The 115343-nt window shown below is 68.7% G+C and carries 90 protein-coding genes and 9 tRNA genes (2 of these 99 running past the window's edge); 35 read left to right on the forward strand and 64 right to left on the reverse strand.

Features of this window, described 5'->3' with window-relative positions; genetic code table 11:
• The 9 genes from AC3IR9_RS11715 to AC3IR9_RS11755 all read left to right on the forward strand — a co-directional run.
• A protein-coding gene (locus tag AC3IR9_RS11715) for a heavy metal translocating P-type ATPase (RefSeq protein ID WP_489290932.1) crosses the window boundary here: on the forward strand, positions 1 to 1119 show its 3' end. Its footprint begins 1248 nt before the window's first position; only the last 1119 of its 2367 coding nucleotides appear in the window; its start codon lies off the left edge, out of view; it ends in the stop codon at positions 1117 to 1119.
• Between the two features lie 103 nt (positions 1120 to 1222).
• A tRNA-Ala gene (locus AC3IR9_RS11720) sits at positions 1223 to 1298 on the forward strand.
• Between the two features lie 51 nt (positions 1299 to 1349).
• A tRNA-Glu gene (locus AC3IR9_RS11725) sits at positions 1350 to 1425 on the forward strand.
• Positions 1426 to 1572: 147 nt separating this feature from the next.
• Positions 1573 to 1648, forward strand: a tRNA-Ala gene (locus AC3IR9_RS11730).
• Between the two features lie 52 nt (positions 1649 to 1700).
• Positions 1701 to 1776 (forward strand) — tRNA-Glu (locus AC3IR9_RS11735).
• Between the two features lie 123 nt (positions 1777 to 1899).
• Positions 1900 to 1975, forward strand: a tRNA-Ala gene (locus tag AC3IR9_RS11740).
• A gap of 51 nt (positions 1976 to 2026) precedes the next feature.
• A tRNA-Glu gene (locus AC3IR9_RS11745) sits at positions 2027 to 2102 on the forward strand.
• 98 nt (positions 2103 to 2200) lie between these two features.
• Positions 2201 to 2276, forward strand: a tRNA-Ala gene (locus AC3IR9_RS11750).
• 50 nt (positions 2277 to 2326) lie between these two features.
• Positions 2327 to 2402: transfer RNA gene (locus tag AC3IR9_RS11755), tRNA-Glu, on the forward strand.
• Between the two features lie 540 nt (positions 2403 to 2942).
• Here the strand turns inward: AC3IR9_RS11755 and AC3IR9_RS11760 are convergent.
• Both AC3IR9_RS11760 and AC3IR9_RS11765 read right to left on the reverse strand, forming a co-directional pair.
• Positions 2943 to 3359, reverse strand: a complete 417-nt coding sequence (locus tag AC3IR9_RS11760; RefSeq protein WP_489290933.1) for a GNAT family N-acetyltransferase — start codon at positions 3357 to 3359, stop codon at positions 2943 to 2945.
• Between the two features lie 76 nt (positions 3360 to 3435).
• A complete protein-coding gene (locus tag AC3IR9_RS11765) occupies positions 3436 to 3816 on the reverse strand; it encodes a response regulator (protein WP_489290934.1) in 381 nt (126 codons plus the stop codon).
• Between the two features lie 125 nt (positions 3817 to 3941).
• On the opposite strand from AC3IR9_RS11765, the gene AC3IR9_RS11770 reads away from it, so the two are divergent.
• Positions 3942 to 4028: transfer RNA gene (locus AC3IR9_RS11770), tRNA-Leu, on the forward strand.
• Between the two features lie 81 nt (positions 4029 to 4109).
• Here the strand turns inward: AC3IR9_RS11770 and AC3IR9_RS11775 are convergent.
• The 10 genes from AC3IR9_RS11775 to AC3IR9_RS11820 all read right to left on the reverse strand — a co-directional run bounded on the left by AC3IR9_RS11775 (position 4110) and on the right by AC3IR9_RS11820 (position 15508).
• Positions 4110 to 5951 (reverse strand): methyl-accepting chemotaxis protein, encoded by a 1842-nt coding sequence (locus tag AC3IR9_RS11775; protein ID WP_489290935.1) that lies wholly within the window; start codon positions 5949 to 5951, stop codon positions 4110 to 4112.
• 277 nt (positions 5952 to 6228) lie between these two features.
• Positions 6229 to 8400: a PAS domain S-box protein gene (locus AC3IR9_RS11780; RefSeq protein ID WP_489295805.1), complete on the reverse strand. Its 2172-nt coding sequence runs from the start codon at positions 8398 to 8400 to the stop codon at positions 6229 to 6231.
• A 358-nt stretch (positions 8401 to 8758) separates the two neighbouring features.
• On the reverse strand, positions 8759 to 11137 hold the full coding sequence (locus AC3IR9_RS11785) for a Tex family protein (protein ID WP_489290936.1): 2379 nt from the start codon (positions 11135 to 11137) through the stop codon (positions 8759 to 8761).
• Positions 11138 to 11372: 235 nt separating this feature from the next.
• Positions 11373 to 11588, reverse strand: coding sequence for a hypothetical protein (locus AC3IR9_RS11790; protein ID WP_489290937.1), 216 nt, complete (start codon positions 11586 to 11588; stop codon positions 11373 to 11375).
• Positions 11589 to 11746: 158 nt separating this feature from the next.
• A complete protein-coding gene (locus tag AC3IR9_RS11795) occupies positions 11747 to 12187 on the reverse strand; it encodes a hypothetical protein (protein ID WP_489290938.1) in 441 nt (146 codons plus the stop codon).
• The gene (locus AC3IR9_RS11800) at positions 12184 to 12387 is read right to left on the reverse strand and encodes a PspC domain-containing protein (protein WP_489290939.1); all 204 of its coding nucleotides are present in this window, start codon (positions 12385 to 12387) and stop codon (positions 12184 to 12186) included. The genes AC3IR9_RS11795 and AC3IR9_RS11800 overlap by 4 nt, the downstream gene beginning before the upstream one ends.
• 47 nt (positions 12388 to 12434) lie before the next feature.
• Entirely contained in the window at positions 12435 to 12806 is a 372-nt protein-coding gene (locus tag AC3IR9_RS11805; RefSeq protein WP_489290940.1) for a YfeK family protein, read from the reverse strand.
• Positions 12803 to 13870 carry a class III poly(R)-hydroxyalkanoic acid synthase subunit PhaC gene (locus AC3IR9_RS11810; protein WP_489290941.1) on the reverse strand — a complete coding sequence of 356 codons (1068 nt, stop codon included), beginning with the start codon at positions 13868 to 13870 and terminating at the stop codon, positions 12803 to 12805. Before AC3IR9_RS11810 ends, AC3IR9_RS11805 begins: the two co-directional genes overlap by 4 nt.
• Complete coding sequence (phaE, locus tag AC3IR9_RS11815; RefSeq protein WP_489290942.1) at positions 13867 to 14844, reverse strand: class III poly(R)-hydroxyalkanoic acid synthase subunit PhaE; 978 nt, start codon at positions 14842 to 14844, stop codon at positions 13867 to 13869. The genes AC3IR9_RS11810 and phaE overlap by 4 nt, the downstream gene beginning before the upstream one ends.
• 49 nt (positions 14845 to 14893) lie before the next feature.
• Positions 14894 to 15508, reverse strand: coding sequence for a CDP-alcohol phosphatidyltransferase family protein (locus AC3IR9_RS11820; RefSeq protein WP_489290943.1), 615 nt, complete (start codon positions 15506 to 15508; stop codon positions 14894 to 14896).
• A gap of 362 nt (positions 15509 to 15870) precedes the next feature.
• Between AC3IR9_RS11820 and AC3IR9_RS11825 the strand changes: the two genes are divergently transcribed.
• Positions 15871 to 16515 (forward strand): class I SAM-dependent methyltransferase, encoded by a 645-nt coding sequence (locus AC3IR9_RS11825; RefSeq protein WP_489290944.1) that lies wholly within the window; start codon positions 15871 to 15873, stop codon positions 16513 to 16515.
• Positions 16516 to 16554: 39 nt separating this feature from the next.
• Here the strand turns inward: AC3IR9_RS11825 and AC3IR9_RS11830 are convergent, their stop codons facing one another.
• The 3 genes from AC3IR9_RS11830 to ppsR form a co-directional block, all read right to left on the reverse strand.
• Complete coding sequence (locus AC3IR9_RS11830; RefSeq protein WP_489290945.1) at positions 16555 to 17043, reverse strand: NUDIX hydrolase; 489 nt, start codon at positions 17041 to 17043, stop codon at positions 16555 to 16557.
• 67 nt (positions 17044 to 17110) lie between these two features.
• The gene (locus AC3IR9_RS11835) at positions 17111 to 17623 is read right to left on the reverse strand and encodes a DUF1249 domain-containing protein (RefSeq protein ID WP_489290946.1); all 513 of its coding nucleotides are present in this window, start codon (positions 17621 to 17623) and stop codon (positions 17111 to 17113) included.
• Positions 17624 to 17741: 118 nt separating this feature from the next.
• A complete protein-coding gene (gene ppsR / locus AC3IR9_RS11840; RefSeq protein WP_489290947.1) occupies positions 17742 to 18563 on the reverse strand; it encodes a posphoenolpyruvate synthetase regulatory kinase/phosphorylase PpsR in 822 nt (273 codons plus the stop codon).
• 144 nt (positions 18564 to 18707) lie between these two features.
• On the opposite strand from ppsR, the gene ppsA reads away from it, so the two are divergent.
• Complete coding sequence (ppsA, locus tag AC3IR9_RS11845) at positions 18708 to 21086, forward strand: phosphoenolpyruvate synthase (protein ID WP_489290948.1); 2379 nt, start codon at positions 18708 to 18710, stop codon at positions 21084 to 21086.
• 240 nt (positions 21087 to 21326) lie between these two features.
• Positions 21327 to 21791, forward strand: a complete 465-nt coding sequence (locus AC3IR9_RS11850; protein ID WP_489290949.1) for an REP-associated tyrosine transposase — start codon at positions 21327 to 21329, stop codon at positions 21789 to 21791.
• Between the two features lie 149 nt (positions 21792 to 21940).
• Here the strand turns inward: AC3IR9_RS11850 and AC3IR9_RS11855 are convergent, their stop codons facing one another.
• Positions 21941 to 23074 (reverse strand): alkene reductase, encoded by a 1134-nt coding sequence (locus AC3IR9_RS11855; protein WP_489290950.1) that lies wholly within the window; start codon positions 23072 to 23074, stop codon positions 21941 to 21943.
• Positions 23075 to 23077: 3 nt separating this feature from the next.
• Positions 23078 to 24394, reverse strand: coding sequence for an SGNH/GDSL hydrolase family protein (locus AC3IR9_RS11860; protein WP_489290951.1), 1317 nt, complete (start codon positions 24392 to 24394; stop codon positions 23078 to 23080).
• Positions 24395 to 24500: 106 nt separating this feature from the next.
• Between AC3IR9_RS11860 and AC3IR9_RS11865 the strand changes: the two genes are divergently transcribed.
• The gene (locus AC3IR9_RS11865; RefSeq protein WP_489290952.1) at positions 24501 to 25412 is read left to right on the forward strand and encodes a LysR family transcriptional regulator; all 912 of its coding nucleotides are present in this window, start codon (positions 24501 to 24503) and stop codon (positions 25410 to 25412) included.
• A 36-nt stretch (positions 25413 to 25448) separates the two neighbouring features.
• Here AC3IR9_RS11865 and AC3IR9_RS11870 read toward each other — a convergent pair whose 3' ends face one another.
• From AC3IR9_RS11870 to mntR, 4 genes are all read right to left on the reverse strand, one after another.
• Positions 25449 to 26297 (reverse strand): EcsC family protein, encoded by an 849-nt coding sequence (locus AC3IR9_RS11870; RefSeq protein ID WP_489295807.1) that lies wholly within the window; start codon positions 26295 to 26297, stop codon positions 25449 to 25451.
• A gap of 85 nt (positions 26298 to 26382) precedes the next feature.
• Positions 26383 to 26952, reverse strand: coding sequence for an oligoribonuclease (gene orn, locus AC3IR9_RS11875; protein ID WP_489290953.1), 570 nt, complete (start codon positions 26950 to 26952; stop codon positions 26383 to 26385).
• Between the two features lie 114 nt (positions 26953 to 27066).
• The gene (gene tadA / locus AC3IR9_RS11880; RefSeq protein WP_489290954.1) at positions 27067 to 27603 is read right to left on the reverse strand and encodes a tRNA adenosine(34) deaminase TadA; all 537 of its coding nucleotides are present in this window, start codon (positions 27601 to 27603) and stop codon (positions 27067 to 27069) included.
• Positions 27590 to 28048, reverse strand: a complete 459-nt coding sequence (gene mntR, locus AC3IR9_RS11885) for a manganese-binding transcriptional regulator MntR (protein WP_489290955.1) — start codon at positions 28046 to 28048, stop codon at positions 27590 to 27592. The genes tadA and mntR overlap by 14 nt, the downstream gene beginning before the upstream one ends.
• A 136-nt stretch (positions 28049 to 28184) precedes the next feature.
• Here mntR and AC3IR9_RS11890 point away from each other — a divergent pair, with 136 nt between their 5' ends.
• The 4 genes from AC3IR9_RS11890 (at position 28185) to AC3IR9_RS11905 (ending at position 33787) form a co-directional block, all read left to right on the forward strand.
• Complete coding sequence (locus AC3IR9_RS11890) at positions 28185 to 28421, forward strand: DUF1653 domain-containing protein (protein WP_489295809.1); 237 nt, start codon at positions 28185 to 28187, stop codon at positions 28419 to 28421.
• 164 nt (positions 28422 to 28585) lie between these two features.
• Positions 28586 to 29581 carry a hypothetical protein gene (locus AC3IR9_RS11895; protein ID WP_489290956.1) on the forward strand — a complete coding sequence of 332 codons (996 nt, stop codon included), beginning with the start codon at positions 28586 to 28588 and terminating at the stop codon, positions 29579 to 29581.
• A gap of 138 nt (positions 29582 to 29719) precedes the next feature.
• A complete protein-coding gene (locus tag AC3IR9_RS11900; RefSeq protein WP_489290957.1) occupies positions 29720 to 30940 on the forward strand; it encodes an MFS transporter in 1221 nt (406 codons plus the stop codon).
• Positions 30941 to 31048: 108 nt separating this feature from the next.
• A complete protein-coding gene (locus AC3IR9_RS11905) occupies positions 31049 to 33787 on the forward strand; it encodes a UvrD-helicase domain-containing protein (protein ID WP_489290958.1) in 2739 nt (912 codons plus the stop codon).
• A 12-nt stretch (positions 33788 to 33799) separates the two neighbouring features.
• Here AC3IR9_RS11905 and AC3IR9_RS11910 read toward each other — a convergent pair whose 3' ends face one another.
• The 8 genes from AC3IR9_RS11910 to AC3IR9_RS11945 form a co-directional block, all read right to left on the reverse strand.
• Entirely contained in the window at positions 33800 to 34600 is an 801-nt protein-coding gene (locus AC3IR9_RS11910; protein WP_489290959.1) for a CHAD domain-containing protein, read from the reverse strand.
• 69 nt (positions 34601 to 34669) lie between these two features.
• Complete coding sequence (locus AC3IR9_RS11915) at positions 34670 to 35020, reverse strand: hypothetical protein (RefSeq protein WP_489290960.1); 351 nt, start codon at positions 35018 to 35020, stop codon at positions 34670 to 34672.
• A gap of 46 nt (positions 35021 to 35066) precedes the next feature.
• On the reverse strand, positions 35067 to 36794 hold the full coding sequence (locus tag AC3IR9_RS11920; protein ID WP_489290961.1) for a putative porin: 1728 nt from the start codon (positions 36792 to 36794) through the stop codon (positions 35067 to 35069).
• Between the two features lie 42 nt (positions 36795 to 36836).
• Positions 36837 to 37535 carry a cell envelope integrity TolA family protein gene (locus AC3IR9_RS11925; RefSeq protein ID WP_489290962.1) on the reverse strand — a complete coding sequence of 233 codons (699 nt, stop codon included), beginning with the start codon at positions 37533 to 37535 and terminating at the stop codon, positions 36837 to 36839.
• A gap of 5 nt (positions 37536 to 37540) precedes the next feature.
• Entirely contained in the window at positions 37541 to 37954 is a 414-nt protein-coding gene (locus AC3IR9_RS11930) for an ExbD/TolR family protein (protein ID WP_489290963.1), read from the reverse strand.
• 9 nt (positions 37955 to 37963) lie between these two features.
• Positions 37964 to 39751: a DUF2341 domain-containing protein gene (locus AC3IR9_RS11935; protein ID WP_489290964.1), complete on the reverse strand. Its 1788-nt coding sequence runs from the start codon at positions 39749 to 39751 to the stop codon at positions 37964 to 37966.
• A gap of 31 nt (positions 39752 to 39782) precedes the next feature.
• Positions 39783 to 41417, reverse strand: a complete 1635-nt coding sequence (locus tag AC3IR9_RS11940) for a ShlB/FhaC/HecB family hemolysin secretion/activation protein (protein ID WP_489290965.1) — start codon at positions 41415 to 41417, stop codon at positions 39783 to 39785.
• Positions 41418 to 41624: 207 nt separating this feature from the next.
• Complete coding sequence (locus tag AC3IR9_RS11945; protein ID WP_489290966.1) at positions 41625 to 42086, reverse strand: hypothetical protein; 462 nt, start codon at positions 42084 to 42086, stop codon at positions 41625 to 41627.
• A 114-nt stretch (positions 42087 to 42200) separates the two neighbouring features.
• Here AC3IR9_RS11945 and gspH point away from each other — a divergent pair, with 114 nt between their 5' ends.
• Genes gspH through AC3IR9_RS11960 form a run of 3 tightly spaced genes read left to right on the forward strand, consistent with a single transcriptional unit; the run spans position 42201 to position 43623 of the window.
• Positions 42201 to 42650, forward strand: a complete 450-nt coding sequence (gene gspH / locus AC3IR9_RS11950) for a type II secretion system minor pseudopilin GspH (RefSeq protein WP_489290967.1) — start codon at positions 42201 to 42203, stop codon at positions 42648 to 42650.
• The gene (gene gspI, locus AC3IR9_RS11955; RefSeq protein WP_489290968.1) at positions 42647 to 43009 is read left to right on the forward strand and encodes a type II secretion system minor pseudopilin GspI; all 363 of its coding nucleotides are present in this window, start codon (positions 42647 to 42649) and stop codon (positions 43007 to 43009) included. The genes gspH and gspI overlap by 4 nt, the downstream gene beginning before the upstream one ends.
• Positions 43006 to 43623, forward strand: coding sequence for a PulJ/GspJ family protein (locus AC3IR9_RS11960; RefSeq protein WP_489290969.1), 618 nt, complete (start codon positions 43006 to 43008; stop codon positions 43621 to 43623). The genes gspI and AC3IR9_RS11960 overlap by 4 nt, the downstream gene beginning before the upstream one ends.
• A 42-nt stretch (positions 43624 to 43665) precedes the next feature.
• On the opposite strand, the gene AC3IR9_RS11965 is transcribed toward AC3IR9_RS11960, so the two are convergent.
• The 14 genes from AC3IR9_RS11965 to AC3IR9_RS12030 all read right to left on the reverse strand — a co-directional run bounded on the left by AC3IR9_RS11965 (position 43666) and on the right by AC3IR9_RS12030 (position 69326).
• Positions 43666 to 56085 (reverse strand): filamentous hemagglutinin family protein, encoded by a 12420-nt coding sequence (locus AC3IR9_RS11965; protein ID WP_489290970.1) that lies wholly within the window; start codon positions 56083 to 56085, stop codon positions 43666 to 43668.
• A 197-nt stretch (positions 56086 to 56282) separates the two neighbouring features.
• Positions 56283 to 57461, reverse strand: a complete 1179-nt coding sequence (locus AC3IR9_RS11970; RefSeq protein ID WP_489290971.1) for a substrate-binding domain-containing protein — start codon at positions 57459 to 57461, stop codon at positions 56283 to 56285.
• A 219-nt stretch (positions 57462 to 57680) separates the two neighbouring features.
• Positions 57681 to 58880 carry a type II secretion system inner membrane protein GspF gene (gene gspF, locus AC3IR9_RS11975; protein WP_489290972.1) on the reverse strand — a complete coding sequence of 400 codons (1200 nt, stop codon included), beginning with the start codon at positions 58878 to 58880 and terminating at the stop codon, positions 57681 to 57683.
• Between the two features lie 11 nt (positions 58881 to 58891).
• The gene (gene gspE, locus AC3IR9_RS11980; RefSeq protein ID WP_489290973.1) at positions 58892 to 60331 is read right to left on the reverse strand and encodes a type II secretion system ATPase GspE; all 1440 of its coding nucleotides are present in this window, start codon (positions 60329 to 60331) and stop codon (positions 58892 to 58894) included.
• The gene (gene gspD, locus AC3IR9_RS11985; RefSeq protein ID WP_489290974.1) at positions 60328 to 62700 is read right to left on the reverse strand and encodes a type II secretion system secretin GspD; all 2373 of its coding nucleotides are present in this window, start codon (positions 62698 to 62700) and stop codon (positions 60328 to 60330) included. The genes gspE and gspD overlap by 4 nt, the downstream gene beginning before the upstream one ends.
• The gene (locus AC3IR9_RS11990; protein ID WP_489290975.1) at positions 62697 to 63239 is read right to left on the reverse strand and encodes a type II secretion system protein M; all 543 of its coding nucleotides are present in this window, start codon (positions 63237 to 63239) and stop codon (positions 62697 to 62699) included. The genes gspD and AC3IR9_RS11990 overlap by 4 nt, the downstream gene beginning before the upstream one ends.
• Positions 63239 to 64408 carry a type II secretion system protein GspL gene (gspL, locus tag AC3IR9_RS11995; RefSeq protein ID WP_489290976.1) on the reverse strand — a complete coding sequence of 390 codons (1170 nt, stop codon included), beginning with the start codon at positions 64406 to 64408 and terminating at the stop codon, positions 63239 to 63241. Before gspL ends, AC3IR9_RS11990 begins: the two co-directional genes overlap by 1 nt.
• Positions 64405 to 65262: a type II secretion system minor pseudopilin GspK gene (gene gspK / locus AC3IR9_RS12000; protein ID WP_489290977.1), complete on the reverse strand. Its 858-nt coding sequence runs from the start codon at positions 65260 to 65262 to the stop codon at positions 64405 to 64407. Before gspK ends, gspL begins: the two co-directional genes overlap by 4 nt.
• Before the next feature lie 60 nt (positions 65263 to 65322).
• Complete coding sequence (gene gspG, locus AC3IR9_RS12005) at positions 65323 to 65757, reverse strand: type II secretion system major pseudopilin GspG (protein ID WP_489290978.1); 435 nt, start codon at positions 65755 to 65757, stop codon at positions 65323 to 65325.
• Between the two features lie 57 nt (positions 65758 to 65814).
• Complete coding sequence (locus AC3IR9_RS12010; protein ID WP_489290979.1) at positions 65815 to 66399, reverse strand: hypothetical protein; 585 nt, start codon at positions 66397 to 66399, stop codon at positions 65815 to 65817.
• A 114-nt stretch (positions 66400 to 66513) separates the two neighbouring features.
• Positions 66514 to 67062, reverse strand: a complete 549-nt coding sequence (locus AC3IR9_RS12015; protein WP_489290980.1) for a hypothetical protein — start codon at positions 67060 to 67062, stop codon at positions 66514 to 66516.
• A 55-nt stretch (positions 67063 to 67117) separates the two neighbouring features.
• Positions 67118 to 68101 carry a FecR family protein gene (locus AC3IR9_RS12020; RefSeq protein ID WP_489290981.1) on the reverse strand — a complete coding sequence of 328 codons (984 nt, stop codon included), beginning with the start codon at positions 68099 to 68101 and terminating at the stop codon, positions 67118 to 67120.
• Between the two features lie 69 nt (positions 68102 to 68170).
• Positions 68171 to 68701, reverse strand: a complete 531-nt coding sequence (locus tag AC3IR9_RS12025) for an RNA polymerase sigma factor (protein WP_489290982.1) — start codon at positions 68699 to 68701, stop codon at positions 68171 to 68173.
• A 16-nt stretch (positions 68702 to 68717) separates the two neighbouring features.
• Entirely contained in the window at positions 68718 to 69326 is a 609-nt protein-coding gene (locus tag AC3IR9_RS12030) for a secretin and TonB N-terminal domain-containing protein (protein WP_489290983.1), read from the reverse strand.
• A gap of 248 nt (positions 69327 to 69574) precedes the next feature.
• Here AC3IR9_RS12030 and AC3IR9_RS12035 point away from each other — a divergent pair, with 248 nt between their 5' ends.
• The gene (locus AC3IR9_RS12035; RefSeq protein WP_489290984.1) at positions 69575 to 70483 is read left to right on the forward strand and encodes a hypothetical protein; all 909 of its coding nucleotides are present in this window, start codon (positions 69575 to 69577) and stop codon (positions 70481 to 70483) included.
• Here the strand turns inward: AC3IR9_RS12035 and AC3IR9_RS12040 are convergent, their stop codons facing one another.
• Complete coding sequence (locus tag AC3IR9_RS12040; protein ID WP_489290985.1) at positions 70484 to 71122, reverse strand: TetR/AcrR family transcriptional regulator; 639 nt, start codon at positions 71120 to 71122, stop codon at positions 70484 to 70486.
• 80 nt (positions 71123 to 71202) lie between these two features.
• On the opposite strand from AC3IR9_RS12040, the gene AC3IR9_RS12045 reads away from it, so the two are divergent.
• Positions 71203 to 72744 carry an FAD-dependent monooxygenase gene (locus AC3IR9_RS12045; RefSeq protein WP_489290986.1) on the forward strand — a complete coding sequence of 514 codons (1542 nt, stop codon included), beginning with the start codon at positions 71203 to 71205 and terminating at the stop codon, positions 72742 to 72744.
• An 80-nt stretch (positions 72745 to 72824) separates the two neighbouring features.
• On the forward strand, positions 72825 to 76766 hold the full coding sequence (locus tag AC3IR9_RS12050; protein ID WP_489290987.1) for a hypothetical protein: 3942 nt from the start codon (positions 72825 to 72827) through the stop codon (positions 76764 to 76766).
• A gap of 251 nt (positions 76767 to 77017) precedes the next feature.
• Here the strand turns inward: AC3IR9_RS12050 and AC3IR9_RS12055 are convergent, their stop codons facing one another.
• The 19 genes from AC3IR9_RS12055 to AC3IR9_RS12145 all read right to left on the reverse strand — a co-directional run bounded on the left by AC3IR9_RS12055 (position 77018) and on the right by AC3IR9_RS12145 (position 105004).
• Positions 77018 to 77203 (reverse strand): hypothetical protein, encoded by a 186-nt coding sequence (locus AC3IR9_RS12055; RefSeq protein WP_489290988.1) that lies wholly within the window; start codon positions 77201 to 77203, stop codon positions 77018 to 77020.
• Positions 77204 to 77289: 86 nt separating this feature from the next.
• Positions 77290 to 77433: a hypothetical protein gene (locus AC3IR9_RS12060; RefSeq protein ID WP_489290989.1), complete on the reverse strand. Its 144-nt coding sequence runs from the start codon at positions 77431 to 77433 to the stop codon at positions 77290 to 77292.
• 581 nt (positions 77434 to 78014) lie between these two features.
• Positions 78015 to 78371 (reverse strand): YkgJ family cysteine cluster protein, encoded by a 357-nt coding sequence (locus AC3IR9_RS12065; protein WP_489290990.1) that lies wholly within the window; start codon positions 78369 to 78371, stop codon positions 78015 to 78017.
• A 138-nt stretch (positions 78372 to 78509) separates the two neighbouring features.
• A complete protein-coding gene (locus tag AC3IR9_RS12070) occupies positions 78510 to 81317 on the reverse strand; it encodes a TonB-dependent receptor domain-containing protein (protein WP_489295811.1) in 2808 nt (935 codons plus the stop codon).
• Between the two features lie 381 nt (positions 81318 to 81698).
• Positions 81699 to 83264, reverse strand: a complete 1566-nt coding sequence (locus tag AC3IR9_RS12075; RefSeq protein ID WP_489290991.1) for a glycoside hydrolase family 27 protein — start codon at positions 83262 to 83264, stop codon at positions 81699 to 81701.
• A gap of 26 nt (positions 83265 to 83290) precedes the next feature.
• Positions 83291 to 85648: a beta-L-arabinofuranosidase domain-containing protein gene (locus AC3IR9_RS12080; protein ID WP_489295813.1), complete on the reverse strand. Its 2358-nt coding sequence runs from the start codon at positions 85646 to 85648 to the stop codon at positions 83291 to 83293.
• Positions 85649 to 85920: 272 nt separating this feature from the next.
• The gene (locus AC3IR9_RS12085) at positions 85921 to 88272 is read right to left on the reverse strand and encodes a glucosidase family protein (RefSeq protein ID WP_489290992.1); all 2352 of its coding nucleotides are present in this window, start codon (positions 88270 to 88272) and stop codon (positions 85921 to 85923) included.
• Between the two features lie 107 nt (positions 88273 to 88379).
• Positions 88380 to 89951 carry a DUF5597 domain-containing protein gene (locus tag AC3IR9_RS12090; protein WP_489295815.1) on the reverse strand — a complete coding sequence of 524 codons (1572 nt, stop codon included), beginning with the start codon at positions 89949 to 89951 and terminating at the stop codon, positions 88380 to 88382.
• A 50-nt stretch (positions 89952 to 90001) separates the two neighbouring features.
• Positions 90002 to 92320 (reverse strand): S9 family peptidase, encoded by a 2319-nt coding sequence (locus tag AC3IR9_RS12095; protein ID WP_489290993.1) that lies wholly within the window; start codon positions 92318 to 92320, stop codon positions 90002 to 90004.
• Positions 92310 to 93881, reverse strand: coding sequence for an APC family permease (locus AC3IR9_RS12100; RefSeq protein ID WP_489290994.1), 1572 nt, complete (start codon positions 93879 to 93881; stop codon positions 92310 to 92312). Before AC3IR9_RS12100 ends, AC3IR9_RS12095 begins: the two co-directional genes overlap by 11 nt.
• Before the next feature lie 83 nt (positions 93882 to 93964).
• A complete protein-coding gene (locus AC3IR9_RS12105; RefSeq protein WP_489290995.1) occupies positions 93965 to 95761 on the reverse strand; it encodes a DUF885 domain-containing protein in 1797 nt (598 codons plus the stop codon).
• A complete protein-coding gene (locus tag AC3IR9_RS12110; protein ID WP_489290996.1) occupies positions 95758 to 97602 on the reverse strand; it encodes a DUF885 domain-containing protein in 1845 nt (614 codons plus the stop codon). Before AC3IR9_RS12110 ends, AC3IR9_RS12105 begins: the two co-directional genes overlap by 4 nt.
• Positions 97603 to 97692: 90 nt before the next feature.
• A complete protein-coding gene (locus AC3IR9_RS12115) occupies positions 97693 to 98904 on the reverse strand; it encodes a M24 family metallopeptidase (RefSeq protein ID WP_489290997.1) in 1212 nt (403 codons plus the stop codon).
• Complete coding sequence (locus tag AC3IR9_RS12120) at positions 98901 to 100493, reverse strand: aldehyde dehydrogenase family protein (protein WP_489290998.1); 1593 nt, start codon at positions 100491 to 100493, stop codon at positions 98901 to 98903. Before AC3IR9_RS12120 ends, AC3IR9_RS12115 begins: the two co-directional genes overlap by 4 nt.
• 1 nt (position 100494) lies before the next feature.
• Complete coding sequence (locus tag AC3IR9_RS12125) at positions 100495 to 101397, reverse strand: dihydrodipicolinate synthase family protein (RefSeq protein WP_489290999.1); 903 nt, start codon at positions 101395 to 101397, stop codon at positions 100495 to 100497.
• The gene (locus AC3IR9_RS12130) at positions 101394 to 102704 is read right to left on the reverse strand and encodes an FAD-dependent oxidoreductase (protein ID WP_489291000.1); all 1311 of its coding nucleotides are present in this window, start codon (positions 102702 to 102704) and stop codon (positions 101394 to 101396) included. The genes AC3IR9_RS12125 and AC3IR9_RS12130 overlap by 4 nt, the downstream gene beginning before the upstream one ends.
• On the reverse strand, positions 102697 to 102942 hold the full coding sequence (locus tag AC3IR9_RS12135; RefSeq protein ID WP_489291001.1) for a 2Fe-2S iron-sulfur cluster-binding protein: 246 nt from the start codon (positions 102940 to 102942) through the stop codon (positions 102697 to 102699). Before AC3IR9_RS12135 ends, AC3IR9_RS12130 begins: the two co-directional genes overlap by 8 nt.
• Positions 102939 to 104051 (reverse strand): NAD(P)/FAD-dependent oxidoreductase, encoded by a 1113-nt coding sequence (locus AC3IR9_RS12140; protein WP_489291002.1) that lies wholly within the window; start codon positions 104049 to 104051, stop codon positions 102939 to 102941. Before AC3IR9_RS12140 ends, AC3IR9_RS12135 begins: the two co-directional genes overlap by 4 nt.
• Positions 104048 to 105004, reverse strand: a complete 957-nt coding sequence (locus tag AC3IR9_RS12145) for a proline racemase family protein (protein WP_489291003.1) — start codon at positions 105002 to 105004, stop codon at positions 104048 to 104050. Before AC3IR9_RS12145 ends, AC3IR9_RS12140 begins: the two co-directional genes overlap by 4 nt.
• Before the next feature lie 142 nt (positions 105005 to 105146).
• On the opposite strand from AC3IR9_RS12145, the gene AC3IR9_RS12150 reads away from it, so the two are divergent.
• On the forward strand, positions 105147 to 105863 hold the full coding sequence (locus AC3IR9_RS12150) for an AraC family transcriptional regulator (RefSeq protein ID WP_489295817.1): 717 nt from the start codon (positions 105147 to 105149) through the stop codon (positions 105861 to 105863).
• On the opposite strand, the gene AC3IR9_RS12155 is transcribed toward AC3IR9_RS12150, so the two are convergent.
• Positions 105847 to 106269: a MerC domain-containing protein gene (locus AC3IR9_RS12155; RefSeq protein ID WP_489291004.1), complete on the reverse strand. Its 423-nt coding sequence runs from the start codon at positions 106267 to 106269 to the stop codon at positions 105847 to 105849. The genes AC3IR9_RS12150 and AC3IR9_RS12155 overlap by 17 nt on opposite strands.
• 91 nt (positions 106270 to 106360) lie before the next feature.
• Between AC3IR9_RS12155 and AC3IR9_RS12160 the strand changes: the two genes are divergently transcribed.
• The 10 genes from AC3IR9_RS12160 to AC3IR9_RS12205 all read left to right on the forward strand — a co-directional run.
• Positions 106361 to 106903 carry a ZrgA family zinc uptake protein gene (locus AC3IR9_RS12160; RefSeq protein ID WP_489291005.1) on the forward strand — a complete coding sequence of 181 codons (543 nt, stop codon included), beginning with the start codon at positions 106361 to 106363 and terminating at the stop codon, positions 106901 to 106903.
• Positions 106896 to 107603, forward strand: coding sequence for an ABC transporter ATP-binding protein (locus AC3IR9_RS12165; protein WP_489291006.1), 708 nt, complete (start codon positions 106896 to 106898; stop codon positions 107601 to 107603). The genes AC3IR9_RS12160 and AC3IR9_RS12165 overlap by 8 nt, the downstream gene beginning before the upstream one ends.
• Positions 107600 to 108853: an ABC transporter permease gene (locus tag AC3IR9_RS12170; protein WP_489291007.1), complete on the forward strand. Its 1254-nt coding sequence runs from the start codon at positions 107600 to 107602 to the stop codon at positions 108851 to 108853. Before AC3IR9_RS12165 ends, AC3IR9_RS12170 begins: the two co-directional genes overlap by 4 nt.
• Entirely contained in the window at positions 108850 to 109401 is a 552-nt protein-coding gene (locus AC3IR9_RS12175; protein ID WP_489291008.1) for a DUF3299 domain-containing protein, read from the forward strand. Before AC3IR9_RS12170 ends, AC3IR9_RS12175 begins: the two co-directional genes overlap by 4 nt.
• Positions 109391 to 110053: a DUF3299 domain-containing protein gene (locus tag AC3IR9_RS12180; protein ID WP_489291009.1), complete on the forward strand. Its 663-nt coding sequence runs from the start codon at positions 109391 to 109393 to the stop codon at positions 110051 to 110053. The genes AC3IR9_RS12175 and AC3IR9_RS12180 overlap by 11 nt, the downstream gene beginning before the upstream one ends.
• 116 nt (positions 110054 to 110169) lie before the next feature.
• On the forward strand, positions 110170 to 110838 hold the full coding sequence (locus AC3IR9_RS12185; protein WP_489291010.1) for a hypothetical protein: 669 nt from the start codon (positions 110170 to 110172) through the stop codon (positions 110836 to 110838).
• 138 nt (positions 110839 to 110976) lie between these two features.
• Positions 110977 to 111651 (forward strand): response regulator transcription factor, encoded by a 675-nt coding sequence (locus tag AC3IR9_RS12190; RefSeq protein ID WP_489291011.1) that lies wholly within the window; start codon positions 110977 to 110979, stop codon positions 111649 to 111651.
• Positions 111648 to 112988 (forward strand): sensor histidine kinase, encoded by a 1341-nt coding sequence (locus AC3IR9_RS12195; protein WP_489291012.1) that lies wholly within the window; start codon positions 111648 to 111650, stop codon positions 112986 to 112988. Before AC3IR9_RS12190 ends, AC3IR9_RS12195 begins: the two co-directional genes overlap by 4 nt.
• Positions 112989 to 113108: 120 nt before the next feature.
• Positions 113109 to 114335, forward strand: a complete 1227-nt coding sequence (locus AC3IR9_RS12200) for an efflux RND transporter periplasmic adaptor subunit (protein ID WP_489291013.1) — start codon at positions 113109 to 113111, stop codon at positions 114333 to 114335.
• Positions 114332 to 115343 carry the 5' portion of a MacB family efflux pump subunit gene (locus tag AC3IR9_RS12205; RefSeq protein WP_489291014.1) on the forward strand. It continues 956 nt past the right edge of the window, so the window shows 1012 of its 1968 coding nt (coding positions 1–1012); its start codon is at positions 114332 to 114334; the stop codon falls past the right edge of the window. The genes AC3IR9_RS12200 and AC3IR9_RS12205 overlap by 4 nt, the downstream gene beginning before the upstream one ends.

Raw genomic sequence — 115343 nt, forward strand, 5'->3', positions numbered from 1 at the left:
ACCCACGGCGTGCTCAGCGCGGTAGCGGTGCTGATCATCGCCTGCCCGTGTGCGCTGGGCTTGGCCACGCCGATGTCGATCATGGTGGCGACCGGCCGCGCCGCGCAGCACGGCGTGCTCTTCCGCGATGCCGAAGCGATTGAAGCACTGCGCCAGATCGACACGCTGGTGGTGGACAAGACCGGCACGCTGACCGAAGGCCGCCCACGCTTCCGCGAGGTGCAGGCCGTGGCCCCGTTCGCCGCCGACGATGTCCTGCACTGGGCCGCCAGCCTGGACCAGGGCAGCGAACATCCGCTGGCCGAAGCGATCGTCGCCCAAGCGCGACAGCGCGGTCGTGCACTGTCGCCGGTGGAGGAGTTCGACTCGTTGACCGGCATGGGCGTGCGCGGCACGGTCCAGGGCAAGGACCTGCTGCTGGGCAATGCCGCGCTGATGCACGAACACGGCATTGATCCAGCACCGCTGGACGCCGCTGCCGACACCCTGCGCCGCGCCGCCGCCAGCGTGATGTACCTGGCCGCCGATGGACAGCTGGCCGGCCTGCTCGCGGTGGCCGACCCGATCAAGCCGTCTGCTGCCGATGCCATCGCGCAGTTGCACCGCGACGGCCTGCGCATCGTCATGGCCACTGGTGATGGCATCGCCACCGCCGAGGCCGTCGCGCGCGAACTCGGGCTGGACGAGGTGCATGGCGAAATGCGCCCTGCCGACAAAGCCGAGCTGATCGGCACGCTGCAGGCGCAGGGACGCAAGGTGGCGATGGCCGGCGACGGCATCAACGATGCACCGGCGTTGGCGACCGCCACGGTCGGCATCGCGATGGGCAACGGCACCGATGTGGCGATGTCCACCGCACAGGTGACCCTGGTCAAGGGCGATCTGCGCGGCATCCTGCGCGCCCGCCAGCTGTCCACGGCAAGCGTGCGCAACATGCGCCAGAACCTGGGCTTTGCCTTCCTTTACAACGGCCTGGGCATTCCCGTCGCAGCCGGCGTGCTGTACCCGTTGGGCATCACGCTGTCGCCGATGCTCGCCGCAGTGGCGATGAGCCTCAGTTCGGTCTCGGTGATCAGCAACGCACTGCGATTGCGCCATCAACGCCTGCCTGGCGCATGAGGCGGCGGTGGTACATCCGGCCCATGCAATGGACGACGACGGCGCAGCAGTTTTTTCTTGCCAATCCAAAACACCGTCGCTATGATTCCGCTCCTCACGACGTGGGGCCATAGCTCAGCTGGGAGAGCGCCTGCATGGCATGCAGGAGGTCGGCGGTTCGATCCCGCCTGGCTCCACCACTTCAATCATAGGCCGATTGAAGTGCAGTGAAAAAATCTGAAGTTTCGTGCGTCCCCATCGTCTAGAGGCCTAGGACATCACCCTTTCACGGTGGCGACCGGGGTTCGAATCCCCGTGGGGACGCCAATTGAAAACGCATCAAGCCCTGACTTCGGTCGGGGCTTTTTGTTTGCGCGCGCCGCGGTGCCTGCGCGAAAAAATATTCATCGCCATGTCACACAAAAGACTTGGCGAATGCGGCGCAGCCGCGTAGAATTTCGCCTCCAGCATCGTGGGGCCATAGCTCAGCTGGGAGAGCGCCTGCATGGCATGCAGGAGGTCGGCGGTTCGATCCCGCCTGGCTCCACCACTCCGCACCTTAGGCCGTGCGGGTGCGTTGGAAACATTGATGAGTTTCATGCGTCCCCATCGTCTAGAGGCCTAGGACATCACCCTTTCACGGTGGCGACCGGGGTTCGAATCCCCGTGGGGACGCCACTCATCAACACCATCAAGGCCCGGCTCGCCGGGTCTTTTTGTCACCGCCTCCTGCAGGTGCACATGTGGAGCTTCCACAAACGTGAACAGGCAGATATACTAGGCGGCTCGCGGTAACAACGTGGGGCCATAGCTCAGCTGGGAGAGCGCCTGCATGGCATGCAGGAGGTCGGCGGTTCGATCCCGCCTGGCTCCACCACTTCTCCGGACACAGGCCGTCCGATAGAAGCAAAATTCAGGTTTTACGTGCGTCCCCATCGTCTAGAGGCCTAGGACATCACCCTTTCACGGTGGCGACCGGGGTTCGAATCCCCGTGGGGACGCCAATCAAATGCAGGACACCCGGCTCCGGTCGGGGTTTGTTGCAAACAGCTTCCCATCCCGGCAAAACATCGCTATGATAGGCGGCTCGCAGCACCAACGTGGGGCCATAGCTCAGCTGGGAGAGCGCCTGCATGGCATGCAGGAGGTCGGCGGTTCGATCCCGCCTGGCTCCACCACTTCTCCGGACATAGGCCGTCCGATAGAAGCAAAATTCAAGTTTACGTGCGTCCCCATCGTCTAGAGGCCTAGGACATCACCCTTTCACGGTGGCGACCGGGGTTCGAATCCCCGTGGGGACGCCAATCAAACGCAGAAAGCCCTGACCTCGGTCGGGGCTTTTTGTTTGGGTCGCCGGCCATCTGCGGGGCAAACAGAAACGTGCCTTGACGCTTACCAGGCGCAGCCGTCGTTGGGTCGGGCGCTGGGCCCCCATGCCCTTTCCGGCGAATGTCCTCCGGCGTCGGCCTGCGGCCGCCCCCTCCCCCTTTATTTCGCCTCCAAGGGCATGAGGCCCCAACGCCCGACCCAACGACCACCGTCAAAAAAGCGTGGCGTCCACCTGCCCACCGCAAGCCGAGCCCCGTAGCAGCCGGTAGGCCCCTGGGCAAAATCAAGGAGGAGGCCGCCCGCGGCCGGGGGACATTTGCGCCAGGGGCTTACCGGCTGCTACGGGGCCCTCACGCTCGCGACCGGCCCGATCGGAGACGCCAGTCAATCCAAATGGCGCCTGCACACCTGGCCTGCGGCGTAGCGTCGTGCTCACTCTGCGACGGCCCTTGCAACAAGACGCTCCCCGCAGATGGGGAAGAACCTTTTTGTTTGGGTCGCCGGCCGCTGGCCATTCAACCCACGACCTTGGCCATGCCTACCGACCGGGGCGCGGTTTCGGTGAAACCGAACTGTGCATACAGCCGGTGCGCCTGGCCATCGGCAATCAGGCTTACATACGCGCCTGCCGCATGCGCCTGCAGCCAGGTGTCCAGCTGCTGCATTACCGCCTTGCCCAGCCCCTGGCCTTGTCGGTCGGGCACCACGGCAATGTCCACGATCTGCAGGAAGCAGCCGCCGTCGCCAATGATCCGGCCCATCGCCAGCAGGCGGCCGCCCTCGCGGATGCTCACCCCGAATACCGTATTGGGCAGTCCGCGCGTGGCGGCTTCCAACGATTTGCCGCTAAGCCCGGCGAGCACCCGCAGTTCGCGGTACTCGGCCACGCCGGGCGGATGGGGAAGGCACTGCAGGCCAGCAGGCAGGGACATGCGACGATTCCAGGAGAAAGAAGACAGAGGGTCGCGCGTTGTCATTTGCGGCCATCACCGATGCGTCACCGGCCCCTCAGCTGGCGACCGAATCGCCCTGCAGCGCGCGCGCCAGCGCGGCGTTCAATTCCGCGGTCAGGTAGGGCTTGCTGAGCAGCACCCCATTGCGGAAGGACTCGGGCAGATGGTCCGGCGCCATGCCGGTGGCCAGCACGAACGGAATGCCGCGTGCGCTCAAGGCGGCGGCAACCGCTTCACTGGTTTCATTGTTGGCCAGCCGATAATCCAGCAGTGCCACCTGCGGCTGGGTTTCATCCAGCAGGCGCAACGACTCGGCAACCGATGCGGCCAACCCGACGACCACAGCGCCGGACTGCACCAGCTGCATCTGCAGCAGGGCCGCACTCATCTCGTCGTTTTCGATCACCAGTACCCGCAGATCCTGCAATGCGCTCATCCCCGGCTCCCTGTATGGTTCAGCGCGATGATTATAGCGTTCCGGCAGGATGACGGCCGGGTCATGGTTGAAGCGTTCAGGTCTGCACAAACGTCCACATTTTGTATACACTACGCGGCCAGCCAGCCGAAGTGGCGGAATCGGTAGACGCAGCGGACTCAAAATCCGCCGCCTTTAAAAGCGTGTGGGTTCGAGTCCCACCTTCGGCACCAATGGAATTGCAAAGGCCAGATCGAGAGATCTGGCCTTTTGCGTTCATGCCGCCCCCCGGCACTCCCTCGACACCCCCACCGTCACACCACCCGCAGCACCGGCTGGCCGGCGTGGCGTGGCGCACCGGCGTCCACCCGGAACGCGGCCACGGTCTGCAGCAGCTGCGTGGCCTGCTCCTCCATGCTGCGGGCCGCCGCCGAGGCCTCTTCCACCAGCGCGGCATTCTGCTGGGTGCCTTCGTCGATGTGGTCCACCGCCTGGTTGATCTGGCCGATGCTGTCGCTCTGCTGCTGGGCCACGGCGCTGATCTCGGTGATCAACGCACTGACCCGCTTCACGTTGACCACGATGTCGTCCATCGTGCGGCCCGCACTCTCCACCTGCCCGGTGCCGGTACCGACCTTCTCCACCGAGTCGCCGATCAGCTGCTTGATCTCCTTGGCCGCACTGGCCGAGCGCTGTGACAGCGAACGGATTTCCGTGGCGACCACCGCAAAGCCGCGGCCGTGGTCGCCGGCGCGCGCCGCTTCCACGGCCGCGTTGAGTGCCAGGATGTTGGTCTGGAAGGCGATACCGTCGATGACCCCGATGATGTCCACGATGCGGCGCGACGATTCGTTGATCAGCGCCATGGTGGCGACCACCTCCTGGACCACGTGGCCGCCCTGTGCGGCAACATCCACCGCGCCGCTGGCCAGCTCGCTGGCCTGGCGGGCGTTGGCGGCGGTCTGCTGCACGGTGGCGGTCAGCCCCTTCATCGACACGGCGGTTTCTTCCAGCGAGGCGGCCTGCTGCTCGGTGCGTACCGACAGGTCGGTGTTGCCCTCGGCGATCTCGCTGGCACCCACCGCGATGGTGTCGGCGGCAAACTTGATCTGGGTGATGATCGAGGCCATCGCATCGACCAGGGCGTTGATGCCCTCGCATAGTTCGGCGATCGGCCCGCTCTTGTCGGCCGTGGCGATATGCCCGGTGAGATCGCCGCCCTTGGCCGCCGCCACCACCTCGCGGGTCTGCGCGACGGCGATCTGCATGGCCTGGCTGTCACGCACCTGCGCGGTGATGTCGGTGGCGTACTTCACCACTTTGAAGGGGCGGCCGTTCACGTCGAAGATCGGGTTGTAGGAGGCCTGGATCCACACCTCGCGCCCGCCCTTGCCGAGCCGTCGGTACTGCCCGGCGTCGTACTCGCCCCGCCCGAGCTTGTCCCAGAACTGGCGGTACTCCGGGCTCTGCCGATAGTCCGCATCCACGAACAGGGCATGATGCTGGCCACGCACCTCCTCCAGCGTGTAGCCGGTGGTGGCGAGGAAATTCTCGTTGGCCGACAGGATGCGCCCGTCCAGGCTGAACTCGATCACCGCCTGCGACTTGTTGATCGCCGCCAGCTGGCCGGCGACGTCGGCGGCCTGCTGCATCTGCGCGGTGATGTCGGTGGCGAACTTGACCACCTTGTAAGGCCGCCCGCCGGCATCCAGCACCGGGTTGTAGGAAGCCTGGATCCAGATCTCGCGCCCGCCCTTGCCGAGCCGACGGTACTGCCCGGCATCGAACTCGCCACGGCCCAGCCGTGCCCAGAAATCGCGGTATTCCTGGCCCTGCGCAAACGCGGCATCGACGAACATCGCGTGGTGCCTGCCCTGCACTTCCTCCAGGCGGTAGCCCAGCGCCTGCAGGAAATTGTCGTTGGCCTGCAGGATGGTCCCGTCCAGGTCGAACTCGATCACCGCCTGCACCCGGTGCAGGGCGGCCACCTGGGCCTCCAGCTCGGCCTGGCGGCGCCGCCCCTGCACGGCCAGGGACTGGCGCGCGTGGCGGCGTGACACGAAGGGGGCGGCCAAGGCCTGCCACAGCGATCGCCCGGAATCGGCGTCGGCGTCGGTACGTCCCTGCACATGCGCATGCATGCCTGAAGTAAGCATCATCTGATCCTCGGTGCCCGTTAGCTGTTGGGATCCGTCGAGCAGCTCGCCCGGCGGCATATCGTTTAGCTGGGGGACTTACGCGGACGTCAGTGGGGATGACGTCGCTACAGCGACTTCTACAACCAGGGTCCTGCCATGGTGAAGCCAGGCTGCTGCAAAGGCGTGCGGCCCGGACCCCGCGAGGAGGCAATCCAGGACCCGCGCGGAACCACCAGAGAGTGGGTCCAATAGGGATATCGACGCGCGGAAAGAGAACTTTAGCCAGGCGTGCCGCTCAGCCCTCGCCGCCTTCACCGCCTTCCACGGCATCCAGCGGGTCCAGGCCTTCGATGCCCGCCGTCTCCACCTGCACGTTGTTCCTGCCCAGTGCCTTGGCCCGGTAGCACTGGGCGTCGGCGGCGGCCACCGCATCGTCCACGCTCATGCCCGCGCCGATCGCGGCGATGCCGATGCTGGCACCCACGCTCAAGCGTTTGAGGTCCCAGGGAATGGACAGCCCCCGTACCGATTCAAGCAGGTCACTGACGATGCGGCGCGCACGTTTGAGCGAGCAGCCGGCCAGGATCACCGCGAACTCATCGCCCCCCAGCCGGGCCACGATGTCCGAGTCGCGCACCCCGTGGCGCAGCACGCTGGCCACCGCCCACAGCATCGCATCACCGGCCAGGTGGCCGTGGTTGTCGTTGATCGGCTTGAAATTGTCCAGGTCGATGAACATCAGCGAGGCCGACTGGCCGGTGCGTGCGACGCGGGTGATGGCCTGCTGCAGGTGCGCCTCGAAGCCTCGCCGGTTGCTCAGCTCGGTCAGCGGGTCCACTTCGGCCAGGTGGCGTGCCTCGCGCTGGCGGGCACGCTGCTGGGTGACGTCACGGATCACCCAGACCGCCCCGCTCACCTCACCGTCCTCGCCGCGCAGCCAGGCGCGGGTGACATCGACCGGCAGCAGTTGCGCGCCGACCGACAGCAGCAGGTCCGAGTGCAGGTCGACCGCATTGCTGTCCGGGTCCAGCAGCACCGCGATGTCCAGGGGCGAGCGTGGCGCGTACTCGGTGGTCAACTCCATCACGTCCTGCACCTGGCCATGGGTCAGCGGCGCGGCATCGGCACCGACCAGCGCGCGTGTCGCGGCCGCGTTGGCGTACTGGATGCGGCCCTGCAGGTCCAGGGTCAATACCATGTCGACCACCGCATCGAGGGTAATGCGGGTGCGCTGTTCGGATTCACGCAGTTGCTGGCCGCCATGGCGTTGCGCGGTGACGTCCTGGATCTGCGACACGAAGTGCAGCGGTTCGCCGTTCTCGGCGCGCACCAGCGATACCGACAGGCGGCCCCAGACCACGTTGCCGGCCTTGCCCAGGTAGCGTTTGTCCATGTGGTAGTGATCGCAACGTCCGACCAGCAGTTCATCGAGCAGGACCAGGTCGGCGTTGAGGTCGTCGGCGTGGGTGAGCGTCTGGAAGTCGGCCGCCAGCAGTTCGGCACGGGTGTACCCGAGGATCCCGCACAGCGCATCGTTGACGTCCAGCCAGCGCCCTTCCAGCGAGACCAGGGCCATGCCCAGCGCAGCCGAGGAAAATGCCCCGGCGAACTTTTCCGCCGCCAGGTAGGCCTGCTCGCGCACTTCCAGCAGGGGGGTGATATCCACCGCCATGCCGACATAGCCGATACGCGCACCGCCGGCGCCGTCCAGCGGGCTGATCGAGAGCCGCACCTGGCGGCGACCGCCATCCTTGCGCAGGAACGTCCACTGGTGCGACCAGGTACCGGTGGCCGCGTGTGCAATCAACGCCTCGAAGATGGTCGGCACGCGCCCGTCGGCATCGGCCTGCAGGCACAGGTAGGCGCGCATTTCCTCCGGGTCGTGGAACTGGCCCGGGCTGACCCGCCCGATCACCTCCTCGGCGCTGTAGCCGAGCAGCTTCTGCGCGCCGCTGTTGAACAACGTCACCACGCCAGCGACGTCGGTGGCGATCACCGCCACTTCATCGGAGGCATCGACCACTGCCTGCAGCCGCTGGCGCATGTTGGCCGCATCCTGGCGCGCGTTCTGCAGGTCGCTGACATCGGCGTGCGCACCGGCCATCCACAACGGTCGGCCGTGCGCATCCCATTCGTAGACGCGGCCGCGATCCTGCACCCAGATCCAGTGGCCGTCCTTGTGCCGCATCCGGCACAGGCTGTCGTAATGCGGCGAGCGCCCTTCCAGGTGTTCGGTGAGCAGGGCGTTGGACTGCGCCAGGTCGTCGGGATGGACCAGCCGGAAGAAGGTCTCCGGGGTGATCGGCGCCAAGCCATCGCGGGTGTAGCCGATGATCTGCGCCCAGCGCTCGTTGACCCACATCCGCCCGTCCTGGATGTTCCATTCCCAGGTGCCGGCGGCGGTGCCTTCGATGATCATTTCCAGGCGCCGACGCTGCGCGTTGGCCTCGCGCAGTGCCGCGACCATGCCCTCATCGCCCGCGTCGGGGAGTGGCCCGGTACTCATGGGCACGCCCGTGACGGGCAGGCACGCCGACGCCCGGCCAGGGCATCGCCCGGCACGCCTTCCACTGCATCGCGCTGTGTCATCTGCCCTCCCCGAGGCATCGGCCATGCGGCCGACCCGGCCATTCAACGGGGAGTGTGCTTAAACCGGCGTCAAACCAGAAGTGCCGAGGCGACACCGGCGCCTGCCGGCCCCCTCGGCGAGCGCCTTGCCAGGGCCGGCAACGGCAACCGCGGCCGGCCGTGGCGGCCGGGCTCGGGCAGACGCGCAGGCTGCCATCCGGGTGGGATGGCGGCCTGCGCTGCGGACCGCGGGCCGGTCAGCCGCCGCGTTTGGCGCGCGCGAAGGCGTCGGCCAGGGCATTGTTGGCCGGCGCGGCCGCACTGCCCGGACGCGGGCCGGACGGCCCGCCCCGGCCGGCATTGCGCTGGCCGCCACCGCCACCGCCACCATCACGCCGACCAGCCCCGGCCGGGCGCGTGTCGCGCTCGCCGGGGGCCTTGGCCGGGGCCGGGCTGTCGTCCAGCCGACGGGTCAGGGCGATGCGTTTGCGCGCCACGTCGACCTCCAGCACCTTGACCTTGACGATGTCGCCGGCCTTGACCACCTCGCGCGGGTCCTTCACGTAGGTGTCCGACAGCGCCGAGATGTGGATCAGGCCATCCTGGTGCACGCCGATGTCGACGAAGGCACCGAACGCTGCCACGTTGCTGACCACGCCTTCCAGGATCATGCCCGGCACCAGGTCCTTGATCTGCTCGACGCCGTCGGCAAAACGCGCGGCCTTGAACTCGGGGCGCGGATCGCGGCCGGGCTTTTCCAGTTCCTTGAGGATGTCGCGCACGGTCGGCACGCCGAAGGTGTCATCGGTGAACTGTTCGGCCTTGAGCCCCCGCAGGAAGCTGCCATCGCCAATCAGCGCCTTGATCGGGCGCGCGGTGGCGGCCACGATGCGCTCGACCACCGGATACGCTTCGGGATGCACCGAGGAGGCATCCAGCGGCTGGTCGCCGTCGGCGATGCGCAGGAAGCCGGCGCACTGCTCGAAGGTCTTGTCGCCCAGTCGCGGCACCTTGAGCAGGTCCTTGCGGCGCTTGAAGGGACCGTTGTCGTCGCGGTGGCGGACGATGTTCTCGGCCACGCTGGCCGACAACCCGGACACCCGCGTCAGCAGCGCGGCCGACGCGGTGTTGACGTGCACGCCGACCGCGTTGACGCAGTCTTCCACGCGGGCATCCAGCGCGCGTGCCAGGCGGTACTGGTCCACGTCGTGCTGGTATTGGCCCACGCCGATCGCCTTGGGGTCGATCTTGACCAGCTCGGCCAACGGATCCTGCAGGCGCCGTGCAATGGATACCGCGCCGCGGATCGACACGTCCAGGTTCGGGAACTCCCTGGCCGCCAACTCGGAGGCCGAGTACACCGACGCACCGGCTTCGCTGACCACGATCTTCTGCAGCGTGGTCTCGCCCAGTGCCTTGATCACCTCACCGGCCAGCTTGTCGGTTTCGCGGCTGGCGGTGCCGTTGCCGACCGCGATCAGGTCGACGTTGTGCTGCACGCACAGCTGCTTGAGGGTGTGCAGCGACTGGTCCCACTGGCGGCGGGGTTCATGCGGGTAGATGGTATCGGTGGCCACCACCTTGCCGGTGGCATCGACCACGGCGATCTTGCAGCCGGTGCGGATGCCCGGGTCCAGCCCGAGCACGGCCTTGGGGCCGGCCGGTGCGGACAGCAACAGGTCCTTGAGGTTGTCGCCGAACACCGCGATCGCCTCGGCCTCGGCCTTCTCGCGGGCCTGGTTGAACAGATCCAGCAGCAGGTGCATGTGCAGCTTGGCGCGCCAGGTCAGGCGGCAGGCATCGAGCAGCCAGCGGTCGCCCGGGCGCCCGGCATCGGCAATGCCGGCCTTGAACGCCACCCGGCCTTCGGCGTACTGGTGGCCCGCGTCGGGCTCCTTGCCCGGGTCCAGTTCCAGCAACAGGATCTCTTCACGGCGCGCACGGAACAGCGCCAGCAGCCGGTGCGAGGGAATCTTCGCCAAGGCCTCGGCATGGTCGAAATAGTCGCGGTACTTGGCGCCCTGCTCTTCCTTGCCGTCGGCCACGCGCGCGCGGATCACCCCGTGCTCGCCCAGCCAGCTGCGCAGTTCACCGACCAGGGCGGCGTCTTCGCCCCAGCGTTCCATCAGGATCGCGCGGGCACCTTCGAGCGCGGCCTTGGTGTCGGCCACGCCCTTGTCGATATCGACAAACCCGGCGGCGACTGCCTGCGGATCGCGGGTGGGATCGGCCAACAGGCCGTCGGCCAGCGGCTCCAGCCCGGCTTCGCGGGCGATCTGGGCGCGGGTGCGACGCTTGGGTTTGTAGGGCAGGTACAGATCTTCCAGCCGCGACTTGGTGTCGGCACCGAGAATGTCGTTGCGCAGTGCGTCGCTGAGCTTGCCCTGCTCGTCGATGCTGGACAGCACCGCGGCGCGGCGGTCTTCCAGTTCGCGCAGGTAGGTCAGGCGGGTTTCCAGGTTGCGCAGCTGGGTATCATCCAGACCGCCGGTGACTTCCTTGCGGTAGCGGGCGATGAACGGGACGCTGGCGCCTTCGTCGAGGAGCGCGATGGCCGCACGGGCCTGGGCAGGCTGGGCGCCGATTTCATCGGCGATGGTCTGGGCGATCTGCTGGGCGAGCTTGATGTCAGGCATTGCTTCCGGCCGGAGCCGCAGTACGGAAAGTCCCGATTGTGGCAATGCGCGGCGGCGGGGGGAAGGCGTTGACAGCGGGGGGCGAACCTGTCGCCCGCGGGTGCAGGGTGTAGAGCCGGGCTCTGCCCGGCGCCTCATGACGGTTGGATCGCCAACGGTAGTGCCGGCCGCTGGCCGGCTCCTCGGTACGGTCGGGGTATACGGACAGCCGGGCAGAGCCCGGCTCTACGCGGCTTCAACGGTAATGCTGCGCGGTGCGCTGGTGGACGATCTCGTCGCGCATCGATTCCAGCGCCATTACCCGGATCCTGCCGATGCCCGGCAGTTCCATGAACCGCTCGGTGTAGATCTCCGGCCCGGTGTCGGTATCGGCCCGGGACTTGCTGAAACCGTGGGGTACCAATCCTTTGTCGCCATCCTTGCTACCACCGACATAAAGAACGATTGCCATGTGATGTGTTCCTCCAAAAAGCATCGTGCATGCAACAGACTGCAGCTTACCGCGCCCAACCTGACTGGTGGGTCATTCAGCCTAATAACCATTGTTTGCATGCAGATGACGCCGCGTTGCGTGCGCTTTTCTTACATAAAATTAACGCGACGCCTGCCTCACGGCCACCAGCCGCGCCCGGTCATCGCGTACACATCGGCGGCGCGCTCGAACGGATTGCGCGCGCTGACCCCGCCGCACAGCAGATAGACCGGCAGGTACAACGGGCCCAGCACGAGGTATTGGTAGACATGCGCTCGCTCATGGTCGTGCAGGCCGATCACCGGCTCGGTGCAATGTCCGGCCTGGTGGGCGTAGGTGCGGCACGGCACGTCGAGCGTGGGCCCGGTATGCAGGATGACGTTGCCCAGGGTGATCGCCCCGCCCGGCCCCCAGGGCCAGTCACGGAACACGATGGCCAGGTCGCGGCGATTCCACGACGGGCGCGCACCGGCCACCATGCCGGCCAGGCCGCCGAGCAGGCCGATCAGGGTGTTGGGCACGGTCCATAGCGCGCCCAGCCCCTGCAGGACGCGCAGCGCCAGCGGCGGCAGGCTCAATCGGCCTCGTTGGGAATCAACAGCCACAGGATCAGGTAGACCAGGATGCCGGGGAACGCGGCCGACAGCAGCGAGACCACCACGAACAGCACCCGCACCAGGGTCGCGCTCCAGCCGAAGCGATGCGCGATGCCGCCCATCACGCCGGCGATCATGCGGTCGTTGAGCGAGCGCGACAGGGTCCGCGGGGTAGCGTTCATGGCGAAGGTCTCCGGCTGTGGAGCGCGCACTCTAGCGCGGGGGGTGTCTACGGCGTGCGTGGACGCAGGGTCTTGAGCGTTGCCCCGAACCAGGCCGCCGCGCTCTGTTCAGGCTGGCCCGGGCAGGCGATGCGGTAGGGCTTGCCACTGATGCTGCTCTGGCTGGCGGCACGCTCGATGAACTGCTCGGCGGTGTCCACCTTGTCCTTCTTCAGCAGGTAGTCGTACTTGCGCTGCAGGTGCGCGCGCGCTTCGGCGGCATCGTGCCAGCTGCCGTTGCGCTGGAAGCGGCAACTGGAGCCGTCCAGGGCGCCGATCAGGCCGGCGATTTCGCGGCGGGCGGTGTCGTTCGGCGCGGCGCTGGCGCCGGCGGCGGCCAACAGGCCGATAGCCAGGGCACTGACAAGACGAGGGGTCATGACGATCGTTCCTTCAACCAATCGGTAATGGTACCGGGCACCTCGCGCTGGGCACGGCCGGAAACATAAATACCGATGTGGCCGCCGCGGAAACTGCTTTCGGTGTAGTCGGTGCTGCCGATCCGGCCACGCATCGCACGTGACGCATCCGGCGGCACCAGGTGGTCCTGTTCGGCGTAGATGTTCAATACCGGCAGGGTCACCTGGTGCAGTTGCACGGTGTCCTCGCCGATCCGCACGCCGTCGTGCATCAGCCCGTTGCCCTGGTAGAACTGCTTGATGAAGTCGCGGAAGGTTTCCCCGGCCAGGTCGGGCGAATCGAAGATCCACTTTTCCATGCGCAGGAAATCTTCCAGCGCGGCCTTGTCATCGAGGATGTCGAGCAGGCCCACGTACTTCTGCACGTTGAGCCGGAACGGCTTGAGCATGAGGTAACTGGCATTCATCAGGTCGGCCGGGATGTTGCCCAGCGTGTCCACCAGCAGGTCCACATCCACCTGCCGTGCCCAGTGCGACAGCATGTTGTCCGGGGTCTGGAAATCCACCGGCGTGACCATGGTGATCAGGTTGGCCAGCTTGGGCTGGCGCAACGCGGCGTAGCACAGCGCGAACACACCGCCCTGGCAGATGCCGAGCATGTTGATCGGCGCGCCGGACTGCGCCTGCAGGTGGTCCACCGCGCCGTCGATAAAACGCAGCAGGTAGTCTTCCAGGGTCTGGTAGCGCTCGGAGCGGTCCGGATAGCCCCAGTCCAGCACGTAGACGTCATGGCCCAGCGCCAGCAACCGCTGCACCAGCGAGCGGTCGGCCTGCAGGTCGACCATGTAGGGCCGGTTGACCAGCGCGTAGACGATCAGCAGCGGGGTGGCATGCACGGGGGGCTGGGTACCGACGAAGCGATACAGCACCACCTTGCCGTCGCGCCAGACTTCCTCGCGCGCGGTGCTGCCGTAGTCGACGTCGTCCACCGTCGGCAGCAGCGCCAGCCCGTCCAGCAGCTTGCGCTGCATGGCCAGGGTTTCCTGCAGCAGGTCTTCGGCGTTGAAGCCCAGCGGCCCTTTCATGGGCTGCGCTTCGGTGCGGCAGGGGTCTTGCCAGTCTTCCTGGCCGCCTTCTTTGTCGCCGTCCCGGGCGCCTTGCCGGCGGGCGCGGTCGCCGCAGCCATGCGCCGCACCAGCCGTTCCAGCTCGGCAATGCGACGGTGCGCGGTATCCATCTCGGTGCGGGTAGGCATGCCGATCGCCTCGCAGGCGCGTTCGATCTCCTGCTGGGCCGCGCCACGCAGGCGCATCTGCGCATTGCCCAGCGACGCAAACACCTTCTGGAATGCGTCGGACAGCGCGACCTTGGCGTAGGCCTCTTCGGCCGCCTCGATCCACAGGTCGAACATCGCCCGCGCACTGGTCAGCTGGTTGCCCGGCTGCTCGTGCTCGGCCAGGCGCTGCTCGAACAGGGTGAACGCATCGTCCAGTGCCTGCTTGATCTGGTCCACGTAGTCGCGCGAATGCGACTGGTACTCCTGCTGGGCGCGCAGCAGCGCCTGCCAGCGCGCCTGGTGTTCGCGGCCGGGCCCGAACGCCGGGCTCTGCATCCACGGCCCAAGCGTGCGCTGCAGCGATTCCAGCAGCGCCATCAGGTCCGGGCCATCGGCGTGGGTATGTCCGCGCGCACCCTGCAGCATCCACTGCAGCACGCCGTCGCCCTGGCCCTCCACCGCCGTCCGCCACGCCTGGGCCACATCGGCACTGCGGGCATCCTGGCCGGCGAACTGCGCGGCGACCTGTTGCATGGTCCCGTACCAGCCACCGGCCTGCTCACGGAACCGGCGCACGGCGTCGTCGGCGGGGCTGCTGGCCGTGTTGGGGACCATCTGCGCCCACCAGTCGATCGCCTGCTGCCAGTTGCCCTGCCCGCCCTCCGCGCCGGCCTGGCCGGGCGGCACCGCGGCGTGCCGCAGGGCATCGCCCCACGCACTGAAATACTGCCGTGCCAAGGCTTCAACATCGCCGGCATTGCTGCCGCTGCCTGCGGTACTCATCGACCCTCTCCCAGCCGTATCGGGAACCCTGCCATCGGCGCACGCCCGCTCATGGCTTGGGAATGCGCAGGGTCTTGCTGATCATCAGCGAGCCGGACAGCGCGAACAACAGCACCATCGGGTGCAGCTGCCACGGGCCCAGCTGCCAGCGCCCCAGCCACAGGTCGTGGCCGATCGCGCCCATGCTGGCAGCGATGGCCAGCACCACCACCAGCGCCAGGCTGGTGGGAATCGGGGTGCCCTCGAAATACGGCACCTTGTCGCCCTCACCGGCCAGCGATTCGGCGGTGACGTTGTAGCGCGCCAGGCGGCTGACCCCGCAGCAGACGAAGTAGCTGAGCACCAGCCAATCCCAGCCGCCCTGCATGCCGCAGGCGTAGGCCAGCGCGGCGGGGGCCACGCCGAAGGAGATGATGTCCGACAGCGAATCCAGCTCGCGTCCCAGCGTCGAGCTGGATTTGCGCCAGCGCGCGATGCGCCCGTCCAGTGCATCGAAAATGAAGGCCAGCGGGATCAATGCCATGCCGAACAGCAGGTAGCTGCGCTGCCCATCCTGCAGGAAGCGCATCGCGGCGAACACCGCGCCGGTGCCGCAGAAGGCGTTGGCCAGGGTGAACCAGTCCGCCAGGTGGAACTCGCGCAGCATCGAGAAGTGACGTTTCATGGAGGATCTGTTGACGGCAATCGGAAGAGAGTACCGCGAGCGGGCCGAACCGTGACAGAGCAACCTCGGCAGGCGTTGCCATGGCCTTCACGCGGGAACGACAAGCGGTGAATTTTTGGCCACCCATCTTGACAGCAAGGGTGGGCGGGGGCTGCCGCCGCTTATCCACAAACTTGCGCACCAGTCATCCACACCCCCTGTGGACAAGTCCGTCTCAATAGACGCGACGATGGTTATTTATTCATCACCCGATGTCTGTCTGGCGGCCGGCTACCCGGCGCGGGCCCAACAGCGCGCGGTATGCTCTCGGGTGGACCCGCCGCCGCTACGTCCTGCCCGCCCCTGCGACAGGAGTTGCCTGCGTGCTTTCCCCCGAACATCTCGCCGCCCAGCTGCGGCATCCCCACGGTGAGCATGCGCTGGCCGTGGCCGAATCCATGAACCGCAGCAACGGGGCGTTGAACCAGGCCGCGATTGCGCTGCTGGCCGTTGCCGCACGCGAACAGGTGCTGGAGATCGGCCCCGGCAATGCGGCCTTCGCCGGCGACCTGCTGCGTGCGCCGGGCAGCCGCTACCTGGGCATTGAAGTGTCGGCGGACATGGTCGATGCCGCGCAGGACCGCCTGACCGTCGCCGGTCTGCATGACCGTGCCGGCGTGCGCCTGGGCGATGTGCATGCGCTGGACCTGGAAGACGCCTGCATCGATGCGGCGTTGGCAGTGAACACCCTGTACTTCTGGGAACAGCCCGCGCTGGCCCTGGCCGAACTGGCCCGGGTGCTGCGCCCCGGCGGCCGGCTGTGCCTGGCGTTTGGCGATGCGGCGTTCATGCGCACCCTGCCCTTCACCGCCCACGGGTTCCACCTGCATGAGTTGGCCGAGGTGGAGTTGGCCATGCGCAGCAGTGGGCTGCGGGTCTGCGGGTGGCGGGCGCACTGGGAAACCGGCACCAGCAATGACGGGCGCCAGGTGGAGAAGCATTTCCATCTGTTGCTGGCGCGGCGGTGATGGCGGGGGGATGCCGGGTAGCGGTCGGCTGGGCGGCGGTTACAGGCGGGTAAAGGTCCAGGACTCCATCGCGCCGTCGCGGTAGGGCATCACGCCGTGGAAGGCGCGCGGGTCGTCACCGAATACCAGCGGCAGGAAGCTGCGATCGCCCTCCCACAGCGGCAGGGTGTCGAGTTTGTCCAGGTCGACCCACTCCAGGCTGCCCTCGACATTGGCGGTCAGCGGTGTGCCGGTGAAGTCATCGATGATGAAAATGAAACCGAACCAGTCCTCGCCGTTCTTGCCGAAACCTGGCCAGCTGATCGTGCCGCGCAGGCGCATGCTGCCGCATTCGATCCCCGCTTCCTCGCGGATCTCGCGGCGCATGCAGGCGGCGGCATCTTCGTCACGCTCCATTTTGCCGCCCAGGCCGTTGTACTTGCCCAGGTGCAGGTCGCCCGGGCGGGCGTTACGGTGGATCATCAGCGCTTGCTTGCCGTCCGGCGACAGCACGTAGCCCAGGGTGGCCACGATCGGGGTATAGGGCATGACGCACAGGCTCACGGAAAACAAACCACGATTATGCGCGATCCGCGCAGCACCGTTGCTGCCGCGGTCAGCCGGTCACGCGGGTGCGGCGGGTATCGGCCGGTGCCGGCAGCGCGTCACCGTCGCGCCGCAACGTGGCCACGCCGTGGCCGCGCTCGGCCAGGTACTCCAGCCATTTGCCCAGAAAGGTGTTCATGCGCATGCGGTGGCTGATCAGCTCGGCCGGCGGCGGGTACATGCCCACCACGTCCTGCCAGCGCCGCCCCACGTAACAGTGGGTCGTCTCGGCCTGGCGCGCGTCGCGGTACAGGCGCACGTAGGCCGAGGGGTCCGGTTGGCCGGTGACCGGATCGGCGAAGTCGTAGGTCAGGCGCAGTTCCACCGTGTAGCGGTGGCACTCGATCACATCTAGGCGCACGTCCAGGCCATCCCCCACCGAGGACACGTAGCTGCCCGGCACCAGGTCGGCCGGAGCGAACAACCGCACCAGGTGCTGGTAGTTCTCGGCGTACAGCCCCATCAGCCAGCTCAGGCGACTGAGCCGGGGGATGCGTTCGATGCGGGGCGTGGCCGGGGACATGGGTCGATCCTACACGGTGGCGGTTGAACGCGGCAGCCTTGTGGGGCGCCGGATCCAGGCGGATGATCGAGGTTCCCGCCGCGGCGTATCGACCCACGGTCGATACCTGCGTGGCCGGTCAGTACATTTCCCGCTGCAGCCCCAACGTGCCCAGCACCTTGCTGGAGATTTCCTCGATGGAGGTGTGGGTGGTGCTCAGGGTCGGGATGCGCTCCATGCGGAACATGGTCTCGGCCGCAGCCACCTCGCGGCGGCAGGTGTCCAGGTTGGCGTAGCGCGAGTTCGGGCGGCGCTCCTGGCGGATCTGCTGCAGCCGGTCGGGGTCGATGGTCAGCCCGAACAGCTTCTTGCGGTAGGGACGCAGGCGCGGCGGCAGGCGGTCCTGCTCCAGGTCCTCGTCGGTGAGCGGGTAGTTGGCCGCGCGCACCCCGTAATGCAGGGCCAGGTAGATGCAGGTGGGTGTCTTGCCGGCCCGCGACACCGCCACCAGGATCACGTCGGCGTCGTCGTAGTTGATGGCGATGCCGTCATCGTGGGTCAGCGCGAAGTTCATCGCGTTGATCCGGCGGTGGTAGGTCTCGAAGTCGACCATGCCGTGGGCCTGGCCCACCCGGGAATGCCGGTCGACCGCCAGTTCGCGCTCCAGCGGCTCGATGAAGGGGGCGAACACGTCCAGCATCAGGCCACCGCTTTCGGCCAGGATGATGCTCAGCCCGCTGTCCACGCAGGAGCTCACCACGATCGGCCGGACCTGGTAGCGCTCCCCCGCCGCGCGGATCCTTTCACAGGCTTCGCGGGCCTTTTCGGGGTCATCGACGAAGGACATGCGATCGGTAATGAAGCTGAACCCGGAGAACTGGGTCAACAGGCTATGCCCAATGGTTTCAGCGGTGATACCGGTTCCATCGGACACGTAGAACACCGGACGGATCGTCGACATGTGCCATTTAACCCCTCTGAAGCCTAAAAAAGCCGTCGACACAAGCTTGTGCCGACAGCGGTCTGCCCGGCATCATATCGGCTTCTTCCTACGGACGTGGCCATCCAAGCCCGCCTCGGGCGATGGCCAAACGGAGCATCGCGCTTGAACCAGAATATCCTGTGGTTGCACGAACTGCGCTTGGCCGACCTGGCCCGCGTTGGCGGCAAGAATTCGTCGCTGGGCGAAATGATCGGCAATCTCGCCGGGCTGGGGGTGTCTGTCCCCGGCGGTTACGCAACCACCGCTGAAGCCTTCAAGGACTTCATCGCGCACAACGACCTGTCCAAGCGCATTTTCGACAAGCTGGCCACGCTGGACGTGGAAGATGTCGCCGCGCTGACCGTGGCCGGCAAGGAAATCCGCGACTGGGTGATCGATGCCCCGCTGCAGCCGCAGCTGGACCAGGACATCCGCAGCGCCTACCGGCAGCTGTGCGACGAAAACGGCGGCGGCGACGTGGCCGTGGCGGTGCGTTCGTCGGCCACTGCCGAAGACCTGCCCGATGCCTCCTTCGCCGGCCAGCAGGAAACCTTCCTCAACGTGACCGGCGCCGACGATGTCGTGCACAAGGTCAAGGAAGTGTTCGCCTCGCTGTACAACGACCGCGCCATCGCCTACCGCGTCCACCACGGCTTCAAGCACGAAGACGTGTTCCTGTCCTCGGGCGTGCAGCTGATGGTGCGCTCCGGCGTGGGTTCGTCCGGCGTGCTGTTCACCCTGGACACCGAATCGGGCTTCCGCGACGTGGTCTTCGTGACCGCCTCGGTCGGCCTGGGCGAAATGGTCGTGCAGGGCGCGGTCAACCCGGATGAGTTCTACGTCTACAAGCCCACGCTGAAGGCCGGCAAGCCGGCGATCCTGCGCCGCTCGCTGGGCAGCAAGGCAATCCGCATGGTGTATTCGGATGTCCCCGGTGAGCGCGTGCGCACCGAAGACACCCCGGCCGAACTGCGCAACACCTTCTCCATCAGCGACGAGGACGTGCAGGAACTGTCCAGGCAGGCGCTGATCATCGAAGAACACTACGGCCGCCCGATGGACATCGAGTGGGCCAAGGACGGGGTGAGCGGCAAGCTGTTCATCGTCCAGGCGCGCCCGGAGACGGTGAAGTCGCGTGGCCATGCCACCCAGATCGAACGCTTCGCGCTGAACCAGAAGGACGGCAAGGTGCTGGCCGAAGGCCGTGCGGTGGGTGCCAAGATCGGTGCCGGCACCGCCCGCGTGGTCCGCTCGCTGGAAGACATGGCCCGCGTGCAGCCCGGCGATGTGCTGATTGCCGACATGACCGACCCCGATTGGGAGCCGGTGATGAAGCGCGCCTCGGCGATCGTCACCAACCGTGGCGGCCGTACCTGCCACGCGGCGATCATCGCCCGTGAGCTGGGCGTGCCGGCGGTGGTCGGTTCGGGCAACGCGACCCACCTCATCCAGGATGGCCAGGAAGTGACGGTCAGCTGCGCCGAGGGCGATACCGGCTTCATCTACGAAGGCATCCTCGGCTTCGAGCGCACCACCACCGACCTGGGCAACATGCCGCCGGCGCCGTTGAAGATCATGATGAACGTGGCCAACCCGGAACGTGCCTTCGACTTCGGCCAGCTGCCGAACGCCGGCATCGGCCTGGCCCGCCTGGAAATGATCATCGCCAGCCACATCGGCATCCATCCCAACGCGCTGCTGGAATATGACCGCCAGGATGCGGCGACCAAGAAAAAGATCGACGAGAAGATCGCCGGTTACGCCGATCCGGTCAGCTTCTATGTCGGCCGCCTGGCCGAAGGCATCGCCACGCTGACCGCCTCGGTGGCGCCGCACCCGGTGATCGTGCGCCTGTCGGACTTCAAGTCCAACGAGTACGCCAACCTGATCGGCGGCAGCAACTACGAGCCGCACGAAGAGAACCCGATGATCGGCTTCCGCGGCGCCAGCCGTTACGTCGACCCGAGCTTCTCGGCCGCCTTCGCGCTGGAATGCCAGGCCGTGCTGCGCGTGCGCAACGAGATGGGCCTGGACAACCTGTGGGTGATGATTCCGTTCGTGCGCACGCTGGAAGAAGGCCGCAAGGTCGTCGAAGTGCTCGAACAGAATGGCCTCAAGCAGGGCGAGAACGGCCTGAAGATCATCATGATGTGCGAAGTGCCGTCCAATGCACTGCTCGCCGATGAGTTCCTGGAGATCTTCGACGGCTTCTCGATCGGTTCCAACGACCTGACCCAGCTGACCCTGGGCCTGGACCGCGATTCGTCGATCGTCGCGCACCTGTTCGACGAGCGGAACCCGGCGGTGAAGAAGCTGCTGTCGATGGCGATCAAGTCGGCACGCGCCAAGGGCAAGTACGTCGGCATCTGCGGCCAGGGCCCGTCCGATCACCCCGACCTTGCCGAATGGCTGATGCAGGAAGGCATCGAGTCGGTGTCGTTGAACCCGGACACCGTGGTCGACACCTGGTTGCGTCTGGCCAAGCTGAAGGCCAAGGGCTGATCCAGCTGCAGCAGCAACAGACAAACCCCCGCGCAAGCGGGGGTTTTGTTTTGCCCCCCCGTAGAGCCGACCGTTGGTCGGCTGCCGCGCCTTGGCGCGGCGGATGCATCCGTAGAGGGGGTGTTGGCGCGGAAAGCAGCCCACCAACGGTCAGCTCTACGGCGCACCCGCCCTCTTCCCGACACCCACGCCCGTACTCACCTGATACCCCGGCCCCCTCGCAATGCGCACCCTGATGGCATGCCCAGCCCGCGCCTCCACATCGGCCGTTGTTCCAGCATCGGCAGCGTCTATGCGCTGACCAGCGTCACCGCTGCACGCACGCCCTACTTCGGCCAACCGGCCCTCGCGGCGCAGGTCATGCAGGTATTGCACGCGTTGCAACAGGAGCAACGGGCATGCAGCCTCGCCTGGGTGGTCATGCCTGACCACGTGCACTGGCTGATGCAGCTCAAGCACGGTTCGCTCGGCGCCTGCATGCGGCGCTTCAAGTCGCGCAGCAGCCTGCTGATCAACCGCCAGCTGCAGCGCAGCGGTCGCATCTGGCAACCTGGATCCTTCGACCATGCGATGCGCAGCGACGAAGACCTTCGCCACCAGGCCACCTACCTCCTTGCCAACCCGGTCCGCGCCGGCCTGGTCGATACCATCGCGCAGTATCCATTTTCATGGTGCAGGTGGCCGCTGGAGCACACCGCCCCGTAGAGCCGACCGTTGGTCGGCTGCCGCGCCTTGGCGCGGCGGATGCATCCGTAGAGGGGGTGTTGGCGCGGAAAGCAGCTGACCAACGGTCAGCTCTACGTTCCCGCAGGAAAGCAGCCGACCAACGGTCGGCTCTACGTTCACCCGCGCGTTTACACAGTTGCGGCCGCCATGTCGTTGGCAACGTCCTCAGCCGGCGGGTAATCGGTGAAGCCCTGCTCGGCTCCCCCGAAGAACGTCGCCTTGTCCGGCGCGTTCAATGCCAGCCCCTGCTGCAGCCGCGCCGGCAGGTCCGGGTTGGCGATGAATGGCCGGCCGAAGCCAATCAGATCCGCCCAACCCCTGGCCAGTGCCTCTTCGGCGCGTTCCACGGTGTATTTGCCGGCGTAGATCAAGGTGCCGCGGTAGAGCATGCGCAACGCCTCCTTGAACGCCACCGGCATCTCCGGCGCATCGTCCCAATCGGCCTCGGCGATATGCAGGTAACCCACGCCGATGCTGTCCAGCAGGTGCGCGGCCGCCAGGTAGGTGGCCTGCGGGGTGTCATCGACCGCACCCTGCAAGGTGGTCAGGGGCGCCAGCCGCACGCCGACGCGTTCGGCACCGATCTCGGCAGCCACCGCGTCGGCCACTTCACGCAGGAAACGCAGCCGATTGTGCAGCGAACCGCCGTAGCCATCGGTGCGCGCGTTGGCCTGCGAATCGATGAACTGGTTGATCAGGTAGCCGTTGGCGCCGTGCAGTTCGATGCCGTCGAAACCGGCCTCGATGGCATTGCGTGTCGCCCGGGCGTAATCGCGCACGATGCCGGGAATTTCCTCGACCGCCAGCGCGCGCGGCATCGAGTGCTGGATCATTTCGCCGACCCCGGCCTGCGGGCCCCTGCCCTGCGGATCAACGAACACCTTGACCCCGTCGGCCTGCAGCGCCGAAGACGAGACCGGTGCGGCACCGCCGGGCTGCAAGGTGGTGTGCGACACCCGGCCCACGTGCCACAACTGGGCCACGATGCGGCCCCCGGCAGCATGAACCGCATTGGTGGTGGCGCGCCAGCCGGTTACCTGCGCCGCATCGTGGATGCCCGGCGTCCAGGCATAGCCCTGGCCCTGCGGGCTGATCTGGGTGCCTTCGCTGACAATCAGCCCGGCCGAGGCACGCTGGGCGTAGTACTCGGCCATCAGCGGCGTGGCCACGTTGCCGGCGGCGGCGCGCGAGCGAGTCATCGGCGGCATCACGATACGGTTGGGCAGCATCAGCGCGCCCATGCGATAGGGGGTGAACAACATGATTCAATCCTTGCGGGAAGAGGGGGGAACCAACACCGGTTGGAGGTCGGGCAACAGCAGGTCCAGGTCCACCGCCTCGGCCAGGGCGCGGTTGCCGGCATCGCCGGGGTGCAGCCGGTCACCGGAGTCGTAGGCGGCAAGCAGGCGTGCCGGATGCAGCGGGTCGCGCAGTACGGCATCGGCATCGATCACCGCGTCGAAGGCGCCGCCATGACGGATCCAGTCGTTGAGCTGGTGCCGCAGCGCGTCCTTGTCGGGGTGGTAGTAATTGTCCAGCGGGGTGCCCGGCAGCGCGCCTTGGAACGGCGCCACGGTCATGCCGATCACCCGCACGCCCTGTCGATGGGCCTGCGCAACCAGCTGCCGGTAGCCGGCCATGAGCGCGTCCAGCGTCGGACGCGGTGCCGTGGGCTCGAATGCGGTGCCCGGCCAGGCGATGTCGTTGATGCCGATCAACACCACCACGGCGTGCACGCCGGGCTGGCCGAGCGCATCGCGCTGCAGCCTGGCCAAGGCGCTGTCGCCCATCCCGCCGCTGAGCAGGCGGCCGCCGGAAATGCCGGCATTGATCACCGCCACCGCGTGCGGTGCCAAGCGCTCGGCCAGCAGGTCCGGCCAGCGCGTATCGCGGTCCAGGCTGGCGGTGGCGCCATCGGTGATCGAGTCGCCGATCACCGCAACCGCGTGGGCCGGGGCCGTTGCCCGCGATTCAACCTCGATGGCGGTCAACAGCGGACGCGCGGTGGTGGATACGGTGCCGGGCCGGTCCAGGTCCCAGCGCGTGGTTGCGGTCTGGTCGCCGGCCGCGATCCAGCCGGTCTGGCGGCCATCCCAGTGGAAGGTGGTGATCGGGGTGGGCTCGGGCAGGTACAGGCTGACCGTGACCCGGCCAAGCGCCTGGACCGGCAACGCCACCGGGTCGCTGAGCAGGGGCGCGCCCGCTGCGATGCTGGCACCGGCCTGGCCATCGAAGCGGACCTCGCGCAGGCTGCCGGCGACCACGGCGCCGTCCGCGCCGGTCAGCCCCACCGTCACCTTGCCGATGCGCAGCGGCTGCCTGCCATAGGCGTTGGACAGCACGATGCGCAGCCGCGGCCCGCCCAGGCTCACCCGCGCCACCTGGCGCACGCTCTGGTCCTGCAACTGCGCCGGCAGGTTGCTGGGGAACAGGAAATCGCGGCCCCACACCGGCTGCGGGCTGGCCGTCCAGCTGCTGATCCAGGCCGAGGGTACCGGCGCAGCGGCATGGACCGGGCCCAACAGCAACGCGGAGGCAACCAGGGCAGTGGCGACGGCAGGAAGTGGGGAAGGCATGGGCATGGGGGGCGCCAACAATCGGGGAGGCCATGATGAATGGGTGCCCCAACGTGTACTAGACTGCCCTGCGGAAAAACATTTGTGACTTGAAATCAACAAGGAGGCCGACATGGCCCGTCAGGACGTCAACCGATCCGGCGAACTGGAAGTGTTCGCACGGGTGATTGAACTGGGTGGCTTCTCGGCCGCCGCGCGCGCCTGCGGCATGACCCCGTCGGCGGTGAGCAAGCTGGTGGCACGGCTCGAGCAGCGCCTGGGCACGCGCCTGGTCAACCGCTCCACCCGCCAGCTGCAGCTGACCGCCGAAGGCTGCGTGTTCTACGAACGCGGGGTGCGCATTCTGGCCGACCTGGACGAAGCCGAGCGCTGCGCCAGCGTGCACGACACCCCGCGCGGGCGGGTACGGGTCAGCGCCAACGTGCCGTTCGGCCACCATTTCCTGCTGCCGCTGGCGCCGGTCTTCCTGGACCGTTTCCCGGCGGTGAGCCTGGATATCAGCCTCAGCGACGAGGTCATCGACCTGCTGGAACAGCGCACCGACGTGGCCGTGCGCGCCGGCCCGTTGAAGGACTCGCGGCTGGTCGCGCGGCGGCTTGGCCAGACCCGGCTGGTGGTGGTGGGCGCCCCGGCCTACCTGCAGCGTCATGGCCTGCCGACCCATCCCGATGACCTGGCCACGCACAACCTGCTGACCACACAACACCTGCGGGCCCGGCCGGACTGGCCACTGCGGCGTGGCGATGACGAACGCAGGATCACTCCGCACGGCAATGCCCAGGCCAGCGATGGCCAGGCGCTGCATCAGCTGGCGTTGGCCGGGCTGGGATTGACCCGGTTGGCCGCCTTCCAGGCCCGCGATGACATCGCCGCCAGACGCCTGGTGCCGGTGCTGGAAGACTGGAATCCGGGCGACGTCGAAGCGATCCACGCGGTATTCGTCGGCCAGGGCGGCCACCTGCCGCTACGGGTGCGCGCGCTCCTGGATTTCCTTGCCGAGCATGTCCACATCAGCGCCGGATGAGCGTTGCGCGATGCGGGCAAGTGCCTGCGCGCCGGGCTAGTGGTCCTTCGCCGCCAGCATCGCGTACGCGGCGCGCACGGCCTCGTAGCCGTAGGTGCGCTCCAACCGGCGCACGATGAAGTGACCCCGCGCCATGTCCTGGTAGTAATCGGTGAACATGGTGTTGAGGGTCGCCCCGGTGACCGCACCGATGATCGGCACGGCCTGCGCGGCGAACTTTTCGGTGACCACCACGCCAAAACGCGCGGCGACTTTCTCCACGATCTTGGCCAGCCATTTGCCCGCTTCTTTCGGTGTCAGGCCGATCATCACCCCGCCACCGCCTGCGGCACGCCCGGCCAGTTCGGCCGACAGGTGGCGCATCACTTCGGCGGTGAAACCGCGGGTGATGTAGTACCCGGTCTCGCTGGCGTCGTCGCTGCCCGCGTTGCCGCCCAGGGCGAACACTTCCAGGCAGGCGTGGCGGGTGCTCAGCTCGCTCAGGTCGAAGCCCTCGCTGCGGGCCACGTCGGCCACCGAGCGCATCATGATGGTGGTCGATACCGGCAGCTCGATGAACAGCGAGGCAAAACCAAACGCACCGCCGACCGCACCGCTGGTGGCAGCGGCCAGCTTGTGCCAGCGCGTGGAGGCGGCCTTGCCCGGCGTATTCTGCATGCTCCACAACGCCGCCTGGGCCGACTTGAACAGTGCGGCTTCAACCGCGCCATGGATCCGCCGGGACACCGACTGCGGCAGTTTCTTCACCGCAAACTCCAGCGGCGAACCGATCAGGTTGGCCATCTTGGCAGTCAGCGTCGGCGATTCCAGCAGCGCGACGGCGCGCTGCAGGTCGGCCCAATCCTGCGAGGTCGGCAGGATCTGCGTTTCCAACGGGGGTGGCATGCTGCGCGCGATCTCGTTCATGGCCCGGATCATAGCCCCGCCCGGTTGAACGGTTTGTGCGTGCCAGGCAGCGCCCGGCACGCGGTCAGGCAGGCAGGCCGGACAGCGCGCCCATGAACTGGCGGTAGTGGCGCAGTTCCTCGATCGAATCGTGCACGTCGCTCAGCGCCGTGTGGCTGGAGGTTTTGCCCACGCCGGCGGCCACCGCCGGTGCCCAGCGCCGGGCCAGTTCCTTGACCGTGGACACATCCAGGTTGCGGTAGTGGAAGTACTTCTCCAGGCGCGGCATGCCGCGGTGCAGGAAACGGCGGTCCTGGCAGATCGAGTTGCCGCACATCGGCGACGCGCCGGCCTTGATCCATTGCGCCAGGAAGTTCACCGTCTGCGCCTCGGCATGGCCCAGCGTCACCTGGCTGTCGACCACGCGTTGCCACAGGCCCGAGCGGCGATGCTGGGTGCGGTTCCACTCGTCCATCGCCTCCAGCCGTTCGACCGGATGGTGGATGGCAAATTCAGGACCTTCGGCCAGGACGTTCAACTGCGCATCGGTCACCACCGTGGCGATCTCGATGATCGCATCGGTGTCGGTATCCAGACCGGTCATTTCCAGGTCGATCCAGATCAGTCGTTCGCCTTCTGCGCCGTTGTCGGCCATGTCGTCGCCTTGTGCATGGGCCGTACGCCGCAGCGCCGACCCGATTGGGGAAAGGGCGCCATGATACCGCCATCGCGTCATCGTCCCGTCGCGGCATGCGCCGCGCCGCCGCGCCTATTCCGGCTGCAGCGGCGGTTTGCCGCGCTTGGCCCGGAAATAGTTGGTCAGCCGCGTGCTTGCCTCCTTGGCCAACACGCCGGCATGCACCTCCACGCGGTGGTTGTGGCGCGCATCGCCGACCAGGTCGAACACGCTGCCGCAGGCACCGGTCTTGGGGTCGCTGGCCGCGTACACCAGCCGCGCCACCCGCGCATGCACCATCGCCATTGCACACATCGCGCAGGGTTCCAGGGTGACATACAGGGTGCTGCCGAGCAGCCGATGGTTGCCCAGCGCCCTGCCCGCCCGGCGCATCGCCACGATTTCGGCGTGCGCACTGGGGTCGTGGTCGGCAATGTTGAGGTTCCAGCCTTCGCCCAGCACCTCGCCCTCGGCGCTGACCAGCAGCGCACCGACGGGAATTTCGTTGAACTCGCGTTCGGCGCGCTCGGCCAGCGCCAGCGCATGCCGCATCCAGTGTTCGTCCTGGTCATGCACCGGAATGCCCAGCGGTGGCGGTGACGGGGGCGACAGCCGCTCAACCACGGCCATCGGCCTTGCGCACGAACGCCTCGAACGCGGCCAGGGTGGCCTCGCTGACATGGTGCTCGATACCCTCGGCATCGCGCCGGGCCGAATCGGCATCCACGCCCAGTGCCAGCAGGAACCGCTCGACGGTCTGGTGGCGCGCGCGCATTTCCACGGCCAGTGCTTCGCCGGCCGGGGTCAGGAACACGCCGCGATACGGCCGCTGCACGGCCCAGCCTTCCTTGACCAGGCGCTTGAGCGCCTTGGCCACGGTCGGCTGCGCTACCCCAAGGCGGGTGGCGATATCGACCTGGCGGGCCTCGCGGCCATCGGCGATCAGATCGGCGATCAGCTCCACGTAGTCCTCGACCAGTTCCGAGCGCCGGGCCTCGCGGACCTGTACGAAACCCTCCGCGTGCGCTTCGGCGGCAAGCAGGGGCGATTTCCTGGACATAGGGGCTGGCGGCATGGGCGCGCGGGATCCGGGGCGGCCGACAACGGCAATGCGGCCATTCTACGCGCAGGGCTGACCGGGGGCAGCAGCACGGGCAGGTTGCGCGATAATGGCGCTCCCGCCACGACGGCGCCTGCAGCACACCCTCGATATGCACGACCTGCCCCCCCTTCCGGCTATCGCGTTGGGCCACTATCGCCACTTCAAGGGTGGCAACTACGAGGTAGTGGGCGTGGTCCGCCACAGCGAATCGCTGGAGCCGCTGGTGCTGTACCGCCCGCTGGATTCGGACGTGGGCCTGTGGGTGCGCCCGTATGCGATGTTCGTGGCCGAAGTCGAGGTGGATGGCCACCGCCAGCCGCGCTTTGCGGCCATCGCAGTGCGTTGACGCCGGGCGGGCAGGCCGCAAGGGCCCCTCGGCGCTGCGGTTACGCGCGCAACCGCAGGTTTCGTAGAAGTTGCATGGTCAACGGCGCCGCAGGACCGGATCCTGCGTGGTTCCCAGCACGTCAGACGGCAATCGCCGTGCGTGCATCCGCTGGAGAACCTCCCTTGTTGATCCACCTGACCCGGCTCATCCGCCTGGCCCTGGCCGGCCTGCTGACTGCGTTGACGGCGTGCGAAGCGCCCCGCGCTGCCGAGCCCGTCGCCATTCCCGGCTCGATCGTGAGCCTGCGGCCTCCGCCGGGCTTCACCGCCGCCACCACCTTCTCCGGCTTTACCGCCGACGACGGCAAGGCCAGTGTGCTGGTCGCCGAGCTGCCCCCCGAAGCGGCCACCGCCGTGGCCGGTATGTTCGCCGACCTGCCCACCGCACAGCGTGTCTTTGCCCGCCAGGGCGTGGACGTTGCGCAGTTGCAGTCGCTCAGTGCACAGGGCGCGTCCGTCCCGGTGGTGATCGGCACGCAGGCAGCGCATGGGCTGCTGTTCAACAAATGGATCGCGCTGTATCGCGGCAGCCGGACCGTGCTGGTCACCGTCCAGATACCGGTGCACTCGGTGCTGAAGCCTGACCAGATACGCGCCACGCTGGCCTCGGTGACACTGGGTACACCGGCCACGCTGGAGGACAAACGTGCCGCACTGCCCTTCATCGCGATCCCGGCGCCTCCGTTCCGGATCATCGACAGCCTGGGCGGATCCTCGATCGTGATGACGGCAGGCGATCAGGACGTGGATCCCGACCGCGTGCAACCGCTGGTGATCATCGCCTCACAACTGGCGCTGCCGGCCAGCGCAACCGATGTCGGCCGCCTTTCCAGCACATTGCTTGCCGGCACCCGCGAACTGCAGCACGGCAGCGTGCAGGCGCGCCGTACGGTGGTTTTCGCCGGCATCGACGCCGAGCAGGTCACCGGCACCCTGCCCGGCGGCGGACGCTTCACCCACTACCTCGCGCTTTGGCCCGGCCAGCGCTATGTGCGAATGGTCGCGATCGTGCCTCCGGGACAGGCCGACGACGTGCAGGCCGGCATTGACGCCATTGCCGAGTCGGTCCGGTTCCGCGAGCCCATCGGTTCGGGCCCCGGGCCTGCGGCCGCGCCCTGAGCCGCGGTTGCGGGGGTTCCCCCGCCGCTGGCGCGAGGGACCGGCGCCGAGTGTGAACACAGCTTTCCAGCCGCTACGTGGCCGCATGCTGCGGCGCAGCAGTACAATCCCTGTCCGTCCCTGCTGCACCCTGTCCGCATGAGCCCCTCCCCCGTTCCCCTTGCCGCCCGCCTGACCCCACGCCAGCGCACCTTCATCCTGCTGGCACTGTCGCTGGGTGGCTTTGCCATCGGCACCAGCGAGTTCGCCAGCATGGGCCTGATGCTGGAGATCAGCCGTGGGTTGTCGATCAGCGAAACCCAGGTGGGGCATCTGATCAGCGCCTATGCGATCGGCGTGGTGGTGGGCGCGCCGGTGCTCGCCTTCGCCGGTGCCGGCTATGCGCGCCGCACGTTGCTGCTGGCGCTGATGGGCTTCTACGCGGTGGGTAACCTGGCCAGTGCACTGGCCCCGAGCTACGGCACCATGCTGATCGCACGGTTTGTCGCCGGCCTGCCGCATGGCGCCTACTTCGGCGTGGCGATGCTGGTGGCCGCCGCGATCAGCCCGCCCGCACAACGTGGCGCGGCGGTGTCCAAGGTGTTGCTGGGGTTGTCGGTGGCGATCCTGGTCGGCAATCCGCTGACCACCTGGCTGGGCCAGCAGTTCACCTGGCGCACCGCGTTCGCCCTGGTCAGCGTGCTGGCCATCGCCACGGTGGTGATGATCGCGCGCTTCCTGCTGCCCGATCCCGATGAGGTACGCACCTCGCCGATGCGCGAGCTGCGTGCATTCAACCGCACCCAGGTGTGGCTGGCGCTGGCGATCGGCTCGATCGGTTTTGCCGGCATGTTCTGCGTGTTCACTTACCTGGCCCCGACCCTGGTGCAGGTGACCGGCCTGGCCGAATCGTGGATGCCGCTGGCGGTGGGCATCTTCGGTGTCGGCGCGATCATCGGCAACGTGGCCGGGGGCTGGCTGGTGGACCGGTTCCAGTTCCGTGCGGCCGCAGTGGTGCTGCTGTGGTCGATCGTGGTGCTGCTGGCCTACCCGCTGGCCGCGCAGTCGGTGTGGAGCATCTTCCCGATGATCATCGCGGTGGGCACGATGGGCGCGCTGGCCGCGGTGCTGCAGACCCGGTTGATGGATGTGGCCGGCGAAGCGCAGACCCTGGCGGCCGCCTCCAACCACGCCGCATTCAATACGGCCAACGCGCTGGGCCCGTGGTTTGGCGGCATGGCGATCGGCGCCGGATTCAGCCCGGCCACCACCGGTTACGTGGGTGCGGCCACCGCGCTCGGCGGCCTGCTGCTGTGGGGCGTGGCGGTGCTGGTGGACCGCCAGTCGCGCACGGCTGCGATGGCCTGCAGCGACGGTTGATGCCGCGCTGCACCCGGTGAGCGATCTGTGGGGTAGTGGTTTCAGCGTGCCGGCATTACCATCGCCGGCCGCCTGACTGGATGGCGTGTGCGCTTTCTGGAAACACCGATGACCTCTGAGTGGACCCCATCGCCGCAGGGCCTGCGCCTCACGCGTTCGCCGCCCTGGCAGTTGCGCATGACCGCAACGCAGATCGAACTGCAGACCGGGGCGCACGTGTATCGCCTGCCCTTGGCCGCCGCCGCTGCGCTGACCGTGCAGCGCGGGCTGCTCTGGTCGCGGCTGGACCTGCAGGCCGACGACGGCGTGGTGAGCGTGGACGGCCTGCCCAACGCACAGGCGCGCCTGTTGCAGGCCGCACTCGACCACGCCAGGCAGGCACGCAGGGCCGACCAGCAGCTGCACGACGCGCGCGACGCCCTGGCGCAGATTCGCGGGTGGCTGGCCGAGGCCGATGCGCACCTGCACCAGGCCGACGCGCAGCAGCGCTGGTTCACCACCGCGCAGCAGCAGGCGCTGCTGCAGCGCCGCCCTGAGCTGCCGCTGGACGAGGACGCGCTGTGGGCGGTGTTCGATGATCCGGTGCTGCGCAGCCAACTGCCCGGGGAGGCGGCGTCGATCGAAGATGACCTGGGCCGCTGGTGCGCGGATTGGGTAGCCACGTGGGAGACGCGCAACGAGGAGTACCTGCGCGCCGAACAGGTCCGTGCGCGGCCGCTGCTGGATCGTCTGGAACAGCAACCGCTGACCGACCAACAGGTCCGCGCGGTACTGTGCATGGACAGCCGCGTGCTGGTGGTGGCCGCCGCCGGTTCCGGCAAGACCTCCACGATGGTCGGCAAGGCTGCCTATGTCATCGATCGTGGCTGGGTGCCGGCCGAACGCATCGTGATGCTGGCCTTCAACAAGGATGCCGCCACCGAACTGCAGCAGCGCACCCGGCATGCCCTGCAGCGCTTGGGCATGGACGATGTGAGCGTGCCTGCGCTGACCTTCCACGCGCTGGGACGGCAGATCATCGGCCAGGCGACCGGGCGGCTGCCGGAGGTGCCGGACTGGGCGATGGATGCGACCCAGGGGTTCCACCGGCTGGCCGACCTGATCGACCAGTTGAAAGACCGCTCACACGCATTCCGCACCCAGTGGGACATGTTCCGCCTGGTGTTCGGGCGCGACCTGCCGGTGCTGGGCGTCGCTGGCGGTGCCGATGGCTGGGACCCCGACGGGCGCGGCTACGTGCTCACCCTGCAGGGCGAGCGCGTGGGCAACATCGAGGAATGCCTGGTCGCCGACTGGCTGTTCTACAACGGCGTGGGCTACCGCTACGAACGCGGCGACGGGTTTGATCCAGCCACCGATCATGTCCAGCGCGGCCACGCCCGCTTCCACTACGCCACGACGACGCTGCGCCATGTGCATCACGTTGCCGGGGGCGCGCCAGCGCAGCGCTCCAGCACGCCAGCCGGTGACACCGCCGACCGGATCCAGACCCACTCTGCCGAGCTGCGCAGCGGCGTGTTGTTCGAGCGGCTCGGCGCGGCGCTGGCCCGCCATGGCATCGGGCTGGACCCGCACCCGGACCGCGCGCTGCCCGACGGCGGTGCACGGCCGATGCCCGACACCGAACTGATCGCGCTGGTACGCACCTTCATCAGCCACGCCAAGAGCAACGGGCTGTCCGTGGCGGCCATGGCCGAGCGCCTGCGCGCGTTGCCCGATGACCAGTTCAAGCATCGCCACCGCCTGTTCCTGGCGCTGGCCGCGCCGATCCTGCAGGCCTGGGATGACGCGCTGGCCGCCGCGCATGCGATCGACTTCGAGGACATGCTCAACCAGGCCGCCGAGCACCTCGAGCAAGGCCGTTACCACGCGCCATATGCGCTGGTGATGGTTGATGAGTTCCAGGATGCGTCGCGCGCCCGGGCCCGCCTGTGCCGGGCGCTGGTGCAGGCGCCGGGCCGGCATCTGTTCGCGGTGGGCGACGACTGGCAGTCGATCAACCGCTTCGCCGGCGCCGACGTCTCGGTGATGGCCGGCTTCGTCGAGTGGTTCGGCCATGGCCAGGTCCTGAAGCTGGAGCAGACCTTCCGCTGCCCGCAGGCGTTGTGCGATGTGTCCAGCCGGTTCATCGCCAAGAACCCGGTGCAGATCGCCAAGCAGGTGCGCTCCCACACGCCCGCGCAGGGCCCTGCACTGCAGGCCTTCCAGGTGACCCACCGCGACCACTTGCAGGATGCGGTGGGCCAGTATCTGCAGCAACTGCAGCGGCAGCTGTTGCGCGGCGAGCGCGCGCCCGGCCGCAGCGGCAGGCTGTCGGTGTTGGTGCTGGGCCGCTACAACGCCGACCGTGCGTTCGTGCCGCCGGACTGGCAGGCCCGTTTCGGGCAGCAGCTGGAGGTCCAGTTCCTTACCGCGCACCGCTCCAAGGGCACCGAAGCCGATGTGGTGATCCTGCCGGCGATGCTGGAGCGCAGCTTCCCCAACACCCGCGCCGAGGACCCGGTGCTGGCGCTGGCCATGCCACACGCCGATGCCTACCCACTGGGTGAAGAGCGCCGCCTGTTCTATGTCGCGCTGACCCGCGCGCGGCGCACGGTGGCGATGTTCAGCGTACGCGGGCGACGCTCGCCGTTCCTGACCGAATTGATCGATGAGGGTGCCGTGCGGGTCACCGCGCTGACCGGCGAGGCGATCCACGAGACGCCCTGCCCGGCCTGCGATGGCGGGGTGATCGTGCAGCGCAGCGGCGCCTATGGCAGCTTCCAGTCGTGCTCGGGCTATCCGCGCTGCCAGTACAAGCCCGCGCGCGACGGCGACCGGCTACGAAGCAGCCCTGCCGACGCCTGAGCGCCGGCCGCGTCACAGCTCCGGCCGGGCGCTGCTGGCCGCGCGCTGCGCATCGATCTGCGCCAGCAGCGCCGGCTTGCCGTCGATGCCGCGCATCGCGCGCAGCCGCCGACGCAGCAGCAGCAGGTCCTGGTCGCGACCGATGCGGTCGCCCAGCCGATGCAGGGCCCGGGCCTGCCGTGCGCTGCCCTGCCCGCGATGGGTATCGGCCAGGGCGTTGTCCAGGTGCGGCAACGCATCCAGTTGCATGCGCAGGCGTCGCACCCGGCGTCGCCACCGATGCAGCAGTTCCGGGTCGGTGCTGTGCCGGGCGCGCGCGGCGGCCTTGAGCGTGCGCCGCTCGCTGCGGGCCACGCCGGCGCGCAGCTCGGCCTTGCGCAGCGCCTGCCAGGGTTGTGCCTCCAGGTCACGCGCCACGCGCTGCAGCGCCTGCCGGCGACGCTGGAAGCCGGGGTCACCCGCGCAGGCACGCTGCATCTGCAGTTCACGCCGGTCCTGCAACGCCTGCAGCACCGGTGTCCAGGGAAGGGCCGGTGCCTGGCGCGCCAACTCAGTGACCGCCTCGACCAGCACGTGGGCATCACGCAACCGCGACAGCCCATCACCGAGCCGGCGCAACCTGCGGTCGGCGTCCTCCAGGTCCAGATCACTGCGCTCGAACAGCGCCAACAGCGAGCGCAACCGGCGCACCGCCTTGCGCGCGGCATGCACCGAGGCATGCTGGCCCGACGCCGATTCCAGCGCGTGGTCGATCGCCTCGCATTCCTGGTGGGCCAACGCGCGTGCGGCGGCCCCGATCGGGTGTGGTGGCATGGCGCTGCCCCGGCCTGGGTGTGCCGCCGGAGTGTAGCCGGTCGCACCGCCCCGCCGGTTCACAGGGGCTCAGCGGCCGCTGCCACCGGCGCTGCCGCGTGGGTGGATCACCGTACGCTCGCGCATCCGGGCGTATTCGCGCTGCGAGCGGACGATGTCGTCAGGTTCGAACCCGGCTGCGGCCAGCAGTGCCTGCGTCGCCGCCGCCGCGCAGGGGTCATCGTCACGCTGGTGCCAGCAGCGCGCCGGAAGGAAATACCCCACTTCGCTGCGGCCGCGCATGATCACCACCGGACGACCGGCAAACAGCACGAACTCGGCCAGGTGCTGGCGCAGCCCCTCGACCGACACGTAAGCCGGCCCAGCGCTGACCAGCGGGCTCTCCAGGGTGGAGCTTTCGAACAGTTTGCGTCGACTCATCGTTTCCTCCGTTGATGCGATGGCGGGCAGCCCGCGGCGGACCGGCTCAGAAGCCGGTATTGAATTCCAGCTGGAACACGTCGATGGCCAGGGGCGGTCCGAACACTTCCTTGGCCGCCATCCATTTGCCGCTGATCCAGCTGCGCCGGTCCAGCGCATAAGCGCCGCCCACGTAGTAGCCGCGCGCGTTGGTACCGCCCAGATGGAAGTTGGGATCATTGAAGGCGTCCGGCAGCGCATCCGGCTCGATCCGCTTGTAGCCGAACAGCGCCTGCCATTGGCCCTTTTCCTTCAGTTCGGTGGCGCCGAAGGTGGCCTGCAGCATCCAGGCGATATCGCCACTGCGCAACGCCTCGGCACCAGTACTGCCACCGGCACCGAAGTTGTTGACGATGCCGCCGTTGGCGCGTGCATACATGGCGTTGCGGTCGTAGGCCAGGTTGCGGATGTAGTCCGCCTCCAGCCGCAGCCCGATCGCTTCGCTCAAGGCAGTGTCCCAGCGCAGATTCAGATCGGCCAGGCGGAACGCCGAGGCCAGGCCCACGTACTGCGGCATCGGCGTGCTGGCCGGATCCAGCGGATTCAACCCGATGTCACGGAGCAGCATCAGCGTGTTGCCCTTCTGCATGTATGCCGGGCGCGACCAGTCGGTATCGCAGCCGACCGCACCGGCATACAGCAGGCACGGCGAGGACACCTGGCCACTGATGTTCTTGTAGTCGTACCAGGCCACGGCTGCGCGCACCCGGTTGCGCTCGTTGAAGCGCCAGTCCAGGCCCACCTGGGCGCCGCTGAGCCACTTGTTCTCGTTGGGGGTCTTGACCTGGCTCTGGCTCGGCGAGTTGTCGCTGGTGTACTCCAGCGGCACCACCGCCAGCGTGCCGAACAACGACAGGCCGTCGGCCGGCAGGTCGTGCTGGAGGTTGGCGGCCAGCCCGTCGAGGTTCAGGTCATTGGAGAACAGCGTGTCGCTGGACCAGAACGGATTGCCGAAGCGGCCGGCCGTGAGCGTGAGCCAGTCGGCCGGCGCATAGGACAGCCAGGCCTGGTCCAGCCACAGCTCTTTCTTGCCCAGGCCGCCGCCGAGTTGTTCGGTGGTCGAGACCGGGCCATTGGTGCTGCCGCTGGCCAGGCGGATGCCCGCGCGGGTGCGTTCGCTGATGTCTGCTTCCACCGCCAGCCGGGCGCGGATCCGCCACAGGTTGCGGCGGTCCTGGCGGGTATTGCGCAGGGGTGGCAACGCCAGGTTGGTGGTGGCGTTGGTGTCGTAGCCGCTGCCGTTGTTGATCGCGGCCCAGTCGATTTCGATGTCGCTGTTGTTGTCCGAGTAGAAGCGCGATTCGTTGCGCACGCGCACGTCGCCACCGACGCGGATGCGCTGGGTCCATTCGGCCACTTCGTTCGGCGCCGCCCACCCCTCCTGGCGGGCCTGGGCCATGACGTCCTGGCGTACTTCGTCACGAATGCCGTCACGCACATGTTGCGGCACGTAGGGCACGCGCACATCGCCCGGCTCCAGTGCCACGCCCCCCGTGCTGCTGGCGGCGGGCATGCTGGCCGCTTCGGCCTGGGCCTGCAGCAGCAGTGCCTGGCCGTCTTCGGGCCGCAGCGCGCCGCTGGCGATCAGGCCCCGGATCAGCTTGACCATGGTGGATTCTTCAGCGGCCATGGCGCCGGCCGGTGCGCCCAGGGCCAGCAGGACGGCGCAGCACAGCAGCAGCCGTCGTGCCGGGCGATGGATCAGGGCGTTGGGTATGCGGTTGCGGTTGTTCATCACGGATCTCGCTGCGAAGGGGAAACGGGACATGCGGAATCATCAGGCACCGGGGCGACGCCCCTGGACCAGGACACGGGCCGGGAAGGTCAGCGACGCGGGCGGGCGTTGGTCCACCTGGCCGAGCTGGCGCAGGGCGTCCAGCACGGCCTGGTCGGCCTCGTCGTTGCCGCTGCCGCGCGTGAGTTCGACCCGGGTGATGCGCCCGTCCGCGGCCATCCAGACATCGACCTGCAACCGGAACGCCAGCCGTTTGATCCGGTCATCGCGGGCGATCGCCTGCTGCATCACATAGCCCAGGTAACGGCCATAGGTGGCGTTGCCGGCGCCGCCGGGACCGGTGCCGCGCATGCCGCCGCCAGCGCCTGAACGGATACCGAAATTGTCGGTACCGGCCTGCGCGTCGGCTTCCATGCTGACCGGGTCGGCGCTGTCGGCGACCGGCTCGGGTTGCTCGGCCGGGGTCGGCTCGATCGGGTCCGGCTCGGTCACCGTCTCCTCCGGAGGCGTCTCAGGCTCCGGCGGCGGTTCCGGCGGCGGTGGCGGCGGTGGAGGGGGCGGCGGCAGGGCCAGCATCTGCGGCGCGGTCACCGGCCGCCGGGTGCTGGCGGTGTCCTTGGTCAGCAGCCACCAGAACAGCGTGGCCAACACCAGCAGCGCCACCGCACACAGCGCCGCGGTAAGCCACCACGGTCGGCGGCGTGCTGGTGTGCCGTTGTCGGGGGAGCGGGAACCGGACACCGGCCCTACCCCTGTGCCTTGCCGGTGACCAGGCCGACCTGGCTCAGTTCGATCCGGCGCAGCAGGTCGAGCACTTCCACCACGCGCGCGTACTGCACCTGCGCATCACCGCGCACGATCACCGGGAAGTCCGGCTGGGTCGCCTTTTCGGTACGCAGGCGATCCTCCAGTTCGGCCAGGCTGACCGGGTAGGCATCCAGGAACACCTGGCCGCTGTTGTCGATCGTGATCGCCTTGGTCTTGGGCTTCTCCAGGGCCATGCTGGAGCTGGCCTTGGGCAGGTTGACCTGGATGCCGGGAATGCTGGCATTGCTGGTGAGGATGAAGATCACCAGCACCACCAGCAGCACGTCCACGAACGGGGTGACGTTGATGCCTTTCTCGCGCTTTTTGATCGCAAACCGCTTGGCCCTGGCCATGACCGCGCCTCAGGCCTGGACCGGGCGCGCGACGGCGGCCGGTGCACTGCGGTCGAACTCTTCGGCCAGGCGCGCGGTGAACTCGTCGACGAACACCGACATGTCCGCGGCGATGGCTTCAGCGCGCGAGGCCAGCCAGTTGTAGCCAAACAACGCGGGGATCGCCACGCCCAGGCCGGCGGCGGTACACAGCAGCGCGGCGGCCATGCCCGGCGCCACCGAGTTGATGTCCACCGCACCGGCCATCGCGGCCACCACGAACACCAGCATGATGCCGATCACCGTGCCGAACAGGCCGATGTACGGCGCGCCTTCGATGGTGGTGGACAGCCAGTTCATGCGCTTGGACATGCGCTCGGTTTCGCGCGTGACTTCGGCATCCATCGAGGCGCGGATCGAGGTGATCGCCGCGGCGGTGAGGCCGTGGTGGTGTGAGCCGCGCCCGTCCATTTCTTCCATGGCGATGCGGTACAGGCGCCACAACGTGGAATTGTCGCGGATCTGCGCGGTCAGCGAACCGGCCTGCTCCAGCGCCTGCAGCGAGGCCACCGGCGCGCCGGCAACCTTGCGGTAGTGCACGGTGAAGGCTTCGTTTGCGCTGGCCACGGTACCGAAGTAGCGGCTCTTGCCGATCATCAGCGCCCAGGACAGCAGCAGCATCAGGCCCAGCACGGCGACCACCACCCAGGCATCGACCGGCATCGCCTTGAGGATGAAACCGAAATGACTGACCCCGGCGGTCTGTTCGTCCGCGCCGTAGCTGGCCAGGCGTGAATCGCCCCCCTGGCTGGCCGCGTCAGCCTGCAGCAGCGCCGCCGAACGGGCCACGCGCGACAGTCGCAGCTCGTCAATGGCACCGTCGAAATTGGCCAGCGGCTCCGCGGCGCCGGCCGCATCGGCACCCAGCACCGGCGCGCTGCTGAAGGCCGGCAATGTACCGGCCAGCTGCGCCACCTCGCGCCCGTTGAGATACAGGTGCAGCTGGCCCTCCGCTGCGGTGAGCGCGACATGCGCCCATTGCCCTTCCGGAATCGGCTGGGCCAGCGTGCTGCGCTGCCCATTGAGCTGGACGAACGGGGCGCGGTCGGCGATGCCGATCAGCAGTTCGCCCTCGCCGTCCCGACGGCTGTAGAGGGCCTGCACACCGGTGGCGGTAGCCGGCTTGATCCACGCCGAAAAAGTGAACGGTGCGCCAGCCTGCTGCGCCAGCGAAGCACTGGCCGGCAGCGGCAGCGCGCTGGCGCCCAACTGCACCCCGCGACCGATCACCGCGCCTTCCGCCGCAGGCACCACGGCCCCGGCATTGTTGCCATAGGCGGTGGTATCGCGCGCCGGCGCGTTGGCATCGGCGAAGTGGTAGACCAGCGTGTAATCGGGGTCGAACACCTGCTGCCCGTTGCTGCCGGCCGGTGCATTCGGGTTGCCGTAGTACATCCAGATCGTCTGCGGGGTACCGGCGACCAACGCCGGCACATCCACCCACACCAGTGCCATGCCCAGGGTCGCATCGAACTGTTCCACCTGGTGGTTGAGCACGGTCCGGCCATCGGCGGAGAGGAAGCGCAGGTCCTTGCCGCCCCCGGCCACGCCATCGAAACCGAAGTTGCCGGTATGCAGCCGCAGCAGTACCGGCGTGCGCCCCGGATCGGCTGCCAGGCCTGCACCCTGCGGGCCGGCATCGAGGGTGATCGGCTTGCGGTAAGGCCATTCGGCCTGCCACCAGTCGGGTGCGGCCGCGGCGGCGACCGGCAATGCCGACAGCGCAGCCAGCAACAGTCGAGGAAGGATACGAGCCATGCGGAAATCTCCGGTGCGACGCGCGGGCGCGTCAGTAGCTGGTGCTGAGGTTGAAATGGAAGCGCGGGTCGTCCTTGCGGGTCGACGGGCCATCGCTGTAGGGGAAGGCGTAATCCAGGCGCAGCTGCAGGTGCTCGCCCAGTCGCACGGATGCGCCCAGGCCGACCGAGGCCAGGTTGTACTTGTCGTCCTGCTCGGGCAGCGGCTTGCGTAGGCGCAGGTAGGCGGCATCGGCGAACGCGTACAGCCGTGCATCCAGCCAGCTGCCCGCGCGCCAGGCCGGGGTGCGCCACTCCAGGTTGGCCAACGCGCCGTAATCGCCGATCGCCTCGGCCGACAGGTAGCCACGTACCGTGTACATGCCGCCGGCGGCGAACTGTTCGGCCGACACCAGCGGTGCGTCGGTCACCTGCAGCGAGCTGCGCGCGTACCACTGCCAGTCACTGCCGAAGGTATGGGTATGGGACGCATCGGCCTTCAGCGCGACGAAGCTGGGGTCGGCGCGGAAGCGTTTCTGGTCGAACGCAGCGGTGTCGCTGCCGTAACCGAACAGCCGCCGGGTACCGGCCACCAGCTGTACGCCGATGCTGGTGACATCGCGCTCGCCCTGCCGCACCCCCGTGAACCCCAGGGTGACCGGCGCGTACTTCAACGGCGTGGTCATGCTGTCCTGGCCCAGCCGGGTGTCCTCGCGGGTGTCCTTGAAGTCCACGCCCACGCTCAGCTGACGCCACCAGGCGCTGCTGCCGGGCAGCTGGTAGGTGAGCTTGAGACCGAGCGCGTGGCCATCGCCGAGCACGCTGGTGCCGCCGCCGGCGCCGCCCTGCCCGCCCACGCTGAGGACCTGGCTGTCGGAGCGGTAACCGGCAAACTCCAGGCCCCATGGGGTGCCCTGGAAAGGGGCCACGTAGCTGGCCGAGATCACCTTGGCCTGGTCGGTATCCTGCGGCGCGGTGTACACGCTCAGCGAGGCGCTGTGACCGCGCTGCCACAGGTTGTCATGGCCAATGGAGGCGCTCAGCCGCAGGTCTTCGGTATCGGCGCTGTGGTCGTTGTTGAGCGCCGCGCTGGCGCGCCACGGCGAGCGGTCCTCGACCTGCAGGTCCACATCCATGGTGCCTGGCGTGGCCCCTTCGCGGACCAGCGGCATCACCTGGCGACGACCGCCCCGATTGAGCGCGGACAACTCGGCCTGGGCCGCGTCGAAATCCGGCACCCGGCCCTCGGCCAGCGCCGGTACCTGCGCGCGGATACGCTCGGGCGACTCGTACCTGGCCCCTACCACGCGCAGCTGGCCGATCGGGGTCTGGTTGACCTTCAGCAGCACCACGCCCGCCTTGACCTGCTGCTCGGGCAGGTCGACGAACACCGACTGGTAGCCGGCCTGCTGGTACAGCTCGGTCAGCGCATCACGCGCGGCCTGCACATCGTCCATGCTCTTGTCCGGGCCCAGGAACGGCGCCACCGCCTGCTCGATCCGGCGCGTGTCCAGCACGGTGTTGCCGCGCACGATGTATTCGTTGATGGTGACCTTGGCAGGGGCCGGCGGACCGGCATCGGCCTGCTGCGCGATCGCCAGTGTCGGCAACGACAGCAGCGCCAGCGCGGCGACAAGGCGTTGCCGGGGCAGTGGGAAAACGGCGGAACGGCGCTGTTCGGGTTTCATCTCTGGGATCGCGTCGTAGCAGGAAGCGGAAGCGCGGTGTGGCGCGCTGGTACTCCTTCAGGACGTGTACGGCGCGTCAAAGCCGACAGCCGATTGCCGATCCACGGCAACCGCACCGCCGCCACGCGCCCACTGCGGCGTGTCAGTACCTCTGGAATACGCGGGGTCCTTCGACGCCGCCCTCGCAGCCGACACGATGATGGCCACTCAGGGCGACGCCGCCGATGGCAGCGGTACGATGCCGTCCTGTGGCAACGGCGGCAGCATCGGCGCGGGCAGCACGCGCAGTTGCCCGGCCTGCTCCAGCTGCACGCCGTCGGCCGACACCGCCGCCAGCCGCGTGGCGGGCCCGAGCCGCTGGCCCGGCGCGAACGCCTGTGCCGGCGCACCATCGATGGACAACAGCGCCAGCGGGGCGTGGGTCGCGGCCAACACCCCGTGCACCTGCACGTCGGTGCGTACCGAGCCCGGCGACAGCAGGCCGACCAGCGCGGCGATCGCCGCAGGGTCCAGCGCGGGACTGGCTGCATTGGCCAGGCGTGCGCGTGCCGGTGCATCGCCGCCCGGCGCTGCATTCCAGGCCCAGCCCCAGTACCCGACCACCGCCAGCAGCACCGCGGCCGCCAGCACGGTCATGACGCGATTGCGGTCCCACTGGCGCATGTCCATGGCTGCGTTCCTGCGATGCCGGTTGCCGAGGACGCTAACAGGCGCAGCTGACGCTTTTGTTTCATCAACCGGGCCTAGGCTGGTGGCGTTCGCCCATGGCAGGAGGCAGGCCCGATGCATACACGGCACACCGCCGGTTTCACCCTGATGGAACTGATGGTGGTGCTGGTGATCATCGGCATCTGCACCGCCGGGATCGGGCTGGGCATGGGCACCCTGCTCGATCCACAGCGCAGGTTGCGCCAGGACGCGCTGCAACTGGCCCAGCTGCTGCAGGTGGCGCGCGACGAGGCGCGCATCGATGGCCGCAGCATCCGCTGGCAGGCCGATGCGACGGGCTATCACTTCAGCCGTCGCGACACCGGCCGCTGGCTGCCGTTGCAACGCGATGACCTGTTGCGGGCACGCCAATGGCAGGCCAGTGACGTCCAGGTGCAGCCGGCCAACGGCGTGGAGCTGAGCCCGGAGTGGATCGGCGTGCCGTGGGAGGTCGTGCTCGCCTCGGGCACGCAGCGGCTGCGGGTACGCGATGACGGCAGCGGCCAGTTGCAGGTACAGCCATGAGCCGACGCGTCCGCGGGTTCACCTTGATCGAAGTGCTGATCGCGCTGGCCATCGTGGCGGTCGCACTGGGGGCGGTGATGCGCGCAGTGGCGGTGGCCACCGATGACCAGGCACGAATCCGCGACCGGCGGCTGGCCTTGCTGTGCGTGGAGAACCGCTGGCAGGAGCTGCGCCTGCAGGCCCAGCCATTGCGCGACGCACGCTGGCCCTGCGTGCAGGGACGCAGCGATTTTGTGGGCCTGCAACACATCGAACACGATCCGACCGGCGGTACCCTGGTGCAGTTGGCGGTGTATCCGGCGCAGGACCTGCGCCAGCGCCTGGTACTGGTGCGCAATCCCTGGACCGGCGCGCCATGAAGCCCGGGCAACGCGGTTTCACCCTGATCGAAGTGATGATCGCCCTCACCGTCATGGCCATTCTCAGCGTGATCTGCTGGCGTGCGCTGGACAGCGTGGCCAGCAGCGACCAGCGCCTGCGCGCGGCCGATGCGGAAACCACCGCGGCGTTGCGCGTGCTGCAGCAGATGCAGCGGGATATCGACATGCGCGCCGACGATGAACTGCTCAACGGCGTGTTGCGCCCGGCAGACGTACCGCAGCGGCTGTTGCCGCCGTCACTTGCCAGCACCCGCGACCCTGCCGGTGGCTTCGCGCTGGACATCACCCGCCGGGTCGGCACGGAGCAGGAACGTTGGCAACGCGTGCGCTGGTTCCAGCAGGGCGGGACCCTGCGCCGCGCCAGCGGTGCGCCCGGCACGCGTTATCCGTTGCCGGCGCCGCCAGCCACGCCCGCGCTGGAGGTGGCGCAGGACGTGCAGCGTTTCGATGTGCGTGCCTGGCAACCCGGCCGCGGCTGGCAGGCGCTGCCGGCCAGCGCCGAAGCATTGCCCGCACAGGGGCTGGAGGTCACCCTGGTGCTGCGCGACGGGCGTGGACTGCGCCACTACCGGCGCGTGCTGGCGCTGCACTGAGCACCACCCACGGCGCCACTCGCCTGGCGCGCCGGGCGGGCGCTACCGCCGCTCGGTACGCGAAGGCGCCTCGGCCTGCGGGAACCGGAACGCGCTGTCGGGGTCGTAGGCGCCCACCGGATCGCCGCTGCGCGGCGTCGGCTCGGCGCTGCCGCTGGCACCAAAGCCCAGCACCTGCACGCTGATCTGCGACGGCGTATTGCGGCGCGCATCGTCCTGGGATTTGCGCATCACATCCTGCGCCGCCTGGCTGGCACTGTTGGCTGCGGCACTGGCTGACGCCAGCGCATTGACATTGACCGTGGCCAGTACCGGCAGGCCGGTGCTTTCCCCCTGCACCTGCACGTTGGCGGCGTTGAGCACCTGCAGCGCTGCCAGGTTGACGTTGCCCGACACACGGATGCCCGCTTCGCCGGCGTCGATGGTGCCCAGCGGCGCGATCAGGTCCACATCGCCCGCCGCGACCTCCGGGATGGGCGCCAGCGTGGCGATGCCGGCACCGGTGGCCGGCGCCTGCGGCGACAGGTTGACGTTGCCCCACTGGTCGTAGACGCGCAACGCCGGGGTGTACAGCACCGAGGTCATCGCACCACGGCCGGCATTGATGTCGCCGCGTACCGACCAGGCCTGGATGCTGCCGCCGAAGGTGGTCATCACCCGCGACAGGCCCAGCAGCAGGCTGCCCTCGCTGAACAACCGGATATCGCCCTGGCCCTGCGTGACCAGGCCCGCCGACGGAGGCGGCACTTCGCCCTGCACGCCGACCACGATCTGTCCGCCCGGCGCCATCAGCTCGATGTTGCCGCCGGCCTGGGTACGAATACCGGCCCCCCCGAACATCACGATATCGCCGGGGCGATCGATGCGGGTACCGGCCGCATCCGTCTCCGGCAGCAGCGTGGCGATGGCCTGGCGACCGCGCAGGTAGGAACCGAAACGCGGCCCGCCCACGGCGTTGTATTCGCGGCCACTGTCACGCAGTTCGGCATGGTAGACCTGACGCAGGAAGATGCGCTGCTGTGCCGCCGGCAGGGCGTCGAAGGCGGCCAGTGCCTGGGTGCCATCGCCACTGAAGCCGAAGCGCTGCTGCAGCCATTTCTGCAATGCGTCGCCGTAGACCTTGGCCGCCTTGCCCGGCTGTTCGGCCAGGGTCGATGCCGGGTCGGCCAGGTTGGCCGGGTCCAGGTAGCGTGCGCGCACGGCGGCGTAGTCGATATCCTGGTTGCCGGCGGTGACCGCGATGCTGGCGCCGGGGCGGGTATCGCCCTGTGCCAGGCCACCGGTGCTGACGATGCTGGCCACATTCTCCTGGCGCACCTGCCGGCCCGCACTCACCTCGAGGTTGCCGGGCCCGGCGATGCGGATATCGGTGTGCACGATGTCGCGCCCGGCGTCGACCACGCTGATGTCGGTCGGGCTGTTGTTCAACGCGCCCAGCGTGCTCAGCAGGATGTCGCGGCCTGCGCGTACCTGGAGCGGTGCGGCCACGTCATCCAGGGTGAACACCGTGCGCTGGCGACCATTGGCCTCCGGCACGCGTCGCAGCAGCCACTGCTGGCCGCTGCGCAGGCCGATGATGTCGCCCTGCACGGCGTAGAAGCGGTTCGGTGCCCCCCCGGCAATGCGCGCATCGGCAAACTGCAGCGTGGCCGCACCAAACGCGAACAGCGGAAGATTGCCCTGTGCATTGGCCACGGCCGCCTCCACCGACACATTGTCGGCCTTCCAGACCGGGCCGGCGGCGGCGATGAAGGCCGGATCGAACGGCGTCGGCAGGCGGATATCGGCACCGCTGCTGCTGATCGCCACGCTGCGCTCTTCGGCCAGGATCGAGGTGTTGGCCAACACCTCCAGTTCCCCGTGCGCCGACGGTCGCGTCAGCAGCACGTCACTATCATTGCCGGTAGTGGCGGCCTTGCCCAGCTTGACGCTGCCGCTGGCCGCCAACAGCCGAACCCGGGAAGGCAGCATCCAGTAACGCAGCAGGCTGCTGCTGCCGGTGAAAAACTGCTCGCTGGACACGTCGCGTCCGCCGAGATGACGCGGGCCCACCAACGATGGGGTGAGATCGCCGCCGGCGGCGATCATGTCCAGTGCGGTGGCATCGGTCCACAGCGAGAACCAACTGGTACCGGCAAGCGCGGTGCCATCGGAGCCGGTCACGGCGGTGTAATTGACCGACGCCACGCGCCCGGCATCGACCACCGCGCCGAGTACCGCGTCACCGCGGGCCTGCAGCAACGCAGCGGCATCGCCCATCACCAGTACCGGCCCGCCCATCGCTTCGCCGCGCTGGGCCACGAACGGATCCGAGGCCCGCGCCGCGGTGCCCAGCCCGGCGTAGCTGAGCAGGTTGGTGGCGATGCCGCCGATCCGCGAGGCCTGCAGCACCAGTTGCCCACGCAGGTTGACCAGCGTGCCGTTGAGCTCCAGGTTCTGCTGGTTCACGTTGGGGGATTGGCTGGTGGCTGCCAGGGTCGGATTGAACGCGCCGGCGCTGCGGATCGACAGATCGCCACCGCCGGTAAGGTGCAGCTGGCCCTCGCTGACCCGGCCGGTGGAACCGACCGCCGCGACGATTGCCGTGGAATGCGCAGCCCCGTTCGCACCCGACAGCGCGCTGCCCTTGGCCTCCATCACCCCGGCATGGCCACCGGCCTCCAGGCTGAGGTTGCCGCCGCCGAGCGTACCGAAGCCGGTGAACCCGACCATCCGCGGGGTGGCGCGCGCTTCGTTGCGGATGTTGGCGTAGGTGCCGAAATTGATCCACCAGCTGGTCGCGATCGGGTCCACGCCCTGCACCGTGCCGCTGCCCTGCCGCCACAGCCAGTTGCCCACCGCGCTGCTGGCATGGCCGGCGTACTCGGACGTGCTGGCACCGCCGCCGGGCAACGCGGTTTCGCCCCATACATCGCCACTGATGTTGCCCCCGGCCACCACGCGCAGGTTGCCGCCGGCATCGGGATACCACGCCTGGTAGGTGGCCAACGCGGCGTCGTAGGCGCCGCCGGCCTGCACCGCGCCCAACAGCGCCGACTTGCCCGGCGCCGCAGCGCGGTCGAGATCGAATGCTGCGTCGCGGCCATTTCCCAGTGCGGTCGGCGTGCCGGCGGTGTACACGCCGAATGCCGAGCGCATCGCCACATCGCCGGCAGCCAGCAGCGACAGATCGCCGGTGCCGGTGCGCAGCACGCTCCAGGCCGGGCTGCCGAACTGCCTGCCGTAGGTGGTCTCCTCCACCAGCGTGCCGCCGCCGTAGCAGACGTCGGCGGCCTGTGCGCAGAACTCCTCTTCGGTCTTGGAGAACAGCGCGGCCACTTCCTTGGCCGGACGTCCGGTCAAGCTTTCATCACCGGCCCAGGTCAGTGCCCCTTCACGGGTGACCAGGCGCGGTGCATTTTCGCAGGCGCCGGCGAAGGTGTCGCAGAACGCGTCCTCGGTCATGCCAAACTGCTCGGCCAGTTCCGCCACCGGCTTGCCGGTCCATGTTTCGTCGCCCCAGGTATCCAATGATCCTTGTTGGGTGATGATCCGGTCGCCGATGAAGCGCGAGGTGGTCTCCACCGTCCCGACGCTGCCGTAATGGTTGTCGGCCAGCACCAGGTCGCCTGCGGCACCGAACCGACGCGCGCGCATGTCCGCTGCGGTCGCATCGGCACCGGCCACCGCGGTCAGGTCCCACGAGGTGGTGCCTTCGGGCAGCATCGGCGCCAACGCCCAGTTGCGGCCCTGGCTGCCGTCCGCGCCCACCGGGCGCAGGTTGACCGGCTGGTCGTCGGGCAGCTGCAACGCGGTCATCGAGGGAATCAACGACCCCGGCTTGAGGTCCAGCGCGGCATCCAGGCGCATGTCGGCCGGCAGCGGCACCCCCGCTGGCCATACCTGTCCCTGCACCGCCAGCGCGCCGTCCAGCTGGAAACCTGCCCCCAGCACCGCGCCCGGGCCCAGCGCCAGCGGTGCCGACAGCACCGTGCCGGCCGCAATCATCTGCCCGTCTGCGGTGGTCACCGCCGCGCGCAACACGCTGCCGGTGCCCAGCAGCAGGTCGCCGGCAATGCGCATCGCGGTGGGTAGCACGGTGCCCTGCGGCAGGCTCATGGCGCGGAACGGCAGCGCGTAGTTCAACGTCGAACCGGCGACGAAGCGGGTACCCGGCTGCAGCTGCACGCCTTCGTTGGGCACGATGATGTCGCCACCGAACGGCGTGTGCGGCGTGCCGTCCGGGTTCTCCACCAGCACCCAACCGGCTTCGTCGGGGTTGGCCGGGGGCGGTGCGAAACCATCGTTGATGCTGCCGCGCAGCTGGATGTCACCCTCGGCGCGCAGCACCAGCGCCGCCGATTCGCCAAAGCCACGCCGCGCCGGGTCATTGCGATCGGCCTGCGGCCCATAACGGTAGCCGGACAGGTCGATGTCACCGGTCACCACCAGGTCGCCGCGGGTGTTGTCCTCGCCCACCGTGGCCAGGATCTCGACACCCGGTCGCAGCCGATAGCTGCCCAGTGCCGCCAGGCGCTGCTGCAGGCCCGCATTGCCCGCTGCGGCGTCATGCCAGCGCCGGTTGTCCGGATCCACCACCTGGTCCAGCCAGGCCTGCGTCACCTGCTGCGGGCGATTGCCGTGCACGTCTTCGCCGGGCGCCAGCGGCGCATCGGTGTAGCGGCGGAAACCGTTGACCTGGATGTCGCCGGCACCGTCCACGCGCAGCCCGTTGGCCACCGCGATACCGGCATCATCGGCGCCCACGCGCGGCACGTTGATGCGCAGTGTGCCGCGCGCGCGGCCATCGTTCTGCCCGGCCGCATTGCCCACGCCGACGGCGGTGCCACTGCGCAGATCGATCTGCGCGGCATCCCCCAGCTCCACCCGGCCGTTGGCGCTGGTCAGTTCCACCTGCGCGCGGTTCGGGCTGTCGATGATCTTGCCGTAGCTGTCCACGCGCAGGCCGCTGCCGTGCGCATCCAGGCTGCCGTCCACGCGCAGGACATCGCGCGCAGCCAGGTGGATGCTGCCCACCTGCACGCCGCTGGCGTCGATGCGGCCGGCCACGTGCAGGCTGCCGCCATCCACGCTGATATCCACGTAGCGCGCCTTGACCTCCTCGCCCACCACCAGGTCGCCTTCGCCCAGCTGGAAGCTGCGCGCACCGGTCACCCCGCCCGCGGTGAGGCGCTGGTTCAACCCCTGGAAGTCCTGCAGCTGGCGGGCACGCAGCACCAGCTCGCCGCCGTCCCACGGCACCTGCGTACCGCCGGCATCGTGCTGGCCACTGGCGCCGGCGGCAATGCTGCCGGCCAGGTCCACGTGGCCGCCCTGCGCGCCCATCGCATCGACGGTCAGGCGCCCGCCGCGGTTGTTGATCGCCGACAGGTCGATCCGCGCGCCCGCGTCGCTGCGGACATCGCCCTGCGCCGCGCTGAGCTGCACGTCACCGCCCCAGCTGTACTTGTCCACGTCCAGCAGGCTGACTTTGCGCCCGGCCAGGTCCAACTGCGCATTGGCACCCAGGGTGACGTTGTTGCGGGCATCGGCGGTCAACCGCCCCGATGCCAGCTGTACCTTGCCATCCAGCACGATGTCGCTGCCCTGCAGCGACAACTCGGCGCCGAGCGCGGCGTTGTCGGCCGCCGCACCGCCGCCCTGCAGCGCCACCCGGCCGCCACTGCGCACCGCCAGCTGCGCGGCGGCCGCGCCGGTCAGCAATGGCGTGGTGATGTCCAGCGCGCCGCCGCTGTACTGCCAGCCCTCACCGGCCACGTACTCGCCCTGCTGCTGGAATACCGCCAGGCTGCCTTTGCCGGAGAACACCAGCCGCTCGCTGGCCTGCAGGTTCACCGCCGAGAAGCCCAGCAGCTGGCGGTTGGCGCGTGCTTCGGCATTGCGCTGGGTAAACGGCGCCGCGCCCAGTTCGACGGTCCTGGCCACGATGTCCAGCTGCCCGCCGCCCAACCGGTCCACCATCGCAGCACCGGCCGGCACCGTGGCATCGCTGCCGATCCTCTGCCCTGACGCCAGGCTGCCATCCCACACCAGCGTGTCGGCGTAGATGGTCGCGCGATCGCCCGCCGCGCCGTAGCCATGGATGGCCGGCGCGCCCAGCACCAGTTGCTGCAGACGGCTGCGCCCGGTGGCGCTGTCGCGCGCATCCAGTTCAACGTTGCCGAACACATTGATCGCCTCGCGCGCGCTCAGGCTGAGCGTTTCCAGTGCCGGTGCCTGGGTGGCGGTATTGCCGCGCAGCAGCTGCTCCAGCACCTGCTGGTTGAGGACCAGGCCGGGTGGCAAGCCACCGCCGGCGGCGAACGCCTGCAGCGCATCGGCCTGCCCCAGGTTGATCGCCGACACCGCCAGGCCCAGCCGACGCGTGCCGTAGCTGGCGTTGTCGTGCACCTGCAGCCGGCCGTCGGTGGCGGCCATGATGCTGCCTTCGGACACCACCAGCGCCTGGCCACTGCACTGGTCCAGGCACGCACCCAGCTGGATGTCCACCGCGCTGCTGCCCTGCGAGGGCAACAGGTTCACCTCGCCATTGGACACGGCCAGCAGCGCCGCATTATTGCCCTGGTAGAAGTAGCCATCGCGCGCGTCGAACGACGCCGCGCCCCGGCCCAGCGTGCTCAGCGTGGCACCTTGTTCGACCAGGATGCCCTCGCCGCCTTCCCTGGCGGTCAGCAGCAGTTCCGGTGCCAGCAGTGTTGCCCCGGCCCGCACCCGCACCGTGCTGGTGGCCGCGTTGATGACGGCAGAGGGCTGGGTGTAACTGGTCACCCTGAAGTCGCCCCCCAGCACCATGCGGGCCGGCTGCAGTGCGTTCAGGGCCTCGGCCTGGATGATCGCGCCGGTGGCATCGTGCGGAACCGCTGCGCCGCTGGCGACCACGTCCAACGCCTGCCCACCCGCGGTACTGACCAGCAGGCTGCCGCCGAAGCCCTTGCTGCCGGTGGCCGCGGCGAACCTCGCCTGGCCTGCCACCTCCAGCGCGGCATCACCGTTCTGCCCGGCACCGCGGGTCAAGGTAAGCGCCAGCAGGCCTGCATCGACGGTCTGCATGCCCCGTGGCAGGCCGCGGCGCTGCGCATCGCTGGCCACGAACGCGTTGTAGCTGGTTTCGTTGTAACCGGAGTGGCGGCGCACCCCCTCCGCAGGGGTGAGCAGCAATTGGGTCAGCAGCGGCGACAGCGTGCCGCCCAGGCTGCTGCGCTGCTGCCCGGACACACGCCAGGAGCCGGTACCGGTCGCCGTTGCGACGGTGCCGGTATTGCCGCGGGTGCCGATCTCCACCCGGAATGCACCGGGCTGCAGGGCGTACACCGCGGGCAACAGGGTATAGGTGCCGGCCGCCAAGCCTGGCACGCCGGCCGGTATCACCACCTGCTGGCCAAGCGCGGGATCCTGGCTGCCCTGGGCCATGCCGGCCGGCGCCACGGTACCGGCAAAGCCGGGGACGATGGCATACACCGGGTTGCCCGATGCACTGAACGCATACGCCGGATTGGCATCGGCCAGCGCATGCCGCAGGATGTCCACCGAGCCGCCGCGACCACTGACATGCGCCGCGCCGGTCAGTTCGCCGCCGCCGGACATGTCCAGCAGCGCGCCGGCTTCCACCGTGGTCTGCCGCGCCGTGATGGCCCCGCCGATGCTGGCGGCATCGACCAGTCCGCCGATCGGTTGCGGTTCCTGCTGGCTGCCGTTGAGGTACCACTGCAGGCCGTCCACGGTGCCGCCATACGGCACGGACAATCCGGCCGCACTGGTGGAGGTGATGCTGCCTTCGCGCAGCACCACGGTTGCCCCGTCGCCCTGCGTGCTGGTCCCGCCGATGCGCAGCACCCCCAACGGGGCACGCACCACGCCGCCCTGCTCGATCTGCGGACCGGACAGGATCAGCGAGCCGAACACCGTGTGCGGGGTTGCCGCATCGGTGCCTGCGGTCCGTGCGATGCGCAGCCGCGCCTCGGGATTGACCCAGCTGCCGAGCAGGCCCGACTGGATATCCTGCTCCTGCAGACCCACCCCGATCCGTGCGCGCGCGCCGCTGACCGGATAGATCTGCGCGGCGGTGAGGTCCATCTGCCCCGGCGCCAGCAGCTGCGCGCCGATGTTGTCGGCGCCGGCCACGCCGGCCAGCATGCGCAGATCCCCGGCGCTGCGCAGATCGACCTGGTCGAAGCCGGCGAAATACACGGTGTCGCGCACGTCGATCAGGTCTGCCACGGCATGCAGCGCATGCCCGGCGCCGGTATCCAGCGCGACCGCGTCGGTGGTGCGAAGCTGCTCGGCGGACAACTGCTGCCAACGGCCCTGCGCCAACCGCAGGTAAGGGGCCGAGAGGTCCAGCCTGCTGTGCGCCGCAGCCCCCGGGGAGAAGCCCAGCGCGGTGCGGCTGAGCCCATGCACGCGCAGGCTGCCCCCCAGTGCCAGGGCAACGTTGCCGTCGGCACGCAGGTCGCCAAATACCGCCAGGTGGTCGAAACCGCCGGCGTGGATCTGCTCGACACTCAGGTAGGCATCGCCATAGGCCGGCGTCGTTGCGCCCGACGCCGGCGCACGCTGCTGGCCCAGGGTGATCGCACGCGGCGCCAGCACCTCGCCCACGGTGTTGGGCGCATAGATGCCGCCGCCGAAGGCGATGCCGAGCGTGCCGCCCTGCGCGTTTCCACCGCCGGCCGCCGCCTCCATGCTGCCGTCCAGATACAACGCATTGGCCGACCGCAGCACGATGCTGCCGCCATCGGTATCGACCTGCTGCGGGCCACGCCCCTGCACTTCCAGCCGGGCGCTGGTGCCGCCGGCGCGCAGCTGCGCGCCCTGCTCGATCACCACGAAGGCATCGGCCGGACGGTTGGCAATCTGGTCGTTCTGTTCCCAGTCCAGCGCGCCGCCGATCTCGATGCTGCCACCGGCATGCACCACGCCCTGCAGGCGGCCACCGGCATCGACAGCGGTAAAGCTGTCCGCGCTGGCATCCAGCACTGCGGCGCTGCCCAGGCGCCAGCTGCGCGTGCCCGCGGCGCTGTCGAACAGTGCGAGCGGTCCGCGTACATCGTCGATCGAAATCCGACCACTGCGGGCGCGCAGCGTCCCGTTCACGCTGATGTCGCTGCCGGCGCGCAGGGCAATTGCCTCACCGCTGTCGACCGCCACCATCGCACCGTCGCCGATGCGCAGGCCGCCGCCCTGCAGGGCGCGCTCGGAGCGCAACGTGAGGCTGGCGCCGCCGCGCTGGCTGACCGCGCCGCTGGCCGGGTCTACCTGGTAAAGCGGGGCCAACCAGCGTTCAAATGCCGCGGTCCGCTGCGTCGCGCGGGCCGCATCCCCGGCCTGGCGCAGGCCTGGGCGGCTGACCTGCAGCACGGTGCCGTCGGCCACTTCCAACCCGGCATGGCCGTTGATGTCGTAGCCGGAGAAACCGCTGGCAAACACCGCCGTAGTCAGCTGCAGCCGCTCGTCGTCAGCCGCTGCGGTCTCACCAATGCGGATGCCGCCGCCGGTTTCCAGCGCGAAGCTGCCACTGCCTTTCATGCCCAACGCGCTGAAGGCGACGTTGTCGCCCAGCAGCACCCGGCCGCTGCCATCGGTAGCCACACGGCCATCGTTGGCCCGCAACAGTACGCTGCCGCCGGTACCGCCGCTGAGCTTGCCCTGCGCCGTCATCCGCCCACCGGCATCGAGCACGATGCGGCTGCCGTTGCCGAGCTGCACGTCGTGGCTGTTTTCCAGGCGTACGCTGCCGCCATCCATCCAGGCGCCAGCGCTGGCCACCGCCGGCGCCAGCAGCGCGTTGCTCCAGGTCCCGGACAGGTCGATGCGGGCGTTGTCGCCCAGCGCCACCAGGCCGCGTCCGTTCTGCAGCAACGGCTGGGTGCTGCCCAGTACGCTCAGCAGGTTGCCGGCCTCCAGGCGGCCGCCATGCGCGGTGATGCTGCCCTCCAGCCGCACCGTGGCCGCGTTGAAGACCAGCGCGGCGCCGTCCTGCAGGCGCAGGTCGCCATGGATCGCGATGCTGGCGGTACTGGCAAGATCCAGACTGCCCCACTGCTGCGCACTGAGCGTGTCGGCATCCATCCAGAAAGTATTGTGGCGTGCAGCATCGATCGGCGACTGCAGGCTCCCGCCGGCCGCCACCGGTGCGGTCTCGCCGATGCGCACCTCGGTGGCCCATCCGCCCTCGCGACCGCGCGCACCAAAGCTGCCCAGCAGCAGCGAGGCATTGCGCGCCACGGCCGTCTGCGCCTGCACGTAACCGTCGCGGCCCTGGTCCGGGCGGCGGTCCTGGCGGCTGCCCTGGAAGGTGCTGGTGTCGATATCGCCTTCCAGCACCACCGTCGCGGCGGACAGTTTGAGCTGGCCGGCATCGCGGCCGACGGTGTAGCCGTTCTCGATCCGGGTTTCGCTGCCGATGATCGGGCTGCGGAAGCTCTCGGTGACGCCCCAGCGCGCATGCGCGCTTTCATAGCCGCGGTACAGGCCGGCAAACACCACCTCGGCGGGCGCGTCGTCCAACCGGTACAGACGGCCATCGTTGCCGCGCAGCCAGGTCTGGAGGAGGGTGCCGCTGGCCACGTCCAGGCTGCCGCCGGCCAGGTTGATCCGCGACCCGGACTGGGTGACCACCTCGCGCCCGCCCAGCAGCACGCTGCCACCCTGCGCGGCCCACTCGCCGATCGAGTGGCCCTGGTTGCCCAGGTAGCCGGCCACTTCCAGCAGGCCGCCGGCGGCGTACCAGCGGTCGGCGTCGTAGCCCCCGGTGCCGGCGGGCACGAAGATCAACGCGCGGCGATCGATCCACGCGCTGTTGTCGTTGAGGTTGTTGAGCTTGCCGCTGTCGCGGTTGTCCGGCGAGTCGCGCAGTTCGTTGCCCTGCACGTTGATCTTGACGTTGTTGCTTTCCATCGACACCTGGACCCCGGTGGCACCGGACACATCCACCCGCGCGCCACTGGCCAGGAAACTGCGTCGCGCCGCGTCCACCACCACCTGGCCGCCGGTGGCCACGGTGAGCGAGTCGGCGGCAAAGGCCACGTCGCCACCGGAGACGATCTCGATCCGCGACTGGTCGCGCCGATCCTGCATCCGCGACAGGTTGTCGAAGGTGCCAATGTTGCTGGCGCCGCGCAGTGCATCCTGCGCGGTGGACTCGGCGATCAGCGCGTCGCGCTGGCTGTCCAGCGCGGTGGTCTTGCCGTCGTCCTCGATCAACACCGCCGTGGTGGACCCGGACGCCAGCAGCACCTCCCCCTGAGTGTCACTGAGGGCATTGAGCAGGTGCACGCTGCCACGCTGGTTGACCGTGGTGGTGGCCACCGCGACACCGGCCTGTTGCACCGTGCGCCCGGCCAGGGTGATATCGCCCTCGCGCGCCCGGATGAGGCCGCTGTTGCGCACGCTGCCGGCACTGCTGCCAGCCCCGATGCGCGGCGCGATCTCATTGCCACGCGTGGTGGAGGCGGTGTTCTGCGCGGTGCCCACGCCCCGGCGGATCACGAAACTGTCGCCCGCGGCCAGTTGCGCCTGGCCTTTGGTGGTCTCGATCTGCCCGGCGTTGTCGACCGTGTGTCCGGCCAGCAGCACGTAGCCACCGCTGCGGGTGGCACTGTCCGGTTCGTGAGTGGTGATGCGCGCGCCCTGCTCCACCCGTATCGCGCCCACGGCATCGGTCAGCGTGGCGGTGTTGGCGTCGACGCTGTACAGGCCGTGGTCGCCGAACTGGGTATCGCTGATCCGGGCGGCCGCCGCCACCAGGTTGCGTACGTTCACCTGGCTGTTGTTGCCGAACACCACGCCATTGCGATTGACCACGAACACGCTGCCGGGCGCGTTGATCTGGCCGAGGATCTGGCTGGGCCGCGCGTTGGGATCATTGACCCGGTTCAGTACCGCCCAGTCCGCATTCTGTTTGAAGGTGAGCGTGGTATTGCGGCCGACATTGAAGGTTTCCCAGTTCAGGATCGCCTTGTCGGCGGTCTGCTCGATGCCCACCTGCACGCGGCCATCGCTGCCGGTACCCTGGATCGCCTCGCGGGCGTTGAGCCACCCGCGGGTGAGCGGGTTGTCATCCACCTTCAGGCCACTCTCGCCGAGCCCGTCGGCAACGACGAAACCGGCGGCGCGCGGGGTCTGCCGCGCCTGTTCCTGCATCCGCTGCTGCAGCGCGATGGCCTGCGCGGCGCTGCCCAGGTTGTCGATGGACTGCTGCAGCTTCTGCCGCGCCGCGTCCTGCTGCTGGGTCGGCGCACCCACGTTGATCGGCGCGCCATTGGGCAGCCGCCCGGTCTGCGCTGCCGCGCCCTGTACCGCGCCCTTGTTGGCAAACCACGCCGGGCTGAAGGCCTGCTGCGCCGACACCGGCGCGGCACTGCTGCCCAGCGCCACGGCGATGGCCCAGGCCATCGGATGGTTGCCGAAGGTGCGGCGGGAAGCGGCGGCGCGGCGCGCGGCAGGCGGGAGCAGGTGCGACATCGGAACCTCGTCAACCGTAGGACCCGCCCGGAGGGGCGGTTGCTGGATGGATGCGGCCGGCGACAACGGCTGGCCACGCCTCTGTTAGACGGTGGCAGCAGCGCAAAGCCGACAGCGGAAGTGAAGACGACGTAAAACGAGAAAGGGTGCCGGCATTGCTGCCGGCACCCCTGCATCAGTCCGTTGATGCCAGACGCTTACGGGCGGCCGATACCGGCGCAGGCCGTGGTGTTGCCCAGGCCGTTGCTGGTGGTGGCCAGCACCAGGTTGTTGCGCACCGATTCGCGCCACACCTGGGTCAGCGGGATGAAGCCGTGGGCACGCACCTTGGTGTCGTTGGTGCCGGTGACGCCGGCGCTGTAATGGGTGCTCAGGAAGCCACGCAGCTGGGCGGTCACCGGGGCGCTCTTGTAGCACTGGCCGATGATCAGGTTGGTGTAGCCGGCGATCGGGTAGCCATCGCTCGGGTTGGTGAACACCGGCACCCACTTCTCCGGGTTGGCCAGGTCAGCGGCGGCGGTCGGCGGGGCGATGGTGTCCAGGGTGCGCGACACGCTCACTTCGCTCGGCGAGAAGCCGCGCAGGCGGGCCACCTTGGTGGCATCGGTCAGGCTCGGGATCACGTCCGGGCCGACGTAGCCGATACGACCGCTGGTGCCGGCCGCGTACACGGTGTTGTACAGCGAGGTGCCGCCGGTGGCCGGCGCGGCGATGAAGTTGGCCGGCGCGGTGTTGTTGACGAACAGGTTCTTGAAGGTCGACTGCACCGAGAAGGCGCCCAGCTTCAGCGTGGTGCCCGACAGGTTCTGCGAGGCGCACACGGTGGTCAGGAAGCGGGTCAGCAGTTCGCTGGTGCCGCTGCTTTCGTTGCGGTACACCACCTGGATGGCACCGGTACGGCCGCTGCCGACCACGCCGGACCAATCGGTGATCTGGCCGGCGAAGATGCCGCACAGGTTGGCATCGGAGATGTCCAGCGCGGCGCCGGCCTTGTTGAACGGCAGGGTCACCGAGGTGGCCACCGACGGCAGCTGCAGCAGCGCACCGTAACGGTTGGTATCGCCGGCAACGTTGTAGGTGCTGGCGTAGGTGGACAGCTCCGACGCGCTCAGCACCGAATCGCTACCGGCAAAATGCACGGTGCCGGTGGCGCCGAACGGGACGGCGTTGTTGGTCAGGAAGGACGACTTGCCAGTGCCCGAACCGGTCACGGCGTAGCTGAAGTTGGCCGGCAGGATGCTGTCGGCCGAGCCCTTGTAGAGGTCGGCCGGCAGCGAGGCGCCACCACCGGTGATGGCCACCTGCGCCGAAGCGGCACCGGCGACGGACAGCAGCGCGGTGGCAACCAGCGCGGCGAGGGTCTTGTACTTGTTCATGCTCTGCTCCTGAAGGGTTTTACGGCAAGGGTTAAACACCGAGGGAGGAACGATCACTACGCCTGCAGTCGCCAGGGGACCTCCCAGTCCGCACCGCGACGACGGGAGTGATGCTCGGCCCGTGCGATGACAACGCGCTTAAGAAAGGTGTGGAACACAGGGAAAAGGTGTGGAAGATGGTGTGGAGGATCGTTGCCTGCCACCCGCAGCGGCGCGCGCTCAGCCCACCAGCTGGTTCATTTCCATGATCGGCATCAGCACCGCCAGCACGATGGTCAGCACCACCCCGCCCATCACCAGGATCATGGTCGGCTCCAGCAGCGCGGTGAGCGCCATCGCGCGGCGCTCGATCTCCCCGGAGATGGTCTGCGCGGCACGGTCCAGCAGCGGTGCGAGCGCACCGGTCTTCTCGCCGCTGGTGACCAGGTGCACCAGGATCGGCGGGTAGACTTTCTGCACGTTCAGCGCCGCGCCCAGCGGCGTGCCTTCGCGCACGCGCGCGGCCACATCATCGGCGCGCTGGGCCAGGTGCGCATTGCCCAGGGTCTGCCGCGCGGCATCCAGCGCACGCAGCAGCGGCACGCCGGCATCGATCAGGATCGCCAGGGTGGAGGCGAAGCGCGCACTGTTCACCCCGATCACGAACCGCCCGAGCATCGGCACCCGCAGCATGGCCGCGTCCCAACGCAGCCGTAGCGGCGGCTTGCGCAGGGCCAGTCGCCAGCCGACCACCAGCAGCGCGATGCCCAGCCCCACCCACACGCCCCACTCGCGCACGAACGCGCTGGCCTCCAGCATCACCCGGGTCAGCAGCGGCAGCACCTGTCGCGCCTGCACGAACGCGGTGACCACCTGCGGCACCACGTAGCTCAACAGGAAAATCACGATCGCCACCGAGACCAGGCTGATCGCACCCGGGTAGATGAACGCGGTAATCACCTTGGCCTGCAGCTTGTTGCGCTCTTCGATGTAGTCGGCCAGCCGCTCCATCACCCGGGCCAGGTCGCCGGAGTCCTCCCCGGCGCCGACCAGCGCCCGGTAGATCGCCGGGAAATCGCGCGGCCGCGCCGCCAATGCCGTGGTGAGCCGTTGGCCGCTGCGCACATCACTGCGTATCGCCGACAGCGCCTGCACCACATGCGCCTGCTCGGACTGTTCGATCACCGCGCTCAGCGCCGCTTCCAGCGGCAACCGCGCGGCCAGCAGGCTGGCCAGCTGGCGCGTGGCCCAGGCCAGCTCGCTTGCCGACACCGCGCGCCGCCGCCATTGCCCGGCGCCCTCGCGCACCGGGCGGATCTGCACGGGGGTCAGCCCGCGCCCGCGCAGGGCCTGGCGCGCCGCACGCGGGGTCTCGGCCTCCAGTTGGCCTTTCTCGTTGCGGCCGGCGCGGGTGATTGCCTGGTAGTCGAACAAGGGCATCGCGGGTGCCTTCAATCGTCGCCGGTAACGCGCAGGATCTCTTCGCGCGTGGTGACCCCATCAGCCACCCAGCGCATGCCGTCCTCGCGCAGGCCGCGCATGCCGGCCGCGCGGGCAGCCGCGCGCAGGGCCGGCTCGCCCTGCCCTTCGTGGATCAGCGCGCGCACGCGGTCGTCCACCACGAACAGTTCATGGATGCCGGTGCGTCCGCGGTACCCGCTGTGGCCGCAGGCCGCGCACCCCACCGCGCGCCACACCGGCTGGCCATGCGCATCGTGGTCGGCCTGCCGGCAGTGGATGCACAAGCGGCGCACCAGGCGCTGCGCCAACACCCCGCGCAACGAGGACGCAAGCAGGAACGGTTCCACCCCCATGTCGGCCAGCCGGGTCACCGCCGAGATCGCATCGTTGGTGTGCAGCGAGGCCAGCACGCCATGCCCGGTCAGCGACGACTGCACCGCGATCTGCGCCGTCTCCAGGTCACGGATCTCGCCGATCATGATGGTGTCCGGGTCCTGCCGCAGGATCGCGCGCAGCGCAGTCGCAAAGGTCATGCCGATGCGCGCATTGACCTGTATCTGGCCGATGCCGGCGAAATCGTATTCGACCGGATCTTCCACCGTGAGGATGTTGCTGCTGCCACTGTCCAGCTGGCCCAGCGCGGCATACATCGAGGTGGTCTTGCCGCTGCCGGTCGGCCCGGTGACCAGCACGATGCCGTGCGGCTGCCGGATCAATCCGGTGAACGTGGCCAGGGTGTCGGCCGCCATCCCCAACCGTTGCAGCTGCAGGCGACCGGCATCCTTTTCCAGCAGGCGCAACACCGCGCGCTCGCCATGCCCGGTGGGTACCGTGGAAACGCGCACGTCGAGCGGGCGGCCGCCCACCCGGATCGCGATGCGCCCATCCTGCGGCAGGCGTTTCTCGGCGATGTCCAGGTGCGCCATGATCTTGATCCGCGAGACCAGCGCCGCATGCAGCGCACGTCGCGGCTGCACCATGTCGCGCAGCGTGCCGTCCACCCGGTAACGCACCACCGAATGGGTTTCAAACGGTTCGATGTGCAGGTCGCTGGCACCGTCACGCGCGGCCTGCGCCAACAAGGCGTTGATCATGCGGATCACCGGCGCATCGTCCTGCGTGTCGAGCAGGTCGGTCACCTCCGGCATGTCCTGCATCAGCCGGTCCAGGTCGACCTCGCTCTCGGCGGCACCGACCAGCGCGGCCGCATCGCCGCCGTCACGGTACTGCTCGCCAAGCTGCTGCTGCCACTGCGCGTCATCGAGCAGTTCCAGCCGCAGCGCGCCGTGGCGACGGCGCAGTTCGGCCACCGCCCAGGCGGGGGTCGCCACGGTACCCAGCAGCACCGGTCCATCCTCCCGCTGCTGCAGCAGCACCCCCTGCGCGCGCGCCCAGGCAAAGGGCAGCGTCGGTCGTGCCATCGCGCTCATGGGCCGATCACCAGTTCCGGGGTGTAGCCCAATGCGCGCAGCTGCTGCAGCGCCGGGTCCAGGCTGGCCGGGTCGCGCGGCACGCGCAGGCGCAGCCGCTGGCCGCCACCGGGGGTTGCTTCTGCGTAGGCCTGCAGGCCAAGGGCACCCACCTGCGCAACGGCCTGGGTGGCGTGCGCGGCATCCAGGTTCTGCGCGAACTGCAGCAGTTGCACGGGGCTGTCGGCCTGCGCCAGCAGGGTGGCCGCCGAAGTGGGCGCGGCGGTGTCCTGCAGCCCACGGGTAGCGGCCTGGCCCAGCATCGGCAGGTCCTGCGGCAGCAGCTGCGGCGCGGCCATGTCCGGCAGGGCCCAGCTGGATGCCGGTTGCGAGCCGGCCTGCGCATGCCGCATGAAGTCGTAGCGATCGCGGGTCAGGCGCTGGCCGGCGGCCGGGTCACGCACCACGTGCGGGCGCAGGAACACCATCAGGTTGGTCTTGGTCCGGTTGCGCGTGTCACTGCGGAACAACGCGCCCAACAACGGTATCCGTCCCAGTCCCGGAACCGCATCGCGACCATGGCTGACGCTGTCCTCAAGCAGCCCACCGAGCACCATGATCTGGCCATCATCGAGCAGCACGCTGGTATCCAGCGCCCGTTTGTTGGTGACGATGCCGGTGGTGTCGTTGGAGCGCTGCGGGTCGATGCTGCTGACTTCCTGGTAGATGTCCAGCTTGACCGTGCCGCCCTCGGAGATCTGCGGGCGTACCTGCAGCTTCAGGCCGATGTCCTCGCGTTCGATGGTCTGGAACGGATTGTTGCTGCCGCCACCGCCATCGGTGACGTAACGGCCACTGATGAACGGCACGGTCTGGCCGACCATGATGCTGGCCTTCTCGTTGTCCAGCGTCATCAGGTTGGGCGTGGACAGGATGTTGGCGCCACCGCGGCTCTGCAGGGCATTGGCCAGCGCCTTCAGGTTGAGGATCTCGCCGACCCCGGGCAGGCGCAGGGTGCCATCGATCACGCCCAGGTTCAGGCCGTCCTTGGCCAGCACGTCCAGCGTCGTCCGCGCGGTCGGGTTGATCCCGCTGCCGCCGAAGCGGGTGCCGCCGAAGGTGCGGCCGTTGCCGAGCATCCACTGCACCCCCAACTCGGCCGCGTCGGTCTCGGTCACCTCCACGATCAGGCTTTCCACCAGGACCTGCGCGCGGCGCTGGTCGAGCTGGTCGATCACCCGGCGCAGGTTGCGGTACACCGGCTCCGGCGCGGACACCAGCAGCGTGTTGGTGGTGGTGTCGGCCTGGACGGAGATGCCATTGTGGCTGAAGCCGGTGTTGTCTTCCTCCGCGTTGCTGCTTTCACCCAGCCGCGCCGACCCCGGCAGCGCCGCGCTGCCGGCCGTGCTTTTCTCGGCCGATGGCGTCCTCGCGGTACCGGCACCTGCAGGGTTGGCCGGCATCGCCGGGCTGATCCCCAGCGGGTCGCCGGCACGCGGCGCATCGCTCTGGCCGGCGATCACCCCGCGCAGCACCTTGGCCATCTGGGTGGCCTGGGCATTGCGCAGGTACACCACGTGCAGGTTGCCGGATTCGTCCTGGGCGCGGTCCAGTTTTTCCACCAGCTGGCGCGCCAGCCGGGTCCGCCCGGGGCTGCTGGAACGCAGCAGCACGCTGTTGCTGCGCGGGTCTGCCATCACCACCACCCGCTGCGAGGGCTCGTTGCCCTGCGCCTCCAGCAACGGGCCGACCATCGCCGCCACATCCACCGCGATGCCCTGCTGCAGCTTGACCACATCGGTGTCCATGCCTGCCGGCGTATCCAGGCTGGCCAGCACCCGCGCGATACGCTCCAGGTTGTCGGCGTAGTCGGTGATCACCAGCGTGTTGTTGCCCGGGGAGGCGGTGATGGGATTGTCCGCGGCCACCATCGGCCGCAGCACCGGCACCAGCGCCGCGGCATTTTCGTAGCGCAGGGTGAAGGTGCGGGTGACCATCTCGCCGCCACCGCCGGTGCCGCCCACCTGCCCGCCCATCAGCTTGGCATCGGCCTGCGGCACCACACGGCTGACGCCTGCCGAGTCGACCACGGCAAAACCACGCATGCGCAATGCGCCGAGCAGCAGTTGGTACGCCTGCGCACGGTCCACCGGGCCATCGGACACCAGCGTCATCTTGCCGGTCACGCGCGGATCGATCAGGAACTGGCGCCCGGTGAAACGGGCGGCCATGCGCAGCACGCCGCCGATATCGGTATCCACCAGGTTGAGCCGCACCTGCTCATCGGCGGCCGCCGACGCCGCTGGCGCCTGCGCAGCGGACGGCAGCGGGGCGCTGGCCCAGGCCACCGCCAGCAACACCGTCCACCCTGCCCGCCTGGCACGGCTCATCGGCGGCCACCGTTGTTGTCACCGCCCACCACGATGCTGCCCGAAACCCGTGCCGCTGCCATGTTGGCATCCCCTGTCCGTTCCAGTTGCAGTTCCCGCAGCGGCATGGCCGGGTTGGCCAGTACCGGCAGCAGCCAGTTCCAAAGTGCATCGGCGGGCACGTCGCGTGCCTGCACGACCAGGTGCCCATTGCGTTCGCTTATCCGCACCTGGCCTGCCAGCGGGCTGGCCTGCAGTTGCGCGCGCAGCGCGGCCAGCGTCGGCACGCCGGCCGGGTGCTGCAGCCGCCGCGCCTGCAGCAGGCTGTCCAGTGCCTGCGCCTGTGCCTGCAGCCGTGGCAGTTCGGTGCGCCAGTGCTGGTGCTGCCGGGCCAGCGGCTCCCACCAGCCCACCCATAGCAGCGCCGCGCCGATCGCCAACGCCATCACCGCCAGCAGCACGCGTTCGCGTGCCGCCAATCGGTGCCAACGGTCGCGCAACCCAGCCCCGCGCGCCCGCCGGGGCCCTGCCCCTGCGGGCCTGCCGGTGATGGCGGCCATCAAGGCGTACCGGCCGCACGGATAGCCAGCACGCCGTCATCCTGCACGGTCAACTGCAGCCCCTGGCCCTGCAGCGCCTGTTGCCAGTGTTCCAGCCGCGCCGGGTCATCCAGCGGCGCGGCGGCCGGGTCCAGCCACAGCTGCAACAGGCCCGGCCGGTACTCCATCCGCGTCGCGGCCCCGGCCAGCGCCGGCACCGCCTGCATCACCGATGCCGCAAGCTGCTGCACCTCCGGCGGTTGCGGCGGCGTCGCCGCTGCCGTGGCCACCGCGCGGCGCGCCTGCCGCAGCGGGTCGACCACCTCGCCAATCTCCGGGAAGGCCGCACGCAGCTTCCGCTGCATGTCCTGCTGCAACGCCTGGCCTTGCCCGGCCCAGCGCCACGCCTGCGCCTGCAGCCCCAGTGCGGCCAGCAGCACCGCGACCAGCCCCAGCGCAACAGCCAGCCGCGCGGGCCGCGAGGCGGCGCTGGGCAAGGGCAACGACCAGCCCGGCAACGGGCCGCTGCACTGCTGCTGCAACGGCAGCACGGTGGTTGTTTCGGCAGTAGCCGCCCATGCCTCCGGCACCGCGGCGATCCATTGCGTGTGCGGCACGCCCTCGCCAGCCAACCGTGCGCCCAGTTGCGCGTACGCCACGTCGTTGTCGCCTCGCACCCGCCATTGCACCCAGCCGTGGTCCACGCTGGCGCGTACCAGCAGGTGGTCGCCACATTCCTGCAACGTCGGCACGCCCTTGCGCAATGGCAGCAGCAGCGGCGTGGGATACAGCGCCTGCAGGCGCAGGCCGGTACCGGCAAAGGCGGCCACCACCTGCTGCAGGGCCTCGCGCCCCAGCCAGGCCACCGGCACGCGTCCATCGCGGCCCTGCGGACCATGGGCGAAGGCAACCTCGGACAGATCCTCCAGCAGCAGCACCTCGATCTCGCCCTGCAACGCCACCTCCAGGCGGCGCCCGGACAACGGCGGCAACAACAGATCCAGCAGGATCAGGTCCTGCACATCCACGCAGGCCACCGCAAGGGCCGCAGGAAAGCGCGCGCCCAGCACCGGCAACGTATCTTCGCCCTGCGCCAGCATCGCCTCGCGCTGCATCCACACCCACTCGAGCGGCGTGCCGGGCGACAGCGATGACACCGGCGGCAGGCGGATCCGAAGCTGGCCCTTCATGCGCCGATCCTCGTCCACATGCGCTGGATGCGCACCCCGGTGTCGCGGTGCTCGCGCCAGATCAAGGCATGGAATTCAACACGTGCGTCATCGGCCTGCACCTGGCCGGTGGCCAGGAACCACTCGCTGTGGATACCCACCTGCATCTCGTAGGTCTGGGCCTGGCTCAGTTGCAGCCGGTGCGCGATATCGCCGGCATTGAGGAACCAGCGCCCCCGGTCGCGCTCGGCCACGGCCGCCTGCAGCCTGGTCGCCGACAGCCACGGCAACGCCGCGCCCATCAGTTGCACGGTACTGGTGTTGACGTTGAGCAGCGTCGGTACCGGCAGCACCACGCTGGCCCGTTGCAGGGCCTGCACCTGCAGCGGATCACTTGCCGGCAGCGCCAGGGCCACCACGTCCTCGCGTGGCAGCGGCCCCTGGCCCCGGCCCGGCCCGGCCACGCGTGCCACGACATAGGCCCGCACCTGCTCGCATTCGGCCGCGCTCAATCCCTGCGCCGCACACACCCGCAGGAACACCGCGAGCGCCTGCGGATCCGGGCGTCCATCGCGCACCAGGTTGCGCAGGTTGAACAACGCCTGCGCATCCTGCAGCTGCAACCGCACCGGCAACGGCGACTGCAGCGCGATCGGTCGTTGCCAGCGCCCGCCGACCACGGTGTTGAGCTTCTCGCCGGCATCCTCGCGCAATTGTGCCGAGGCACGTTCGATCGCCGCATCCACCGCCATGCCTACCTGCACCCGCAGCTGTTCGCCGCGCAGGGTGCGCAGTGCGGTCGACTGGCGGGCGATCAGCCCACTGGCGATCACCGCAACAATGGCCACCACCAGCATCGCCATGATCACCGCCATGCCCCGCTGGCCTCGCTGAAACGGCCGCCCCGACCTGCGCAATGCGCTCATCGGCGTGCCTCAGAGCTGCCACGAACCGATGTCGGCGTCGCCGGCATCGCCGCCCGCCTTGCCGTCGGCGCCGAAGGAATACACGTCGATCTCGCCGTGCGCACCGGGAATCTGGTAGTTGTACGGCGCACCCCACGGGTCGTTCGGCAAACGGTCCAGGTACGGCCCGACCGGCATCGCGCCGGCCCCTGCCGGCGGCTTCATCAAGGCCTGCAGGCCCAGCTCGGCGCTGGGATAGCGGCCATTGTCCAGCCGGTACAGTTTCAGCGCCTGCATCAACGCGGCGATGTCCTGGCGTGCCGCCACCACGCGCGCCTGGTCAGGCCGGTCCATCAACCGGGGCACGATCAGCGCGGCCAGAATGCCGATGATCACCACCACCACCATGATCTCCAGCAGGCTGAAGCCCTGCTGGCCCGACTTGCCGATTCGATGCCTGCCCATCATTTCGTCCTCATCATCCTGGAAGAGACCGCGCTGCCATCCTCGGTCCTGCATGTGTCAGTACGATAAACATCGGTCTTCTGTTCGCATCGGCTGCACCGATGACGCTGTGAACGCGGATCGCGAGCCGGTCCGTACGGCCGCCACCAGCGTCGGCGGCAGGCCGGCCAGCACCGCCTCCACGCATGCCTGCAGCGCCGCTACGCGACTGGCGTCGAGCAACGCGCGGCAGTCGGCCACGGTCCAGGCTGCCCCCGTGTCGATCCCCACGAAAGCGCGATACAACACGTTGTAGCGCAGGCCATCGTGCAATCGCTGCGCACTGGCGATGCGGCGCAGGCCCAGCAGTACCAGCCCGCGCTGCAGCTGCTGCGGGCTGGCACCGCCGCACGCCGGCAGCAGTGACGACGGCCACGGCACCTGCAGCGCATCCAACGCCGCGCGCAGCTGCATGAGCGGGTGGCCATCGGTATCCAGTGCTGCCCAGCGCGCGGCCTCCAGCCAGGCATCGCAGGACAATATCCACACCCAGGTCTGGCCATAGCGCTGCACGCTGACCGGCGCATCACGGGCCTGGTCCAGTACCTGGCTCAGGTGACGGTCAAGCGCCAGCATGCTTACCTTGCGGCCGTCCGCCAACATCGCATGCTCCTGCGGCGTGCCACCACGCCGTACCTACACAGGACGGTGCTGGCCACGCATTTGCGACAACCAGAATGCCGATGCGTGATCGGCGTGGCGATCAGCGCCGAGGTGTCACGGTCCGGTCATGCTGCGGAAAGCAGCCAGGCCATTGCGTGGCAATCCGCCACACGCCAGTGCGAGCCCGTGGACATCGGCGCGGCCGAGGAAATCGAACAGCGCCGCGGTGGTCGATGCATCGTCGAGCAGCGCCAGGATCGCCTCGCGCAGCATCGCCGGCGTGCCGTCGTCGGCAGCGGCCGTGCCGGCACCGACAAACCAGTGCAGCAAGCGGTCGTAGCGCAGCTGCTCATGCAGCTCGCCGATATCGTCGAAGTGATGGATGGCCTGCAGGATCAACGCACGCACCGTGGCCGCAGGCGACAACGCGCCCGATTCGGCCAACGGCAGGTGCTGGCGCTGCAACTGCTGCAACCGCGCCAACGGATGGGTGGCCGGATCAAACTCCAGCTGCACGCGCTGTTGCCGCCATTGCACGTCAGACACCACATACGCCCACGGGGTGCCGTAGCGGTGCACCATCAAGGGCTGTTGCCGGGTGGTCTCGAGCAGTGCGGACAGGTTGCGCCGCAGATCCACCACCCCGACCGACTCGTTTCGCATCGAACACTCCATCCCTGCCGGTTCATGCCGCTCGGCCAGGTGCCTGCTCGGCACCTCACCCCAGTACCACGATGCCGCCTGGATACCGCTGCAGGTCAAGCGAAAGGCCGAGCCGCAGTTGCTCCAGTGCCGCCTCCGGATCGTCGATACCGAAGCGCCCGCTCACCGGCGCAGGCGCCAGCCGGTCGCCGCGCAGCAGCACCCGCCCGCGCCGGTATCGGTTGATCTCGGCCACCACCTCGCTCAAGGGCGCACGGCGGAACACCAGCATGCCGTCGGTCCACGCCGACACCTCCGCCGCTACCGCCTGTGACACCACCCCGCTCATGCGTTCGTCAAAGCGGGTCTGCTGCCCCGGCTGCAGTTGCAGTCGTCCCTGCGGATGCTCGATCCGCACGTCGCCGGCCATGCAGGTCACCCGCACCTGCCCGGCGATGCAACGCACATCCAGCGCGCTGGCGACACTGTCGGCCACCACTTTGCCGGCGCCGGCAAACAGCGTGAAGTGCGCCGGTGCCACCGTCTGCACCGCCACCTGGCCCTCCATCAGTTCCAGCACCGTCGCCTGGCCCTCCTGCGCATGCCGGCGCAGGCTGGTGCGGGTATCCATCTGCACCCGCACCTGGGGGGCCGGCTCGATCTGCCTGCGCTCACCGGTGCCGGTATGGAAATCGGCGGCCACCGCCGACAGCGACGACCACAGGCCCAACGGGGGATGCAATGCCGCCACCACCGCCAGGCTGGCGGGCGCGGCTACCGCTGCCCCCAGGAAGGCACGCCGGGTCCAGCCACGCCGTTGGTCGGCCGGCGTCCTGCGCAGGGGAGCGACATCGATCGCCTGCCCGGCCTGGGCAATCTGCTCCCACTGGCGGCGCGCGCGGGCGAACGCCTGCAGGTGCCCCGCATCGCGCGCGCACCACTGCGAGAAGCGTTCGCCATCGGCGGCGGTGGCCTCGCCGGAGGTCAGTCGTACCAGCCACGCCTGCGCCTGGCGCTCCACCGCGTCGAGTTCTCGTTGTGGCTTGTCTTCAGCGTCCATCGGGGTCCGGCCGTCCCCGCGCGGTGCGGGGTTCTGGGGTGGCGTCAAAGTGTAGACGGACGCCGACGCTCAGAACCGCACATGCTGGCCATCGGGCGTGCGCTCGGCGAGGTACTCCTGCGCCGCCTTCAGCTCGCGCTGCACCAGCCGCAGCGATACCCCGAGGCGTTCGGCCACCTCGCGTTGCTGCAGGCCTTCCACGCGGATCGCCAGCAGGATGCGCTGGCGGCGTTCGGGCATGCGCTGCAGCAACCCGAGCATGTGCTCCAGCGCAAACGTGTTGGCCGCGTTCTGTGCCGGCCCCGGACCGGGATCGGCCATTTCCATCAACGTGTTGATTTCATCCAGGCTCATCAGCCGATGGTCGGCCCGCTGGCGGTCCACCACGGTGTTCATCGCCATGCGCAGCAGATAGGCGCCCGGGTTCTGCACCGGGTCGAGCCGGTCGCGGCGTGCATCCAGGCGCATCCAGGTGTCCTGCATCGCATCACCGGCCAGGTCTTCCGACCCCAGCCGTCGCACCAGGCGCCGCTTGAGCTCGTCGTAGGTACCCAGCAGATACTCCCTGAGATCGACCGCCGTGGCCGTGCTGTCATTCATGATCGAGTCCTTGCAGTCATGGGGAGGGCCGCCGCGCACAATCGTGGCTGGCGGGAACCCGGTGGATATCAAGCGTGACCGGCTGCGGCAGTGCCGCCACCGAAGCGGGCAGCCGCAGTTCGCGCAGCGCCTGCAGCAGGGCGCCGTCGCGCTGCGCATCGCCGCTGCCGGCCAGCAGTTCCGGCTGCTCCACGCGGCCATCGGGGGCCACCTGGAACCCGATGCGGGCGCCGTAGTGACCGGGAGCAAGTACCGGGTCGCTGCAGAACGCACTGCGCAGGGCACGCTGCAGGTGACTGAATTCGCGCCGGGCCAGGGCCGCGTCCAAGGCGACGGGCGGTGGCCGGGACAGGGGCTCGCCGCTGGCATCGTCCTGGCGCAGCACCACGCGGTCCTCGCCGGCCCGTTCGGCGCGCAGGCCGGTGCCCTGCAACAGCACCTGCAGCGCCTGTGCGGCGGGCATCACGCCCTGCACGGCATGCGAAGTGCGGTCATCGGCAAGCGTGCCCGGATACATCACCGACCACCCCGTGGCGACGCTGAAGCGCTCCAGGGCCTGCTGCAGCGGCTGCGCCGGCAGATCGAATGCCGTTGCTTCGGCACGCGCCGTTGCCAGGCCTGGCATGAGCCAGACCCAGAGCAATACGATGCGCAGGACTGCATGGCGTCCATCAAGCCCCCTGAACGTGAGCACATGACCCTCGACTGGCGCCTTGGACGGAACGGCAAGGGGGGTACTCCCGCCCTCGCCTGTCATCGGCAGGCAGTTCCCGATTCTGGGAGGGGCAGATTTCAGCCTGATGACCGCGGCATCGCCGTGGCGTGGACGCGGCGGATTACCATGTCCCCCTCCAGACGGTGCAGTGGTTACAGATGAGTCGCGAAATCAAGATGCGCGGTGCCCTCGGCATCCAGGGCGCCGTACACGGCATCGATGCCCTGCAGAAGCGGCATGACGCCGGGCAGACCCAGCCGACGCTCTGCTGCGACAGCCCCGGCTGCGGTGCTTCGGTCAGGTTCGTCCCCGAGCACACCCAGAACGGTGTGGAGCGTCGGGCACCGGTCCACGTGCCCGCCTACATCGCCTTGGACAAGGACGCCGCCCACGTCCCCGGATGCCGCTACGACGGCCCGGGGTACCTCAACGCCTTGCTGGCGGCCGTGTCCGACCCGGACGTGGTACAGGTGCTGGACGACGGCAGGCACGAGCTGCGCCTGCTGCCCCTGCACCAGGGCCTGAAGCGCGGCGGTGCCGCCCTGGACCGCCCTCTGCAGATCGTGACCGAACTGCTTGCCCTGCGTGCGCGCTGCGGCGACGACACGCTGCTGGCATCGCAGGTGGTGCTGCGCCTGGGCAAGAAGAAGATCGACTGGAGCAACTTCTTCTACGACCAGGACCGTTACGACGACGCCTGGCACCGCCTCGACGCGGCCTCCAGTGAGCTTCCGCTGGCACTGGTCGGCACGGTGCGGTCGCATCGTGCGCCCTCGCCGGGTGCCAGCTACGGCGCGACCTTCCTGAACTGCGCGCCCAAGTACCAGCAGACCGGCGTGACCGATCGCCGCGAGTTCGTCGAGGTCAGCGTCGGCCACGATGACGCCGCCTGGCTGCAGACCTTTCCGGTGGGCGCCGAGGTGGTCATGTTCGGGCTGTGGCGGCAAGGCAACAGCAGCACCTCGTCACGGCCCCACCCGACCGACCCGCGCCGGGTCATCACCAACGTCACCTACAAACTCGCGCTGCGGCCGCTCTGCAAGGGGCAGTTGGCGCTGGTCTACTGATCAGACCAGCGGCGTACCGGCCAGCGCCGCATCGACACCGGCGAAGCCTCGCTCCATCACCGCCAGGAACGCCGCATCGGGGGCTGCACCTGCCTGCACGGCCGCCAGCGCGCTGGTGTAGGCCACCACCATCGTGCCCATCAACAAGGTGGCGGCCAACCGCGCCTGCGCATCCTGCCCAGGCCTGCCGATGGCGCCGGCCAGCATCGCGGCGAGATCCTCGGCCAGGGTGACCTGCAGTTCGCGCGCCCGCGCGGTCAGCGCCGGGCTGGCGGCCACCGTCGCCCAGAACGCCACCGGCCGCCCGGAGAAGTGCAACAACGGATGGCTCGCCTGCAACAAGGTGCGCATCAAGGCCTGGAAGGCGTGTACCGGCGACGCTGTCGGCCCGGACGTGATCGCCCCGCGCACCAGTGCCCGCACCTCCTCCTCGCGATCGAACACCAGGTCTTCCTTGCGCGGGAAGTAATTGAAGATCGTCTTGCGGGACACCCCCGCCGCCTGCGCAACCTGGTCCACGGAAATCGTCTCGAAGCCGTGGGCCACGAACAGCCCGGTCGCCACGTTCGAGATCCTCTGGCGGGTCTGGGCCTTCTTGCGCTCACGCAGCCCCGGCGCGGTTGACAGGTCGTCGTTCATGCACTTAATTTACACTCAGTGTACTTTTATTGCCAGCCCGGCCTACGCGCCGCCCCCACGCCCTGCCAGAGACGCTCCCCATGATTCCAGACGTACTGATTGCCGGTGCCGGCCCGGTCGGCCTGTTCCTCGCCGCCGAGCTACGCCTGGCGGGCGTTTCGGTCCGCGTGCTGGAGCAGGCGGCAGACCCCTGCTCGCCGCTCAAGCAGCTGCCCTTTGGCCTGCGCGGGCTGTCCGTGCCCACCCTGGAAGCGCTAGACCGGCGCGGGCTGCTTGCGCAACTGCACCCCGTGCAGCCTGCTGCCGACCGGCCCGGCAGCCAGGCGGCCACCGCGCACTGGAAAAACCCACGCCGCCCCGCTGCCGGGCATTTCGCCGGCATCCAGTTCTTCCAGGACAAGGTCGATACCTCGCGGTGGCAGTACCGCCTGCCCGATGCCCCCAGCGCCAGCCTGCCCATCGACCTGCAGACCCTGGAGCAGGTGCTGGCCCGCCACGCGCTCGCACTCGGCGCCGACATCCATCGCGGCGTCGCGGTCACCGCCGTCGAACAGACACCCGACGGCGTTCTGGTACACGCGGGCGGCGAGATTCACCGGGGGCGCTGGCTGGTGGGCTGCGATGGTGCACGCAGCGTGGTGCGCAAATCCAGCGGCGTCGACTTCAGCGGCACCGATCCCGAGTTCACCGGCTACTCGGCCGATGTGACGCTGGCCGAACCCCACACGCTGCAACCCGGCCGCCACTACACCCCGACCGGCATGTACACCTATGCCGCGCCCGGCACCATCGCCATGGTCGATTTCGACGGCGGCGCGTTCCACCGCAGCCAGCCGATCACCCTGGAGCAGCTGCAGACGGTGCTGCGCCGGGTGTCGGGCACCGACGTCACGATACGCGCCGTGCAGCTGGCCACCACCTGGACGGACCGCGCCTTCCAGGCCAGCGCGTACCGCAACGGCCGTGTACTGCTTGCTGGCGATGCCGCGCACATCCACTCCCCGATGGGCGGACAGGGACTGAACCTGGGTATCGGGGATGCAATCAACCTGGGCTGGAAGCTCGCCGCCACCATTCGTGGCGATGCGGCCGAGGGCCTGCTCGACAGCTATGGCCGCGAGCGCCATCCCATCGGCGCGCAGGTGCTGGACTGGTCGCGTGCGCAGGTGGCACTCATGCGCCCCACCCGCAGCACGCGCGCATTGGAAGCCATCCTGCGCGACCTGATCGACACACCCGATGGCGCAACGTATTTTGCCGAACGGGTGCTGGGGGTGACGCTGCGGATGGATCTGGGTGACGCGCATCCGCTGGTGGGACGCAGCATGGCCAATGCCGTACTGGCCGATGGCCAACGCGTGAACGAACGCCTGCGATCGGGCAAGGGTCTGCTGGTGGATTTCCACACGCGCGACGCGCTACAGGCAGTGGCGCAACGGTGGCCGGAGCGGCTCGACCATGCCGTGGGAATTCCCACCGGAGACCTTGGGCTGAGCGCGGTGCTGGTGCGCCCCGATGGTGTGGTCTGCTGGGCGAGTGATGCACCCGGCAATGCACGGGACGCGGAAGCAGCGTTGATGCGGTTGTGGCTGGCCGTCGACTACGACCGACCTCTATACTGAGGCCGCGGTGGCTGCTGGAGTGCCCCGCGTGCCGCGCACGGCATTGACGTGCACGGCCACTCCGCCCACAAGGATGTCCGATGGACCTGCATGCCTCGCTGTCGCGTTTCTACGCACTGCCCGTTGCCCCCGCCGTCGCTGCGGCGATCGCGCCGGATGTTGCACACGTCCCCCTGCCCGATCTGGTGCAGGCGCATCTGTCGCGCAACCCGCTGTGTTTCGGTGGCATCGACAAGACTCTGTCCGGTTTCGTCGTGCTTGATGACGAGGACAACCACTACTCCCTGCTGGACCTGCGCGGCAGGCGGCAGGTGTGGCGGCAGAACCCTGAAACCCGCGACGTGGAACTCCGCTTCGGGAACCTGACCGACTACCTGGCCTTTCGTCACCGGTACGGCCAGCAGGGAGATCCGGACGCGACGCTGCTGGCCGGGTACGCCTCCGAACCGGCCGCGCAGGACCGCTGCGTGGACAGCGCCGTGCTGCTGCAACGCTACCAATGGTTGATGCAGGCGCTCGCGCAGCCGCCCCACGACCACCAGGGCCTTGCCCTGCAGAGCGCGGACCAACGGATTGCCGATGCCTGGAATACGCACATCCGGATCTTCCGCAACGCCGGCCAGGAGCAGCAGTGCTTCGCACAGGAGCTGCCGCACCTCGCCGACGACGTGCACCTGGCCTTGTACTGGCTGCTGCATACCCGCCTGCTCGGGCAACACGCGCGCCTGACGCAGGTACTGGCCGCGGTGGGCACACCGCAGGCGCCGCTGCTGCAGGCCTTCGTGGCGGTGTTCGGCGACATGGCCGACGATGCCGACGTTGCCGACGTACCTGATTTCCGTCATCGCCGCGCGCGCCTGCTGATCTTCGCGCAGATCGATGCCGCCGCACCGCTGCAGCAACGACTGGACGCGATGGCCGTGTCGCCACGTACGGTAGGCGTCGCGCTGCTGGACGAGCTGACGCAGGCCATGGGCACGCATCCCGATGCCATCGACCCGGTGCTGGCATTGCAGGCCCTGGACCGCATCCAGGACCGCGACGCGCCGGCGGTGTGGGCGCTGCGCGCGTTCCTGCAGGATCGACTGGGGCAGCCCGCCCACGACGCTGCCGACCAGGCCACCCGCCTGCTGGCCGCCACCCCGCTGGCGCCGTTGCACACGGTGCTGGCCCTGTACCCGATCCTGCGCCATATCCGCGATGGCCACGCACTGCAGGCCATCGTCACCCCGTTGCTGGAATGGGACGACCTGATGCTGCGCGTGCTGGACATGCTCGACCACGCGCAGCGGCTGTTGGGTCAGCCGCTGATGGCTGCCGACGCATTGGCAGAACAGCGCCGCCTTGCCCAGGACCTGCTCACCCTGTGGGATGCTCCCCACTTCGCCGACAGTATCGCCACTGCCGAACCGGCCACGCGCGACGCCCTGGCCATCCGCCTGGCACGGCGCCCGGACCTGACCAAGGTGGACGCCGAGTGCGAGTGGGCCATCCGCTATCTGCTCGCCAGCGACCTGCCCGCGCGTAACGCACTGCTGCAACGCGCACTGCCACAGTTGAGCCTGCAACGGCAGCAAGTACTGCTGCCGGACATCTGCGGCAGCGTGGCCGATGGCGGCGATGCGCTGGTGCCCACATTGCTGCGGCTGCTCGGCGGGGAGCCACATACCGACGATATGGTCGCCGAAATGGCCAGCGATGACCGCGCCGACGCGATCCTGCAGGGGCTTCATTCCCTGTGGGGCGACGACCGCCTGTTCGAGCCACTGATGGCGATGCTTGAACAGGCGCCGGTGAAAAGCGTGCTGGTGGACCGCGTGGCCGAGGCCGCCGGTTCGCTGCAGGCAGTGATGGACACCCCGCAGCGCCAGCGCCTGTTCCACTACGCCTTGGCCCGAACGCAGGCGCACGCGGACGACTACGCGTCACCGCGCATCCTGGACACGCTGCGCTCGCCGGACATGGACGCCACGCTCCGCCGCGCGCTGGAAGCCGAATCCATTGCCATGGCGAGCGGGCAGCCGGCCAGCGAAAAGGTCCTGTCCCGCCTGTACATGAGCCTGGGCCACATGGCCACGACCTCGCCGGGCATTGCCGAGTACCTGGTGTCGCGCCTCTGGGACGAGCACGCCAGCCCTGCCCGCCTCTATTTCGCGCTGCACACCTGCTGGACGCCAACGCTGCATGCCGTGGCGATGCAGCGCCTGCGCGAGCGGCCGTCGGCCGCCGCCGCAGCCATCTACTGCCTGAGCCTGCTCACCTGGGACAAGCAGCCCCAGCCGGCGCTTGAAGTCGCCGAGCTCGCACTGGCGTGGCCGTTGCCCGAACCGGCCGCCGAACGCGGCTTGCTCAACTACGTGCTGCTGCAGGGCAGCGCCCTCGCCCTGCCGCAGTACAAGCCCGCCCTGGCGCGCGCACTGTACCTGCGTGCCAACAGCATCGACATTCCCGCATACAAGGCCGGCACGCCCACCACCGCCGTCTTCGATCCCTTCAGCGACCCGGACCTGAAGGCGCAACTGGGCGCTGCGCTCGACGGAACGGCCGAGGCCGAGGCGACCGAACTGCTGGCCCGGTTGCAGCACGCCCGCAGCAACGGCCAACCGGACACCACGCTGCCGCTGACCGCGCTGGGGCAGCTGGCCGGCGGTGAAGTGGCGTTCCTGTGGTTCTGCGACCCGACCTCGGGCATCACGCTGTTCCAGGATGTGTTTGGCAATGCGCATTACTTCGATGGTTATGGGGTTACCGCGCCGCCCTTCCAGGTGCAGGTCTGCAGCCGGCACGACCCGTCTCCCGGGCCCTTCCACGACGTCACCGAGGTCTCCGAGCGACGCATGTTCTGGCAGAACGACACGCTCCTTGACTGGACCCGTTTCGGTGCGGTGATCAGTGCCGTGCATGGCGAGAACAACGCGCACGAGCAGGTCCGCCTTGCGCTTCGCTGCCAGAGCGCGGCCGATGCGACGGCCCTGTTGGCCATGATCGGCGCCCATCCCCTCAACGCGTTCGTTGCCTGCGATCCGTGGTACCGCCCCAAACATGGCGAGGTGGCACGCATGCTCCATCACCCGCAGCGGGAAAACCGGTCCACCTTGGGCCTGCGCCACCAGGCCTGGGAAGACGAACACGGCACCGTTCTGCTGGGCGACCACGCACTGGCCGCGATCGATGCGGCGGAAGTGGCCGCCCGCCGCGCCGATGGTTTCACCTGCCGCGTCCACTACCTGGACGACGTCAAGCGCCCCCAGGACCTGTCGTTGCTGGACTGGTTCTCCGAGCTGGGCGGGCAGCCTGCGCAGACCGTGGCGCAAGCACTGGAACAGACCCTGGGCACGCTGGACACCTACCTGGCCGCCCATGCGCTGGCGCCGGCAGGCGGCCCGCTCGCCGTACGCCGCGATGGTCCAGCGGCGGACGCGGACATCGACGCACTCCGCGCCACACGTTCGCACCCGCTCCCCGACGCGCTGCTCGCGCTCTGGCAGCAGCATGCCTCCATCGGTTGGCACTATCCCGGCAATGGCATGCGCCTGCTGTCGCCGGGCGAGGTACTTGCGGGTACTCCGCTCGCCTCACGCCAGCCGTTGGTGGTCGATGCCAGTGGCCTACCGGTGTGGCTGCTGGGCGACACCGACGATGCCTGCCTGCAGGTGGTAGCCGCCCGCATGGACGAGGAAGACAGGCGCGGCCAGCAAGATGCCGGCGAAGCGGTGACTGAAGCGCTGCTCACCCCGTTGCTGGACGGGCTGTCGCGCGACATCGCCGATGCCGCACTGCTCTGGCATGGCCAGCGCGGCGATGCGGACATCGAGCGGCTCACACTGGGCAATGGTCGCGATACCACCCTGCTGCGACTGGACCGCGAGGCGCGCGTACTGGCCATCTGCAACGGCAAGCGGGGCCAGCATGACCGGATACGGTTCCAGCATCTGCGCACGCCCGAAAAGGCAGCGGCGGCGTTTGATAAAGCACGCAAGGTCGCTGAAAAGAGCGGGCAACAGGCGCAGGAAACGGCCTGACAACGACAGGGGCCGGCCTTCCCGGCCGGCTCCCTCGCCCCATGCGGCGGGCCCCGTTGCAGCAGGGGCCACCGGCACGATCAACCTTGACGGCGACGCCTGCCCCTCCACCACGCTGCGATGGATAGAAGGCCGAGAAAGCAGGCAAAGCCTGCCGCGACTTCTGCCAGTGTTATTAGAAGCGCCATACGATGACCCTCTCGCTGCTCACGGTATCGCCAAGCCACCGCGCAGGTGCCTCGGCGGCGCGCCTACTTCTCCACGGCATCATCCCCATCCATCGCACGCAGGTGGGAAATGCGCCAACCGCCGTGCGACTTGAAGCGCCCGCTGTCTCCGGTAATCGCGTAACGCACGGCAATAAGCGCCGCCTTGACCGGGCTGACATGCCAGTCTCTGATCTTTGCGTATGCGTACTTGCAGCGCGCAAGAGACATCTGTCCTCCAGGGGTGAAACCGACATGAGCGATTGACGAGGATAGGCGAGGGAGTGTCGAAAAGACTGTACCCCCGCTGACCTGCGTCAATTGTTTGACGCCCCTTCTGCCATCACCAGCGCGCCACAGCGCGGAACCGGTTTGCTCAGGCCGGTCACCACCGTAATGCTGTTCACGTAAGCAAAGCCTTTCACCCGATTGAAGGAAAGGCGGAAGGCGGCTTCTGTCATCGGCTTCCAGGCTGGGCCGGGGTGGGTGGGTTCACGGGACACGCTGCAAGTACGTCCATGTAAGCTCCGTCGCGCCATCCATGGCGCTCAGGGTCCCGTGAACCCACCCACCCCGACCCTCGACAGTTGGCTGCTGGCCTGGGCCAGAGCCAAGTGCAACAACACGGGGCCCTTTCGGCGCGTTAGCGGCGACAGGATGGCAGCCTGCGCTTTGGAGGACCAGCAACCGTGAGCTTGCAGGTGGCACGGGAAGCCCTGCTTTCCTGTGCGCCCCAGGAACGTGTCGAAGGGCTGGTGCGGGTGGGTTTGCGGGACCCTCGGTGGCGGAGCTTACAAGGGTGAGGGCGTGCGCTTGCGAGGCACTGCCTCGCGCACGACTGAACGCCGCGCTGCCATGCGGCGTGGCCGTGCCCCGGAGGGGGACTTGCAGCGTGTCCCGCAAACCCACCCGCACCGGCCCAAACCAGTACAGGTGCGCACTCGCCGCCCTTGCTTCGGGGCGTTGACTTGAGTGAACAGCATTACGGTCGTCACCGGGCCCTGCGCCGGTAGCGGCGCGGCATCGCCCACCTCGCTACCCGCTACAGGAGTACCTGCCGGGTGCTGCGGAGGAATCGATGAATGTCCTTCTCCGTGTCAGCATCGATCATGTAGACCGGGCGCTGGCCGTTCGGGCACAGCATGCTGGGCGTGGTACCAAAAAGACGGCATATCAACGGCCGCTCCTGATACACCTGGCAGCCATGCGCTCCCAGATGTGGGCAGCTCAGGTCGGCCAGCGCCGCCGCATGCTCGGCGTCGCTCTTCACCGGCAGCCGGGCCATTTCTTCCGTCGAGGCGGTGACCGGGCCACAGCAATCGTGGCACCCGACGATGCAGCGGAAAGAGGGAATCCGCTCGCGCAACGCGTCGATTTTGTCGCTGTTGGTGTACGGCATTGCGCGGGGCAGGCTGGGCCGGTAGAACGGCGGGGGGCCATTTTACAACCCCTGCCGCACCACAGGGCGCACCGCGGCGATGCCAAGCGGCTGATGAGACACCCCCGGGCGGCCGTGGTACCGGCCGCCCGTCTTTGCTCAGAACTTGACCGACATGCGCGCCCAGTAGAAGCGGCCAAGCACATCGTAGGTGGCCACGTCGGTATTGCCGTTACCGCCGTTGTTGGAGTAGTACAACGGCGCCTGCTTGTTGGTCAGGTTGTCCACGCCCAGCTCGAAGGCGGTATGCCACGGCGCCACGGTGTAGCCCACCTGCAGGTTGTGGTAGACGAACGAGCCGATCCTGCGGACGACGCCGGGGCCGTCGGTATCGGCCGACAGGCCCTGCTGCAGATCGCTGCTGCCGATCCTGGTCTTGCCGATGTAACGGGCCCGCCAGGAGGCGCTCCAGTTGTCCAGGTTCCAGCTCAGCGTGCCCAGCGCGCGCCAACGCGGGAAGTTGCCATACGCCTGGGTGTACATGCCGCCGTTGCGGATGGTGACCGTGCTGGGGTCGGTGGTGTCGGGCAGCACGTCATAGCGTTCCAGGTAGGTGCCGTTGAGGCCGGCGGCGAACCGGCCCCATGCGGTGTCCTGCAGGCGATAGGTCACGTTGAAGTCGACCCCGCGCGTGGCCAGCGTGCCCAGGTTGACCGTCGGTTCGGCCACGTAGTTGATGGTGCCGTTGCCGTTGCGATGGATCAGCGCACAGAAGGCGCTGGCCGGGTTGGCGTAGCACTGGTTGAGCACGGTCTGCGCGGAGACGCCGGTGATGGTGTCTTCCAGGTCGATGCGCCACCAGTCGGCGCTGATCGACAGGCCCTCGAGCCAGCGCGGATCGTAGACGAAGCCCACGTCATAGGACTTGCCGGTTTCCGGCTTGAGCTGATACCCGGCGATTTCCGCACCCGAGGCCTTGCCTGAAATCTGGCCGTCGGCCTGGTGGTAGCTGCCGTTGGTGGGTACGTTGGCGCAGGCCACGCCATTGCCGCCGGTGTAGCCATTGCACGGATCGTTGACCGTGGCCGAATCCCCGGCCACGCCGGCGTACAGCTCATTGATGTTGGGCGCGCGGAACACCTGCGACACCGTGCCACGCAGCAACAGGTCCTGCACGGGGCGGTACTCGATGGACACCTTGCTGTTGGTCTTGCTGCCGACCGAGCTGTAGTCGGAGTAGCGGGTACCGACACTGAGGTTGAGCGACTGCACGCCCGGAAGGTCCTTCAGCAGCGGGAACAGTGCTTCGGCATACGCTTCCTTGACGTTGAAGCTGCCGCTCAGCTGCGAGGCGCAGTATTCGATGACCCCGCAGAGCCCATTCTCATCGCCGGTCCAGAGCGCGTCGGCCTTGCTGGTGCTGGTTTCCTTGCGATACGACACGCCCGCCGCCAGCCCCACCGTACCGGCCGGCAGGTCGAACAGATCGCCGTTGGCGTTGGCTTCGAACTGCTTGACCGTATAGACGTTGGTGGCCACCGGGTTGACGATCATCTGCTGCAGCGTACCCAGGCTGGACGGGTCGTTGATGTTGAAGATGTTCAGCGGGGTGCAGCCGGCGATCGCGTTGCCGGCGCTGCCGCACTTGACCGTGCCGTCGGTGTCCAGGAACGACGGGCCGACCGCCTGGTTGAACGTGGCGTAGTCCAGGAAGCCGTAGTTGGTCGAAGTCTGCTTGACCCGACCGTAGTTCAGGTTGACATCCCATTGCCAGGAACTGTCACCGAAACCACCGCGCAGGCCCGGGCTGATCTGGACATTGTCGGTCTTGTATTCATAGCGGCGGTTGCCGAGCACCGTGGCGCGGGTATTGAGGTCGTTGTAGGAGGTGCCGGTGGTGCGGTCGGTCCCGAAATTGACCCCGAACGGGTTGTAGTAGCCCTGCGCGGAGACCAGGAAATTGTCGCCGTTGGCGAAGATCGGAATCGGTGCGATCACCGAGGCCGATTCGGTTTTGCTGAACCAGGTATTGACGTAACCCTCGATGCTGTCGGTGAAGCGGAAGCTGGCCAGGGCGAAGGCATTGGTGCGCTCCTGCGGGGTCTGCAGCAGGTTGTAAGGCTGGTAGTTGTACGAATCGTTGCCGGCGTTGTAACAATGGAAATCGCCCGGGCGGGTCGCGCCGGAAACACTGGGGTTGAGGGTCACGCGCGCGCAGCCATTGGATGCGGCCAGTGCGTCGGAAGCGGCCGAGCCGTCGTTGAAGTTGATCGAGCCGGTCGGTGTGGCCGACGAGCCCTGCTTCACCGCCTTGCCACTGCTCAGGTACAGCGCGTCCTTGGAATAGTCGCGGTCCAACGCGGAGACCGCGTCAAGGTTGTGGTACGAAACGCCGGCCACGATGCTGCCGCGGTCCCAGGCCTTGCCACCGGTCAACGAGAAGTTGCGGCGGTTGCCATCGCCCTCGCTGCTGGTGCCGAAATCGGCGGTGAACTGCACGCCCTCGAACCGGTCACGCAGGATGAAGTTGACCACGCCGCCGATGGCATCGGAGCCATAGATGGCCGAGGCGCCATCGCTGAGCACCTCGATGCGCTCGATCATGGTGGCTGGAATCGCGTTGACGTCGTTGTAGGCCAGGCGCACGCCGTTGACCAGGACCAGCGTGCGTTTGTCGCCCAGGCCACGCAGCGAGATCGTCGATGCGCCGGTGCCGCCGCCGTTGTTGGTGTTGGGGTTGGTGGAATTGCCGGCAATGGAGGGCAGTTCCTGCAGCAGGTCGCCGACGGTCGCCTTGCCGGTGGCGGCGATCTGCTCCTGGCTGACCGTCACCACCGGGTTGGCGCTTTCGGTATCGACACGGCGCAGGCGCGACCCGGTCACCACCACGCTGTCCAGGTTGGTGGTCGTGCCCGCGGCACTGCTGGCCGCGTCCTGGGCGAGCACGGGGCTGGCGGCGGCGAGCATCAGCACCGTTGCCACGGCGATGGACAGCGGGCGGCGGCCCGACGGGGTACCTCGGGACAACGACGAAGCATTCGGTACAGGGAACGGATGGGGCGTCATGGCGAAGTTCCTCGGTCATGCACGTGCCGGTGGTAACAAGGGACAACACTCCCCCGCACCGGCATGCGCCAGTGAATCGGTTCGATGGGGCTTGCGAACCGGCGTTCCACGCCAGGGCGCACAAGGACAGGCAGTGTTCGGATGGATCACATGCACGGCGCCACTCGCCCTGCATTGGCCTACAACGTTTTCATCACACGGTCACAATGTGCCGGGTAGCGCATCCTTGCGTCTTGTCGGTTTTGGTGCCTCTGGATGCGGAATAAGGCATGGCCGCACACGCTAGGGCCACACCCGGATCATCGCAGCGCCCTGTGCGGCCACCGTCAGCGCACCGGCCCGTGCATCCAGCGCGCGCCCGGACCACAGGTCGCGGGCATGCCCCTGCCCCGTCGCCAGCCCGGTATCGGCCAGCGACCAGGCCACCTGCCGTGCCATGCGGCCACGATTGAACACGCCCAGCACCACCGAGCCGTCCGCCATGGGCCGGCGCCAGATCGTGATGTCGCCAGCGCTGCGCAGTGGCCTGCCCTGCTGGCCGAGTGGGTCCTGGTCCACGGCGATGACGTCACGGTTGAGCAGCAGCGCCAGCGTGGCCGGGCTCATCTGGCGCACGTCGTTGCCCAGCAGCAGCGGCGCGGCCGACAGTGCCCACAGGGTCATGTGGGTGCGGTATTCATCATCGGTCATGCCGCCGTTGCCGACCTCCAGCATGTCCGGATCATTCCAGCCGCCGGGGCCGGCATCGGCCGGGTCGCCGTTGCGGTCGAAACCGATGCTGGCCATCACCGGGTAACGGTCTTCGATGTCGCCCGTGGTGCGCCACAGATGACCGCCGACCTCCCGCCCCCACCGGCCCACCTGGTCGCGACCGTACTGGCACAGGCTGTAGAGGATGCTGCGACCGGTGGCGCGCAGCGCCATGCCCATCTGCAGGTAGGCCTGCCGTACCTGTTCGGGCGCGCGGAAAATGCCTTCGCCCGAACACAGGTCATACTTGACGTAGTCGATGCCCCACTCGGCCCAGGTCCGGGCATCCTGCTCGACGTGCCCATAGCTGCCTGGGTAACCGGCACAGGTCTTCGGGCCGGGCGAGCTGTAGATCCCCAGCTTCAGGCCGCGGGCGTGGACATAGTCGGCCAGCGCCTTCATGTCCGGGAAATGGGCGTTGGGCTGCAGCACGCCCTGCGCATCGCGCTGCCCCTGCCAGCCGTCGTCGATGTTGACGTACTGGTAGCCGGCATCGCGCAGACCGGAGCTGACCATGGCATCGGCAATACCGCGAATGGTGGCATCGTCGATCCTGTCGGCGAACCGGTTCCAGCTGCTCCAGCCCATCGGCGGCGTTGCGGCCAGCCCGTCAGGCGCCAGCGTCTGCAGCGCGGGCAACGAGGCCACCGGGAAGGCCAACCGCTGTGCATCGGCCGGCGTTCCACGCCGGGCCAGGATGTCGACCTGTTCATCCCAGATCCTGCCCGCCACCCGCAGCTGGCCCTCGTGCAGGGTGGCCGTCCACGGCAACGGCGGCAGCTTGGCATTGCCGTTGTCGATCTCGAAATGCGCCACCTCCCCGTCGATGCGCAGCTTGTTCATCGGCAACTCGCCATACCAGTCGGTGGTGAGGGTGCCGCTGGGCTGGCCATCCTTCAGCACGATCCGCAGGAAGCGCGGCCCCGGGAACGTCGGCCCCTTGCCGACTACCCAGATGCCCAGCAGCGGGCTGCTGGAGGCGCTGCGTTCACGGCTGTCGGCGGCGTCGACCGCAGCCGCAGCCGCGGCCCCCGCCGCAGCCCCCGCGCCGAGGATCAGAACCCACCCCAGCAAGACGCAGCGGAGCGTGCGGTACATCGGTCGTTGCCGGGGATGAGGCGCCATCACGCCGGAACCAGCCAGCCACCAAACAGCGGGCCGGCGGTGTCACCGTGCTGTGGGTCGAAGCGGAACGTCAGCGGCTGGCCGCTGCGGGTCAGCGTGTGCGGCAGCGGGTAGTCGTGGTCGACGAAATCGATGACCTGGCCGCGCTCGACATCGACCTCCACCGCCAGCGTGCCGTTGACCAGGATGTTGAAGCGCCCCTTGTCGCTGCCCCAGAAGCGCAGCCGCAGTGCCAGCGGCTGCGTGCTGCCCTTCATCACGAATGCCACGAAGCCCTTGCCGCGCACGTCGCGGCACTCCTGGCGCCGGTAGGCTGCCGCGAACGAGGTGTCGCTGGTCAGGGTATGGGCCTGCTCCGAGGCCGTATTGCCGAACTGGATCATGTCCACCGCACTGGCCTGCAGCTCGGCGTGTTCCACCTGGGCCCGGTCGCGACGCTGCGCCTCGGCCGCCCATTGCGTGGCGTCCATGCGCTTGAAATACAGCGCGCTGCGGCGGTCGTGCTGGGCGTAGAACGGTGAGAACTCCAACGCCTGCGGACGCGTGGTGCTGGCCAGGAAACGGCCCGGTTGCGGGAGTGCGATGAAACCGGAGAGCGGCGATACGTCGGCGACCAGCGCCGGGTCGGGCGCATCGTAGGGCGTGCTGGCCGGGCCCAGGTCGGCGGCCAGTGCGAGCGGACCGTGCATCACCACCACGCTGTCTGGATCGCCTGCCGCGTGTTCCAGCCGCAACGGTGTTTCCAGCGTCAGCTCGACCACATCGCCAGCGCTCCAGCGGCGCTCCAGTACCAGGTAGCCCTCAATGGCCTTTGCCGAGGTCTTCCGGCCGTTGAGCGTCAGCACATGCCGCCCCTCCGACCAGGCGGGAAGGCGCAGCAGCACTCGCCTGGGCGCCTTGTCGCCAGCGCGGGTCACCTGCAGCCGGACCCGTCCGTTGTGCGGCACGCCGCTGTCCAGTTCGAGCGCCAGCTCGCCTTCCTTCCAGTCCAACGCGGAGGGGATGTACAGATTGATGTACAGCGACTGCCCGTCCTGCCAGTAAATCGAGTCACCAAACTGTGCGTGCGCTTCCATGCCACTGCCCACGCAGCACCAGAACGAATCGAACTTGTCGGAGAACCCGCGCTCACCGCCGGTGATCATCGGCGTCATGTAGGTGAACATGCCGGTTTCTGGATGCTGGGCCGACATGGTGTGGTTGAGCAGCGTGCGTTCGTAGTAATCGAAGTACCGTGCCTGTGGCGTCCACTGGTACAGGTGCCGGGTCAGCTTGAGCATGTTGTAGCTGTTGCAGTGCTCGCAGGTCTGCTCGGTCAGGAACGCGGCGATGGTGTCGGGCTGCTGGAAGTACTCGCGATCCGCATTGCCGCCAATCACGTAACTGTAGTGCCCGGTCACCGTCTCCCAGAAGAAGCGTGCCGCTGCGGCGGAATCGGCATCGCCGGCGACTTCGAACTGGCGTGCTTCGCCGATGAACTTGGGCACCTGCGTGTTGGCATGGTGGTGTGGCAGATCGTCCCGGCCGGCAATGGCCGGGTCGACGATGTCTTCGTGACGCAGGCGCCTGCCGATGGCAAGCCAGCGCGGGTTGCCGGTACGTGCGCCCAGCTCGATGTACGACTCGTTGAGGCCGCCGAACTCGGTTGCCAGCAGTTCCTGCATCTGGTCGTGGTCGAGCGCATCGAACACACCGGCCAGATAGGCGGCCAGCGGTTGCAGCACCTGCAGCGCCTGGGTGTTGCCTGCCAGCGTGTCGGCATCCAGCAGCCCGGCGAACAGTTTGTGCACGGTATACAGCGGCGACCAGCTGCCGTTGATGTTGAACTTGCTGCCCTTGACCGATCCCGCGCGCATGCGTTCAAAGACGCTCTTGCCGCCGACGATCTCGCCGGCATCGGTCTTGCGGGTCAGCCCACCGACATAGCCATCCGGGTCCTGCGCCTGGGCACGGGCCAGCTCGGCGACGATGTAATCGATGCGTTGCCTGGCCTGTACATCGCCGGTCTGCGCATGCAGCTTGGACAGCGCGCTCAGATAGTGGCCCAGCGTATGCCCGGCGATGGTGTCGCCTTCCCAGCCGCCGTAGATGTCGCCCTTCGGCGGCAGGCCGGCGTACTGCAGGAAATTGTGCAGCAGGCGGTCCGGTTCAAGCTCGAACAGGTAGCGGCGGTTGACCCGCAGCGAATCCAGGAACATCGACGGCTTCAGCGTTACCGCCTGCAGCGGCAGTGCGGTGACCCTGCCGGCCGTCGAGGCCGCCGCATCCAGCGGAAAGCGCAGCATGCCGGCAGCCACCGCCAACGCGCTCCACTGCAGGAAGCGGCGACGCGACGGATCGATCAGGTGGGTGTGCAGCGCCGGATCGGCATGCCCGCACCCGGTTGCGGTCGACGCTCCGCCGCTCACCGCGGCGTGCCTGCAAGGGAGGGGAGCGCGCGCGGACGGGATGCTGGCATTGAGAACCTCCTGGAGTGGGAAGCGCATCGCAGGCAACCGCCAGGGGTCGCGCGATGTCGCCGGTACCGGTAGCAACGACTATCCCGCCAATCGCCGTGCCCGTCTTGCCGAACATGACGCGCCCGGATGCGGAAATGGGCACGAAACCTGCGTGGCACCCCGCGTCGGTTTCATCCGTAGCGGGCCTGCACGTGGACCGTCGCCCCGGCGGAAAACGGAATCTGCACGCGGTCGTCATGGGGCCCGGCGGTCTTCGCCGGCCGCCCGTCAACCACCACCTCCTGCAGCCGGGTGCCGGCCGGCACACGCAGGCTGAGCCAGGTGCTTTTGGGCCGCAGCGCGGGCAGCGTCACGGTCGCCTCGATGCGGCGCTGCACGGTATCGGCGCGCAGGCGCACGCTGACCTTGCCCCACGGCGTCGGCGCATCCTGCAGCGCGATCGGCTTACCGGTCGCCAGCCAGTCGCGTGGCAACGCACGGGCCAGGAACAGCGCCTCGTCCTGGTCGACCACCAGCATCCAGCGCAGCAACAGCGGCACGGTCATCTGCGCCGGCATGCAGAACAGCGGCATGCCGCCGGTGATGCCGGCGACCTCGCCCGCCGTCCAGCTGCCGCGGGTATGCGCCTGGTAGCGGTGCGCATACAGGAACAACCGGTATTCCTCGATCCGGTCCAGACGCAGCAGCTGCTGCGCCTGCCCATAGGAGATGAAACCCAGGATGTCGCGCCCTTCCGGCGTCGGCGTCCAGATGTTGGAGACGATGCCCAGCGTGGTACCACCATGACCGCGCAGGCAATCGAGCACCAGGTGGGCGATATCGGGCGGCAACACGTCGGCCTGCAGCAGCTCGGCATAGGCCCGATGCGACCACAGCTGCTCACTCCTGCTCGGGTCCTGCTGCGACATCGCCTGGCGGAAGGTCTCGCCGGTGCCCGGCAGCGGCCCGAGGTAGGCCGGGCGCAGGTCATGCCGGATGTCGGCACGGATGCTCTCCAGCAGGCGTCGGCGCAACTGCCGTGCGTGCTGCTGCCACAGGCCGCTGGCGCCCTGGCCGCCGGCGATGGCCGGCCACACGGCGGCGATGTCTTCCCAGCCACGGATGGCCAATGCGCTGTTGCCGAAGTACGGCTTCCACCACAGCGACGGATCCGGGTACAGGCAGGCATCGGACTCGCTCCAGCCATGGATCAGGCCATGGCCGCGATCGCTGCGCGGCAGCGCCAGGCTCACCTCGTGCAGCTCGACCAGCAGTGCCGCGGTCGCCTCGATCTTGCCTTGGTGCCTGCGCAGCAACGCCACATCACCGGTGTAGCGCAGGTAGCGCGCCAGCAGCGACAGAGTCAGGCCGAACTGGCCCGTTTCCGGGCCCCGCATGTTCACCAGCCCGTCGGCCTGGGTGTACTCGCTGAGGTAGTTGTCCAGCACCGCCCGGGCCTGGGCGAAGCGGCCCCATTCCAGGTTGGCATACAGCGAACTGGTGAAGGTGTCCTGGAAGCCGTCGTACTCGTTGCCGACGTAATCCCGGTCCACCGCACCGTACTTGGGGTACACCCCGCCCGGGCGCACCACCAGCTCGCGTGCGAAGGCGAAGCGGGCAAGATCGGACCAGCTGTCATCGGGCAGCTGCAGCGGGCTGGCCGGGGCCAGTTGCGCCTGCCAGCCAGCGGCGAAGTCGATCACGCCGCGATAGAAGTCCTCCGCGCTGGCCCCGCTGCGCCGTGGCGGGTAGTCGGGATAGCTGTAGCCGAACACCGTACGCACCGCCCTGCCCTGTTCGACCAGCACCGTGCGGTGCCAGGTCTGCACGATGAAGCGGTCCTGCGCGTGGACATCGGCGAACACCAGCAGGTCGTACCAGCGCCCGTCACCGGCGGGGACCACCTTGTGCACCGCCGGCATCCAGCCGCCCAGCAGCCCCTCCGCGCGGTGCGCGACCTTGTCCGCGTCGGCCAGTTCCGGGAAGGACTGGATCGCCCGGTAGGTGCGGCTGCGCCCGTCCGGGTAGATCTGCATGGTGTCGTTTGCCTGCACGGTGCCCACGAAGGTCGTCCACGGCAGGCGGCCGTTGTGATCCTTCGGGTCCAGCCGCGATGCCGGCGGCGGGGCCACATCGCGCACCTCCTCCTCGCTCGGATCGCCGTTGCGCAACAGCCGGTCGGCCAGCAGGTCCGCCTCGGCCATGGCCAGTTCCGCCAGCGGAATGCCCAGGTAGGGCGGCCGGTCGCTGCCCCACACCGCTTCGGTGCGCTTGCCCAGATTCAGTACGCCGCCGGCGCAGGCCAGGACCAATGCGCCCTGTGGCGTGCGCAGATCCTCATACACGGTCCAGGCAACACCGCGGTGCTGGAAGGTACTCAGCGTAGTGAAGCCGCCAAGATCGACCGTTGCGGCCGGCTCCAGCACCGGTGGCGGCAAGGGCGCTGCCGATGCGCCTTCGGCCGCGCTGTTGCCAACGGCCGGAAGCAGCCCCATGGCAGCGGTTACCACCACACCCTGACGCAGGAAATCTCTGCGATCCATGTTGCCCACGCCTTGCGATGATCAGCCTCCATGCTGCGCGGCGCCGGCCCTGGCGTCTTGTCCCGCACTGCTGCCATCGATGCGGTTTTCTGCACATATCCGCAGCGTCAGTAAGTACCGACGGTGACCCGCAGCACCGGCGGTGCATCGCGCACGAAGTTGAGCCCGTAGTCGGTCTGGTCGCCGTTGAGCAGCCGTTCGAACTGCCACTGGCCCTCCACGTAGCGGCCCTGCTCCACCCGCAGCAGCTGGCCATGCCGCGCATCGGAGGCCACCCGCGCGAACTCGGCACGGGCAGAGAAGCCGGTCAGCAGGAACTGGTCCGCCGCGGTCTGCACCACCAGCAGCCGGCCGCCGTGGTCGCGGTTGCCGGGCAGGATCGGATCGGCATCGCCCCAGTACGGCGCGCCGTAGGACACCCGCACTTCCCAGTCGCCAAACCGCAGCGTGCGCCGGGGCTGACCGGGCTGCTCGGCGACGGCCTGCAGGCGGCCTTCAAACGCCGCCTTGGCCAGGATCCGCTGCAGCGGGGCGAGCTGGCCGAAGTTGGCCGCGTGCGCGGCAGTGGCCGCCTGTTTCTCCGGCGAGTCCAGCCCATCCATGCCAAACACCGAAAAGCCGATCCCGCCCTGCCCCAGCACATGGAACAGGAAGGGCGCGGTGGCCGGCTCGAAACCGGTTTCGGACACCCAGGCCGGGTTGTCCGGGCGTGCGTACTGACCGATCACCTTGGTGTACTCGTTGTAGTCGCTGGTGTAGATGTCGGTGCCGATGAAGTCGATCGACGGCGTGGCCGCGCGCCACAGCTCGAACACGTTGACCGTGGCGCCCCCGGAGGGGTAGTCGATGCCGGGGAATTTCTTGCCCTTGTAACGCAGCCAGGTGTTGACGTACATCGGCATGTCGTAGGCGCGCTTGCCGGCCGCGGCGACCTGTTCGATGTAGTGCGCGGTGCCGTAGGCATTGAAGGCCTCGTCGGCCTCGGCCCCGAACACCTGCTGCCAGCTCCCGGCCGGCCGGCCCAACCGGGCGCTGATCGCCGCCGGCACCGGCTGGGCGAATGCCGCGTTGGCGGCGGCGCCGTGGTCGCGCACCGCCCCCACCGTGCCCGGCTCGTTCTCCACCTGCACCAGGATCACCGTATGGCGCTGGCCATCGACCTTGCGCAGGTGCTGCATCAGCGCGGTGAACGCGCGCGCGTCGGCCTGGACATTGGCCGCGGCATACGGCGACAGCACCTCCAGCGGCTCGCCGCGCGCGTCCAGCGCGCGTGGATAGGTGCCGGCATCGCGCTTGATCCACTCGGGCACGTAGTGCATCTGCCCGTTCTTCCAGCTGCCAAACCACAGCAGCGCCACGCGCAGGCCACGTTTGCGCGCCTGCTCGATCAGCGCATCGACACTGGTGGTGTCGTACTGGCCCGGCGCAGGCTCGAACTGCTCCCAGTACACCGGGGCTTCCACGGTGTTGGCATGCAGCGCCACCACCTGGTCCAGCGCGCCCGGCAGCACCGCCGGCCAGGCACTGGAATTGTGCAGCTGCGCGGCCAGCACCGTGTACGGCGCACCATCGACCAGCAGCGCATGCCGGCCGTTTTCAGTGACAAAGCGCGGCATCTGCCCGGCCGCGATGGCCGGCGCGCAAAGGCAGGCCAGCAACAGGCCCACCGTGGCACGCATGCCACGCCGGCGTGGCGGCGCCGTCCTGCGGCGGAGGCTGGCAGGTGCGGTCATCGCTGCACCGCCGTTTCAGCATTCCAGCGCGGGGTCGGCGCCGCCATCAGGTGGCGGACGAAGAAGTCGAACTGACGCCGTGTCACGTAATCGATGGGCCCGCTGGAGCGGCCCACCGAGTGTTCGCCGCCGGGCACGTTCAGCAGGTCGAAGTCCTTGCCGGCCTTGACCAGTGCGTCCACCACCTGCGCGGTCGAGGCCGGGTCGACATTGCTGTCCTGTTCGCCGACCACCAGCAGCAGGTCGCCACGCAGCCTGGCCGCGTTGACCACGCCGGACGCACGCGCATAGCTGTCGTCCACCGGCCAGCCCATCCACTGCTCGTTCCAGCTGATCTTGTCCATGCGGTTGTCGAAGCAGCCGGCCATGGCCACGCCCACCGTATAGACCTCCGGGTGCAGCTCAAGCGCGCCGAGCGTGCTCTGGCCGCCGGCCGATGCACCGTAGATGCCGATGCCGCGGGCAATGTCGTAGGAGCGGTCGCGGGCCGCCAGCGCCTTGTGCCAGGCGATGCGGTCGGGGAAGCCGGCGTCGCCCAGGTTTTTCCAGGCCACGTCATGGAAGGCCTTGGAACGGTTGGCCGTGCCCATGCCGTCGATCTGCACCACGATGAAACCGAGGTCGGCCAGCGCCTGCATGCCGATCTGCTTGTCGCCCCCGGCGTGGTAGCCGAAGGGCCAGAACGTCTTGGGCACGAACGCATCGTGCGGGCCGGCATAGATGTTCTCCACCACCGGGTAACGCCGCGTGGGGTCGTAGTCGTGCGGCCGCACCACCATGCCCCAGATGTCGGTCCTGCCATCGCGGCCCTTGGCCACGAAGGTTTCCGGCGGCTTCCAGCCCGCCGCCTGCAGGCGCGAGATATCGCCCCGCGCCAGCTCGCGCACCGGCGTGCCGTCGATGCGGTGCAGCGCGGCAATGGGCGCGCTGTCCGGGCGCGAGTACACGTCGACGTAGTAGCGGCCATCCCCGGAGATCGACACCTCGTGATCGGCCGGCGCGCGGGTCAGCCGGGTCAGGTGGCTGCCATCGAAGTCCACGCTGAACAGATGCCGCTGGTAGGGGTCCTGGCCGGCGTCCATGCCGCTGGCACTGAACCAGATCCGGCGTTGTGCGTCGTCCACGTGCAGCACCTCGCGCACCACCCAGTCGCCGTGGGTGAGCTGCTGCTGCACCTTGCCGCTCGTGCCATCGACCCGATACAGGTGCCGCCAGCCGTCACGCTCGGAGATCCACAGGATTTCCCTGCCCAGCCCCGCCACGTCATGGGCAAAGGTGCGATCGGCATGGACGAAGGTCGTTGCGGTCTCTTCCACCGCCGCGTGGGCCTTGCCGCTGCTCGCATCGACCGCGACCACACGCACCGTCTGGAAGCCACGCTGCACGTACTCGATGCTGAAGCTGCCGCTGTCGGCGCGCCACTGGATCGGCGACAGCGAGTACGGGTTGGCCAGCAATGCGCTGTCGATGACCCGGCCAACCCCGGCCACATCGAACAGCACCGGTTGCTCGATATCCACCGCATCGCCCGGCTTGGGATACAGCTGGGTCTGCAGCACCGGTTGCTGTTGGCCCGGCGGCGAACTCTCAACGCGGGTGACCCGCCGCGCAAACCCCGGCGTCACCCGGTACAGCGCCACGTGGCGCGAGTCCGGCGACCAGGCGATGGTTTCCGGGTCATAGAACGCATCGCGGCGACCGTCCCCGGTCAACCGTTTCACGCTGCCGTCGGCCACCTGGCGCAGCACCACGTTGAAGCCCTCGGCATAGGCCTCCCACTGCCCGTCCGGCGAACGCCGCGGCGCGTTGTCGGCGGGCACGCGCAGGTCACGCACCACGCCAAACCCACGCGGTCGCCCCGGCGCTGCCAGCGGCGCACAGACGTAATCGGTCAGCGTGCAGCGCCAGGCCACATAGTCGCTGTCCTGGGTGAAGCGGATGGCACCGTTCGGGTCGCTGCCTTCTGCGACATAGTCAAACTGTGAGAACGGCAACGCCAGCGCTGCATGGGTCTGCTGGCTGGCGCGGGACAGGCCCTGCGCCAGCCGCACCGCATCGAACGCCGGCTGCAGCGTAGCGTTGTCCGGCGTACCCAGCACGAACGCGATGCCGCCGTCGACGGTATGGCGATAGTAGAAGTGCCCATCGCTTCGCCACTGCGCCGGAAACGCCACGTCGCGGGTCAGCCCGCGCCAGGCCTCGCGCAGGCCCAGCGACCGCTGGTAGTCGGCCACCCCCGGTGCGGCAGCGGCAGCGGCCCCTGCCACGCAGGCCACCGCGGCCAGGGCGATACCGATCAACCGTTTACTCGCCATCGTCTTCCTCCAGCTTCAGTTCGCCCGCGCCCAGGCCGCTGCGCGCGCCCCACTGGTAGATGAAGAAGGCAATCACCGCCACGCACGCGGTGTCCCACGGATGGGCGATGACGCCGATGCCGCCGAACGTACCCAGCCACGACACCAGCATCACCAGCACGAAGAACGCGATCAACCATGCAGAGCTGCGCACCTGGCGCAGCACCCGTACCCGCCGCGGCGGGGTGAACAGCTGCGACACTACGTAGCCGGCGTAGATCAGCACCTGCAGGCCCAGCAGCCACGATACCGTGGTCCAGGTCGACCAGTAGACGATCAGCGCGGCGATCATGAACGACAGCGGGCCCAGCACCGCCAACCCCTTCACCCGGAACGGGCGCTCCAGCTCCGGCGCACTGCGGCGCAGCGCGGCCACCGTGACCGGTGCGATCGCATAGCTCAGCACCAGCGCTGCCGAGACCACCCCGATCAGCGTTTCCCACGAGGGGAACGGCAGCGTCCAGAACACCGACAGCGCAAAGCTCAGCCACAGCGCCGGGCGCGGAATGCCGGACCTGGCATCCACCCGGGTCAGGATGGACAGGAAGCCACTGCTGCGCGCCCAGCCATACACCACGCGCGGGGTGGCATTCATGTAGATGTTGCCGGTGCCGCTGGGCGATACCACCGCATCGGCCACCACCAGCGTGGCCAGCCAGCCCATGCCCAGGGCCAGGGCGAGGTCGCGATACGGCAGCGAGAACACCTTGTCCATGCCGGCCCAGCCATTGGCCAGCACCTCCCCCGGCACCGCGCCGAGGAAGGACACCTGCAGCAGTACGTAGATCACCGTGGACAGCGCCACCGACAGGATCAGCGCGATCGGAATCGTGCGTTGTGGATCACGGACCTCGCTGGCCACCGACACGATCGGGGTCAGTCCCAGGTAGGCGAAGATGATGCCGCCGGCGGAGATGGCCGCCTCCACGCCGGCCATGCCGGACGGTGCAAAGCCCTGACTGGTCAGGTTGTCGGGATTGAAGTGCGAGAGCAGCAGCACGATCACCAGCAGCGGCACCAGGAACTTGAACACGCTGATGATGTTGTTGGCCCGCGCGAAGGTCTTGACGCTGAAGTAATTCAGCAGGAAGAACAGCACCAGCAGGCCGAACTGCAGCAGCCAGCCGAGCAGCGTGGGGTGGCTGCTGCCGGGCTGGCTCAACCACGGAAACCAGGCCGCCGCGTACTGCCGGCAGGCTTCCACTTCAATGGCGATCAGGCTGGAGAACGCGATCAGGGTGATGAAGCCGGTCAGCCAGCCCAGCAGCGTACCGTGCGAGTACTCCGGGTAGCGCACCACGCCGCCGGCACGCGGCAGCGCCGCCCCCAGTTCGCAGTACACCAGGCCCAGCAGGAACACCGCGATGCCGCCGATGATCCACGACAGGATGCCGGCCGGCCCGGCAATGGAGGAGACATGGCTGGCGGCGAACAACCAGCCCGAGCCGAAGATCGAGCCCAACCCGATGAAGGTCAGGTCGGTGAGGCTGAGGCGCTTGTGGAACTTTCCTGCTGGTGCCATGGGATCCCCCGGTGGAGCGTTGGGTGCCGATGCCATTGCGGGCTCTGCGCCGCAACGTGCAAGCGAAGGTGGTGGGGCTTGCGTCAGTGCGGCCGGTCATCCCAGGGCGATGGACCGCCCTCGGCAATGAAGCGGTCGATCCGCGCGTCCAGTACCGGCAGCGGCACCGAGCCCAGCGACAGCACCGCGTCATGGAAGTGGCGGATGTCGAACGTCTCGCCCAGCGCGGCCTCGGCCTTGCGGCGCAGCCGCAGGATGTCCAGCTCGCCCAGGTAGTACGACAGCGCCTGGCCGGGCCAGGCGATGTAGCGGTCGACCTCGGTGGTGATTTCGTGTTCGCTCAGCGCGGCGTTGTCGCGCAGGTAGGCCAGCGCCTGGTCGCGGCTCCAGCCCTGGCTGTGCACGCCGGTATCGATCACCAGCCGCGCCGCCCGCCACATCTGGTAGGTCAGGTAGCCGAAGCGCTCGTAGGGCGTGGTGTACATGCCCATCTCCTGCCCCAGGTATTCGCAGTACAGCGCCCAGCCCTCGCCATAGGCGGAAATGTAGGTGTAGCGGCGGAAGTCCGGCAGGCCGGTGTCTTCGGCGGCCAGCGACATCTGCAGCGAATGGCCGGGCGAAGACTCATGCAGGGTCAGCGCCGGGAGCACGTACAGCGGCCGCGACGGCAGGTTGTAGGTGTTGAGCCAGTAGGTATCCAGCCCGCCCCGGCCACCGGTATAGAACGGCGCCAGGTCATCGGGCACCGGTTTGATGGTGAAGCGCTGGCGGGGCACCCGGCCGAAGTACCGGCCCAGGTTGCCGTCCATGGTCTTGGCGATCCAGGCGGCGTGGTCGAGCAGTTCCTGCGGGGTGCTGGCGTAGAAGCGCGGGTCGGTCCGCAGGAACGTCAGGAACTCGGCGAAGCTTCCCTTGTAGCCCACCTCGTCCATCACCTGCTGCATTTCCCCGCGCAACCGCGCTACCTCCTGCAGGCCGATCTGGTGGATCTGCGCGGGGTCCATGTCACGGGTGACGAACTCGCGGATCTGCGCGCGGTAGTACGCCTTGCCATCGGGCAGTGCTTCACCGGCCAACGTGGTGCGCGCATTGGGGAAATAGTCGTCGCGCATGAACTGCAGCAGCGCGTCGTAGGCGGGAATCACGCCGGTGGAGATCGCCGCCATGGCCTGCTTGCGCAGCGCGGCCTGTTGCGCGGCCGGTATGCTGGCCGGCATCTGCTTGAACGGGGTGTAGAACAGGTTCGCCTCGCCCTTGGCCTGCGCCACATCGGCGATGGACTGGTCACGGCCGGTCAGCGTCACCCGCGGCTGGCTGAAGCCTCGGGCAAGGCCGGCGCGCATGTTGCCGATCTGCTCGTTGAAGTAACGCGGGATGTCGGCCAGCTGCGCCAGGTAACGGCGATAGTCGTCGGCGCTGTGGAAGGTGCCGCGCGCGGTGAAGCCCAGGTTGGTCCAGAAGGCGGTGTCACTGTTGAACGGCATTTCCCATGCACGGAAGTGCTGCTGGTCCAGCAGCACCTCGATCTGCTGCCGGTAGACCTGGTAGTTGACCTGGTCTACGGTCGGCAGCTGCGCCTGCGGCACCGCATCCAGTTCCTTCAGCACCTGTTTCCAGTACGCGGTGCGCAGCGCCTGCGTGGCCGGGTCGACCTTGGGCAGGTGGTCGGCGGGCCGGCCGCCACCGTTTTCGTCATCGCCACCGGCCTGCTGCTGCGACCGCCAGGTCCATTCCCGCGTGTACAACGCCTTGAAACGTGCGGCGGCGTCACTGGCGGGCGCGGCGGCGGTTTCAGCAGCGGCGGCGGCGACCGGCGCGACCAGGCCGGTCGCGCTGATGCCCAGCAACAGCGCGAGGGACAGCGGGGAGCGCAGGTTCATGGGGTTTCCTTGGCGGTGCCGGCCGCAGTCACCGGGGCCGCCTTGACCTGGGCAATCCAGGCATCGATGCGTGCATCGAGCAGGTCCAGCGGCATCGCACCGCCCCCGAGCACCGCGTCATGGAACCCACGGATGTCGAAGCGTTCGCCCAGTGCCTGCTCTGCCCTGGCCCGCAATGCCAGGATGTCCAGCTGGCCGATCTTGTAGCCCAGCGCCTGGCCCGGCCACACGATGTAGCGATCGGTCTCGGCCTGGATGCTGGGTTCGTCGTCGGAGGGATGCGCGTGGAAGAAGTCCACCATCTGCTGGCGGGTCCAGTGCTTGTAGTGCACGCCGGTGTCGAGCACCAGGCGGTTGGCGCGCAGCAGTTCACCGGCCAGGTGGCCGTACCGGCTGTAGGGATCTTTGAAGAACCCCACCTCGCCGGCCAGCTGCTCGGCGTACAACGCCCAGCCTTCGATGAAGGCGTTGTAGCTGGCCTGCTGGCGGAACGGCGGCAGCGGCAGGGTCTGTGCGAGGGAAATCTGCAGGTGATGGCCCGGCACGCCTTCGTGATACGCGGTGGTTTCAATATTGACCAGGGTGCGCTCGGTGGCATCGTTGGCGTTGACCATCACGAAGGCCGGCTTGCTGCCTTCCGGGTTGCTCTGCCAGTACTCGGCGCCGGGTGCTTCGCGGCGGAAGGCCGGCATGCCCCTCACTTCCAGCGCGGTCTTGGGCAGCCGCCCGAACAGCCTGGGCAGCTCCGGTTCCATGGCGGCGATGTAGCTGCGGTACAACGCCAGGATCTGCTCGCCGGACGTGGCGAAATGACGCTTGTCGGTGGCCACGGCCTTGCGGAAGCTGGCCAGGTCCCGATAGCCCTGTTCGGTCGCGATCCGGGTCATCTCCGCTTCGATCCGCGTCACCTCGGCCAGACCGATCTGGTGGATTTCCTCCGGCGACTTGTCGGTGGTGGTCTGGGTACGCACGGCGAACAGGTAACGCTTGTCGCCATCGGGCAGCGACCACAGGCCTTCATGCGCACGGCCCTGCGCGGCGTATTCGTCCTTCACGAACGCCGCCAGCCGCGTATAGGCCGGGCGCACCTGCCCGTCGATGGCGGCGATCAGCTGCTGGCGGATCGCCGCGCGCTGCGCCGGGTCGGGCACGGCCTTGTCCAGCGTCTTCAGCGGCGAGGCAAACGCGCTGTCGGCCCCGGCCGGTGCGGCGATGCGGGTGATCTGCGCCGGCAGTTTCTCCAGCAGGTAACGCGGCTGGATCAAACCGTCCTTCGCCCCTTGGCGGGAGACCGCGACAATCTGCTCCAGCAACGCCGGCAGGGCGTTGAGGCGGGTGATGTAATCCTGGTAGTCCTTGGCGTTGTCGAACGGAAACGCATCGCCCATGCCGGCCAGCGACAGCTGGATGCCCCCCACCGGTTCCAGCGGCATCTCATGGGTTTTCAAATCGATCGCGCTCAGCTTGTCGCGCAGCTGGCGCAGCATCATCTGCAGGCTCAGCTGGCGCTGCGGGTCCAGTGCGCCGGCATCCACCGCCTCGAAACGGCCGAGCAGATCGGCCGTGGCCACGCGGTCAGCGGCGACCGCGGCCAGGCTGTAATCGGTCCAGCGGTCGTTGTAGCGCTTGTCGCCGATGATGCTGGCGAACTCCGGGCTATGCGCCAGCTGGTACTGCCACTGCTGGTCCAGCAATGCGTCGAAGGCGTGCGCCGCCGGCACCGTGGCGCCTGCACCGGCAGGCACCGCGCCCGTGCTTCCCACCGGGGCCGTGGACGGCTGGCAGGCAGTGACCAGCGCTGCTGCAAGCAGGCCGATGGCGAGAGGACGGAACAGGGCCATGTACTTACTCCGGTAGCAGGAATCACGAAAGGTGGAACCCCGCCGAACACCGGCACACCCCGCCACTCGCGGTGGCGGGGTGCCCTGTGCTCAGGCGAACGGCCGGTCGATGGCCGGCGACGGTGGCGTGAACCACTGCGCGCCGCGCGCGGTCACGTAGAAATGGTCTTCCAGGCGGACGCCGAATGCCCCCGGCACCACGATCATCGGTTCGTTGCTGCAGCACATGCCCGGCTGCAGCACGGTGTCGTTGCCGCGCACCAGGTACGGCGCTTCATGAATTGCCAGGCCACAGCCATGCCCGGTGCGATGTGGCAGGCCCGGCAGGCCCGGCAGGCGGTAGTCCGGGCCCAACCCGGCCGCCTCCAGCACCGCGCGTGCGGCCGCGTCAACCGATGCGCAGCTCACCCCCGGCCGCACCGCCGCGAAGGCCGCCGCCTGCGCGGCCTGTTCCAGTGCCCAGATGCGGCGCTGGTCATCGCTGGGCGTACCGAAGATCCAGGTGCGGGTGATATCGGAGTGGTAGCCCTGCACCGTGCAGCCGGTATCGATCAACACCAGTTGGCCTTCTGCCAGGTGCTGCACACCGGGAATCCCATGCGGAAATGCGGTGGCATCGCCGAACTGCACGATGCAGAACGTGGACCCGTTGTCGGCGCCCAGCGCACGGTGTGCCTGGTCGATGAACCGCACCAGTTCGTCGCTGCCGATCCCCTCGCGCGCAATCCCGGCGGCCAGCCGGTGCACCTGCAGGGTCATGTCGCAGGCCTGCTGCATCAGCGCCAGTTCGGCCGCCGACTTGCACATGCGGCAGCCGTCGATGATCGCGCTCGCATCACGGAGGCTGGCGGCGGACAAATGCCTGGCCAGGCCGGTGTGCACGCCAAAGGCGACCGCCGGGTCCAGCGCGAGCGTGCTGGCACCGCGCTCGGCCATCAGCTGCGCCACCAACGCGTGCGGGTCGTCGTGCTCTTCCCACAGGCGCTTGTCGGCCGGGATCGTCAGCACGGCGTCCAGCGAGCCTTCTTCAAACACCGGGCAGACCAGCATCGGATCGCCGCTCCGGGTCAGCAGCAGCCCCACCAGGCGCTCGCTGGCGCCCCACGGAACGCCGGCGAAATAGCGCAGGGAGGTGCCCGCGCCGATCCACATCGCGTCCACGCCCTGCGCCTGCATCAGCACCCGTGCCTGCCCGATGCGCCGCTGGTATTCCGCCGCGCCGATCGCCGGTGCACGTGCATCCCACGGGGCCAGCAGCGCCTGCGCCTCGGCCAGGCTGAGCCCGCCGATCTGCCCGCTCATGCACCGGCTCCCACGTTGGCGGTGCTGGTCACCCCATCGATGGTGCGCTGCACGCCGCCCGGGTTGCGGTCGCGCAGTTCCACCGGCAGCAGCGCATCGGGGACCGCGTCATAGCTGTGCAGCGTAGCGAAGCGATGGATCGCCCCCGGCATCCCCACCGAGGTGAAGCCGGGATGGCCGGTGCTGGGGAACGGCCCGCCATGGTTCTGTGCCGCGCTGACCGCCACCCCGGTGGGCATGCGGGAATTGATCAGGCGCCCCACCCGCGCGCGCAGCAGCGGCGCGATCTGTTGCCAGGCGGCATCGTCGCCCCCGTCGGCCGCGCGATACAGGGTGCCGGTCAGGTTGCCTTCAAAGGTGGCCGCCACCTGCACCATCGCCGCCACATCGGCAACCCGCACCAGCAGGCTGACCGGACCGAACGCTTCGGTCTGCAGTGCCTGCGGCTGCGCGATGAACGCCTCGGCATCGACACTCAGCAAGGTCGGTGCATGCCGGTAGCCGCCCTCGCCCGGGGGGCCACCGGCCAGCAGCTCGGCACCGGCCCCGCGCAGGGTCGCGATGCCCTGGGCCAGGTGGTCCACGCCGCCCTGCGAGAACAACACCATCGGCGCGGCCGCAGCGAAGTGGGCGGTGGCGGCAGCGACGAAGGCATCGCCTTCGGCGCTGCGCGGCACCACCACCACACCCGGGTTGGTACAGAACTGACCGCTGCCCAACGTGCAGGACGCAAAGAACTCCTGCGCCAGCGCCTCACCGCGCTCGGCCAGCACGCCCGGCAGCATGAAGACCGGATTGACGCTGGACAGCTCGGCGTAGAACGGCACCCCGGCGCCATCGGCCGCCGCCTTCAGCGCCAGCCCACCGCCGCGGCTGCCGGTGAAGCCGATCGCCCCCAGCCGTGCATCGCCGGCCAGCGTGAGCCCCAGCGCGTTGTCGAACTGATACAGCAGTTGCACCGCCGCTGGCGGCAGGCCGACGTCCAGCAGGGCGTTGTGGGCCAGCTGCGCCATGCGCTGGCTGGTGGCCGGATGCAGCGGATGCGCCTTGGCGATCACCGGATTGCGCGCCGCGATCGCCGAGGCGAAATCGCTGCCCGCGACCGCATTGAACGCGAACGGAAAATTGTTCGGCCCCATCACCAGCACCGGCTTGGACAAGGGCGCCCGATGCGCACGCAACCCGGCAACGGTGTCGATCACCGGCTGGGTCCAGCTGTAGGTGCGCACCGCGGTGGCGGCCTGGCGGAGCTGGCCACTGGTGCGCGGCAGCTCGTTGCCGCGCAGCCGCGTCGGCGCCGGTAGTGCGGTTTCGGCATGGGCCAGCGCCACCAGCGTGTCGGCGTCGGCATCCAGCGCGTCGGCATAGGCCTCCAGGAAGGCGGCGATGCGTTCGGCCGGCGCGGCGGCCAGCGCGGCGGCGACGGCACTGGCCGCCGCGACCGCGGTTTCAATGTCGGCCGCGCCGCTGATGGGGAACGCCGGTCCGATCTTCTCGCCCGTGGTCGGATCGGCCGCGCGGAAACTTCCCTGCGGCGACAGGCTCGATTGCCAGCGACCCGCCAGCAGAAGCGGTTCGACAGGAGTCATATCAGGCCTTCCTGGTGGCAATGGCGTGATCGATGATGGCCAGGGCATTGGCACGTTCCGCGCCTTCGACCACCCGACGCGGCACACGCACGGTCTCGCTGCCCAGGCCGACCTTGGCCTGCACCAGCTTGATCAGCTGGACGAACTTGGGCACCGTGTCCAGCCGCAGCAGCGGCAGGAACCAGTTGTACAACTCGGCGGACGCCGCATAGCCCCCATCACGGGCCTGTTCAAACAGCGTCACCGATTCAACCGGATAGGCGTTGACCAGGCCGGCGATCCAGCCCTCGGCGCCCATCGCCAGCCCTTCGACAATCGCATCGTCCATGCCCACCAGCAGCACCAGGCGGTCGCCCAGCAGTTCCTTGATCGCGGCGAAGCGGCGGATCTCGCCCGACGATTCCTTGACCGCCTGCAGGTTGGCGAACTCACCGGCGAGCTGTGCGATCTGCGCCGGCAGGATGTCGGTGCGGTAGGCCACCGGGTTGTTGTACAGGATGCACGGCAGGTCGGTGGCACCGAGCACGGCACGCGCATGCGCGGCGGCTTCGTGCCAATCGGAGGTGTAGACATACACCGGCAGCACCATCAGGCCACCGGCACCGGCGGCCTGCACCGCCTGCGCCAGCCTGACCGCTTCGTCGGTGGACAGCGCGGCGATACCCGGCACCACCGGCACGCGCGCGCCGACCGCCTTGACCAGGGTGGCCACGATCGCGACCTTCTCGTCGAAACTCAGCGTCGCCGCTTCACCCAGCGAGCCCAGCGGGACGATCGCGGTGGAACCGGCATCGACCAGTTGCACCGCGTGCCTGGCCAGGAACACATGATCGACGCTGCCGTCGGCGTTGAACGGGGTGGTGATGGCGGGCAGGACGCCCTTCCAGAAAGAAGCATTGCTCATGGATGTATCCCTTGCGAGGTGTCGGTGAAGGAGTCGGCCAGCGCCGCGAGGCGGACCGGGAACAACGGCGGCCGACGGCCGCCATCGGTGGACAGGTCGGCACCGCCCAGGCCCAGTTCGGCCAGTGCGCTGCCGCAGATGCGGCCCTGGCAGGCGCCCATGCCGCAGCGCGACGCCAGCTTTGCGTCGCGGGTATCGCTGAAGCCGCGCAGCGCGCCCAGCGGCACGTCTTCGCAGCGGCAGACCAGGGTGTGGTCCTGCGCCAGGCCGTGCACGCGTGCATCCAGTGCGAATGCACGCTGCAACTGGGTGGCGAACACGCGCGCCCGGCGCCGCCGGGACAGCAGCGCGGCGGCGGCCTCGGGCGCGTCGGCGGCCATGTGGCCGGCGATGGCGCCTTCCACCCGCGCACTGTCGCGCCCGCCGATGCCCAGCGCTTCGCCGGCGGCAAAAATTGTGCTCACGCTGCTGCGCAGCTGGGCGTCCACGGCCACCTGCAGGTGCGCGCCCGCGCGCTCCAGCCGGCAGCCGAGCAGTTGCGCCAGCTCCGTGTTGGGCACCAGGCCGTAGCCGACCGCAAGCTGATCGCAGGCGATGTGGCGGCGACCGCGCGGGCCCTCGATCTCGATTTCCCGCAGCCGCGCGTCCCCATGCGCGGCCACCACCACGCTCCCTGCGTGGTAACCCACCCCGGCCAGTTGCAGCTGCAGCGCCGCTGCCTGCACGGCCTTGCCCGGCCAGCGTGGCAGCTGCAGCGCAAAGCGCGCCAGCGCACGCCGCGAGGCCTGCTCATGGATGCCAAGCACGCGGGCCCCGTGCCGGCGCAGCGTGGAGGCGCTGGCCAGCAGCAACGGGCCGCTGCCCGCCACCACCACGCGCTGCCCCGCCAGCGGCCAGCCCTGCTTGGCCAGCGCCTGCGCGCCGCCGGCACCGGTGACGCCGGGCAGCGTCCAGCCCGGGAAAGGCAGCAGCAGTTCGCGCGCGCCGGTGGCCAGCACCAGGTGGCGGTAATGCAGTTGGTGGGCGCCGGCTGGGCCATCGGCCAGCAGCCAGCCCGGTTGCGCCATCGTCACCTGGGTCTGGGCCAGCCAGTCGACCTGGCCATCGCCCACGATCGCCAGCGCACGCCGCGCCAGCGCCGGTACGCCGTGGGCCACGTCGTGGCGCCAGACCTGGCCACCGGCGCGCGGCTGCGCATCCACGATGCCCACCCGCACGCCGTGTGACGCCGCAGCCCGTGCGGCCGCCAGCCCGGCCGGGCCGGCGCCCACCACCAGCACGTCGTAATGAAGGACAGCCTCAACCATCGGTCAGTACCTCCATCCCGTCACGCGCCGGAATCATGCAGGCGCGCAGCTGGGCCACGCCGTCGATGCGGACCCGGCATTCAAAACAAACGCCCATCCCGCACACCGCCGCGCGCGGCTCGCCACTGCACGACCTGCGGAAGGCAGCACCGGCCAGCGCAACTGCCACCGCCACGGTGGCCCCGTCGGGCACGGTCACCGGTTGTGCGTTGACCGACACGCACAGCCGCGCGCTCATCCCGCCCTCCCGGTCATCGCGCGATCCGGCAGAAAAGGCGCCGGATCGATGGCCGGCGTGCGCCCCAGCAGCGCGTCCACGATCACCCGTGCGCTGCCCAGCGCGGTGGTGACGCCCAGTCCTTCATGCCCGGCAGCCACCCAGACATCACGCCGCCCCGGCACCGGGCCCAGATACGGGCGGCCGTCCGGCGTGGCCGGGCGCAGCCCGGTCCAGATGCGGATCGCCTGCAGCTCGCGCAACACCGGCAGGAACGCGAACGCCTGCTCCAACATCTGCCGCAGCAGCGGCAACGAAATCTCACGATCGGACACATTGAACTGCCGCGAGGAGCCGATCAGGATCTGCCCGGTCGGTCGCGGCTGCACGTTGAACGCCACGCTGGTCTCCGCATCGCCATGTGCAGAATCGGCGTAGTCCAGTGCCAGCAGCTGGTGATGCACCAGGCCGGGGTAGCGATCGGTGATGACCAGCTGGCCCTTCCGCGGGCGCATCGGCAGCTCGGGCAGCAGCTGCGGCAGATCCACCCCGCTGGCCATCAGCACCGGCCCGGACAGCGCCTGGCCATCCTCCAGCCGCACCCCGTGTTCCAGCAGTTCCACCACGCGGCGGCCGGCATACAGACGCCCGCCACGCTGACAGGCCTGGTCCACCAGATAGCGCGCCATGCGCGGCGGATACACCACCGCCTCGCCGGCCACCCGCATGCCGCCGGCCAGGCCCGGCACCAGGCTGGGCTCCCACTGGTACAGCTGCGCGGCATCCACCTGCTCGGCATGCAACCCGGCGGCGGCCAACCGCGCGATCTTGGCCGGCACCGCCTCCAGTTCCTGCGCGTTGCGTGCCACCCACAGGGTGCCGCAGCGGCTGAATTCGGCGTCCTTCAGGTGCGCGTAGCGTTCCCACAACTGCAGCGAATAGGCCGACAAGGCCAGCTCGGCCGGGTCGTCATCCATCGCCACCAGGTGCCCCATCGCCGCCGCCGTGGCGCCGCCACCGACCGGGCCCGGCTCGACCAGCGCCACGCGCAGCCCCTCGCCCGCCGCCGCTTCGGCGCAGGCGGCACCGACAATGCCGGCGCCGACGATGATGAGGTCGTAGGTGTTCATCGGTGCGCGACGGGCTCGGCACCGATGCCCCAGGCGAACGGGTCGGCCGGGTCGATCAACAGCTGCGCACGCGCGGTGATGTGCGCCGTGCCGGTGATGCGTGGCGCGATACCGCGACCGCTCAACCGGTAGCTGCCCTCGAACGCGCTGCCCAGGATGCCCTGCTGGATCCAGCGCGCGTCTTCGGCCAGCTTGCCGTCGGCGGCCAGGCACGCCAGCTTGGCACTGGTGCCGGTGCCGCAGGGCGAACGGTCGTAGGCAAGCCCGGGGCACAACACGAAATTGCGCGCCTGCCCGCTGCCATCCGGCGCCACGCCGTTGACTTCGATATGGTCGATCTCACCGCCGTCGGCACCGGTGATCCCGGCCGCTTCCAGTGCCTGGCGAATCGCTTCGGTATACGCGGTCAGCTCGCGCTGGTTGGACAGTGCCAGTGCGCAGGGCGACTGGTCGGTGATGTAGAACCAGTTTCCGCCCCAGGCGATGTCGCCGCGCACCCGGCCGTGGCCGGCCACCTCGACCTCCACCCCGGCCGCATGCCGGTAGCTCTCCACGTTGTCGACCGACACGTTGCCGGCCGCATCCAGCGCCACGCCGACGTTGCCGACCGGGGTTTCGATCAGGTGCTGGCCCGGGCCGATCCGCCCCAGTTCGACCAGGGTACGGACCACGCCGATGGTGCCGTGGCCGCACATGCCCAGGTAGCCCACGTTGTTGAAGAAAATCACCCCGGCGCAGGCATTCGGATCACGCGGCGGCAACAGCAGCGCCCCCACCATGGTGTCCGAGCCACGTGGCTCGCAGGCAATCGCGCTGCGCCAGTGGTCGAAGTCGCGGCGGAAGCGCTCACGGGATTGCGCAAGGTCACCCTCGCCCAGGCTGGGGAAACCGGAGATCACGACACGGGTCGGTTCGCCGGCGGTGTGGGAGTCGATCACGTCTAGGGTGTGCATGGCATGGATGCTCCCATCCGGCCACTGCGGCGACTAGCGCGGAATGGCGGTGGCAAATGCGGAAATCTGCACAATCCAATCGCGTCGCAGGTGCCACGCTTTGCGCTAGGATCGGAGCCACGTGCCCTCCAGCAGAACGCCAGTGGATTCGATGGACGTCAACTTTTCCGGCAAAGAAATGCAGTCGTTATTCGATGAACTGCCCGAAGTGGTCTTCTTCATCAAGGACCAGCAGGGGCGCTATACGCACTGCAATCTGACCCTGATCCGGCGCCTGGGCCGCAAGCAGCGCAGCGACGTGATCGGCAGAACCGCGCTCGAACTGTTCCCGCTTCCGCTGGGCGGCAGCTACACCATTCAGGACCGCCGCGTGCTCTGCGGCGAGGTCATCGACAACCAGCTGGAAGTGCACCTCTATCCCAACCGCATGCCCGGCTGGTGCCTGACCTTCAAGCGCCCGGTCTGCCACGGCGATGAGGTGTCAGGGGTGATCGGCATTTCGCGCGACCTCGGCCAGCCGGACAACAAGCACTCCGCGTTCGAGCGCTTGAACAAAGTGCTGGAACACATGCAGAACCACTACGACGAGCAGCTGCGCGTGCAGTCACTGGCCAACCTGGCCGAACTGTCGGTCGCGCAGCTTGAGCGCCATTTCCGCCGCGTGTTCCAGGTGACGCCGCAGCAGCTGCTGACGAAATTGCGGATTGAAGCGGCGATGCGGTTGCTGCATGGCGATGAGAGCATTGCGAGCATCGGGCAGCAGTGCGGGTTTGCCGATCAGAGTGCGTTCGCGCGGCAGTTCAAGGCGACCGTGGGGATGTCGCCACGGGATTATCGAGGGATCAAGGGGCAGTTGTAGCGGCAAGCGCCCTGCGATTACCGAGATGCGCCATCGCCAGGCACGCACCGCCAGCGGCAGCAAGCGTGCCATGCGCCACCAGTGCGTCGCGCAGCTGCGGGTGCAGCGAGGCCAGCAGCAGCATGGTTCCGCCGGCCACCGCCAACACCAGCGGCAGGTAACGCCGATGGCGCTTCCAGCCCCAACCGATGCTCAACAGGCACAGGCTGGTGGCCGCCACCGCAATGGCCCATTCCCATCGCGACAGCCTGAGCAGCCAGGTCATCGTGCCATGCCAGGGATGCTGGAACGAGCGCAACGCCATCATCGCCCCGGGTAAAAAGGCCAACAGCAGGGGCAGCAGCAGACAATGCAAGGCACAGCCCAGCGAAAGCAACGAGGCTGCCAGATCGAGGTGACCGTGCACGGCGTGGCGGTTGACGGGCGGGATGTGACTTCCGGAAAACGGGGGAGTAAGCTTCAATTGTTACAATATAACAATTGAGCCCGCCCCCCCCATGAAGATGTCGCTCCTGCTTTTCGCCATGCTGCCCTCGCTCGCGCTCGCCCACCCCGCCCGCCAGCAGGGCCCGCATGTCCACGGCCAGGCCCAGGTGCAGATCGCGCTGGACGGCAACACGCTGGATATCTCGGTGGACGCACCCGGCATCGGCATCCTCTCCTTCGAACGACCGCCGGCCACCCCCGACGAAGCGGCCCAGCTCAAACAGGCAACCGCCCGGCTCGGCAGCGGCCAATGGCTGCAGGTTCCTGCCGCCGCTTCCTGCCGCCTGCTGCACCAGACGGTCGCCAGCACCGGCTTTACCCACGGCGACACGCCACACCACGACGACGACGGCCCGCATCACCATCATGCCGGCTTCCAGGCCCATCGAACCTATCGCTGCGAGCAGCCCACCCAACTCAAGCGCCTGACCCTGTCGCTGGGCGCATCGTTTGCCAACCTGCACGAAACGGTGGTGGAAATTGCCACCGACAAGGGCCAGGGCCGCGTGCTGCTGCAGGCCGCGCAACAGCGCGTGGACCTGCCCCATGACTGAGCCTGCCGTGCACTTGCAGCAGGTTCGCTTCGCCTATCCCGGGCAAACGCCGGTCCTGCAGATTGAACATTTCGCGCTGCCGGTGGGCCAGCAACTCCTGTTGCGCGGCACCAGCGGCAGCGGAAAAAGCACCCTGCTTGGGCTGATTTCCGGCGTACTGAGCACGCCGCACGGCCAGGTGCGGGTGGCCGGACACGACCTTGGCGCGCTTTCAGGCGCCGCTCGTGACCGCTTCCGCGCCGACCATTGCGGGGTGATCTTCCAGCAGTTCAACCTGTTGCCCTTCCTGAGCGTGCGCGACAACATCGCCCTCGGCCTGTCCTTCGTCTCCCGCGACCGCCGCGCACGCCTCAGGCAGGATCTGGATACGCGCATTGCCGCCTTGCTCGATGCCCTGGGCCTGGACGCACGCACGCTCTGGAACCGCCCCGCCGGGCGCCTGAGCGTGGGCCAGCAACAACGGGTGGCCGCCGCACGGGCCTTGATCGGCCAGCCGCAGCTGCTGCTGGCCGATGAACCCACCTCGGCGCTGGACCCGGTGTCGGCCAGGGCGTTCCTGCACTTGATCGGCCAGGCCTGCCGGCAGCAGCACATCAGCTGCATCGTGGTCAGCCACGACCCGGCACTGACTGCGTTGTTCGATGCGGTGTCAGATCTTGCCGACCTCCAACGCCCACATCACCTGCGGGGGGCCGCATGATCCGGCTTGCCTTTTCCAGCCTGCGCAGCCGTGCGCTCAGCGTCCTGCTCACCCTGCTGGTGATCACCTTGAGCGTCTGCCTGCTGCTGGGCGTGGAGCGTATCCGCCAACAGGCCCACGCAGGGTTTGCCAGCACGGTGTCGGGCACGGACCTGGTGGTGGGCGCGCGCTCCGGGCCGGTCAACCTGCTGCTCTACGCCATCTTCCACATTGGCGATGCCACCAACAACGTGTCCTGGCAGAGCTACCAGGAACTGGCCGCGCTCAAGGACGTTGCCTGGACGGTGCCCCTGTCGCTGGGGGATTCCTACAAAGGGTTCCGGGTGGTCGGCACGACCACCGGCTTCTTCGAGCACTACCAGTACGGTGCCGGCCACTCCCTTGTCCTGGCCCAGGGGCAGCGCTTCGACGATCTCTACGACACCGTGATAGGCGCCGAGGTGGCCCAGCGGCTGGGCCAGTCGCTGGGCGATGACATCGTGCTGGCCCACGGCACCGGCCGGGTCACCCTGGCCCGTCATGATGACAAGCCGTTCCGCATCGTCGGCATTCTCAAGCGCACCGGTACTCCGGTCGACTCCAGCGTACTGGTCTCACTTCCGGCCATCCAGGCCATCCACCTGGACTGGCGCTCGGGCGTGCATCTGCGCGGGGCCCAGGTCAGTGCCGCCGCCGCGCGCCAGCAGGATCTCACCCCGACCTCCATCACCGCCTTCCTGGTGGGGCTGCACTCGCGCATCGCCACCTTCAGCGTGCAGCGACAGATCAACAGCTACCCCGACGAACCCCTGCTTGCGGTGATGCCCGGTGTCGCCCTGCAGCAGCTCTGGGGCACCCTGGGGACGGCCGAAGGCGCGCTGCGCCTCATCAGCGCACTGGTGGTGGTGCTCGGCCTCACCTCGCTGGTGGCCCTACTGGTAGCCACGCTGCAGGAGCGCCGCCGCGAGATGGCCGTGCTGCGCGCGCTGGGTGCCCGGCCGGTCTATGTGGCCGGCCTGCTGGTGTTTGAAGCGGTGGCCGTTACCAGCGTTGCCTGTGTCCTTGCGCTGGGCGGCCTGGCCTTGGCCAGTGTGGCCGCGCGCCGTTGGCTGCTCGATACGTTCGGGCTGTCCATCGACCGCATCGGGCCCACCGCCCAGGAAGGCTACTGGCTGGCCGCGGTGATCCTGGCCAGTGCACTGGCGGGGCTGCTGCCGGCCCTGCTGGCGTATCGCAATACGCTCTCGGACGGGCTGTCACCGCCAACATGACCCGTCTTGCCACTCTCGCCCTGCTGATGGCATTGGCGGGCTGCACGCCCAGCGCACCCCGTGCAACCGATACCGCCGCTGCACCGCCGGCGGCGAACATGGCCGCGGCGCACCCGGACCACGAACAGGCGTTGGACTGGCTGCAGATGATCCCGCCCGATGAGCTCAAGGCGCTCGAGAACGGGGACGTGCCCGACGTGAGCCATGACGGTGACGGCGCGATGCCGCAGTTCGGCACCTTCCGCACCGTGGACAGCGTGGTGGACCGACCCGTGCGCCTGCCCGGTTACGTGGTGCCGCTGGAGAACGACGTGGACGGGCGCCTCACCGAGTTTCTCTTCGTGCCCTACTACGGCGCCTGCGTGCATGTGCCCCCGCCGCCGCCCAACCAGATCGTGCATGTCCGGCTGGCCAAGGCCATTGCCATGCCCGATATGTACTCGCCGTTTTTCCTCACCGGCACACTGGTGGCCGAACAGCTCTCCAGCACGCTCGCCGGAACCGCCTACACCATGCGCAATGCCGGATTGAGGCCTTATGAAGAGTAAGCACACCTGCCTGTCCATGCTGCTGGTCGCCGCACTGGCCGGATGCCGTGGCAGCGACGATGCGGCACCCACCGTGCAGAAAACCGCAGCGGCCGCGACAACCGCGCACGCCATCACGCCGCCAGCGCGTAACGACAACGCCCTTGCAGCGCAACCGGTGACAGATTGGGAAGACCTGATGACCGACGACAGCCGCCTGGCGCGACCGCCGCCGGTGATCGGCCGCCCCGGCGTTGGCGGACAGACGACGCCGGGCGGGCTGATCGATGACAACGGTTCGGGCAGCATTCCCGGCATGGCCATCGACCACAACAGCCCCAACCGCGCCGCGCAGTTCGGTTCCTCGGCGGTGGTAGCGGAAATGGACGGCCGCGACCTGGGGCTGGACGGCTACGTGGTGCCGCTGGAGACCGACGATCAAGGCCGGGTGCGCGAGCTTCTGTTCGTGTCCTTCTACGGTGCGTGCATCCACGTGCCGCCGCCACCGCCCAACCAGATCATCCACGTGATGCTGTCCCGGCCCATCGCCGTACCCGAGCTGTGGGCGCCGTTCCACCTGCGCGGCACGTTGCACATCGCGCGCTTCAATGCCGACATCGCCAGCGCATCCTACGAGGCCGCGGGTGCGGCCATCACCCCGGTTGCCGGATGAGGCATCCAGCGCGCGGGGTGGTCGCCGGGTGCGTGCTCGCAGGACTCGTGGCCTGGACCGCATTTAGCTTGCGGACGCGTGATGCACCGCCGCCCCCGGCACCCGCTGCGACACCTGTGCCGCGAGAGGTCGCGCAGCTGTCGGCAACACCGGATGCCGACCTCAGCCAGGACCACATCACCGCGATCGAGGCGGCACTGGGGCAGAGCACGCCGTTTCGCAACGACGTGCTGTTCCTGATCAGCGCCAGTGCGCGCGATCGCTGCGCACCGGCGCACCACGGCGAGCTGGCGCGCATGGCCAACCGCGCCCAGCTGCCGATCCTGGCCGGCGTCAGCGACCTCACCCGCGCCTACCCGGCGCTGGACAGCCCGATCTACCACTACGTGCAACGCCTGGCCGACCAGGTCGCATGCGGGCGTGCCTTCCAGGGGGCCGCTCTACCCGAGGTAGACATCGAGCAGTACGCGCAGCGCTTTCCTGACAGCTATTTCACCCCGTCGCGCAACGGCAGTGAACCCAACGAGTATCGCGACCGGCCGCTGGCCGCGCGGGCGCGGCAGGCGTGCCAGACCGTGGCCTACGCGGTGTTGCCGCTCTCGCTGCCGGATTGGCGCTGCGATGCCAGCCGTGCCGGCGCGCGGCGACGCATCGTGGACGCGTGCGAGACCACCCGGCAGGCCGTGGGGGCCACCGCGGTGGAGGAGCTGACCGAGGCGGCCGGGCAGGCGCTTGCCGAGCCGGTCAGCGGTGTGTTGGGTTCGGTACCGACCCAGTGCCGTTAGTCGCATCGACCCGCCCCGGTCCAGCGGCGTCCGCCGAGGCCCCGCCGCGCACGGTCGGCGCCAGGTTGGCGCAATGTTGCTGTAATAGAATTTCGGCACCTGCCGCCGTCCCGCCCCCTTCCCGCCCGAGCCAACCCGATGCATATCCTGCTGGTCGAAGACGAAGCCGAACTGGCGGCCACGCTCCGAACCGCCCTGCAACGGCAGCGCTACGTGGTGGACCTGGCCGACACGTTCTCGCTGGCCCGGCAGGCCGCCCTGTACGGCTCGCACGACCTGATCCTGCTTGACCGCACCTTGCCCGACGGCGATGGCCTGGCGTTGATTCCGCTGCTGCGCGAGAAGAATCCCGGCGTGCCGGTGATCGTACTCAGTGCCTTGGGCAACCTGCCCGACCGCGTGGCAGGCCTGGACGAAGGCGCCGATGATTACCTGGCCAAGCCGTTCGCACTGGAAGAACTGTTTGCGCGCATCCGCGCCGTCCATCGGCGGCCCAGCAGCCTGGCCGACGACACCGTGAGCGTGGGCCGGCTGGTGTTCGACCCGGTCTCGGGCGAAGCCACCGTGGGCGGTGCGCGGTTGGAGCTGCCGCGCCGCGAGGTGCGCGTACTGGCCGCATTGGTCAAGCGCCTCGGCCGCACCGTACTGCGCGAATCGATGGAGATGGCCGTGTATGGCTTCGATGAGTGTGTTCATTCCAACTCATTGGACTCGCACGTCTCGCGCCTGCGCCGCAAGCTGGCCGACGCCGATGCCGGCCTGGAGATCCATGCCATCCGTGGCGTGGGCTACCTGATGCGCGAGCACAAATGAGCAGGCGCCGCCCCACGCTGAAGTGGCCGCTGATCATCAAGCCGCTGATCTGGCACCTGCTTGCCCTGGTCGTTGCCCTGTTCGTGTTGTTGATGGTGCTGGTGCGCATGGACAGCGGCGGCTTCTACACCGTGCAGACCGTCGCCCCGGTGGCCGCCGCCGCCGTGCAACGCGATGCCAGCGGCGCACTGGTGGTGCGCCCCACCGCCGAGCTGGAGGCCTTGCTGAAGACGGCGCCGGGGGTATGGTTCGTCGCCGAGGATGCGCAGGGCCGCCATGTCAGCTTCGGCAACGTGCCTGCGCCCTACGCATCGCTGGTGGGCGCCCTGGGCAGCATTCCCTATGGCGACCTGCGCGGACGCGATCTCGGCGACGGCCTGGCCGTGGTGGTGCGCCAGCATCAAAGCGCCGCCGGCCGCCTGACCATCATGGCCCACGGCGAGGTCGACTCGCTCACCTGGCAGATGGCGCTGGCCGCCCATGTCATCACCTTGCCGATCTTCGCGCTGCTGGCGCTGGTCACGCTGATCGTCACCCCCATGACCGTGCGCAAGGCGCTTGCAGGCGTGGAGCGCATCGCCCAGGAAGCCACCCGCATCTCGGCCAGTCGCCGCGGCGTGCGCCTGACCGAAACCGCCGTGCCGGTGGAAATCGCGCCGCTGGTGGCGGCCGTGAACCAGGCGCTGGATCGGCTCGACGAAGGGCATGAGCGCCAGCGTCGCTTCATTGCCGCAGCCGCGCACGAACTGCGTACGCCCATCGCGATCCTGCAGTTGAAGATCGATGCGGCCGGTGATTCCACCTCGCGCAGCCTGGCCGTGGAGGTCGTGCGCCTGGCCACGCTGGCCGAACAACTGCTGGATCTGCACCGGCTGGATGAGGAAGGGCCGCGCGCGAGCATCGACCTGGCCCTGCTGGCCAAACGCGTGGCCGCCGACCTGGCCCCGTTGCTGATCGCGTCCGAGCGCAGCGTCGCCGTCGTGATCGAGCCCCACCTGCCGGTGCTGGGCGATGCGGGGGCGGTGGAACGGGTGGTGTCCAACCTGGTGTTGAATGCCGCCGAACACGGCGGGCGGCACGTCATCATTCGCGTGCAGGGCGCCAGCCTGGAGGTGGAGGATGACGGCCCCGGCATTGCCCCGGCAGAGCGCGAGCGCGTGTTCGAGCCGTTCCAGCGCTTGCGTCCGCGCCAGACCGGCGCAGGCCTGGGCCTGAACCTGGTCAAGCAGGTGATGGAGCGCCATCGCGGCAGCGTGACCATCCTGGATGCCCCCGGTGGCGGTGCCTTGATCCGGGTGGCATTTCCGCCGCCCCAAGGCGCGCAGCCGGCACGCTGACGCAAGGTTGCGGCAACCCGCCACGTGGAGAGTAGGCACATCACCGTGTGCCACCGGGCATGCGCCTGTCTTCACTACCGCGAGATCCCCCGATGCCCTGCCCTCCTGCCCCCGGCTGCCATGGCCGCCGTTGACTACCTGCGCCGCGTGCGCTCCTCCCTGATCGGTGCCGCTGCCGTGTTGTGCATCGTGGTGGCCACCTATGCCTGGCTCGCGCCGGCCGCACCGCCCACGCTTGAACTGGCGCCTGTCATTCGCGGCGATATCGAACAGACCGTGGAAGCCACCGGCACCCTCAAACCCTCGCGGCTGGTGAGCGTGGGCGCGCAGGTGTCCGGACGCATCGAAGCGCTGCACGTAACGCTGGGCGACAAGGTGCATGCCGGCGACCTTATCGCCGAGATCGACTCGCGCACCCAGCGCAACGCGCTGCAGAGCGCCCAGGCCGCCCGCCGCAGCGCCAGCGCCAACCGGGCCGCGCTGGCCACCGAGCTGCGGCAGTTGCAACGTACCCTGCAGCGGCAGCAACACCTGGGTGCGCTGCAGCTGGTGGCCCGCGCCGATGTGGATGCGGCCACCGCGCGGGTGGAGGCCACCGGTGAGCAGATCGCCGCGCTGGATGGCGAGATCGTGCAGCGCCAGACCGACGTGGACATCGCCCAGACCAACCTGGACTACACCCGCATTACCGCCCCCACCGACGGCACCGTACTGGCCGTGGTCGCGCGCCAGGGGCAAACGGTGAACGCGGTGCAGAGTGCGCCCACCATCGTGATGCTGGGCAACCAGGAGACGATGACGGTCTACGCTGAAATCTCAGAGGCCGACGTGGTGCATACCCGGATCGGCCAGAAAGCGTTCTTCACCATTCTCGGTGACAGCCAGCGGCGCTACAGCAGCACCCTGCGCGACATCGCGCCGGCACCGGATTCGATCACCCGGGAAGACGCCTCCGGCCCCTCTTCCCTGGCACTGTCCGGCACCGGCAGCCGCACCGCCATGTACTACAACGGCCAGTTCGACGTGGACAACACCGACGGCCGCCTGCGCAGCTACATGACCGCGCAGGTACGCATCGTGCTGGGCCGCGCGGCCAACGTACTCACCATTCCGTCGGCCGCCCTGGGCGCGCGCGCCGACGATGGCCACTACGCCGTGCAGGTACGCGGCGCCGACGGCCACCCGGTGGCGCGCCGCATCCGCATCGGCCTGGACGACCAGATCCGCGTGCAGGTCACCGCCGGGTTGAAGGAAGGCGAGCAGGTGGTGCTGGCCCAGGCCGACACCGCCAAGGGTGCATCGCCGGCCGACGCGCAACCCGGCAGCGCGCCTGCCGGGCCACGATGAGCACCACACCGGACGCACCGCTGCTGTGCGTGCGCGGCCTGCGCCGCGAGTTCCCGGCCGGCGAGCGCCCGCTGGTCGTTCTGGACGGCATCGACCTGGACATCCATGCCGGTGAACTGGTGGCCATCGTCGGCCAGTCCGGTTCGGGCAAATCCACGCTCATGAACATCCTGGGCTGCCTGGACCGCCCCACCGCCGGTTCCTACCAGGTGCAGGGGCGCCAGACCGGGCAGATGGATCCGGACCAACTGGGCGAGCTGCGTCGTGAGCACTTCGGGTTCATCTTCCAGCGCTACCACCTGCTCAACGAGCTCACCGCGATTGCCAACGTGGAAGTGCCGGCCATCTACGCCGGCCTGCCCGCACAGGCGCGCCACGCGCGGGCGACACAGCTGCTGACGCGGCTGGGCCTGGGCGAGCGCCTGGGCCATCGCCCCGGCGAGCTGTCCGGTGGCCAGCAGCAGCGCGTCTCCATCGCGCGTGCGCTGATGAACGGCGGTGCGGTGATCTTCGCCGACGAACCCACTGGCGCGTTGGACACCCATTCGGGCAAGGAGGTCATGACGATCCTGGGCGAGCTGCACGCCGAAGGCCACACCGTGGTGCTGGTCACCCATGACATGGCCGTTGCCCAGCACGCCCAGCGCATCATCGAAATCGCCGACGGCCGCATCGTCTCCGACCGCCTCACCGGCGTGACGGCAACCGCAGCGGATGCCAACCCACCGCCGCGACCGGCACCGGTCGGCGGCAGCGGCCTGCAGGCCCTCGCCGACCGTTTCGGTGAAGCCTTCCGCATGGCATTGCGGGCCATGAACGCCCACCGCATGCGCACCTTCCTGACGATGCTGGGCATCATCATCGGCATCGCCTCGGTGGTGGCCGTGGTGGCGCTGGGTACCGGCGCGCGCCAGGCCATCCTGTCCAACATCTCCTCGCTGGGCACCAACACCATCGAGATCTACCCCGGTGCCGGTTTCGGCGACCTGCGCTCTGCCCAGGTGGAAA

The organism is Stenotrophomonas sp. GL_101 (genome assembly GCF_057835675.1).

Excerpts from the sequence above, each read along its gene's own strand:
- AC3IR9_RS11760 (WP_489290933.1), bottom strand. The coding sequence starts at position 3,359 with ATGTCCCTGCCTGCTGGCCTGCAGTGCCTTCCCCATCCGCCCGGCGTG.
- AC3IR9_RS11765 (WP_489290934.1), bottom strand. The coding sequence starts at position 3,816 with ATGAGCGCATTGCAGGATCTGCGGGTACTGGTGATCGAAAACGACGAG.
- AC3IR9_RS11775 (WP_489290935.1), bottom strand. The coding sequence starts at position 5,951 with ATGCTTACTTCAGGCATGCATGCGCATGTGCAGGGACGTACCGACGCC.
- AC3IR9_RS11780 (WP_489295805.1), bottom strand. The coding sequence starts at position 8,400 with ATGGTCGCGGCACTGCGCGAGGCCAACGCGCAGCGTCGGCGCCTGGAA.
- AC3IR9_RS11785 (WP_489290936.1), bottom strand. The coding sequence starts at position 11,137 with ATGCCTGACATCAAGCTCGCCCAGCAGATCGCCCAGACCATCGCCGAT.
- AC3IR9_RS11790 (WP_489290937.1), bottom strand. The coding sequence starts at position 11,588 with ATGGCAATCGTTCTTTATGTCGGTGGTAGCAAGGATGGCGACAAAGGA.
- AC3IR9_RS11800 (WP_489290939.1), bottom strand. The coding sequence starts at position 12,387 with ATGAACGCTACCCCGCGGACCCTGTCGCGCTCGCTCAACGACCGCATG.
- AC3IR9_RS11805 (WP_489290940.1), bottom strand. The coding sequence starts at position 12,806 with ATGACCCCTCGTCTTGTCAGTGCCCTGGCTATCGGCCTGTTGGCCGCC.
- AC3IR9_RS11810 (WP_489290941.1), bottom strand. The coding sequence starts at position 13,870 with ATGAAAGGGCCGCTGGGCTTCAACGCCGAAGACCTGCTGCAGGAAACC.
- phaE (WP_489290942.1), bottom strand. The coding sequence starts at position 14,844 with ATGAGTACCGCAGGCAGCGGCAGCAATGCCGGCGATGTTGAAGCCTTG.
- AC3IR9_RS11820 (WP_489290943.1), bottom strand. The coding sequence starts at position 15,508 with ATGAAACGTCACTTCTCGATGCTGCGCGAGTTCCACCTGGCGGACTGG.
- AC3IR9_RS11830 (WP_489290945.1), bottom strand. The coding sequence starts at position 17,043 with ATGCCCTATACCCCGATCGTGGCCACCCTGGGCTACGTGCTGTCGCCG.
- AC3IR9_RS11835 (WP_489290946.1), bottom strand. The coding sequence starts at position 17,623 with ATGTCCCCGGCCACGCCCCGCATCGAACGCATCCCCCGGCTCAGTCGC.
- ppsR (WP_489290947.1), bottom strand. The coding sequence starts at position 18,563 with ATGTCGACGATCCGTCCGGTGTTCTACGTGTCCGATGGAACCGGTATC.
- AC3IR9_RS11850 (WP_489290949.1), top strand. The coding sequence starts at position 21,327 with ATGCCCAGCCCGCGCCTCCACATCGGCCGTTGTTCCAGCATCGGCAGC.
- AC3IR9_RS11855 (WP_489290950.1), bottom strand. The coding sequence starts at position 23,074 with ATGTTGTTCACCCCCTATCGCATGGGCGCGCTGATGCTGCCCAACCGT.
- AC3IR9_RS11860 (WP_489290951.1), bottom strand. The coding sequence starts at position 24,394 with ATGCCCATGCCTTCCCCACTTCCTGCCGTCGCCACTGCCCTGGTTGCC.
- AC3IR9_RS11865 (WP_489290952.1), top strand. The coding sequence starts at position 24,501 with ATGGCCCGTCAGGACGTCAACCGATCCGGCGAACTGGAAGTGTTCGCA.
- AC3IR9_RS11870 (WP_489295807.1), bottom strand. The coding sequence starts at position 26,297 with ATGCCACCCCCGTTGGAAACGCAGATCCTGCCGACCTCGCAGGATTGG.
- orn (WP_489290953.1), bottom strand. The coding sequence starts at position 26,952 with ATGGCCGACAACGGCGCAGAAGGCGAACGACTGATCTGGATCGACCTG.
- tadA (WP_489290954.1), bottom strand. The coding sequence starts at position 27,603 with ATGGCCGTGGTTGAGCGGCTGTCGCCCCCGTCACCGCCACCGCTGGGC.
- mntR (WP_489290955.1), bottom strand. The coding sequence starts at position 28,048 with ATGCCGCCAGCCCCTATGTCCAGGAAATCGCCCCTGCTTGCCGCCGAA.
- AC3IR9_RS11890 (WP_489295809.1), top strand. The coding sequence starts at position 28,185 with ATGCACGACCTGCCCCCCCTTCCGGCTATCGCGTTGGGCCACTATCGC.
- AC3IR9_RS11900 (WP_489290957.1), top strand. The coding sequence starts at position 29,720 with ATGAGCCCCTCCCCCGTTCCCCTTGCCGCCCGCCTGACCCCACGCCAG.
- AC3IR9_RS11905 (WP_489290958.1), top strand. The coding sequence starts at position 31,049 with ATGACCTCTGAGTGGACCCCATCGCCGCAGGGCCTGCGCCTCACGCGT.
- AC3IR9_RS11910 (WP_489290959.1), bottom strand. The coding sequence starts at position 34,600 with ATGCCACCACACCCGATCGGGGCCGCCGCACGCGCGTTGGCCCACCAG.
- AC3IR9_RS11915 (WP_489290960.1), bottom strand. The coding sequence starts at position 35,020 with ATGAGTCGACGCAAACTGTTCGAAAGCTCCACCCTGGAGAGCCCGCTG.
- AC3IR9_RS11920 (WP_489290961.1), bottom strand. The coding sequence starts at position 36,794 with ATGAACAACCGCAACCGCATACCCAACGCCCTGATCCATCGCCCGGCA.
- AC3IR9_RS11930 (WP_489290963.1), bottom strand. The coding sequence starts at position 37,954 with ATGGCCAGGGCCAAGCGGTTTGCGATCAAAAAGCGCGAGAAAGGCATC.
- AC3IR9_RS11935 (WP_489290964.1), bottom strand. The coding sequence starts at position 39,751 with ATGGCTCGTATCCTTCCTCGACTGTTGCTGGCTGCGCTGTCGGCATTG.
- AC3IR9_RS11940 (WP_489290965.1), bottom strand. The coding sequence starts at position 41,417 with ATGAAACCCGAACAGCGCCGTTCCGCCGTTTTCCCACTGCCCCGGCAA.
- AC3IR9_RS11945 (WP_489290966.1), bottom strand. The coding sequence starts at position 42,086 with ATGGACATGCGCCAGTGGGACCGCAATCGCGTCATGACCGTGCTGGCG.
- gspH (WP_489290967.1), top strand. The coding sequence starts at position 42,201 with ATGCATACACGGCACACCGCCGGTTTCACCCTGATGGAACTGATGGTG.
- gspI (WP_489290968.1), top strand. The coding sequence starts at position 42,647 with ATGAGCCGACGCGTCCGCGGGTTCACCTTGATCGAAGTGCTGATCGCG.
- AC3IR9_RS11960 (WP_489290969.1), top strand. The coding sequence starts at position 43,006 with ATGAAGCCCGGGCAACGCGGTTTCACCCTGATCGAAGTGATGATCGCC.
- AC3IR9_RS11965 (WP_489290970.1), bottom strand. The coding sequence starts at position 56,085 with ATGTCGCACCTGCTCCCGCCTGCCGCGCGCCGCGCCGCCGCTTCCCGC.
- AC3IR9_RS11970 (WP_489290971.1), bottom strand. The coding sequence starts at position 57,461 with ATGAACAAGTACAAGACCCTCGCCGCGCTGGTTGCCACCGCGCTGCTG.
- gspF (WP_489290972.1), bottom strand. The coding sequence starts at position 58,880 with ATGCCCTTGTTCGACTACCAGGCAATCACCCGCGCCGGCCGCAACGAG.
- gspE (WP_489290973.1), bottom strand. The coding sequence starts at position 60,331 with ATGAGCGCGATGGCACGACCGACGCTGCCCTTTGCCTGGGCGCGCGCG.
- gspD (WP_489290974.1), bottom strand. The coding sequence starts at position 62,700 with ATGAGCCGTGCCAGGCGGGCAGGGTGGACGGTGTTGCTGGCGGTGGCC.
- AC3IR9_RS11990 (WP_489290975.1), bottom strand. The coding sequence starts at position 63,239 with ATGGCCGCCATCACCGGCAGGCCCGCAGGGGCAGGGCCCCGGCGGGCG.
- gspL (WP_489290976.1), bottom strand. The coding sequence starts at position 64,408 with ATGAAGGGCCAGCTTCGGATCCGCCTGCCGCCGGTGTCATCGCTGTCG.
- gspK (WP_489290977.1), bottom strand. The coding sequence starts at position 65,262 with ATGGCGGTGATCATGGCGATGCTGGTGGTGGCCATTGTTGCGGTGATC.
- gspG (WP_489290978.1), bottom strand. The coding sequence starts at position 65,757 with ATGGGCAGGCATCGAATCGGCAAGTCGGGCCAGCAGGGCTTCAGCCTG.
- AC3IR9_RS12010 (WP_489290979.1), bottom strand. The coding sequence starts at position 66,399 with ATGTTGGCGGACGGCCGCAAGGTAAGCATGCTGGCGCTTGACCGTCAC.
- AC3IR9_RS12015 (WP_489290980.1), bottom strand. The coding sequence starts at position 67,062 with ATGCGAAACGAGTCGGTCGGGGTGGTGGATCTGCGGCGCAACCTGTCC.
- AC3IR9_RS12020 (WP_489290981.1), bottom strand. The coding sequence starts at position 68,101 with ATGGACGCTGAAGACAAGCCACAACGAGAACTCGACGCGGTGGAGCGC.
- AC3IR9_RS12025 (WP_489290982.1), bottom strand. The coding sequence starts at position 68,701 with ATGAATGACAGCACGGCCACGGCGGTCGATCTCAGGGAGTATCTGCTG.
- AC3IR9_RS12030 (WP_489290983.1), bottom strand. The coding sequence starts at position 69,326 with ATGCCAGGCCTGGCAACGGCGCGTGCCGAAGCAACGGCATTCGATCTG.
- AC3IR9_RS12035 (WP_489290984.1), top strand. The coding sequence starts at position 69,575 with ATGAGTCGCGAAATCAAGATGCGCGGTGCCCTCGGCATCCAGGGCGCC.
- AC3IR9_RS12040 (WP_489290985.1), bottom strand. The coding sequence starts at position 71,122 with ATGAACGACGACCTGTCAACCGCGCCGGGGCTGCGTGAGCGCAAGAAG.
- AC3IR9_RS12045 (WP_489290986.1), top strand. The coding sequence starts at position 71,203 with ATGATTCCAGACGTACTGATTGCCGGTGCCGGCCCGGTCGGCCTGTTC.
- AC3IR9_RS12050 (WP_489290987.1), top strand. The coding sequence starts at position 72,825 with ATGGACCTGCATGCCTCGCTGTCGCGTTTCTACGCACTGCCCGTTGCC.
- AC3IR9_RS12055 (WP_489290988.1), bottom strand. The coding sequence starts at position 77,203 with ATGTCTCTTGCGCGCTGCAAGTACGCATACGCAAAGATCAGAGACTGG.
- AC3IR9_RS12060 (WP_489290989.1), bottom strand. The coding sequence starts at position 77,433 with ATGACAGAAGCCGCCTTCCGCCTTTCCTTCAATCGGGTGAAAGGCTTT.
- AC3IR9_RS12065 (WP_489290990.1), bottom strand. The coding sequence starts at position 78,371 with ATGCCGTACACCAACAGCGACAAAATCGACGCGTTGCGCGAGCGGATT.
- AC3IR9_RS12070 (WP_489295811.1), bottom strand. The coding sequence starts at position 81,317 with ATGCTCGCCGCCGCCAGCCCCGTGCTCGCCCAGGACGCGGCCAGCAGT.
- AC3IR9_RS12075 (WP_489290991.1), bottom strand. The coding sequence starts at position 83,264 with ATGTACCGCACGCTCCGCTGCGTCTTGCTGGGGTGGGTTCTGATCCTC.
- AC3IR9_RS12085 (WP_489290992.1), bottom strand. The coding sequence starts at position 88,272 with ATGGATCGCAGAGATTTCCTGCGTCAGGGTGTGGTGGTAACCGCTGCC.
- AC3IR9_RS12090 (WP_489295815.1), bottom strand. The coding sequence starts at position 89,951 with ATGCGTGCCACGGTGGGCCTGTTGCTGGCCTGCCTTTGCGCGCCGGCC.
- AC3IR9_RS12095 (WP_489290993.1), bottom strand. The coding sequence starts at position 92,320 with ATGGCGAGTAAACGGTTGATCGGTATCGCCCTGGCCGCGGTGGCCTGC.
- AC3IR9_RS12100 (WP_489290994.1), bottom strand. The coding sequence starts at position 93,881 with ATGGCACCAGCAGGAAAGTTCCACAAGCGCCTCAGCCTCACCGACCTG.
- AC3IR9_RS12105 (WP_489290995.1), bottom strand. The coding sequence starts at position 95,761 with ATGAACCTGCGCTCCCCGCTGTCCCTCGCGCTGTTGCTGGGCATCAGC.
- AC3IR9_RS12110 (WP_489290996.1), bottom strand. The coding sequence starts at position 97,602 with ATGGCCCTGTTCCGTCCTCTCGCCATCGGCCTGCTTGCAGCAGCGCTG.
- AC3IR9_RS12115 (WP_489290997.1), bottom strand. The coding sequence starts at position 98,904 with ATGAGCGGGCAGATCGGCGGGCTCAGCCTGGCCGAGGCGCAGGCGCTG.
- AC3IR9_RS12120 (WP_489290998.1), bottom strand. The coding sequence starts at position 100,493 with ATGACTCCTGTCGAACCGCTTCTGCTGGCGGGTCGCTGGCAATCGAGC.
- AC3IR9_RS12125 (WP_489290999.1), bottom strand. The coding sequence starts at position 101,397 with ATGAGCAATGCTTCTTTCTGGAAGGGCGTCCTGCCCGCCATCACCACC.
- AC3IR9_RS12130 (WP_489291000.1), bottom strand. The coding sequence starts at position 102,704 with ATGGTTGAGGCTGTCCTTCATTACGACGTGCTGGTGGTGGGCGCCGGC.
- AC3IR9_RS12135 (WP_489291001.1), bottom strand. The coding sequence starts at position 102,942 with ATGAGCGCGCGGCTGTGCGTGTCGGTCAACGCACAACCGGTGACCGTG.
- AC3IR9_RS12140 (WP_489291002.1), bottom strand. The coding sequence starts at position 104,051 with ATGAACACCTACGACCTCATCATCGTCGGCGCCGGCATTGTCGGTGCC.
- AC3IR9_RS12145 (WP_489291003.1), bottom strand. The coding sequence starts at position 105,004 with ATGCACACCCTAGACGTGATCGACTCCCACACCGCCGGCGAACCGACC.
- AC3IR9_RS12160 (WP_489291005.1), top strand. The coding sequence starts at position 106,361 with ATGAAGATGTCGCTCCTGCTTTTCGCCATGCTGCCCTCGCTCGCGCTC.
- AC3IR9_RS12165 (WP_489291006.1), top strand. The coding sequence starts at position 106,896 with ATGACTGAGCCTGCCGTGCACTTGCAGCAGGTTCGCTTCGCCTATCCC.
- AC3IR9_RS12170 (WP_489291007.1), top strand. The coding sequence starts at position 107,600 with ATGATCCGGCTTGCCTTTTCCAGCCTGCGCAGCCGTGCGCTCAGCGTC.
- AC3IR9_RS12175 (WP_489291008.1), top strand. The coding sequence starts at position 108,850 with ATGACCCGTCTTGCCACTCTCGCCCTGCTGATGGCATTGGCGGGCTGC.
- AC3IR9_RS12180 (WP_489291009.1), top strand. The coding sequence starts at position 109,391 with ATGAAGAGTAAGCACACCTGCCTGTCCATGCTGCTGGTCGCCGCACTG.
- AC3IR9_RS12190 (WP_489291011.1), top strand. The coding sequence starts at position 110,977 with ATGCATATCCTGCTGGTCGAAGACGAAGCCGAACTGGCGGCCACGCTC.
- AC3IR9_RS12195 (WP_489291012.1), top strand. The coding sequence starts at position 111,648 with ATGAGCAGGCGCCGCCCCACGCTGAAGTGGCCGCTGATCATCAAGCCG.
- AC3IR9_RS12200 (WP_489291013.1), top strand. The coding sequence starts at position 113,109 with ATGGCCGCCGTTGACTACCTGCGCCGCGTGCGCTCCTCCCTGATCGGT.